The sequence below is a fragment of the Paenibacillus sp. FSL R7-0048 genome, from assembly GCF_038004505.1.
GTDB lineage: Bacteria > Bacillota > Bacilli > Paenibacillales > Paenibacillaceae > Paenibacillus_AQ > Paenibacillus_AQ odorifer.
On sequence record NZ_JBBORF010000001.1, the window covers coordinates 6,971,091 to 7,086,433 of the forward strand.

The 115,343-nt window shown below is 43.4% G+C and carries 105 protein-coding genes, 2 pseudogenes and 2 riboswitches (1 of these 109 only partly in view); of the genes and pseudogenes, 27 read left to right on the forward strand and 80 right to left on the reverse strand.

The window, feature by feature from the left end; genetic code table 11:
* Nucleotides 1-21: 21 nt before the first annotated feature.
* From NSQ91_RS30840 to NSQ91_RS30910, 15 genes are all read right to left on the reverse strand, one after another.
* Nucleotides 22-1,176, reverse strand: a complete 1,155-nt coding sequence (locus tag NSQ91_RS30840) for a glycosyl hydrolase family 8 (RefSeq protein WP_256716464.1) — start codon at nucleotides 1,174-1,176, stop codon at nucleotides 22-24.
* A gap of 170 nt (nucleotides 1,177-1,346) precedes the next feature.
* The gene (locus NSQ91_RS30845) at nucleotides 1,347-3,392 is read right to left on the reverse strand and encodes a catalase (protein WP_076218254.1); all 2,046 of its coding nucleotides are present in this window, start codon (nucleotides 3,390-3,392) and stop codon (nucleotides 1,347-1,349) included.
* A 134-nt stretch (nucleotides 3,393-3,526) separates the two neighbouring features.
* Entirely contained in the window at nucleotides 3,527-4,540 is a 1,014-nt protein-coding gene (locus NSQ91_RS30850; RefSeq protein WP_076191641.1) for a potassium channel protein, read from the reverse strand.
* Nucleotides 4,541-4,627: 87 nt separating this feature from the next.
* Entirely contained in the window at nucleotides 4,628-5,020 is a 393-nt protein-coding gene (locus NSQ91_RS30855; RefSeq protein WP_038573772.1) for a DUF350 domain-containing protein, read from the reverse strand.
* Complete coding sequence (locus NSQ91_RS30860) at nucleotides 5,017-5,610, reverse strand: hypothetical protein (RefSeq protein ID WP_232061559.1); 594 nt, start codon at nucleotides 5,608-5,610, stop codon at nucleotides 5,017-5,019. Before NSQ91_RS30860 ends, NSQ91_RS30855 begins: the two co-directional genes overlap by 4 nt.
* Nucleotides 5,611-5,679: 69 nt before the next feature.
* Complete coding sequence (locus NSQ91_RS30865; RefSeq protein WP_076278261.1) at nucleotides 5,680-6,882, reverse strand: glutathionylspermidine synthase family protein; 1,203 nt, start codon at nucleotides 6,880-6,882, stop codon at nucleotides 5,680-5,682.
* Nucleotides 6,879-7,568 carry a hypothetical protein gene (locus NSQ91_RS30870; RefSeq protein ID WP_076303548.1) on the reverse strand — a complete coding sequence of 230 codons (690 nt, stop codon included), beginning with the start codon at nucleotides 7,566-7,568 and terminating at the stop codon, nucleotides 6,879-6,881. Before NSQ91_RS30870 ends, NSQ91_RS30865 begins: the two co-directional genes overlap by 4 nt.
* 28 nt (nucleotides 7,569-7,596) lie before the next feature.
* Nucleotides 7,597-7,815: a hypothetical protein gene (locus NSQ91_RS30875; protein ID WP_036682196.1), complete on the reverse strand. Its 219-nt coding sequence runs from the start codon at nucleotides 7,813-7,815 to the stop codon at nucleotides 7,597-7,599.
* A 67-nt stretch (nucleotides 7,816-7,882) separates the two neighbouring features.
* Nucleotides 7,883-9,238 carry an MFS transporter gene (locus tag NSQ91_RS30880; RefSeq protein ID WP_256716463.1) on the reverse strand — a complete coding sequence of 452 codons (1,356 nt, stop codon included), beginning with the start codon at nucleotides 9,236-9,238 and terminating at the stop codon, nucleotides 7,883-7,885.
* A 92-nt stretch (nucleotides 9,239-9,330) separates the two neighbouring features.
* A complete protein-coding gene (locus NSQ91_RS30885; RefSeq protein WP_076181893.1) occupies nucleotides 9,331-10,365 on the reverse strand; it encodes a CdaR family transcriptional regulator in 1,035 nt (344 codons plus the stop codon).
* A 109-nt stretch (nucleotides 10,366-10,474) separates the two neighbouring features.
* On the reverse strand, nucleotides 10,475-11,626 hold the full coding sequence (locus NSQ91_RS30890) for a glycerate kinase family protein (protein ID WP_076124101.1): 1,152 nt from the start codon (nucleotides 11,624-11,626) through the stop codon (nucleotides 10,475-10,477).
* 33 nt (nucleotides 11,627-11,659) lie between these two features.
* Nucleotides 11,660-12,958 (reverse strand): GntP family permease, encoded by a 1,299-nt coding sequence (locus tag NSQ91_RS30895; protein ID WP_076303547.1) that lies wholly within the window; start codon nucleotides 12,956-12,958, stop codon nucleotides 11,660-11,662.
* Between the two features lie 211 nt (nucleotides 12,959-13,169).
* A complete protein-coding gene (locus NSQ91_RS30900) occupies nucleotides 13,170-14,489 on the reverse strand; it encodes a nucleobase:cation symporter-2 family protein (protein ID WP_036682206.1) in 1,320 nt (439 codons plus the stop codon).
* A complete protein-coding gene (locus NSQ91_RS30905) occupies nucleotides 14,483-15,097 on the reverse strand; it encodes a xanthine phosphoribosyltransferase (protein WP_076181891.1) in 615 nt (204 codons plus the stop codon). The genes NSQ91_RS30900 and NSQ91_RS30905 overlap by 7 nt, the downstream gene beginning before the upstream one ends.
* Nucleotides 15,098-15,265: 168 nt before the next feature.
* A riboswitch (purine riboswitch) is annotated at nucleotides 15,266-15,369 on the reverse strand.
* 160 nt (nucleotides 15,370-15,529) lie between these two features.
* Nucleotides 15,530-16,477, reverse strand: coding sequence for a sugar-binding transcriptional regulator (locus NSQ91_RS30910; RefSeq protein ID WP_076218261.1), 948 nt, complete (start codon nucleotides 16,475-16,477; stop codon nucleotides 15,530-15,532).
* A 198-nt stretch (nucleotides 16,478-16,675) separates the two neighbouring features.
* On the opposite strand from NSQ91_RS30910, the gene NSQ91_RS30915 reads away from it, so the two are divergent.
* The 3 genes from NSQ91_RS30915 (at nucleotide 16,676) to NSQ91_RS30925 (ending at nucleotide 20,296) form a co-directional block, all read left to right on the forward strand.
* A complete protein-coding gene (locus NSQ91_RS30915; protein WP_076278259.1) occupies nucleotides 16,676-17,644 on the forward strand; it encodes a Gfo/Idh/MocA family protein in 969 nt (322 codons plus the stop codon).
* Nucleotides 17,645-18,186: 542 nt separating this feature from the next.
* Nucleotides 18,187-19,395 (forward strand): MFS transporter, encoded by a 1,209-nt coding sequence (locus NSQ91_RS30920; protein WP_076124110.1) that lies wholly within the window; start codon nucleotides 18,187-18,189, stop codon nucleotides 19,393-19,395.
* A gap of 58 nt (nucleotides 19,396-19,453) precedes the next feature.
* Nucleotides 19,454-20,296, forward strand: a complete 843-nt coding sequence (locus NSQ91_RS30925) for an aldo/keto reductase (RefSeq protein WP_076303546.1) — start codon at nucleotides 19,454-19,456, stop codon at nucleotides 20,294-20,296.
* A 4-nt stretch (nucleotides 20,297-20,300) separates the two neighbouring features.
* On the opposite strand, the gene NSQ91_RS30930 is transcribed toward NSQ91_RS30925, so the two are convergent.
* The 4 genes from NSQ91_RS30930 to rlmN all read right to left on the reverse strand — a co-directional run bounded on the left by NSQ91_RS30930 (nucleotide 20,301) and on the right by rlmN (nucleotide 23,526).
* Nucleotides 20,301-21,230, reverse strand: coding sequence for an AEC family transporter (locus NSQ91_RS30930; protein WP_076181882.1), 930 nt, complete (start codon nucleotides 21,228-21,230; stop codon nucleotides 20,301-20,303).
* Between the two features lie 156 nt (nucleotides 21,231-21,386).
* A complete protein-coding gene (greA, locus tag NSQ91_RS30935; protein ID WP_036682220.1) occupies nucleotides 21,387-21,866 on the reverse strand; it encodes a transcription elongation factor GreA in 480 nt (159 codons plus the stop codon).
* A 222-nt stretch (nucleotides 21,867-22,088) separates the two neighbouring features.
* A complete protein-coding gene (locus NSQ91_RS30940) occupies nucleotides 22,089-22,376 on the reverse strand; it encodes a DUF6509 family protein (RefSeq protein WP_036682221.1) in 288 nt (95 codons plus the stop codon).
* Nucleotides 22,377-22,455: 79 nt separating this feature from the next.
* Complete coding sequence (rlmN, locus tag NSQ91_RS30945; RefSeq protein ID WP_036682223.1) at nucleotides 22,456-23,526, reverse strand: 23S rRNA (adenine(2503)-C(2))-methyltransferase RlmN; 1,071 nt, start codon at nucleotides 23,524-23,526, stop codon at nucleotides 22,456-22,458.
* A gap of 155 nt (nucleotides 23,527-23,681) precedes the next feature.
* Between rlmN and NSQ91_RS30950 the strand changes: the two genes are divergently transcribed.
* Nucleotides 23,682-24,740 (forward strand): endonuclease/exonuclease/phosphatase family protein, encoded by a 1,059-nt coding sequence (locus NSQ91_RS30950; RefSeq protein WP_076191625.1) that lies wholly within the window; start codon nucleotides 23,682-23,684, stop codon nucleotides 24,738-24,740.
* A 16-nt stretch (nucleotides 24,741-24,756) separates the two neighbouring features.
* On the opposite strand, the gene NSQ91_RS30955 is transcribed toward NSQ91_RS30950, so the two are convergent.
* The 4 genes from NSQ91_RS30955 to NSQ91_RS30970 form a co-directional block, all read right to left on the reverse strand.
* Nucleotides 24,757-26,010 carry a polysaccharide deacetylase family protein gene (locus NSQ91_RS30955; RefSeq protein WP_076124117.1) on the reverse strand — a complete coding sequence of 418 codons (1,254 nt, stop codon included), beginning with the start codon at nucleotides 26,008-26,010 and terminating at the stop codon, nucleotides 24,757-24,759.
* Nucleotides 26,011-26,015: 5 nt separating this feature from the next.
* Entirely contained in the window at nucleotides 26,016-26,738 is a 723-nt protein-coding gene (locus NSQ91_RS30960; RefSeq protein WP_076124118.1) for a hypothetical protein, read from the reverse strand.
* 175 nt (nucleotides 26,739-26,913) lie between these two features.
* Complete coding sequence (locus NSQ91_RS30965; RefSeq protein ID WP_175617270.1) at nucleotides 26,914-27,579, reverse strand: glycosyltransferase; 666 nt, start codon at nucleotides 27,577-27,579, stop codon at nucleotides 26,914-26,916.
* Between the two features lie 134 nt (nucleotides 27,580-27,713).
* Complete coding sequence (locus NSQ91_RS30970; protein ID WP_036682230.1) at nucleotides 27,714-28,070, reverse strand: nucleotide excision repair endonuclease; 357 nt, start codon at nucleotides 28,068-28,070, stop codon at nucleotides 27,714-27,716.
* Between the two features lie 255 nt (nucleotides 28,071-28,325).
* Between NSQ91_RS30970 and NSQ91_RS30975 the strand changes: the two genes are divergently transcribed.
* Entirely contained in the window at nucleotides 28,326-29,816 is a 1,491-nt protein-coding gene (locus tag NSQ91_RS30975) for a peptide MFS transporter (protein ID WP_076124120.1), read from the forward strand.
* 66 nt (nucleotides 29,817-29,882) lie between these two features.
* On the opposite strand, the gene NSQ91_RS30980 is transcribed toward NSQ91_RS30975, so the two are convergent.
* Nucleotides 29,883-31,298: a hypothetical protein gene (locus tag NSQ91_RS30980; RefSeq protein ID WP_076124122.1), complete on the reverse strand. Its 1,416-nt coding sequence runs from the start codon at nucleotides 31,296-31,298 to the stop codon at nucleotides 29,883-29,885.
* A 162-nt stretch (nucleotides 31,299-31,460) separates the two neighbouring features.
* Nucleotides 31,461-32,213 carry an SDR family NAD(P)-dependent oxidoreductase gene (locus tag NSQ91_RS30985; RefSeq protein WP_038573803.1) on the reverse strand — a complete coding sequence of 251 codons (753 nt, stop codon included), beginning with the start codon at nucleotides 32,211-32,213 and terminating at the stop codon, nucleotides 31,461-31,463.
* Between the two features lie 187 nt (nucleotides 32,214-32,400).
* Between NSQ91_RS30985 and NSQ91_RS30990 the strand changes: the two genes are divergently transcribed.
* Entirely contained in the window at nucleotides 32,401-33,042 is a 642-nt protein-coding gene (locus NSQ91_RS30990) for a TetR/AcrR family transcriptional regulator (protein WP_076105092.1), read from the forward strand.
* A gap of 124 nt (nucleotides 33,043-33,166) precedes the next feature.
* On the opposite strand, the gene NSQ91_RS30995 is transcribed toward NSQ91_RS30990, so the two are convergent.
* The 3 genes from NSQ91_RS30995 to NSQ91_RS31005 form a co-directional block, all read right to left on the reverse strand.
* A complete protein-coding gene (locus NSQ91_RS30995) occupies nucleotides 33,167-34,288 on the reverse strand; it encodes a nitric oxide synthase oxygenase (RefSeq protein WP_076301502.1) in 1,122 nt (373 codons plus the stop codon).
* A gap of 138 nt (nucleotides 34,289-34,426) precedes the next feature.
* On the reverse strand, nucleotides 34,427-34,705 hold the full coding sequence (locus NSQ91_RS31000) for a hypothetical protein (RefSeq protein ID WP_038573810.1): 279 nt from the start codon (nucleotides 34,703-34,705) through the stop codon (nucleotides 34,427-34,429).
* A gap of 80 nt (nucleotides 34,706-34,785) precedes the next feature.
* On the reverse strand, nucleotides 34,786-35,607 hold the full coding sequence (locus tag NSQ91_RS31005; RefSeq protein ID WP_036682244.1) for a methyl-accepting chemotaxis protein: 822 nt from the start codon (nucleotides 35,605-35,607) through the stop codon (nucleotides 34,786-34,788).
* Nucleotides 35,608-35,715: 108 nt separating this feature from the next.
* Here NSQ91_RS31005 and NSQ91_RS31010 point away from each other — a divergent pair, with 108 nt between their 5' ends.
* Nucleotides 35,716-36,564, forward strand: coding sequence for a metallophosphoesterase (locus NSQ91_RS31010; RefSeq protein WP_076124127.1), 849 nt, complete (start codon nucleotides 35,716-35,718; stop codon nucleotides 36,562-36,564).
* 185 nt (nucleotides 36,565-36,749) lie between these two features.
* Nucleotides 36,750-37,856 carry a PdaC/SigV domain-containing protein gene (locus tag NSQ91_RS31015; RefSeq protein ID WP_076124129.1) on the forward strand — a complete coding sequence of 369 codons (1,107 nt, stop codon included), beginning with the start codon at nucleotides 36,750-36,752 and terminating at the stop codon, nucleotides 37,854-37,856.
* Between the two features lie 63 nt (nucleotides 37,857-37,919).
* Here the strand turns inward: NSQ91_RS31015 and hmpA are convergent, their stop codons facing one another.
* The 9 genes and pseudogenes from hmpA to NSQ91_RS31060 all read right to left on the reverse strand — a co-directional run bounded on the left by hmpA (nucleotide 37,920) and on the right by NSQ91_RS31060 (nucleotide 46,247).
* The gene (gene hmpA / locus NSQ91_RS31020) at nucleotides 37,920-39,125 is read right to left on the reverse strand and encodes an NO-inducible flavohemoprotein (RefSeq protein WP_076303544.1); all 1,206 of its coding nucleotides are present in this window, start codon (nucleotides 39,123-39,125) and stop codon (nucleotides 37,920-37,922) included.
* Nucleotides 39,126-39,333: 208 nt separating this feature from the next.
* Entirely contained in the window at nucleotides 39,334-40,170 is an 837-nt protein-coding gene (locus tag NSQ91_RS31025) for a YitT family protein (protein WP_036682251.1), read from the reverse strand.
* 38 nt (nucleotides 40,171-40,208) lie between these two features.
* Complete coding sequence (locus tag NSQ91_RS31030) at nucleotides 40,209-40,664, reverse strand: VanZ family protein (RefSeq protein WP_076303636.1); 456 nt, start codon at nucleotides 40,662-40,664, stop codon at nucleotides 40,209-40,211.
* Between the two features lie 64 nt (nucleotides 40,665-40,728).
* Nucleotides 40,729-41,580: a M15 family metallopeptidase gene (locus NSQ91_RS31035; RefSeq protein WP_076124134.1), complete on the reverse strand. Its 852-nt coding sequence runs from the start codon at nucleotides 41,578-41,580 to the stop codon at nucleotides 40,729-40,731.
* Between the two features lie 108 nt (nucleotides 41,581-41,688).
* Complete coding sequence (locus NSQ91_RS31040) at nucleotides 41,689-42,384, reverse strand: response regulator transcription factor (RefSeq protein WP_076124136.1); 696 nt, start codon at nucleotides 42,382-42,384, stop codon at nucleotides 41,689-41,691.
* A 112-nt stretch (nucleotides 42,385-42,496) separates the two neighbouring features.
* Nucleotides 42,497-43,504 carry a sigma-70 family RNA polymerase sigma factor gene (locus NSQ91_RS31045; protein WP_076303543.1) on the reverse strand — a complete coding sequence of 336 codons (1,008 nt, stop codon included), beginning with the start codon at nucleotides 43,502-43,504 and terminating at the stop codon, nucleotides 42,497-42,499.
* Nucleotides 43,505-43,645: 141 nt separating this feature from the next.
* The gene (locus tag NSQ91_RS31050) at nucleotides 43,646-44,680 is read right to left on the reverse strand and encodes a C40 family peptidase (RefSeq protein WP_076124139.1); all 1,035 of its coding nucleotides are present in this window, start codon (nucleotides 44,678-44,680) and stop codon (nucleotides 43,646-43,648) included.
* A gap of 177 nt (nucleotides 44,681-44,857) precedes the next feature.
* A pseudogene (locus NSQ91_RS31055) lies at nucleotides 44,858-45,148 on the reverse strand (RidA family protein); the annotation flags it as partial.
* A 40-nt stretch (nucleotides 45,149-45,188) separates the two neighbouring features.
* On the reverse strand, nucleotides 45,189-46,247 hold the full coding sequence (locus tag NSQ91_RS31060) for an LLM class flavin-dependent oxidoreductase (RefSeq protein WP_076278251.1): 1,059 nt from the start codon (nucleotides 46,245-46,247) through the stop codon (nucleotides 45,189-45,191).
* A 283-nt stretch (nucleotides 46,248-46,530) separates the two neighbouring features.
* Here NSQ91_RS31060 and NSQ91_RS31065 point away from each other — a divergent pair, with 283 nt between their 5' ends.
* Nucleotides 46,531-48,195: a histidine kinase N-terminal 7TM domain-containing diguanylate cyclase gene (locus tag NSQ91_RS31065; protein ID WP_076303542.1), complete on the forward strand. Its 1,665-nt coding sequence runs from the start codon at nucleotides 46,531-46,533 to the stop codon at nucleotides 48,193-48,195.
* A gap of 55 nt (nucleotides 48,196-48,250) precedes the next feature.
* Here NSQ91_RS31065 and NSQ91_RS31070 read toward each other — a convergent pair whose 3' ends face one another.
* Entirely contained in the window at nucleotides 48,251-48,592 is a 342-nt protein-coding gene (locus NSQ91_RS31070; protein WP_076303541.1) for a zinc ribbon domain-containing protein YjdM, read from the reverse strand.
* A 221-nt stretch (nucleotides 48,593-48,813) separates the two neighbouring features.
* On the opposite strand from NSQ91_RS31070, the gene NSQ91_RS31075 reads away from it, so the two are divergent.
* Complete coding sequence (locus NSQ91_RS31075; RefSeq protein WP_051491231.1) at nucleotides 48,814-49,152, forward strand: DUF4234 domain-containing protein; 339 nt, start codon at nucleotides 48,814-48,816, stop codon at nucleotides 49,150-49,152.
* Complete coding sequence (locus NSQ91_RS31080; RefSeq protein ID WP_076124149.1) at nucleotides 49,133-49,543, forward strand: DUF2752 domain-containing protein; 411 nt, start codon at nucleotides 49,133-49,135, stop codon at nucleotides 49,541-49,543. The genes NSQ91_RS31075 and NSQ91_RS31080 overlap by 20 nt, the downstream gene beginning before the upstream one ends.
* Nucleotides 49,544-49,555: 12 nt before the next feature.
* Here the strand turns inward: NSQ91_RS31080 and NSQ91_RS31085 are convergent, their stop codons facing one another.
* The 10 genes from NSQ91_RS31085 to NSQ91_RS31130 form a co-directional block, all read right to left on the reverse strand.
* On the reverse strand, nucleotides 49,556-50,209 hold the full coding sequence (locus NSQ91_RS31085) for a response regulator transcription factor (RefSeq protein WP_036682266.1): 654 nt from the start codon (nucleotides 50,207-50,209) through the stop codon (nucleotides 49,556-49,558).
* A complete protein-coding gene (locus NSQ91_RS31090) occupies nucleotides 50,206-55,287 on the reverse strand; it encodes an AAA family ATPase (protein ID WP_076303540.1) in 5,082 nt (1,693 codons plus the stop codon). Before NSQ91_RS31090 ends, NSQ91_RS31085 begins: the two co-directional genes overlap by 4 nt.
* Nucleotides 55,288-55,371: 84 nt before the next feature.
* Entirely contained in the window at nucleotides 55,372-56,007 is a 636-nt protein-coding gene (locus tag NSQ91_RS31095) for a response regulator (RefSeq protein ID WP_076124152.1), read from the reverse strand.
* A 244-nt stretch (nucleotides 56,008-56,251) separates the two neighbouring features.
* Nucleotides 56,252-62,065 carry an NPCBM/NEW2 domain-containing protein gene (locus NSQ91_RS31100; RefSeq protein WP_340921252.1) on the reverse strand — a complete coding sequence of 1,938 codons (5,814 nt, stop codon included), beginning with the start codon at nucleotides 62,063-62,065 and terminating at the stop codon, nucleotides 56,252-56,254.
* A 258-nt stretch (nucleotides 62,066-62,323) separates the two neighbouring features.
* A riboswitch (cyclic di-GMP riboswitch) is annotated at nucleotides 62,324-62,410 on the reverse strand.
* A gap of 157 nt (nucleotides 62,411-62,567) precedes the next feature.
* Complete coding sequence (locus tag NSQ91_RS31105) at nucleotides 62,568-63,140, reverse strand: hypothetical protein (RefSeq protein WP_254847724.1); 573 nt, start codon at nucleotides 63,138-63,140, stop codon at nucleotides 62,568-62,570.
* 110 nt (nucleotides 63,141-63,250) lie between these two features.
* Nucleotides 63,251-64,099 carry an EAL domain-containing protein gene (locus NSQ91_RS31110; RefSeq protein ID WP_305953673.1) on the reverse strand — a complete coding sequence of 283 codons (849 nt, stop codon included), beginning with the start codon at nucleotides 64,097-64,099 and terminating at the stop codon, nucleotides 63,251-63,253.
* Between the two features lie 190 nt (nucleotides 64,100-64,289).
* Nucleotides 64,290-64,586 (reverse strand): helix-turn-helix domain-containing protein, encoded by a 297-nt coding sequence (locus NSQ91_RS31115; RefSeq protein ID WP_076303537.1) that lies wholly within the window; start codon nucleotides 64,584-64,586, stop codon nucleotides 64,290-64,292.
* 351 nt (nucleotides 64,587-64,937) lie between these two features.
* Nucleotides 64,938-65,927, reverse strand: a complete 990-nt coding sequence (locus NSQ91_RS31120) for a sensor domain-containing diguanylate cyclase (protein ID WP_076303536.1) — start codon at nucleotides 65,925-65,927, stop codon at nucleotides 64,938-64,940.
* A 38-nt stretch (nucleotides 65,928-65,965) separates the two neighbouring features.
* The gene (locus NSQ91_RS31125; protein ID WP_076181841.1) at nucleotides 65,966-66,760 is read right to left on the reverse strand and encodes an alpha/beta fold hydrolase; all 795 of its coding nucleotides are present in this window, start codon (nucleotides 66,758-66,760) and stop codon (nucleotides 65,966-65,968) included.
* Between the two features lie 427 nt (nucleotides 66,761-67,187).
* Nucleotides 67,188-67,949, reverse strand: coding sequence for an SDR family oxidoreductase (locus NSQ91_RS31130; RefSeq protein ID WP_076278246.1), 762 nt, complete (start codon nucleotides 67,947-67,949; stop codon nucleotides 67,188-67,190).
* A 203-nt stretch (nucleotides 67,950-68,152) separates the two neighbouring features.
* Between NSQ91_RS31130 and NSQ91_RS31135 the strand changes: the two genes are divergently transcribed.
* Entirely contained in the window at nucleotides 68,153-68,785 is a 633-nt protein-coding gene (locus NSQ91_RS31135) for a TetR/AcrR family transcriptional regulator (protein ID WP_254847725.1), read from the forward strand.
* Nucleotides 68,786-68,849: 64 nt separating this feature from the next.
* Here the strand turns inward: NSQ91_RS31135 and NSQ91_RS31140 are convergent, their stop codons facing one another.
* From NSQ91_RS31140 to NSQ91_RS31150, 3 genes are read right to left on the reverse strand one after another with little or no spacing between them, the layout of a single operon-like run.
* Complete coding sequence (locus NSQ91_RS31140) at nucleotides 68,850-70,925, reverse strand: carbohydrate-binding domain-containing protein (RefSeq protein ID WP_076303535.1); 2,076 nt, start codon at nucleotides 70,923-70,925, stop codon at nucleotides 68,850-68,852.
* A gap of 23 nt (nucleotides 70,926-70,948) precedes the next feature.
* On the reverse strand, nucleotides 70,949-71,629 hold the full coding sequence (locus NSQ91_RS31145; RefSeq protein ID WP_076132792.1) for a DUF4956 domain-containing protein: 681 nt from the start codon (nucleotides 71,627-71,629) through the stop codon (nucleotides 70,949-70,951).
* Entirely contained in the window at nucleotides 71,622-72,365 is a 744-nt protein-coding gene (locus tag NSQ91_RS31150; protein ID WP_076105108.1) for a polyphosphate polymerase domain-containing protein, read from the reverse strand. Before NSQ91_RS31150 ends, NSQ91_RS31145 begins: the two co-directional genes overlap by 8 nt.
* A gap of 307 nt (nucleotides 72,366-72,672) precedes the next feature.
* Here NSQ91_RS31150 and NSQ91_RS31155 point away from each other — a divergent pair, with 307 nt between their 5' ends.
* Nucleotides 72,673-73,350 (forward strand): response regulator transcription factor, encoded by a 678-nt coding sequence (locus NSQ91_RS31155; protein WP_076099753.1) that lies wholly within the window; start codon nucleotides 72,673-72,675, stop codon nucleotides 73,348-73,350.
* Nucleotides 73,350-74,624: a sensor histidine kinase gene (locus NSQ91_RS31160; RefSeq protein ID WP_076181836.1), complete on the forward strand. Its 1,275-nt coding sequence runs from the start codon at nucleotides 73,350-73,352 to the stop codon at nucleotides 74,622-74,624. The genes NSQ91_RS31155 and NSQ91_RS31160 overlap by 1 nt, the downstream gene beginning before the upstream one ends.
* Before the next feature lie 59 nt (nucleotides 74,625-74,683).
* Here NSQ91_RS31160 and NSQ91_RS31165 read toward each other — a convergent pair whose 3' ends face one another.
* Together NSQ91_RS31165 and NSQ91_RS31170 are read right to left on the reverse strand one after the other, a co-directional pair.
* Nucleotides 74,684-75,439 (reverse strand): class I SAM-dependent methyltransferase, encoded by a 756-nt coding sequence (locus tag NSQ91_RS31165; protein ID WP_340921274.1) that lies wholly within the window; start codon nucleotides 75,437-75,439, stop codon nucleotides 74,684-74,686.
* Entirely contained in the window at nucleotides 75,436-75,996 is a 561-nt protein-coding gene (locus tag NSQ91_RS31170; protein WP_076124175.1) for a hypothetical protein, read from the reverse strand. Before NSQ91_RS31170 ends, NSQ91_RS31165 begins: the two co-directional genes overlap by 4 nt.
* A 95-nt stretch (nucleotides 75,997-76,091) precedes the next feature.
* Between NSQ91_RS31170 and NSQ91_RS31175 the strand changes: the two genes are divergently transcribed.
* Nucleotides 76,092-77,006, forward strand: coding sequence for a phosphatidate cytidylyltransferase (locus NSQ91_RS31175; protein WP_076132799.1), 915 nt, complete (start codon nucleotides 76,092-76,094; stop codon nucleotides 77,004-77,006).
* A gap of 22 nt (nucleotides 77,007-77,028) precedes the next feature.
* Here the strand turns inward: NSQ91_RS31175 and NSQ91_RS31180 are convergent, their stop codons facing one another.
* The 7 genes from NSQ91_RS31180 to NSQ91_RS31210 form a co-directional block, all read right to left on the reverse strand.
* Nucleotides 77,029-77,685: a uracil-DNA glycosylase family protein gene (locus tag NSQ91_RS31180; RefSeq protein WP_256716461.1), complete on the reverse strand. Its 657-nt coding sequence runs from the start codon at nucleotides 77,683-77,685 to the stop codon at nucleotides 77,029-77,031.
* A 97-nt stretch (nucleotides 77,686-77,782) separates the two neighbouring features.
* Nucleotides 77,783-79,021, reverse strand: coding sequence for an amidohydrolase (locus NSQ91_RS31185; RefSeq protein ID WP_076303532.1), 1,239 nt, complete (start codon nucleotides 79,019-79,021; stop codon nucleotides 77,783-77,785).
* A 104-nt stretch (nucleotides 79,022-79,125) separates the two neighbouring features.
* Complete coding sequence (locus NSQ91_RS31190; RefSeq protein WP_076124183.1) at nucleotides 79,126-79,890, reverse strand: polysaccharide deacetylase family protein; 765 nt, start codon at nucleotides 79,888-79,890, stop codon at nucleotides 79,126-79,128.
* The gene (locus NSQ91_RS31195) at nucleotides 79,890-80,495 is read right to left on the reverse strand and encodes a YkoP family protein (RefSeq protein WP_256716460.1); all 606 of its coding nucleotides are present in this window, start codon (nucleotides 80,493-80,495) and stop codon (nucleotides 79,890-79,892) included. The genes NSQ91_RS31190 and NSQ91_RS31195 overlap by 1 nt, the downstream gene beginning before the upstream one ends.
* Nucleotides 80,496-80,517: 22 nt before the next feature.
* On the reverse strand, nucleotides 80,518-81,114 hold the full coding sequence (locus NSQ91_RS31200; protein ID WP_076124185.1) for a sensor domain-containing protein: 597 nt from the start codon (nucleotides 81,112-81,114) through the stop codon (nucleotides 80,518-80,520).
* Between the two features lie 182 nt (nucleotides 81,115-81,296).
* On the reverse strand, nucleotides 81,297-83,087 hold the full coding sequence (locus NSQ91_RS31205; RefSeq protein ID WP_076303531.1) for a helix-turn-helix transcriptional regulator: 1,791 nt from the start codon (nucleotides 83,085-83,087) through the stop codon (nucleotides 81,297-81,299).
* A 215-nt stretch (nucleotides 83,088-83,302) separates the two neighbouring features.
* A complete protein-coding gene (locus tag NSQ91_RS31210; RefSeq protein WP_143763831.1) occupies nucleotides 83,303-84,475 on the reverse strand; it encodes a hypothetical protein in 1,173 nt (390 codons plus the stop codon).
* A 213-nt stretch (nucleotides 84,476-84,688) separates the two neighbouring features.
* Here NSQ91_RS31210 and NSQ91_RS31215 point away from each other — a divergent pair, with 213 nt between their 5' ends.
* The 3 genes from NSQ91_RS31215 (at nucleotide 84,689) to NSQ91_RS31225 (ending at nucleotide 87,473) form a co-directional block, all read left to right on the forward strand.
* Nucleotides 84,689-85,297, forward strand: coding sequence for a LysE/ArgO family amino acid transporter (locus NSQ91_RS31215; RefSeq protein ID WP_076303529.1), 609 nt, complete (start codon nucleotides 84,689-84,691; stop codon nucleotides 85,295-85,297).
* A gap of 166 nt (nucleotides 85,298-85,463) precedes the next feature.
* Nucleotides 85,464-86,447 (forward strand): GMP reductase, encoded by a 984-nt coding sequence (gene guaC / locus NSQ91_RS31220; RefSeq protein ID WP_036682307.1) that lies wholly within the window; start codon nucleotides 85,464-85,466, stop codon nucleotides 86,445-86,447.
* 135 nt (nucleotides 86,448-86,582) lie between these two features.
* Nucleotides 86,583-87,473 (forward strand): diacylglycerol/lipid kinase family protein, encoded by an 891-nt coding sequence (locus NSQ91_RS31225; RefSeq protein WP_340921288.1) that lies wholly within the window; start codon nucleotides 86,583-86,585, stop codon nucleotides 87,471-87,473.
* A 100-nt stretch (nucleotides 87,474-87,573) separates the two neighbouring features.
* On the opposite strand, the gene NSQ91_RS31230 is transcribed toward NSQ91_RS31225, so the two are convergent.
* The 3 genes from NSQ91_RS31230 to NSQ91_RS31240 all read right to left on the reverse strand — a co-directional run bounded on the left by NSQ91_RS31230 (nucleotide 87,574) and on the right by NSQ91_RS31240 (nucleotide 90,127).
* Complete coding sequence (locus NSQ91_RS31230) at nucleotides 87,574-88,755, reverse strand: multidrug effflux MFS transporter (protein ID WP_076124195.1); 1,182 nt, start codon at nucleotides 88,753-88,755, stop codon at nucleotides 87,574-87,576.
* 272 nt (nucleotides 88,756-89,027) lie between these two features.
* Nucleotides 89,028-89,564 (reverse strand): DUF2798 domain-containing protein, encoded by a 537-nt coding sequence (locus NSQ91_RS31235; protein ID WP_076124197.1) that lies wholly within the window; start codon nucleotides 89,562-89,564, stop codon nucleotides 89,028-89,030.
* Entirely contained in the window at nucleotides 89,561-90,127 is a 567-nt protein-coding gene (locus NSQ91_RS31240; RefSeq protein ID WP_076278238.1) for a TetR/AcrR family transcriptional regulator, read from the reverse strand. The genes NSQ91_RS31235 and NSQ91_RS31240 overlap by 4 nt, the downstream gene beginning before the upstream one ends.
* 212 nt (nucleotides 90,128-90,339) lie before the next feature.
* Here NSQ91_RS31240 and NSQ91_RS31245 point away from each other — a divergent pair, with 212 nt between their 5' ends.
* A complete protein-coding gene (locus NSQ91_RS31245; protein WP_076303527.1) occupies nucleotides 90,340-90,738 on the forward strand; it encodes a hypothetical protein in 399 nt (132 codons plus the stop codon).
* A gap of 67 nt (nucleotides 90,739-90,805) precedes the next feature.
* Here the strand turns inward: NSQ91_RS31245 and NSQ91_RS31250 are convergent, their stop codons facing one another.
* Nucleotides 90,806-92,218: an alanine/glycine:cation symporter family protein gene (locus NSQ91_RS31250; protein WP_340921294.1), complete on the reverse strand. Its 1,413-nt coding sequence runs from the start codon at nucleotides 92,216-92,218 to the stop codon at nucleotides 90,806-90,808.
* A gap of 230 nt (nucleotides 92,219-92,448) precedes the next feature.
* Here NSQ91_RS31250 and NSQ91_RS31255 point away from each other — a divergent pair, with 230 nt between their 5' ends.
* The gene (locus tag NSQ91_RS31255; protein WP_076301521.1) at nucleotides 92,449-92,790 is read left to right on the forward strand and encodes a hypothetical protein; all 342 of its coding nucleotides are present in this window, start codon (nucleotides 92,449-92,451) and stop codon (nucleotides 92,788-92,790) included.
* Here the strand turns inward: NSQ91_RS31255 and NSQ91_RS31260 are convergent.
* Nucleotides 92,749-93,336 carry an NAD(P)H-dependent oxidoreductase gene (locus tag NSQ91_RS31260; RefSeq protein WP_036682318.1) on the reverse strand — a complete coding sequence of 196 codons (588 nt, stop codon included), beginning with the start codon at nucleotides 93,334-93,336 and terminating at the stop codon, nucleotides 92,749-92,751. The two genes, NSQ91_RS31255 and NSQ91_RS31260, sit on opposite strands and share 42 nt — an antisense overlap.
* A gap of 121 nt (nucleotides 93,337-93,457) precedes the next feature.
* Here NSQ91_RS31260 and NSQ91_RS31265 point away from each other — a divergent pair, with 121 nt between their 5' ends.
* Nucleotides 93,458-93,895, forward strand: a complete 438-nt coding sequence (locus tag NSQ91_RS31265) for a MarR family winged helix-turn-helix transcriptional regulator (RefSeq protein ID WP_076124207.1) — start codon at nucleotides 93,458-93,460, stop codon at nucleotides 93,893-93,895.
* A 447-nt stretch (nucleotides 93,896-94,342) separates the two neighbouring features.
* Here NSQ91_RS31265 and NSQ91_RS31270 read toward each other — a convergent pair whose 3' ends face one another.
* The 7 genes and pseudogenes from NSQ91_RS31270 to NSQ91_RS31300 form a co-directional block, all read right to left on the reverse strand.
* Nucleotides 94,343-95,224, reverse strand: coding sequence for an SMI1/KNR4 family protein (locus tag NSQ91_RS31270; RefSeq protein WP_076301522.1), 882 nt, complete (start codon nucleotides 95,222-95,224; stop codon nucleotides 94,343-94,345).
* A gap of 222 nt (nucleotides 95,225-95,446) precedes the next feature.
* Nucleotides 95,447-96,364, reverse strand: a complete 918-nt coding sequence (gene hprK / locus NSQ91_RS31275) for an HPr(Ser) kinase/phosphatase (RefSeq protein ID WP_076124211.1) — start codon at nucleotides 96,362-96,364, stop codon at nucleotides 95,447-95,449.
* Between the two features lie 118 nt (nucleotides 96,365-96,482).
* Entirely contained in the window at nucleotides 96,483-97,559 is a 1,077-nt protein-coding gene (locus NSQ91_RS31280) for an ankyrin repeat domain-containing protein (protein ID WP_076303525.1), read from the reverse strand.
* 249 nt (nucleotides 97,560-97,808) lie between these two features.
* Nucleotides 97,809-98,045 (reverse strand): YiaA/YiaB family inner membrane protein, encoded by a 237-nt coding sequence (locus tag NSQ91_RS31285; RefSeq protein WP_305953524.1) that lies wholly within the window; start codon nucleotides 98,043-98,045, stop codon nucleotides 97,809-97,811.
* Nucleotides 98,046-98,102: 57 nt separating this feature from the next.
* Nucleotides 98,103-98,285, reverse strand: a pseudogene (locus tag NSQ91_RS31290) (YiaA/YiaB family inner membrane protein); the annotation flags it as partial.
* A gap of 229 nt (nucleotides 98,286-98,514) precedes the next feature.
* Nucleotides 98,515-98,799: an alpha/beta-type small acid-soluble spore protein gene (locus NSQ91_RS31295; RefSeq protein WP_076179251.1), complete on the reverse strand. Its 285-nt coding sequence runs from the start codon at nucleotides 98,797-98,799 to the stop codon at nucleotides 98,515-98,517.
* Nucleotides 98,800-98,874: 75 nt separating this feature from the next.
* A complete protein-coding gene (locus NSQ91_RS31300; RefSeq protein ID WP_076124378.1) occupies nucleotides 98,875-100,062 on the reverse strand; it encodes an MFS transporter in 1,188 nt (395 codons plus the stop codon).
* A 294-nt stretch (nucleotides 100,063-100,356) separates the two neighbouring features.
* On the opposite strand from NSQ91_RS31300, the gene NSQ91_RS31305 reads away from it, so the two are divergent.
* Both NSQ91_RS31305 and NSQ91_RS31310 read left to right on the forward strand, forming a co-directional pair.
* The gene (locus tag NSQ91_RS31305; protein WP_076124215.1) at nucleotides 100,357-100,938 is read left to right on the forward strand and encodes a TetR/AcrR family transcriptional regulator; all 582 of its coding nucleotides are present in this window, start codon (nucleotides 100,357-100,359) and stop codon (nucleotides 100,936-100,938) included.
* Between the two features lie 81 nt (nucleotides 100,939-101,019).
* Nucleotides 101,020-101,739 carry a DUF4386 domain-containing protein gene (locus tag NSQ91_RS31310; RefSeq protein WP_076301524.1) on the forward strand — a complete coding sequence of 240 codons (720 nt, stop codon included), beginning with the start codon at nucleotides 101,020-101,022 and terminating at the stop codon, nucleotides 101,737-101,739.
* Nucleotides 101,740-101,747: 8 nt separating this feature from the next.
* On the opposite strand, the gene NSQ91_RS31315 is transcribed toward NSQ91_RS31310, so the two are convergent.
* The 8 genes from NSQ91_RS31315 to NSQ91_RS31350 all read right to left on the reverse strand — a co-directional run bounded on the left by NSQ91_RS31315 (nucleotide 101,748) and on the right by NSQ91_RS31350 (nucleotide 112,882).
* Complete coding sequence (locus NSQ91_RS31315; protein WP_076179254.1) at nucleotides 101,748-102,332, reverse strand: Crp/Fnr family transcriptional regulator; 585 nt, start codon at nucleotides 102,330-102,332, stop codon at nucleotides 101,748-101,750.
* A 14-nt stretch (nucleotides 102,333-102,346) separates the two neighbouring features.
* Nucleotides 102,347-104,773, reverse strand: a complete 2,427-nt coding sequence (helD, locus tag NSQ91_RS31320; RefSeq protein ID WP_076303524.1) for an RNA polymerase recycling motor HelD — start codon at nucleotides 104,771-104,773, stop codon at nucleotides 102,347-102,349.
* 571 nt (nucleotides 104,774-105,344) lie between these two features.
* Nucleotides 105,345-106,931 (reverse strand): ABC transporter substrate-binding protein, encoded by a 1,587-nt coding sequence (locus NSQ91_RS31325; protein WP_076276301.1) that lies wholly within the window; start codon nucleotides 106,929-106,931, stop codon nucleotides 105,345-105,347.
* Nucleotides 106,932-106,985: 54 nt separating this feature from the next.
* Nucleotides 106,986-107,867, reverse strand: coding sequence for a carbohydrate ABC transporter permease (locus NSQ91_RS31330; RefSeq protein WP_076124225.1), 882 nt, complete (start codon nucleotides 107,865-107,867; stop codon nucleotides 106,986-106,988).
* A 40-nt stretch (nucleotides 107,868-107,907) separates the two neighbouring features.
* On the reverse strand, nucleotides 107,908-108,828 hold the full coding sequence (locus tag NSQ91_RS31335) for an ABC transporter permease (protein WP_036682339.1): 921 nt from the start codon (nucleotides 108,826-108,828) through the stop codon (nucleotides 107,908-107,910).
* Nucleotides 108,829-109,024: 196 nt separating this feature from the next.
* Nucleotides 109,025-110,605 carry a response regulator gene (locus tag NSQ91_RS31340; protein WP_305953672.1) on the reverse strand — a complete coding sequence of 527 codons (1,581 nt, stop codon included), beginning with the start codon at nucleotides 110,603-110,605 and terminating at the stop codon, nucleotides 109,025-109,027.
* Nucleotides 110,606-110,610: 5 nt separating this feature from the next.
* Nucleotides 110,611-112,347 carry a sensor histidine kinase gene (locus tag NSQ91_RS31345; RefSeq protein ID WP_076191558.1) on the reverse strand — a complete coding sequence of 579 codons (1,737 nt, stop codon included), beginning with the start codon at nucleotides 112,345-112,347 and terminating at the stop codon, nucleotides 110,611-110,613.
* A gap of 100 nt (nucleotides 112,348-112,447) precedes the next feature.
* Entirely contained in the window at nucleotides 112,448-112,882 is a 435-nt protein-coding gene (locus tag NSQ91_RS31350) for an Lrp/AsnC family transcriptional regulator (protein WP_076191556.1), read from the reverse strand.
* A gap of 158 nt (nucleotides 112,883-113,040) precedes the next feature.
* Between NSQ91_RS31350 and NSQ91_RS31355 the strand changes: the two genes are divergently transcribed.
* The 4 genes from NSQ91_RS31355 to NSQ91_RS31370 all read left to right on the forward strand — a co-directional run.
* The gene (locus NSQ91_RS31355; RefSeq protein WP_076303523.1) at nucleotides 113,041-113,505 is read left to right on the forward strand and encodes a VOC family protein; all 465 of its coding nucleotides are present in this window, start codon (nucleotides 113,041-113,043) and stop codon (nucleotides 113,503-113,505) included.
* 385 nt (nucleotides 113,506-113,890) lie between these two features.
* The gene (locus tag NSQ91_RS31360; protein WP_076181795.1) at nucleotides 113,891-114,478 is read left to right on the forward strand and encodes a class I SAM-dependent methyltransferase; all 588 of its coding nucleotides are present in this window, start codon (nucleotides 113,891-113,893) and stop codon (nucleotides 114,476-114,478) included.
* 248 nt (nucleotides 114,479-114,726) lie between these two features.
* On the forward strand, nucleotides 114,727-115,269 hold the full coding sequence (locus NSQ91_RS31365) for a sigma-70 family RNA polymerase sigma factor (RefSeq protein WP_232061486.1): 543 nt from the start codon (nucleotides 114,727-114,729) through the stop codon (nucleotides 115,267-115,269).
* Nucleotides 115,262-115,343 carry the beginning of a DUF4179 domain-containing protein gene (locus tag NSQ91_RS31370; protein WP_076303522.1) on the forward strand. It continues 1,079 nt past the right edge of the window, so the window shows 82 of its 1,161 coding nt (coding positions 1-82); its start codon is at nucleotides 115,262-115,264; its stop codon lies beyond the right edge, outside the window. The genes NSQ91_RS31365 and NSQ91_RS31370 overlap by 8 nt, the downstream gene beginning before the upstream one ends.

Genomic DNA, 115,343 nt, shown 5'->3' on the forward strand with positions numbered 1-115,343 from the left:
CTTCGTTACTATAGGTTTAAATTAATAGACATAAGCCAATGCCGCCATCAGATTGTCAAAGGAATAGGCTTGGCCACTAGCTACATCGCCGAAGCCTCCATACAGTGAGCTGCCGGCATCGGTTATTCTGAACTCGTTCATTCTTTCAATGCTTTTGCGATAGAGTGCATCGTCTCCGGTCTCGGCACCAATCATAGCCGTAATGGCGTAAATGGCTGTTGAGCGAATATCGTTAAGCGGCTTTCCCTCACGCGAATATTGTCCATATAATGTGCCAGCCTCGACCTGCTGCTTGATAAAATTAATGCTGGAGGATTTCTGCTGGTCTACCTCTGCCAAAGCCAGAATAGACAGTAGCGATTCTACTGTATTGATATTCTCCGAACTATAGGTTCCACTCTCATAATTAAACCTTGTTTCATAGAAGGGAAACTCATCTGATAAATATCCATCTTTCAGAATAACGCTCATATTATTCAACAAAAAGTCACGAGATTCTCCAGAAACCGACAATTTTTGCATTGTACCTAAATCAATATAACATAAAGTAACGAATGTGTTGGTTTTTTTGTAATTTTCATCATAGAAGTCATACATATATCCATTTTTTACATTATAGTTATAAAACCTCTCACCATACTTAGCCGCTTCTTCTGTATATTGTTTATCTCTAAACGTATCCCCCGCTTCATAAAGCGCACGAATGATACGTAAGTCATCAACTGCAGCATTCACAGGATATAATTTCTGTTGTTTAGGGCTATATCGGTAGCTAAAACCACCCTTCATATCAAAGGTTTGCTTAGCCAGCGCCCATTCTTCTGCAAATCGCTCTTTCTCACCACTCCGTACGGCTGCCAGCATCCTCAGAGAGGCAGACTCACTTAGAATCTCATGGCCGCTTGCTGCTTCCCCGGATTGCTCTGTTTCAATTAAATTCGTATAAACACCGGACGAGCCGGTAAGCTTCGTAACAATAAATTGCTCTAAAGCATCCAATTCCTGTGAAGGGTCCCCCATATCATTATTAGCCGAACCCGTAGGATTCGGTGGCTCTGTTGTATGAACATTCGCGGAGGGCGAGGGTGTTGATGCCGGCATTGCTGTTTGCTCGCATGCTGTTAATGCTGTAAAACCTGTAAGTACCACTATAGCAACAGCTATCTCTTTCCTCAAAAAATCACCTCTCTAAGCATCTGCTTATATTGCCTAGTATTATCTATAACGGTAATATACATCACATCCTTAATCCAAATGTTAAATTTATGAAACCATTAGATGAAAAAAAAGAGGCATCCACACGCCTTCTGACGAGCAGATCCTCCTTTTTCTGTCATCTACTTACTTTATTCCATACGTTCCCAAAAACGATGGGCAGTAATGGCCGCAACGAAGCTAGCCGCAAAAACTTCCCCACCATCGCCTATTATGACTCCCGGACTGCTTCTATGTTCATCTGTTGCAAGCAGCTCAGCAAGTATTGTCGTCATCGCGATAGGTTTAAAATGTGCATAGGCTTGGTTGAGGAATAACGCTGCATCTTTATGGAATTTCTTGCGTTCCGCATTTCCACCCGCCGCATAAATCGCATCGAAGAGCACCGAATCTGTAGTGGACAAGGTATGGATGACTTCAAGCTCTGTGCCGCTTGAGCCTTTAATAAATCCAAGCTTATCACTGATTAGCTCCGGTTGTATCCCAGCTCCCATAAGCGTGTCCAACACAGGCATTACCGCAGCTTCATCAAAACCATCTCCGATAATCACGCCTACTTTCCGCGTGTTGGGATGTTTTTTCGTATTAGCCTGACTTAAGGCAGGGGAAGCTTGAGTAACCTCGGAACCGCCAACTTCTGGAGCCGCTACTCCAATGGCTTCTGCCACAGGTACAGCAAGCTCGGAGGTAATGTTAGCAAGCATATTTACGACCTGCTGTCGGACCGACTTACTCTTAACCTTTCCAAGCTCAAAAGAATAAGCTTCGATAATATGCAATTGTTCCGGAGGGCTCATACTATTCCAGAATAACTTGGCTTGTGAAAAATGATCCTCAAAGCTTTTACTCCGGCTCCGTACCTTACGGCCCTCAACCTTTTCTTGATAATGCACATAACCGCCTTCTGCCTCTGGGACAGGTCTCGGCGTATTTTGGGCCAGAGAATTATTATGATAACTCACAGTGCCCTGATTAATCGTCTGCCGCCCATATCCGTCACGCTGGTTGTTGTGGAAAGGACACACCGGTCTATTAATCGGCAGTTCATGAAAGTTAGGACCCCCAAGCCGAATCAGCTGGGTATCCGTATAAGAGAACAATCTGCCCTGAAGTAGCGGGTCATTGGTGAAATCAATCCCTGGCACTACATGTCCAGGGTGGAAAGCCACCTGCTCCGTTTCGGCAAAAACATTATCCACGTTGCGGTTCAAGGTCATTTTCCCAACGATCTGCACGGGCACGTCTTCCTCTGGCCATAGCTTTGTAGGGTCCAGCACATCGAAATCAAACTTGAATTCGTCTTCTTCACTAAGAAGCTGAATGCCCAGCTCGTATTCCGGAAAGTTGCCGGCTTCAATCGATTCCCATAAATCACGGCGGTGAAAGTCAGGGTCCGCTCCGGATATTTTCTGTGCTTCGTCCCACACCAAAGAGTGTACACCAAGCACTGGTTTCCAATGGAATTTAACAAAATGCGCTTTCCCCTGTTCATTGATCAGACGGAAGGTGTGAACTCCAAACCCTTCCATCATCCGGAAGCTGCGCGGAATGGCGCGGTCGGACATCAGCCACATCGCCATATGGGCCGATTCCTGATTATTGGCGATGAAATCCCAGAAGGTATCATGGGCTGATGCTGCCTGAGGCATTTCATTATGCGGCTCCGGCTTAAGCGCATGCACTAGATCAGGGAATTTAATCGCATCCTGTATAAAAAAGACCGGCATATTATTGCCTACCAAATCATAGTTGCCTTCTTCGGTATAAAATTTGGTCGAGAAGCCCCGGGCATCCCGCACAGTTTCGGCTGAACCCCGTGATCCTGCTACCGTTGAGAACCGGACAAACACCGGGGTCTTCACGGACGGATCTTGAAGGAATTTCGCCTTCGTATATTCTTTCAACGATTTATATACTTCAAACTCCCCGTGGGCGGCAAATCCGCGTGCATGCACGATCCGCTCAGGAATCCGCTCGTGATCAAAATGGGTCATTTTTTCCCGAAAATGAAAATCCTCCAGCAAGGTTGGCCCCCGGTCACCGGCTTTTAGGGAGAACTCATCCTCGGACACTTTCAATCCCTGATTGGTTGTTAAAGCGTGACCTTCGTCCTTACTGCGAAACTGTTCCAGTTGCTCATTTTTGCTATTTCCGTTCACTTTTTGCTGTTCACTCATTAACAATGGCTCCTTCCGAAAGGTAGAGTAACGATAATATTCATCTCTTACCCTTAAGGAAGGAACGGCAAACAAAAAGAAGCGGAATTCCGAGAAGCCATTCTCCCGAAAATCCGCTTTACTCGCTCACTGACCTAACCTTTAATTCTCCGATACGTCTCTTCATCCGAAACAATATATAATCTAGCCTCTTTAGGAATAGGCTGGTCCAGCTTGCGATTGATGCTAAGGTCACTACGATCCGAGAGTAAAGTTGCACCTTGAAGGAGCAATTCCTGAAACGCCTGCCCATAGGTCTTCCATGCACTATTCACTGGAATCTCATAAATATCATCCCCATACTGGCGGCTCAGCAGCTGCGTAATCACCTCTGAATTCCCCTCTTGCAGAGCGGATCGGACTGCCAATCTAGAAATGGCATCATGCGACAGAACGAATTCATTGACCTGAACATGCCTGAAATTCTGTATATTCTTCTCCTGCATAATTTCTACGGTAGTATGTACTTGTGGCGCTATGCGCTCAATGCTGGAGGCGATAAGCAGAGATTTCCCGTCAATTAGCGATGCTTCATCAATCCGTGTGTCTCCGAACACAATGGCTGCCCTGGCTTCGTGTATGTTAGCTTTAAGGAGAATCTCATCGCTGGAAGCATCACCGCTTACAAAGTGGACCTGCTCCATATGCTCCAGCGGATGCCGTCCTATCTCATCAATGATGACGATATGACATTTAGGTGAATAGCATAACACCTCATCTACCGCAGCTTGCGCTTTCTTACTCCAATTGATTAATATCACATGATCCTTTCCCCGGAAGCTCAAAGTTCCTGCTCCTCTCCTTCTCTGCACCTCTGCAATAGAGTCAATGACCTTGCCAATAACCAAGCTGAGAAGACCAATCCCAAAAATATATAGAAACATGGTGAATAGCTTACCCACTACAGTCTCGGCAAAATAATCCCCATACCCAACGGTGGCCATCGTTGTCATAACCCAATAGAAGGCATTAAACCAGTTGTGGAATGTACTCGGTTCAAGCAGGTAAGCTATCGATGCGCTAAGAATTATAAAGATCAAAATAATCAGACCGATCGACCGTTTGCGTAAACGCATCATCCTGTTGGATATTCTCAGAAAAAAATGCATCTGCCATCCCTTCCTCACATTAATAAAGCTGCCTCTCGAGGTTATTACTGAGGGCAGCCTTATCCATGTCCATCTGCGATTTGTGAACTAAACAATCAAACTGCTGACTGCAAATGCTGTGCCGATAAACACCAAGCAGAGCATGGTGCCTACTGCCACATTGCCTTTTTCCAGATGTTCTGAAATTTTAAAGCTTGGGGTCGCCAATTCAAAAATCCAATAAGCAGCGATGAGGCACACATAACCGACAGCAAACCAAATGATCATATGCAGAATAGAGGTATTCGTATACGCCGCTACTCCAATGATAATTGCTGTAGCGAGAAATTTGCCGCCAAGCGCTAGAGCTACAGCCACATTCCCTTTTTTCAGCTCTTCCATATCCTTGAACGGGGTCATCAAGCCAAAGATAACCATACCCAACAATTGCAGAAGAATAATCACAAATATACTGACTATTAAATTAACAACAATCGTCACTTTGCCCACCCCCGAAATTTCGCATATGCCGAGTCATAATCGGCGAAATCATGTACTTCCTCAAGGACTACGGAAGCGGTCTTTTCTTTCTCTAATGCTGCATAACGCTCATCGTCTATCGGCTGCTTGATCCGGTTGCCGGAAGGCAGCTCGAGGACGGCAAAGTTTCTTGTCTTCTCATTATATTTTGTCTTGTATACTCCTACAAGATCAACATCTGTAGTTACCGATACCTTAAGGTTGGTAAGATCCTCGACTGCTGTTTTTTCATCGGGATACGATTTAATGGTCGTCCAGGAAGAGAGGCGGACTTCATTGCGTTGGTCGGCATCTGTGATCAGCTCAGCGTCCATGAACTGCAGTGTCCATATTTTATCGCCAGTAGCATAATTCTCATCATTCGGCAGCAGCTCATTATCCGGCAACACCGTCATATCACTACCAATTAGATCACCTACAGTACTCTCCACAACCCGGTAATCCCAAGGTACCCGTGCAACACTGTCAGAAGTTTCGGCAGTGCCTGAATCAAACACACTCCCCTGATTACTGGAACATGCACTAAGCAGCAATACCGTTAGAAGCATCATACATAAAGCCCCGATCCGGGCCTTTACTAATCTGGTAGACGACTTGTTTATAGCCTTACTTTTATCCAACTATCTCACTCCCAACGCGATAAAATGACTGGCATTGCCCGTAATCAGTCCGCCAGCCCGGCCGAGCAGCCCACACGGCTTCCCATTAATGACGAACATGCCTGTCAGTAGGTGGAATTCACCTTTGGCGGTGTGTATTCGGGCTAGTTCAGCTCTTTTTTGATATACAGAGGGAAAAAGCTGACTGCTATCATAACCCTCTTCGTCCTCAATTTCTAGAGTTCCACTATCGTCAAAGAGACGTACAGAACCGCCTTCGCGGCCAAATACAGATTTGGACACAAAGCTGCCAGAGAACACAGGCTTATTATAAGTCGGCAAAATATAACGTGAGATCGCTTCACGCTCTTCATTGTCAAATAATAAGCCAAGCTCATACATTCCCCACACAGCTGCAATCAATCCCTTAGACTGCAACAGGATACTGTGTGGTCCATTAAAAAGCTGAAGATTTCCCTGTTCAACAGCATAGGCAAGTGCATCTCCACCCTCATCGACGGCCATCCACTCTTTAGGATATAGGGCGAACATCCGCTTTATCACCCGGTCCTCCCCGTCCTTCAAAATGCCCTCATCGACCCACAGATCGAGACAATCCACACACTGAATAGTAAGCCCGCTATGTCTGGCCAAGGCTTCAATCGTACCCGAATCTTCAAGATGAGAGCCATAAGCAACACAAGCTGCGGTATCTGGTCGTTCTATCTGCCAGGCTGCGGCAAGTTGTTCCTTCATCGCATGATTTGGACTAGTCACACCCGCCTGTTCACAGATCCAAGGTGTTGCTATGGAAGCCTCCACATAACCTGTAGGTGTATCGGCATTCAGTTCCAGAAGCTTGATGGTTCCATCATTAGCTATCGCAAAATCGAACCTTGCATACCGACTGATTAGACCTTCTTCCGGAATAGGAAACCCATCAAGCATCTCCCAAAGAACAGGAGGAATGCCCAGCAGCTCATACAAATCGCGTTTTAGATGTATATACCGAACCGCTTTATCGAGGATAGCCCATAGCTTTGCGGAGGCTTCCTCAAGCTCTTTATAAATGTCGCTGCGCATCACAGCTATTGCATCCATCCAGTACTCTTCTTCCTCTAGATCTGCCCAAGTGAACCCAAGCTCATGCAGCGCTTGTACCCGTGGGCCCCGCTCCAGATCAGACAAATCTAGAATCTCAAACACGCTCTGCTGATCACTCATCCGCCGAAACCACTCTTGCTGGAACCAGATCTCGATGAAGATTTCGAGCCTGAGCTTGATTTAGAGTTCTTCGAAGAGTTTAAGCCACTGGAAGTGCCACCGATTCCGTTCTTTGAAGAGGAACCTCTTCTCGTGATGGAACCCGTGGATGAGGTTGAGGTTTTAGGTTTCACTACAGAACCGGGCACCTTTTTATTCTGGAACTTTTCGCTGCTATAAGTAGGTGGTTTATAAGTGGTTCTCGTGCCTCCATAATAGGTAGGACGGTCCTTAGCCCATCCTCTGGAGGAGTAATTGGCACCGCTGTTAAACAACATGTGATACAGAAGCAAATCCGTCCAGCCAAAACCTGAATGATAACCGCCATAGTTATTCACTACCGTTGTTCCGTTTGAAGTTACTACGCCTTGGCCTTGCTCCTCTACCTCTTTCGTACCTTCTTCGGGGTAGGGAATATTCCAATCCACATTTTTATCAAAATAAGCTTTAACCTCTTCATTAGACCAAGAGACTAGCTGTGGTTCGCCCGCAGAAGTATTCGCGCTAGCCCCCGCTCCGCCAGGAATAAACATAGCATTCGCTAATAAGGCTATGCCTAGCGATGTTGATAATACACGGATGGGTTTGCCATCTGCGGTAAATAATTTTGATGCAGGCAATTCCTTATCCCTTTCATCTTTAGCCATCGTAAGGTTCTCCTTCCCTGATGATCTTCTATCCCTCAGTGTGCATCGGAACAAGCAAAAGCTCCAGCTTGCCCTCATCCACATTCAGTCGTCCTTCAACCGCCTCATATTCCTTACTGCCCACCACTATATAATTGACATGTTCAAGTGCAGTTATCATATTCATGCTCCACGTACGCTCTTCAATCACTCGTAGATCACCTTCTGGCATTTTTTCGATTAAAACTACACTCATCCCGTTATCCATTATTACCATTCCTTCCTTATATCTGCTATAGCATCTGATACGTTTTTATCACCTTTTCGTTTCAGTTCTAAGCTTGTATAGATTGCCCAGCATTACTTTTGGAATAAGAACGTCTATATAAAAGGAGAACTCCTAACGAACACAAGCTGACAAGGAGCAACAGTCCGTATACATGCTCATAGGCTTTTGCCGGCGCAAGATCACGCTGAGCATGCAGCAACAGCCCACAGACCGCAACAGATACAGAACCTCCAAAGAACTGAATCAGTTGTAAAAGCCCCATACCTGAACCAATCCAAGTTCGCGGAAGAACCCGAGAAGCTTCATTATTTAAGGATGCCATTGTCGCCGAGAAGGCCGGAGAGAAGCAAAAATAACCAAGCAGAAGAACTACAGGAGATACAGAAAGGTTCAGCGCAAATGCAGCCATAACAGCGGCAAGAATACAATGCCCTATGATTAAGAAGCGCAAGTTGCCATACCGGTCAATAAAACGTCCAACAAAACGGGTAAGAAATGCGGATAATAACGCACCTGGTGCGATAAACAAACCAATCATCAACGCGGATTTACCAAACAGATTAGCGAGCACAAGCGGCATCAGGAACAAATTCCCCAAGTTCAGCACCAGAATACAAAAGCCTATGGTAACTAGCTTCAAGTATCCCGGCATTTTTAGCAGCTGCGGGTTAATAAAGGATTCCTTCGCCTTCTTCAAATACCAAGCGTGCACGATAATAGACACTACGCCCACTGCCAACCATACCAGAGATTGGGTGGTTACGGCTACCAGCAGACTTGCTGCATTTACAACGGTCAGCGCCGCCCCAATAACGTCAAAGCTTGCAGGCTTCGGCTGTTCCTTAGGTAATAACCGCAGCAGTACTGGCAATACAACAAGCACAAGGCAAGTAATTCCGAATAACCCGTTCCAGCCAAAATACTGACTGATGACACCACCAAAAATCGGGCCCAAACCAAAGGCCATTGCACTCCCTGCGGAGATCATGGCGATAGCCGCACCACGTCTTTCAATAGGCACATAACGGCTAGCCAGTACGAGACCCAATCCAGCCATCGCACCCGCGCCAGCAGATTGTACTATTCTCGTTATCAATAATGTATTAAAGTCATGCGCAAATAATCCAAACACTGAGGCCAACCCGAGAGTAATTAAGCCAACGGTCAAAAGTCTCCGAATCGGCACCACGTCTGATAAGCGGCTATAAATAACCGTCGATAAAGCATATCCAATCGAATAGCTCGAAATTACCCATGAACCTAGATCAGCAGAAATTTGGAGATCCTGAATAATGGTTGGAAGTGATACATTAAACATCGTTGTGTTCATCACTACGATAAAAAGGCACATGGTCCATAATGGCATGACTACTTTATCATTCATTACTACTTTCTCATTCATTCCTATCCATCCCTGTCCTAATTTATCTATACAAGCTTATCTAAGTTTATGCCTATAAAATCAGGATGGCAATTGGAATAGGGGGATTTAGACTACTTACGCCACATCAATCCGCACAACAATTCAAACAACTCCATGTAGTTGCGTGGATTTTTGCCCGTTAATGTATGAATGCGATTAAGCCGGTAGTTCAGTGTATTTCGGTGAATATTCAGCTTCTGTACAGTACGATTATGGTCCCCATTCTCAGCAATAAATACTTGCAGTGTTTCAATCAGGCCTGTCTTATCGCCCGACTGATCCAGTAGAGCATAAATCGTCCCGGGCCGTTCTGCCCCGTCATAGGAGAGATGAATTAAGAATCTTAGTTCTTCATAAGTGTACAGTATCTTGAGCGGGTCGACTCTACTACCAACACTAATCGCCGCCTGGGCCTGTTCAAGTGAATAAGCAGCTAACTCCTCTGCTTCGCCAGAACCTATTCGCCCCACATTCGCACATGAATTTAGTTTTCCTATGAGCTCTTTATAAAGAAAAACATCCGTTATAAAAAAAACCGCCTTATCATTCTCCAAATTCCAGTAATGTGGATAGGACCTAAATACATTTTTGAATTCTTTTCCGTTCACATCGCCTTCCACTAGGATCGCCCAGCATTTTTTCTTAAGATCAAGCCCATAGCTGCCCGCCCGTTCCAGAAACTCAAGATCATATGCTTCTTTACGATAAGACAATTCATGATAAAATTTCACACGTTTTACTCGCTCATCCTGTTCCAGCTTGTTCCTTGCTTCCTGCTCAATAAGTAATATAGTAGTGACTCTGACCAGCTTACTAAACGGCCTAACCTCATCTGGATGTCCCGTAATACCTACCACACCCAAAACTTTATGATCTATAATAATGGGTTCATTCACCCCCGGCTTCATGCCGCTGCCATCCTCGTACACTTCAAAGACATGCCCACTTTGAATGGCTATTCTCGCTCCCTCATGTAAGGTTCCGACCCGTTTCAGATCTCCGCTTCCTACAATAAAGCCGCTCTCATCCATAACATTAATGTTATAAGGAACTACGCTCATCATTTCTTGTGCTATTTGTCCTGCGAGTGATTTCGATATCTTCATGTCTGTACCTCCTGTCCCTTTATATTCTACTCAGAAAGCTTCTACCTTAAAAAAGAAAAAAGGGGCTGACTCCGTTCAGTCAGCCCCTCTATCACTTTGTATAATTCAATCAGCTTCCTTGGTTCAGCATGACTAACCTAGCCACATTCTCAGCCGTTCTTTCCAAATTCTCTTGCCCTTTATTCAAAGCATCCTCCAATGAAGATGCACCTGGCATGATCCCAAAAATAGCATCAATCCCTTTATCATACAGCACTTCCGTCTGATCGCCGATCCGTCCCGCAAAGGCCAGCACAGGTTTATTATATTTCTTAGCGACCTCAGCAACGCCAAGCGGGGTCTTGCCATATTGAGTCTGGAAATCGATGCTTCCTTCCCCGGTCCACACCATGTCCGCCTGCTGCACTTTTTCTTCAAGTCCAGTATAGTCGATCACAAGCTCAATGCCCTTTTTTAATATTCCGTTTAAGAACACCACCAGTCCTGCCCCAAGGCCACCCGCTGCACCAGCACCAGGCATATCTATAATATCGAAACCCAATTGCTCTTTGATGACACTCGCATAATGATGCAGATTGCTGTCCAGCTGTTTGATCATATCCGAAGTAGCCCCTTTTTGCGGACCAAATACATTGGAAGCCCCAGTCGGACCACATAATGGATTCGTAACGTCGCAGGCCACTTCAACCTGTACATCCTTAAGGCGAGGGTCAAATCCACTCAGATCAATACGGGCTAATCTGCCGAGCTCACCACCACCAAACAACAGCTCATTGCCTTCGGCATCCAGCAGCCTGCCGCCTAATGCCTGCACCATCCCGGCGCCTCCGTCATTGGTGGCACTGCCACCGATACCGATCAGCAGCTTGCTGACCCCACGATCCAGACATGCTTTGATTAATTGTCCTGTCCCGTAGGTAGTTGTAATCAACGGGTTACGTGTCTCTGGGGATACCAGCTGAATGCCACTCGCACTAGCCATTTCCAGCACCCCTGTCAGCCCGTCTCCTGTGATTCCGTAGGATGCGCTAACTTCATTGCCCAGTGGCCCTTTAACTTTTGTTATATATACTGTACCTTCCGTTGCATCGACCAAGGACTGCATCGTTCCTTCGCCGCCATCTGCCATGGGTACATGAATACAAGTAATATTAGAATTTACTTTATGAATGCCTTTTTCCATGGCTTCACAAGCTTCTTTGGCTGTCATACTTTCCTTGAAAGAATCCGGTGCCAATACGATGACAAAGTCTTTATTCATAGAATATCCGTCCCTTCTAGTTGCAAATATAAATTATAGGATGAAGCCGTATAATATAGTGGCGACGATAGCCATCGTCAGACCCACGAGACTTTCATAAGGAATCAGTGACATCCGGTCCTTAATGTTCATCTTAACGGAATCAGCGGTCACGTGGAAGAAGTTACCGTGTGGCAGATGGTCAATGACTGTAGCCCCGGTGTGCACCATAATTGCTGCATTTAGCGGCGCTGTGCCCATCGAAAGAATAGCGGGACCAAATGATCCGGCAGCCACGATAGAAGCCGTAGAGGTTGATGCTGTAGCAGCCGCCATCAGGATCCCTGCAATTGGCGCAAGGAACGTTCCGGAAATCCCCATAGACGTTATTGCATCTACAACAGTAGCACTCAAATCCGATTTCGAGATAATACCAGCGATAGCACCAGCACCAATCAGGATAATGGCTGTACCTGTCATTTTATTTAACCCTGAGGTTGTAAAAGAAATGATGTTCTTCGTTTGTTTCATAGCAATCAATCCAATAATGCCGGCAAGAGGCAAGATGATCATAGAATCGACTTTAAATGATTTCAGCAATTCAATATTTAGAATATTTCCGATTGGGTTAATGGCTAGAAGTAAAATAGCGACAACTGGAGCGACGATGGCACGGCCAAAGCTAGGTTTAACCTTAGTACTGTCTTCCTCTTTAGTTACAACGTCGCCCTCTGCAATTTTCACACCTTTGTTGACCAGCAGATTAGCAATAATAACAGTGACAATCAGACCCGCAATGGCTGGGATGAATCCATGAATCATGACCTGAGCCAAATCTACATCAAAGCCTTTAGCTACGGCAATGGTGTTCGGGTTCGGTGAAATAATGTTACCGGCTTTACCGCCACCGACCAGTGCGAGCAGCAAAGCGGTTTTGGAAATGCCGATCTTCTTACCTACGGACAAAGCGATTGGAGCGACAATAATGATAGCGACTGTGATGAATACGCCTACCGCTGTAATAATCATAGTTGCCAGCGCTATAGATAATAACGCTTTCTTTTCGCCAAGCTTATCTACTATGGTCTCGGCCATTCGTTCGGCTGCCCCTGATTCAATCAATACCCCGGCCAGCACACCAGCCGCGAGTACACGTACAACTGCCCCCATAACACTATTCGTTCCGTCGATGATATATTGTACTGTCTCTGCAATGGATGCCCCGCCTAATATCCCTCCGGCAATCGCGCCTAAAAAGAGTGCGTAGACCGGGTTAACCTTTTTGAAAATCAATACGACGGCCAGAATCAATCCCGCAATCGCGCCCATCCAGTTAATTACTGTGCCTTCCATCTCTAGTTGCCCCCTAGTATAAGAATTTGACACTATACAGTGTGTAATTTGATAACGCTTTCTAAACTGAGTATACTGCGCTTACAAACCCAATAATATTGACGGGACAACCTATTTTTTTGTGCATATGCACAAGCTCTGAGCATGAGAAAAAGACCAAGCTTAGGTTTCAGCACACCAGAGCTTGGTCTTTTAACATGAATTAGACGTATTAAGAAACTTGAGTTTCTTTCGTTAGAACAGGGGCAGCAGGATCTTCTGCCAGAACATTATCCTTTGTCTTCGAGAGGAAGATATTCAGCACAATCGCTGTAAGGGAACCGGATACGATACCGTTTTGCAGCAGCATCCGAGCGAATTCAGGCAATTGATCGAACATTGCAGGTACAGTTGCCGAACCCAATCCAACAGCGATACTACAAGCGGCAATCAGCAGATTACCATCCTTACGCAGATCTACCTCTGACAGAATCGACATCCCGGAAACAGCAACCGATCCGAACATCACGATCATCGCTCCACCCAGTACGGCATTGGGAATAACTGTTGTCAGAGCCGCCAATTTAGGCAGTAGTCCAAGCACAACCATAATCCCGCCGGCTGCAAAAATAACATTCCGAGTTTTGACCCGAGTCAGCGAGACCAGACCTACATTTTGCGAAAATGCTGTGTACGGAAATGCATTAAAGATCCCGCCCAGCATAATCGCCAAACCTTCTGAACGCAGCCCGTTTACGATCTGCTTTTGTTCCACTTTCTGATCCGTCACTTTACCAATCGCAAAGTAAACACCTGTGGACTCCACCATACTAACAATATTAACAATGATCATAGTGAAAATAGCCGTAAGATTGAACTGAGGCCATCCGAAGTAGAAAGGCTGTGCAACACTTACCCAAGAGGCTTCACCTACTGTAGAGAAACTAACAATGCCCATTCCATAAGCAATAATTGTACCCACTAAAAGACCTATCAAGACAGAGACCGAGCGAAGAAATCCTGTAGTAAAACGGTTAACCGCTAAAATGACCAGCAGCGTGATCAGTGCAAGCAACAAATTGCGGGGATTCCCAAAATCAGCGCTGCCTTCTCCGCCAGCTACGCTATTCATAGCTACAGGAATAAGAGATAACCCAATAATGGTCACGACTGAGCCCGTTACTATCGTTGGGAAAAACCTCAGTAGCTTCCCATAAAGGGGGGCCGCCAGTACCACGAATAAACCAGATAAAATAATTGCTCCGTACACCGTCGCCAAATTGTTGGCACTGCCGATAGCGATAATCGGCCCTACTGCCGTAAAGGTACATCCAAGAATAACCGGCAGCCTGCTGCCAAAATACTTAGTGCCCATAATCTGCAGCAAAGTAGCTAACCCGCAAGTAAACAAATCAGCTGCGATAAGATAGGCCATTTGGGTGGCATTCAGGTTCAACGCGTTCCCTACGATCAGCGGAACAACAACTGCTCCGGCATACATCGCCAGTACATGCTGAAATCCTAACGCAAATACTTTTTTCTTGCTTAACATCTCGCACTCTCCTTGATTGGCTCTTTTGAACTTTCATTATCAATGAAGTGAATTTCACCTGGTGACATAGATGTGATCCGGGCTAAGGCATGGACTTCTATCCCTCTATCCTCGAGTAGACTCCGGCCTTCTTGGAAACATTTTTCAATCACACAACCAACGCCAAGGAGCTCAGCGCCAGCCTCTTTCACGATATCAACCAGTCCAACAAGAGCAGCACCAGTAGCCAAAAAGTCATCTACAATAAGCACCTTATCACTTGGTCCGATATATTTTTGCGAGACACTAACCATATAATCCTCTTTGCGTGTAAAAGAATGTACCGGCGCGGAATAGACCGCTTCAGATAAGGTCACTGCTTTCTTCTTCTTCGCATATACAAACGGTACGCCTAAGGCGATGGCCGTAGCCATGGCAAATTGAATGCCACTCGCTTCAATAGTGATGATTTTAGTGATAGGCAAATGTCCGAACAACCGCTTGAACTCCTGTCCAATTTGTAAGGCAAGCTCCGTATCCACCTGATGATTCAGAAATGAATCTACCTTTAGTACCGTATCTGATAAAATAAGACCCTCTTGTCTGATGCGCTCTTGAAGTACCTTCATAGTAAACTTGATCTCTCCTTCTGAATTAAAAACAAAAAAAGGACAAATCCCTTGAGTCGTTTCTCTCAAGTGAATTTGTCCTTCTGGGTTTTTGTCCCTTAGTGGTGTAACACTGCATAGTGTCCGCATCGCTCGGTCCAGTCCTTCCATAGTCAGGAAGCGGAACCCTAGATGCGCTATTTCACTCATAGTCGGATAATTACATTGGTTATCCGGTAGAAACTTATGGGCCATATTCCCAAGATTATATGAGTTGACAAGCAAATATAAGGATAATGTATAATGTGAAACTTATATTTTTATAAATGTTCAAAATGAATACCTTGTATATCTTACACGCTCTGTCTGGTGCTTACAAGCAAAATTTTAAGCAATTTGCATGCCATTTTCAGGTTATTTTCACGAAATTCAATTGTTTACATTTAGTAGTTACTACTCCAATATCTTCTGCGCTGTTTCTTGGGTCGTTACAAGTACATTCATATAACCCCCATTTAGTGCCCCAAGGATCCCCGTTACCTTCTCAAGTGACTCCGCTACACCAATCGAATACCGTGCTTGCTTAATTTGCTCCAGCTCAATGGTCAGTGTTCGATCCGATATTCCGGTATGCACGGGAATCCCGTTGCCATCATAGAATCGTGAACAGATATCACCAGCGACCTTTCCATTCTCCAGCTCAGCAATCACTGCATCACCATAAAAACCGCGCCACGCCTCTTCCCCTTTCATTTCCGGCGATCCGATGCCGAACACAGCGATATCCAGATGGTCCCACGCCTTGGCAATGGTCTGATAATACTGGGAATTCATCAGTTGATCTCTAGTTTCCTTTTGCTCCGTGATCGCTGGAACATCAATCATTAACGAGCGCGCACCCCATTTTAGAGCAGCTTGATAACAGATGTTATTTACATGGTACCCGCTCTCCATCTTTCCTGATGGGCCGCCGACCGTAGGTACACAGGTTACAAAAGGTCTCTGGGCTTGTGTTAGGCTTTCTACAACGCTAGCTAAGCTGCTTCCCCAAGAAAACCCAATCGTATCTTTCGGGAGAAGCACTTGCTCGAGCCATCTCGCACAGGCTTGTCCTATAGCTTTGCGTTTAATCGTGCTGGACTGTGCAGGATCTACCTCCACAACAATGGCTTCCCGTAGCCCGAACCGCTCCTTCAGCTCCTGCTCCAATGTAAAATGATCGCCAGTATCGTAATTAATAGTTATTGTAACGATCCCTTCTTCACGTACCCTCTTTAGCATCCTGCTGATGGTGGTACGATATATACCAAGTTGGCTGGAGATTTCACTCTGCGTTAAATTCTGTTCATAATACATTTGTGCTATTTTAATAAGCAGCTTCTTATCTTCTTTTCGATCCATGTTACAACGCCCCCGCGTATTCAACAGTTTGACGGATTTAGACCCCCCCCCGCTATACTGTAGACGATTGTTTTGCACATTTATTATTATAATGCACAAATGTGCTTAATATTAAAACTTTTATGAAGATGAATGGTTCAGATGGAATCAAGGTATCTCTAAATAAAAACAAAAAATCAAACAAGTGAGGTGCTGGAAATGAACCCTTTAAAGTGGGCAATTGTCGGTCCAGGAAGTATAGCTGCCGAATTTGCGGCTGCGCTGAATGAAACGGGAGGAACGTTGTATGCGGTTGGGTCGCGAAGCTTGGAGAAAGCACAACAATTCGCTAATCAATATGGAGCCACGAAAGCTTATGGCAGTTACAGTGAAATGCTGCAAGATCCTGCAATTGATGTAGTGTACATCTCTACGCCACATAGCAATCATTATGAATACATCATTGAAAGCTTACAGAATAACAAACATGTTCTCTGCGAAAAAGCAATCACGGTGAACAGCAAACAACTTCAAGAAGTCACCCGACTTGCCGCTGAAAAGGATCTGGTTGTGGCCGAAGCTATGACCATCTACCATATGCCACTGTATAAGAAACTGCGGCAGATCATTGATGACGGCATCATCGGGCGCCTCAAAATGGTGCAGGTCTCCTTTGGCAGCCATAAAGAATATGATGTGAACAACCGTTTCTTCAGCAAAGATCTGGCGGGCGGAGCACTGCTGGATATTGGGACATATGCGCTGTCCTTCACAAGATTCTTCCTGTCCAAACAGCCCCATGAGATTCTTACTACGGTAAAACAATTCGAGACAGGAGTGGACGAGCAATCCGGTATTATTCTTAACAATGCGGCAGATGAAATGGCGGTAATCTCCCTTACAATGCGCTCCAAAATGCCTAAACGGGGGGTGGTTGCAGGAGAACTCGGATTTATTACCGTAGACAATTTCCCGCGGGCCAGCAAAGCCACCATTCAATATTTGGATGGCACAGTAGAGACGATTGAAGCTGGAGATACAGCCAAAGCTTTGCAATACGAGATTGAAGATATGCAGCGGTATATTGCAGATAAAAGCCATAAAGAGACCCTCAACCTCTCCTTGGATGTCATGGACATTATGAGCAATGTCCGGGAGCAATGGGGGATCAAATATAGCTTTGAATAAATAAACCGTCTAGTAGGCAGCTAACTTAGGCAAATGATTGTTTTTCGAGATAGATCACCCGTATTCATCACTTATTCCCCCCATCTGCATTAATGTTAATGAAGTCAAAGTATGGGAGAGTGAATATGGGTGGCCTATAAAAGAGACCGGATCGTTGTCATTTTTCAAAAAGGAAAACGGCGCATAATTACAAGGCCCCCCCTCCACGGAGTGGACAGATTAGTCTTTGTCATCAACAATCAATATACGAACGCCCCCAACACTACACAAATTGCAAGCGGTGCAGGACGCAGCAGCGCAAGCGGCGCCACCTTAAACAACGGTCTCGTTAACCCTAATGGGACTATATAACAAGCATAGCAAAAAAGCATGGACAAACCTGACGAGATCAGGGTGCCCATGCTTTTTGCGGTTTGGCGAGTTGCGCTATAGGTACTTTTTAGTACCTATAGCACTTTAAAGTACGTACTATACTAAATGGACAGATCTCTTCATAATAGCACTTACCGGCCGGTGATTAACACAGCGTAGGAGTGAAAGAAATGTCCTTAGATAAAAAAAGAAGCACCTTGGCGCTCTTAGCTCTAGCCATTAGTGCCTTTGCGATTGGTACCACTGAGTTTATCAGTGTGGGGCTGCTGCCTTTAATCGCCACGGATCTGCATATACCGGTAACCACAGCCGGGTTGACCGTTACTTTATACGCTTTAGGAGTAACTTTTGGCGCACCCATCTTAACGTCGCTAACCACGTCGATATCGCGCAAAACCTTACTGCTAAGCATTATGATCGTCTTTATTATCGGCAATAGTCTTGCGGCGGCTGCGGACGGAATTACATTGCTGTTAATCGCGAGAGTAATTTCCGCTCTGGCCCATGGCTTGTTCATGTCGATTGCTTCGACTATTGCCGCCGACCTCGTGCCTGAGGATCGTAAGGCCAGTGCCATTGCCATCATGTTCACTGGACTTACAGTAGCTACTGTTACTGGCGTTCCGCTAGGTACGTTCCTTGGCCAACAACTCGGCTGGCGTGCTGCATTTGTTGCTATTATTGCTATCGGGCTTATAGCACTCATCGGCAATCTGATCCTTGTTCCTTCATCCGGGCTGCGCAAAGGTACCCATACACCCCTTCGTGAGCAAGTTAAGCTGGTCACCAATGGGCGTTTACTGCTTGCCTTCGCGATTACGGCTTTGGGCTATGGGGGCACATTTGTAGTCTTTACTTATTTATCGCCCCTTCTGCATGAGATCAGCGGCTTCAAAGAGAATACAGTCGCCGTAATCTTGCTTGTATACGGCATTGCGATTGCCATCGGGAACGTGATTGGAGGTAAAGCCGCCAACCGCCAACCGATGAATGCTCTATTCTATATGTTTGCAGTCCAAGCTGTCGTCTTATTTGTCTTAGCTTTTACCGCACCTTACAAGGTTGCCGCACTGATTACGATCTTCTTTATGGGACTGTTAGCTTTCATGAACGTGCCCGGCTTGCAAGTACATGTTGTTACGCTTGCAGATCGATATGCGCCAAGTGCACGAGATGTAGCTTCTGCATTAAATATTGCTGCTTTTAACGCTGGTATTGCCATTGGTGCGTACCTTGGCGGCATCGTCACAGATCATATGGGACTGATTCATACCACTTGGGTAGGTGCCATCATGGTTCTGTCCGCAGTAATACTGACGGCATGGAGCCGTGCTCTGGAGAAGAAAGATGAGGCTCCTCTCCAGACTAAAGCTGCTTAAAGAGCAGTCCATTAACAACCCAAACAAACTTTTAAATATCTTAGGAGGTTACTTTATTATGGCTCAACATCTACAGGATACAACTACATTACACAACGGTGTAAATATGCCTTGGCTAGGGCTTGGCGTATTTAAAGTGGAAGAAGGCGCAGAACTGATACAAGCGATCAAATCGGCTATTAGACACGGTTACCGCAGCATTGACACTGCCGCAATTTATGAGAATGAAACAGGCGTGGGACAAGCCATCCAAGAGGCTCTGCAAGAGAACAGCTTGTCCAGAGAAGAGCTTTTCGTAACCTCAAAGGTCTGGACCGCAGATATGGGCTACGAAGAAACCATTGCCGCCTACGAGGCTAGCTTAGCAAAACTCGGACTTGAATACCTGGATTTGTACCTTATTCACTGGCCTGTAAAAGGAAAATATAAAGAGTCTTGGAGAGCGCTTGAAACGTTGTATAAAGAGGGCCGGGTAAAAGCCATTGGGGTCAGCAACTTCCAGATTCACCATCTTGAAGATGTACTGAAGGATGCTGAGATTAAGCCGATGGTCAATCAAGTTGAATTACATCCCTATTTGAATCAGCAAGAGCTGCTCGACTTCTGCAAAGAGCTAGGAATCCAATTAGAAGCTTGGTCTCCGTTAATGCAAGGTCAATTGTTCGATCAGCCTGTACTGAAACAAATTGCCGTCAAACATGACAAATCCGTCGCTCAGGTTATTGTCCGTTGGGACCTGCAACGGGGGATTATCACCATTCCTAAGTCTACTAAAGAACACCGGATCGTCGAAAATGTAGACGTGTTTGATTTCAAATTATCTGACGAGGATATGACTCTAATTAACTCTCTCAACCAAGATCAGCGGGTAGGTCCAGACCCAGATCATTTTGATTTCTAAGGGATTACGCACCTTGCACTAACACTATAAGCACCGGCAACACGAGAAACGAAGCAAGCGTCGTCCACAAAATACATTTGGATACCAGCTCCGGTGAGGCATTAAAACGCTCGGCTAGCACGACGGCGTTGACGGCAACTGGCATAGAAGCCAAAATCAGCAGCACAGAGAACAAGGTTCCGGTAATTTGCAGGATCGATAATCCGAGGTAAGCCACTAGCGGCGCTAAGATTAATCGAATCGAAAGCCCAGTCCAAAAAGTAGACTGACCCTTGCGTGCGGATGGCATGTTTCTCACTTTAACCATCTGTGCGCCAAGGATCGCCAGTACCACCGGTGAATATCCTCCAGCTACCAAGGCAACCCCTGTAGCCACCTCTGCAGGCAAATGCAGGCCAAAGATACGGAGAAGAAGGGCCAACAGAGCTGCGTAAATGGCAGGAAGTGAAAAGACCGATTTCACTGCATTTTTTACCGAGAACTGAGATCTTGCTGCAAAATAAACGCCTATCGTATTCACGATAATCATCTGTCCGATCACATATACAGAGGCCTTATCGAGACCAAGCTGTCCGAAAGCTAGCAACACCAGCGGAAGTCCATAATTCACGCTATTCGTAAACGTTGAAATCAAGGTCAGACCGGATACTTCGGATGGATCTAGCTTCAATAATTTGCCGACTATATTCGCAATCGCCCATAAGAAGATTAGATTTAGAAGCGAAAAGGCGAGCGTCTTATAAATATCATCCATGGATATCTCTGCAGTAGCCAATGTATTTAAAATAATTGCCGGCGTTAAAAAGTATAGATAAAGTGTCAATAACGGCTTCGTATCCAGATTCTTGAACCTCCCAAGTAGGGCACCCACGATCACAGGAATGGACAAAGGCACGATGACTTGGTATAACGTCGATAACACACTTTGGATCATGAATAGAACTCCTCTGCTGTAGGTTACTTCAAACTATAAGCGTAACAGCGCAGAACGTCTAAGATATGAAATCAATATATCTCATAGCCAAAACCTATCATACCAGCAAAAAAGCTCCCAACCCTTACAAAGGGTTGGGAGCTTTTCGGTATATTGTTACATCATTTTGATCTCAAGCAACTCATATTTAATGATGCCCATCGGTGCATTTACACTAACAATATCGCCGACCTTTTTACCCAGCAATTCCTTGCCTAGCGGGCTTTCATAGGAAATCTTGTTATTAAGAACATCTGCCTCAGCAGCTCCAACAATTCTATATTCGATCTTCTCCGAATATTCGATGTCATTCAGAATAACAATACAACCCATACTAACCTTTGACAGATCCATTTGGCTCTCATCCACGATCTTGGCTTTGGTCAACATTTTCTCCAGAATCATAATACGAGTCTCCATGAACGATTGATCGTCCTTGGCCGAATGGTACTCACTATTTTCCTTCAAGTCTCCATAGCTGATCGCCAATTTAAGCCGTGCGGCCAATTCCTTACGCCCTGCGCCTTTCAATTCCTTCAGCTCTTCCTCTAATTGAGCCAACCCTTCTTTGGTCAAGAACACTTCTTCATTAGACATGTATACAACTCCTATTTTGGATGCTTTATAATATTTTAACCGATATATCCCAAACTTGCGAAAGATCTTACAAGAAGAAACAACATTGTCGTCCTTAAAGGACGACAACCATTTCTCGTAGAAATATAAAGATACTTTAAAGTACAAAACATATAAATGCTTATATTTTAAAAAAATCCCTGCCACAATGGAACATTGGGCAAGGAGGTCAATGCTGCTTAATTATTCTGGCAAATGCTCTTTACAAAAAAGGAGTAACGCTTCTTCCTCGTCCTCTTCCATATCGAAATCGAGCAGTTGACCTGAAGTTGTCTCCTGTAGATCATAACTTACGATGCTGACTTGATCTTCATCCACCTTAATAATCGCTCTAGCGGATACTCCGTTCTCTACATACAGCTCATCATCCTCTGGAACGTCCAGTTGAACGACAAATTCATACCGTTTACCGGTTAGTATACCGAAAGGATCTTTTACATTCTCCACATTGTAGCCCGTAAATGTCAACATAACTCAATCAACCTCTTTTCCTAATACCTGCCACGTCATTGTATCACAAAAAGTAACATATTGTTGTCGAGGTAGTCCGTCAAGCCATGGCTTTGGATTTCTTGATTTGTTTGCTTCGCAGCTGTCCGCAGGCAGCATCAATATCCACACCATGCTCCAGACGAGTGCTTACGCTGACACCCTGCTTCTTCAAGGTATCAAAAAAGGCCCGCACCGTCTCCCGCTCGCTTCTTTGATATTGGCTGTGTTCATCCACCGGGTTATAAGGAATCAAATTCACATTGACGAGTGGGCGTCGATCGCCAATCAGCTCGGCCAGTTCAAGCGCATGCTCTCTGCCGTCGTTTACATCCTTCATCAGAATGTATTCCAGCGTAATTCTCCGCTTGGTTTTCTCCAAATAATAATCTATAGACTCCATTAGCTTCTCTATTGGAATGGCCTTGTTAATCTTCATGATCTGCGTCCGCAGTTCATTATTAGGGGCATGCAAAGAAACCGCCAGGTTCACCTGCGTATTCGCATCCGCAAATTCAACGATTTTGTTAGCCAATCCGCTCGTTGATACGGTAATCCCTCTACCTGCAATTGCTAGTCCCTTGTGATCTTTGACAATCGCCAGGAAATCGAGCAGGTTCTTGAAGTTATCGAATGGCTCGCCAATGCCCATCACTACGACGTGACTGACCTTTTGATCCAGGTTCGCCGCATCCAGATGCTGCTGGACCTTCATAATCTGCTCCACAATCTCTCCGCTGGAGAGATCCCGGCTCTTCGCCAATAGCCCACTTGCACAGAAGCTGCAGCCGATATTGCAGCCCACTTGCGTGGTTACACATACAGACAAGCCGTATTTCTGTCTCATAAGCACGGTCTCGATCAGGTTGCCATCCTTTAGGCGGAACAGGAACTTAATCGTCCCATCCGCAGATTCCTGCTTCACATGTTCTTCCAAGGTATGAATGACAAAATTCTGCTCTAATAATTCTACACAATCTTTATTTACATCGAGCATTTCCGAAAAGTCTGTAATCCGCTTCCGATAAAGCCAATCCCAGACCTGCGTAGCCCGAAACTTTTTATGTCCACGTTCTAACAGCCATGCCGCCAGTTGATCAAAAGTTAATCCATAAATGGATTCTATATTCATTCGTTATCCTCTTTTCAAAACGTTAAAGTTCAGACCATCACTACTCATTGTCTCAAATTTTTTTTATTAAAACAAGGGGAGTTATTGGGTTGTGTCGAAGTTTACACCATTAAAGTCTGTTCTATGAACATGTATCTAAGGAGCGATGGAATCATATGGGTTCAACAAGAATAAAAGCAATCAGCCTCACCCTTCTAGCTGCCGTTCTAATCCTTGGCGGTTTTTTAGTGTATATTACTCTCACTGACTATAAACCACAGGAGATTACTACACTTACTGTAAACAATAATCCGCAGCAAGTAATGAAGCAGGGAGAGTCCTTTTCTGTAACTACCTTTAATATTGGCTACGCCGGGTTGGATAAAGGCCAAGATTTCTTTATGGATGGCGGAACAAAGTCACGCTCAAGCAGTAGGGAACAAACGAAGATAAACCTTGAGGCCGTAGCGTCCCTTATGACAGTTACAGACTCGGACCTGTTCATGCTGCAGGAGGTCGACATCGATTCTTCCCGTAGCAACGGTATAGATGAAGTCTCTTACTTGTCGAATAAATTTGCTGATTACAGCAATGTTTTCGCGACCAACTACAAGGTACCTTGGGTACCGCTTCCTGTTCTTGATCCGATGGGCTCGGTGAACAGCGGTTTATTAACTTTATCCCGTTTTAACAGCACAAGTAATATTAGATATGATCTCCCGGGCAAAGAAACCTGGCCTCGCCAGCAATTTGATCTCGACCGTGCTTTTGTGGAGAGCAGATTCCCCGTTGATAATGGAAAAGAACTGATTCTAGTCAATCTTCATTTATCAGCCTTTGACCAAGGCGGAACGATTCGCAAACAGCAATTGGAGTATTTATCGGCTTATATCAAGAAGGAGAATGACAAAGGGAATTACCTCATCTTAGGGGGAGATTGGAACCATTCCCTTCCGGGTACAGCTCCTGATGCTTTCGAGACAACGCAGGATTGGCCGCAATGGCTGCAGGAATTCCCTGAACATTTTCAACAGGGCTTTCAGTGGGCTGTAGATGCCAAGGTACCCTCCGTCCGGACGCTCGATGTTGCCTATTCAGAAGGTGTGAATTTCCGCGCAGTGATTGATGGCTTCCTAGTCTCACCAAACGTCAGCATAAGCGGCGTACAGGGTCATGAGTTATCCTTCGAACACAGTGATCACAACCCTGTAACAGCCACTTTTATTCTGCAATAACATGGATTCTCTGATTCTATTTAAAAACAACAAATTTTAGGTTTTTCTCTTGGAAATACTTAATGATAGCGGGCAAAGCTTCTACAGTAATCTTCTTTTCGTGAAATAGATAGACTCCGCCGGACGGATCGGCATGATGAACATATTGAAGAATATCCTCTGGGTTCTTGACGTTCCAATCCTCGGGATCACGATTCCACAATAATACCTTCATCTGCTGTTCCGTCACCTTGGCGGTTAACTTGTCATTGATCGCCCCATATGGCGGCCGAAAAATAGTAATCGGTGATTGTGTAATTTCCTCCAGCGCCTGATTAGTCTTCGCCAAGTTATTCCGGTTCTCCTCAACGCCATTAGCAGTCATTTTGCTATGATCCCACGAATGACTCCCAACCGACATCTTATGCTCATTAGCATACCTAACGGCTTCCGCATTATGAGCTACCTTATTCCCAATGAATAAAAAGGTGGCAGCCACCTTATGTTCTACTAGAATATCTACGATCTCTTTCGTATACTTTGACGGTCCATCATCAAATGACAAGGCAACATAACCCTTCGGCAAACTATACAAAAATTCATTCTCGGGTAATTCATACTTTTCGTACGGTAATGTCTGTTCTTGAGGAGGGACTGAAGGTTCTGGTGTAGGCTCAGCTTGCTGGTTATGAACCGATATCGTCTGCGCTAGGGTAACGAACGGTACCGAAAGTAATGGCTCAGAGTCGGCCCCTAATACGGGTTCCTCCAGCGCTTCAGCACTATCTACGAGTTGTCCATCCATTCGCAGAGGTAACACAAATATCAAACAAGCGAACATGAGACACAGCAGTGCAACCAGTCCAATTCGTTTGGTCTTCTTTCTGCTTATCCTATGCCCTGGTTCTGTAGAGGGAAGCATGGTCTGAACTACCCTCTCCTCTTCTACTTGAGGATAGTCCTGCTGCTTTAATTGAAGAAGTTGGGTTACATAATTTTCAGAACAGGCAAAATACAATGTTTCGCTGTAAGCTCTGTTCATTATAATCAGCGTGCTGTAGTAACTATTCCGAAACGGATCCCACTTCGGATACAGCGACAATCTCATTCTCCCTCCGGAAAAGGGACCTAGCGCCTTCAATTGTTCGTATGTAAATTCATCTATGGTGAGCTTGCTTCTTGCGTACCCAACATTACGGGTTAGACCTACCTCAATCTGATAACCGGCCTGTTCATGCTCAAGCGACAGTAACTCAATCATTAGAATGGTGTCCGGTTCCTTAGATGCCATGAATCCTATGTATCTCCGTTTCCATCGTTTCGATCCGTCAGACTACTGCCACTCCCAAAAGGAACCGTCATCCGATTGGTGAAATCGCTGATCATACCCGAGAGATACGCCTTTTCTTGGCGAATCGTATCGTACTTTTGTTTTAGATGTGCATTCTCAATCTCAACCCGTCCGATTTTCTCTTCCAGATCATTCATCTTTTTGAGTTTCTCTGCATGGGCTTCGTTATGTTTTTGAATCAGATTTACATATTTTTGCTGCTCCAGCTCAATGGTACTCTTCAATTCCTCAATCTCAGCTGTGAGCGTAGTTTGAAGCTCCCGGTAATCCTCCAGCACTTGATCGACCTTCAAATTTCTCTCAATCAACTTATGCTCAAGCTCGCGGACATTCTTTTCTCTTTCCTCAATAACCTTATTGAGGTTCTTCATATCCCGGTTTAAGCGCTCCACATGACTGCTGGAATGGGTTAACCGATCCTGAAGCTCATTAATATTGGTCTCCGCATGTTGTCTGGCCTGAATAATCTGCTCCACGGAGAAGATCAAATCGAGTGATTTTTTATCAAGCTGAGCTTTGCCTGTAGTAACCAATCCAGCTAAAGTCTCGTCCGAGGTCTTTTCTTCTATTTCTTCGACCTGTTCATCTAATAATTGTACCTTTTGAACCATATCCGACTTGGATTGCTTATCCACTGAATCTTTCTTTTTAAAAAAGGGGGAAATCATCGATTTTATCACCTCAATTATAAAAAAATGTCAAAAAATGTCGAGTGCCCACGAGTCTATTATAGTTTACTTATCTTGTATGTAAGTGAGCCTTTATATCTAACTTTCTGAAATGCACCTAAAGACCTATTCTCTTCTGCAAAATAAAAAAAGCACCCCTTCGGGTGCTTTGATTTCAATTGAATTTATCGGGAAATTGTTTGATCAATCCCTCGGTTAAGATATCTGCGAACATGATCATATGTTCCAGCCCTTTATCAAATGCGGCAATTTCGGCATCCCAATCCTTTTTAACTCTAGCTGTCACGTCATCAGTAATCAATTCCAGATGTTCATGAAGCATTTCCTTTAATTGTTCATAAGAATATTTGGGGTTCTGGCTACTAAGAAACTTGGCAATGTCATCAGCGTTGGCATACCACTCTTTATTGTATTTTTCCACATCGGCCTGATTTCCAGCCTTTACAGCACCTAGAACTTTTCCGGCAATAAGAATATGCTCCCGCAATAATTGAGCCAGCTTATCTCCAACTGCCTCACCGTAATACGGTTTAAAGACATCCCCTATGTCCTGCTGATTCTGTAACAGCCTTGCCAGTACCTTATCCTTGTCCTCAGAATCTGCAAAGGCGCTAACAATGTAGTTCTTTGTCCATACCACATGATCGATCCATAACTTCCTAAGATTATCCTTAAGCTCAATTACGGAGGGGGTTAAGCATTGCTTGTGGGAGCTCTTTTTCTCTTTAGCTGCTGCAGCATCGGCAATTGTAGGTGTAACACTTACAACCAGAAACATACACAATAAGGTTAGCTTCAACATCAAATACTTATTTTTCAATATGACCTATCTCCTTGTGAACAGTGATGGATTTGAATATCTTGTATATTGTGCACCTTTACTTCCATTTCATTCGCAACTATTCTCAGAACACAAAAAAGCACCATCACGTGGACGGTGCCTGGGTCTTACTTTTATCTAAACATCACTTTATCTACGTTGTATTTAGATTTCAGTTCATTAATGATATAGGTTTCATAGATCTCTCTATGAACTGGACTTTCGATCAAACACACATCAATTCTGGTGACCTCGTCCCGATGTTGCTTGATGTCAGATACGGTGTCTTCAAAATGTTTTTTAATTCTTGGTCTTAGCTTTCTCGCTTTACCTACAAACAACAACTCATCCTGATCATTGTAGAACATAAAGATACCGCCGTAATCTCTCGGAATCAGGTGAAAGTCCGTAAATCCGTAAATATTGCTTAACTGCGGGTTAATTTGTTTAGTAATACTAACATCCGCTTTTGGAATCGTTATGTTGATCATTAGCTCACGTCCTCTTTCTATATAGGAGTAAATAGTATCATAAATCGCTAAGTAAGACCATTCAATCTGGCGCAGTCAAATAAATACAATAAAAGCAAGTTCGATTGATCTAATGGAAATATTACTAAAAAATATAGCATTATTCAAAACCTTCCTGCCCAAGGGTTGCGGTCTTAGACAGGAGAGGATTATAAATAAAATAGAGGCGTTTGCATCATGATATATAGATATTTGTCATCTAGGAGGATTTGATTCATGGCAGTAACAGACCGGCAAAAAATAGTAGATAGCGTCCCGCAAAAGGGTTTCTTCGGACATCCTAAGGGACTTTTCACCCTTTTCTTCACAGAATTTTGGGAGCGTTTCTCTTATTATGGCATGCGAGCTATCCTTGTCTACTACATGTATTATGAAGTGAGCCAAGGCGGTCTCGGATTACCTGAAGATATGGCACTTTCTATTATGTCTATCTATGGATCGCTTGTATATATGTCAGGGATCATCGGAGGCTGGCTTGCGGATCGGCTTCTCGGGACTTCGAGGGCTGTTTTCTACGGCGGCGTTTTAATCATGTTCGGGCATATACTACTGGCTATTCCAGGCAATACCACATTGTTTTTTGCTTCGATGGTTTTAATCGTACTCGGAACGGGTCTACTGAAACCCAATGTTTCAAGTATTGTCGGCGAAATTTATAGCGAGCAGGATAACCGCCGTGACGCTGCCTTCAGCATTTTTTATATGGGTATTAACCTGGGAGGATTTCTCTCCCCACTAATTGTTGGCGCAGTAGGCATGAATAATTTCCATCTAGGTTTCTCGATTGCCGCAGTCGGAATGTTTGTTGGACTAGTCGTTTATATTATGACTCGCACAAAAAATCTGGGTTTGGCGGGTACGATTGTACACAACCCTATTCCTGCAGATCAGAAGAAAAAGATCTTTACTTGGATTGGTGTAGGATTAGTTGTACTTGCGATTTTGATTACGATCGGCATTCTTACCGGAGTGCTTACCTTTGAAACATTAATAAAAATAGTAGGGGTATTAGGCTTACTTATTCCTACGATGTATTTCATTATGATGTACCGCAGTCCCAAAACAACAGCCGTTGAACGGTCAAGAATTCTCGCATACATTCCTTTATTTATCGCATCGATTATGTTCTGGGCGATTCAAGAGCAGACTTCCACAGTTCTAGCTAGTTTTGCTGATAAACGGACCCAATTGGATTTTGCAGGCTTACACATTTCTCCTGCTTGGTTCCAATCGCTTAACCCGCTGTTTATTATCACTCTTGCACCTATATTTGCCTGGTTGTGGTTAAAGCTCGGTAACCGTCAACCCTCGATTCCGCAAAAGTTCTCGCTTGGTTTATTGTTTGCCGGTTTATCCTTCCTGGTGATTCTAGTACCTGCTTATTTCGGTGGAGCTAATTCACTTGTGAATCCATTATGGCTGGTACTCAGCTATTTTATCATCGTAATCGGGGAGTTATGCTTGTCCCCTGTGGGCTTATCAGCAACGACCAAACTGGCACCGGCGGCTTTTACCGCTCAAATGATGAGTATGTGGTTCTTATCGAATGCCGCTGCTCAAGCAATTAATGCTCAAATTGTGAAGTTCTATACCCCGGATACCGAAATGATGTACTTTGGAGTAATTGGTGGAGTGGCCCTTATCCTTGCGCTTATCCTCTTCCTATTCTCTTCCAAAATTCAGAATTTTATGAAAGGGATACATTAAAGACACCCAAAGGCTGCCCGAGATCTTCTCGGCAGCCTTTTTTGGTTTCCTATAGTTATCCAACCTCTACACCAGAAACATGGCGACAATCGTCGTGACTACCAGCCCAATCAATACAGGCTTAACATTCCGTCTTGCCAGCTCAAAGGGGCTTACTCCGCAAATAGCAGCCGCCGGAATCAATGCCCACGGAATCAGCGTGCCTCCACCCACCCAAATGGCAGCTACCTGACCCAGCGCAGTTAAAGTCGCCGCATCGGAATGTGTGGCCACCGCAAACAATTTCCCAATAGACCCGGCAAGTGAAATGCCCGAGAACCCTGAACCATCTAGGCCTGTAATGGCTCCGGTTATAGTTGCGGTCACAGCACCCACTGCACCGTTCAGAGGAACGTTATGAGCTAGAGCGACCCCTAGATCATTTACAATCCCCTGAGATGCGGCGGGCAGCACTTTGCCGAATAATTCAGCAAACGCCGAATCCCCCAGATAGAAAAAAGCGGCAATCGGTATCACAGGACCAAATACTTTGAAGCCAAACGTAAGTCCATCAATCAGATAAGTAGTTACTTGCTCCAATCCTTTATTACGATGTGCCAACAAGGTTACTACAACCAGAATGAACACCGCAGTACCACCAACTAAGGCAGTTGCGTCTCCACCCTGCAAATCGAGCAGAAACATGCCTGCTACATCGGCTAAAAACAGGATGGGAATGGCGATGGCCAGCCATTGTTTCAATGCTGGATGAATCACCGCTGGATCTTCTGCCGTATCATTCTCTGCAGATAACGCACTCACGGCACTTTTCCCGGCAATAAGCCCGTCTCGCCAAGTTCCCTTCTTCTGATCTCTGCGCATCATCCAATACGCCGTTACCGTAGTCACCACGCCCATAACAATTACAAGCGGAACACTCGCCTCCATGACACTGGTCACCGGAAGTCCGGCCGCATCTGCTGTTAGTTTAGGTGCACCTTGAATAATGTAATCACCTGAGAGCGCAATCCCGTGGCCAAATAAATTCATTGCCATCGCCGCTCCAAGAGCCGGCAGTCCCACTCGAATGGCAACCGGCAGCAGCACAACCCCGATCAAGGCCACTGCGGGTGAAGGCCAGAAGAACCATGAGGTGACCATCATAATCAGACCGATCCCCCAAAAGGCTATGAACGGTGTGCGCAAAAAGCGGGTAAGTGGAGCAACCATGATTTCGTTAATCCCCGTGCGTGTTAATACCCGGCTCATGGCTACTATGATCGAAATAATCATGATCGTACCCATTAGCTCCTTGGTTGCATATACAAAAGAGTTGAATACACCTGTGACCGAACCACTGACAGTTTCTGTGGCTAACCACCCAAGTACAAAGATGCCCGCAATACAGATCATCGTTGTGTCCCGTCTCTTGATCAGAAGTGCCATTATAAATACGATAAATGCCAGATATACATAATGGAGCGCTGTTAACTGGATGCCCATCTCTGCACCACACCCTTCTCCTACTATCCGAGTGCTATATGGTATGCAGGGGTGTAGGCTAATGTTCAGTAGAATGGGCCTAAAACAGCAAAAGAAGCCGTCCCGCGCGTAGAGAAAATCTACGTATGGGACGGCTTCTTAATGTTTCTTAATTAGAGATTATTATTTAGCTACAACTCCGCCATCAACCGGCAGCTCAACACCTGTAATGTAAGAAGCTTCATCAGAAGCCAAGAACAATACAGCTTCAGCTACTTCAGAAGCACGTCCAACACGTGGCAGCGCAGTCTGAGACATAAAGAAGCTATGCATTTTTTCGTTATTTACAAATTCAGCACTCATTGGGGTTTCGATAAATCCTGGGTGAACAGAGTTCACACGAATGTTATCTTTACCAAAGTCTACAGCTGCTGCTTTACTTAGCATACGAACTGCACCTTTAGAAGCTGTATAAGCACCAGCACCGCTGCTGCCAGTCAAACCTGCGATGGATGAAATATTAACGATGGAACCACCTTTATTATTCTTCATTTGAGGAACAACATGCTTCATGCCAAGGAATACGCTGCTCACGTTGATGTTCATTACTTTGTTCCATTGATCAACAGTGGATTCGAGCAATTGAACCGGGAATGAGATCCCTGCATTGTTTACCAAAATGTCGATTTTCCCGAACTTGCTAATCACATCTTCTACAACCTTGATCCAGTCTTCTTCGGAAGCCACATTATGTGCATAAGCTGCTGCTTGACCACCATTTGCTTCAATTTCCTTCACAACTGCTTGTACGGCAGCCTCGTTAATATCAGTGGCTACAACTGTAGCACCTTCTTTGGACAATAAAAGGGCTTCTTCACGGCCCATGCCGCTGCCTGCACCTGTAATAATTGCTACTTTATTAGTTAGACGATTCATAATTAGGTCTCCTCTATAATCGTATTGTGATATAATATTTGAGTGATGATAGTCACACTATCACTGTGATATACATCATATCATTTTTACAAAAGAACTACAACCACTCCTTGCTTAATCCAATAAACGGTGGATATAATACTAATAATTGAAAATCCCAATCAAAAAATGGAAGGGTCTAGCCCTCATGAATCCTAAAACACGATACGAAAAAGAAAGATCCGATGGTAAGCAGCAACGATTAATTACGATCCTCGAATCCGCAGAACGAGTATTATCACAAAAAGGAATCGAAAAGTCGACGATGCAAGATGTCGCAAGCGAAGCCAATATCGGGATTGCGACGTTATTTCGCTATTTTCCCAGAAAAGAAAAACTCGTAGTGGCTGTAGCCACCCGAATGCTGGAGCCTATGCTCGATCATTTTAAATACGTAGCTGACTTGCCCCTTACTTGTCTTGAACAAATCGAGAAATTATTTGATTTCTTTATTCAGGATCAAAATCATCTAAGTATTATTTTTATGGTCAATTTCGAAAGCTACGCCTCACACTCAAGTGAACCTGTTGAGGATGTTCTGAGCTTCAATGCACTCAACCGCAAAATTTGGCATGAATACTCCAGGATCATTCAAAATGGGGTAGAAGACGGCTCTATTCGTGCGGGTCTCCCCGTAAAAGAAACCTTAATTACGCTCATGAATAGCTTTGCCCTCTTTTCCAGAAAACTAACGATGAAAAAAAACATTCTCCTGCTGGAATCGGATCTAGACTCCGACGATCAGCTTGAGCTGCTTAAACAAATTTTTCTGGATCATTTAAAAGCCTAAAAAGCGCCAGTTTCCTTAGAAGGGGAACTAGGCGCTTTTTCTATAGTCAAAACAAAAAGAGACATTTCCGAGGAAAATGCCTCTATCCAGATTCAAGTTGCGACCTATATACTGCCTTCGTTAGCTAGTGAAACGGGCAGGTTGCGACGGGTGATTGTTGATAAAGAAAACGAGGGCTGAAATCATATTCTTTTAACGTACGATCATGCCAAATCGGTGTAGACGAAGGTGACATAGGCGGAATCAGCCAGGACCAGCGCCCTGAGACTTGGCGCCCCTGCTCGTTCTCCTGTTGCTGGAATCGAACAAATTGATCTGCTGCTGTATGGTGATCCACGATGCTGACACCTGCTTGCTTGAAGGAATGCAGCACTGCGCGATTCAGCTCAAGAAGCGCCCGATCCTTCCAAAGCGTTGTGTTGCTGGAGCGATCCAGTCCCATCACATCAGCTATAGCCGGCAAAGTGTTGTATCGTCCAGTATCCCCCAAGTTACGCGAGCCGATTTCAGTCTCCATGTACCAACCGTTAAAAGGAGCAGCCGTGTACAGAATACCGCCAATTTCCAACTGCATGTCCGTGATAATGGGTACAGAATACCAACGGAGCTGAAGCTCAGCAAAACGTTCAATTTCAGGATGTGTTAACGGTACCTCCTGAATGAGGTGATCAGGAATAGGGAAAACGTAAGGATGCCCGTTGCCAATACTGATCACTAACGGCAACACATCATAATCGCCACCTGTTCCTTGCCAACCTAGTTGCTGGCACATTTTTGTGAATTCATCCGATGCCGGATCGCCAGCGCGTCCGTGTTCTTCATCGCCAGGATACCCGGCATAACGAATCAATTGGTGGTTCCAGATCCGAATCCGCTGATTCGGATCTTCTCCGCTGCGGAAGACCGTGATGAGTGAACGAATACGTCCTCCGTTGTTCGCCTTTTCCAGATGTCGCAGCAACGCTTCAGCAACTTGTTCCTCAGTCTCTACTTGGCGTTCATCGATTAGCTCAATGGATTGCCAAAAAAGACGCCCAATGCAGCGGCTATTGTGGCGCCAGGCCATTCTTGCACCATGCGCTAATTCTTCCGTTGTATGTGTGTAACTGCCTGATTGGTTAATTTCCTCATGTACGGCTAGGATGCGATGATCCGTCTCGGCTTCAGACTTATCTAGTTCAGCGTAACATTGTCGAATGAAAGCTTCCGCCTGCCGGGTTAATTCTTCGATGTGCTTGCCATTCATATCCCTTATCCCCCATCTAAACCCTTGCTTAAACTCCAATCCAGTATAACATCCCTCTTCCTATGCCACATCTTTCAGGGAAAAGCGCATAAGAACAACCCGTGAAGCTTGGAGCTTCACAGGTTGTGGCAGGAACATTTAGCGCTCTGAACGTTTCCCTTGCTTATTCAATGAGGCAAGTCTGCTCTTATCCTCGGTCAACAGTTCTTCAGCCAACTCCACACCTTGAGGACCTAGCCAGTCCTGAGCTTGCTGAATCGCCTGCTCAGTATGTGCCAGGCGGTTCTCAGCCTGTGCCAAAGTCTGTTCTGTTGGATGACTAAGTGCCTGAGAGACAGAGAAATGAAGCTTGCCCAAAGAATTTTTGGCTTGAGTTACATTGTCATTCGCTTGCAGACTGGAATCGGGTTGTTTCATAAATGAAATACGCTCCCTTCTGAAATGCGCCTGTTCTCTTCTAGCATGGTTTGGGTGAAGTCATCTTATGCATTCACTATCTACTGGATAATGGATTGCATAAAGGACGTCATTTCATTACTCGCTTTATTCAGGCGCTCAATGACACCGCTGAATTCAGTGACCAATTCTGCTTGTGAGTGTGAAGAAGCAGAGATCGCTTCAATTTCTTGCTCCATTTGCTTAATGGACTTTTGAACATCACTCAGTGATTTTTCAATATTATGGGTTGCTTCTTTAGTGTTAACGGACAGTTTGCGTACTTCCGTAGCAACCACCCCAAAACCTGCCCCTTGCTCCCCTACACGCGCGGCTTCGATTGCCGCATTCAGCCCAAGCAGGTTCGTCTGCTCAGAAATCTCACGAATGAAGCCGGCAACCTTATTCACTTCTTGTGATTCTGTTACGGCTCTACGCGTATTATCTAATATTTGCTGCGAGGTTGCTGATAATTCCTGAGATTGGGCAGCTACGCTCTGCACCATCTCCATTAGATGACTGCTTATCTCATTAATCTCATCTGTGAATCCTTCAAGCTTATTCTCGTTCTCTAGTGTATAGGCAATGGCAAAAACCCCGATTACATCATCATCCGTTCCGTAGATAGGTACACATGTTGAGATTACAGGAGCTCCATAAATTTCTGCTGGGATTCGGTTAGAGCTTGCTATACCTTTCAGTCCATTTGAAAGCGACAGATCTTCAGGAGGGATAGGGTTACCCTTAACCAATCCGAGATCAATAACTTTACTTGGTGCGTAATAATGGAAGATCTCCCTGTCCGTGATTCCAATCATAATATCCTGCGAGTGAATCTTTTTGAAATAAGGTGCTGCGAGGACTAAGGCATCGATAATACTCATCTCTTCATCTCCCATATAAAAAAAATGTATATGTAGTTTTATCGTCACAATGGGTTATTAAATGAATATTGTCATAGTAGAGTAACAATCCCCACGTATGATTTGTTTATGAATACTATTAGCAGACGACAATTTCTACAGAAAAGCGCTCAAGTAACTCTAGGCCTTCTTGGAACAGCTGGTGCATCCGGTATCTATTCACATTGGATCGAACCCTACTGGCTGGAAATCAAATACGTAGATATTACACTCCCTAGACTTTCTCCAGCCTTCGATAAATTTCGTATCGTTCATTTTAGCGATTTACATCAGGGGGTATATTCCAAGCCGCAAGCTTTAACGGAGCTAGCGCAGCAAATTCAACAGGTAAAGCCAGATCTGATCTGCTTCACCGGCGATTTATTAGATCATTCAGCCGATTATATTTCAGAAGCCGTAGCCTTGTGCTCTCAGTTGCGGGCTCCTTTTGGACAATTTGCAGTATTAGGCAATCATGATGCTTTTGGGACCAGAAAGGTTGTAACGAAAGGGCTAACACAATCGGGCTTCCACGTGCTCCATAATGAACATATCGTCTTAACCCAAGGTACGGACAAGCTCTATATTGCCGGAATAGATGATCCTTGGGTCGGAAAAGCAGACATCGCCCAAGCGCTGCTTCATATCCCGGAAGAGGCTTGCACAATTCTCCTTGCCCATGAACCTGATTTCGCCGATGACTTTTGCAAGCTGCCTATAGATCTGCAATTGTCTGGTCATAGTCACGGAGGCCAAGTGCGGTTTCCAATTGTCGGAGCTTTATATACCCCGCCTCACGGAAATAAATATTCAAGTGGATTATATCAACTGCCCAACAGCCAACTTCAGGTCTATACCACTCGCGGGATAGGAGTAACTCGTATGCCTGTTCGCTTTAATTGTCGCCCCGAACTCACCGTAATTACTTTACATTCTTAATGCTAGTGTCTTAATCGTACAAAATGGTTAAAAAGTATATACCTTTTGCATATCTATGCAACAACACTGTAACCGCCTTTGTAATCAAATCTATTTGGGACCTAGGTATAATTGTAGGAGTGATAGAGGAAAAAATATCATATTGCAACTACATAAGCCCATCCTTGGGAAGGAGAGATTAAGTTATGAATAAAAGTATGAAATGGACCTCAGCCATCTTGGCTGCTGGAGTATTGCTTGGAGGGTCGGGACTAGTAGGAGGAACCTCAGTTCAAGCCGCAGCTACCGGAGGAAATACGGTAAAACAAGCCGCACAGCAACCCTCTGTAGTGCTTAAATATAAAGGCCAGACCTTATCGCAGCAAGCGAAAATAGTAAACGGTAACACCATGATCCCTTTAACTGTACTACGGGATGCTTTTGGCCTCTCCATTAACTATAATGCAAGCACCAAAACTTATAGTGTAGGCAGCGATTCCATGAAGCTGGACATGGAGGTCTCAGATTACGGTGTTAGTACAACCCTGAATGGCTATTACATTTATAGCATGACCGGCAGTCATGATGTGAAGGTCATCAACGACCGGATTTATGTTCCGTTCAAACTCTTGTCTGACTATTTAGGAGTGCAAGGCGTTTATAATCCTTCATTGAAATCACTTGATCTAAGTAAAAAAGTAATGAATGACATCAAAATCACCTCTGAAACCTTAGATAAGAGCAATAAAAATGCTAGTATCAAAGTGCAATATCCCAAAATCAGTGGCTTAACGGATGAAGTGCAGACTAAGATTAATGCGATCTTCAAAAAGCAAGCTGAACAATTCGTCGCAGAGAGTGAAGAACAGGCTAGCCGTAGAGATGGTACTATAGAGAATAAATATGACTTCTCTCAAACTTTTGTTGTCTCCTTTAACCGTGAAGGGGTTCTGAGCATCGTGACTGATCAATATGGCTATACTGGTGGAGCTCATGGTGGAGCCCTTCGTGAAGGATTTACCTTCTCGCTGAAAGACGGCAAACCAATTGAACTTAAGGACCTGCTGAAAGCAGAGCCAAACTACAAACAAAAATTAGATAAAATGTTGAAGGAAAGCACCAAGGAGCTAGCTTTTCCAGATACACCTGGCGGACTAACAGAAAAACCAAACTTCTACGTTTCCGAGAGTGGCCTTGCAATCTTCTACCAACAGTACGAAATTGCCCCTTATGCGGCTGGAATTCCTACGTACACCTTTAATTTCAGTTCAATATTACCAAAGGGAACTAACCCATTCGCTGCCTTCAAATAAACTTCTATTGTAAAAAAGAGCGTCACAGTCATTAGGACTGGGACGCTCTTTTGGTTTTACAGCTTAGGCTTCCAAACTTCCAGCCGGGCCGAAGAATTCATAATGAATTCTGTCTTCAGCCACCTTCCATTCCTTAAGAGCCTTATATATCGCCTTCATAAAAGGAGTCGGTCCGCAGAAATAGAATTCAGAGTTTACGTCTGTTACTTCTTGCAACCAAGCTAGATCAATATAACCTGTTTTATGGAACGTATCTCCTTTACTTGGAGTTTCATAACATACATAGGATCGTAGGGTAGGATGGGACTGCTCCAAATCCGCCACCATTTCTTTCATAGCATGCAAGCTTCTATTGATGGCTGCATGAATGTACGTTACCTCTCGTTCTGGCTGCGTAGCAATTAATGTCTCCAGCATACTTACCATAGGGGTTAGTCCAACCCCACCACTGATAAGAACCACTGGACGATCACTATCTTTATTTAATACGAAATCACCTGCTGGCGAGCTTACTTCCAATATAGCTCCCACTTGTACGACATCATGAAGGAAAGTAGATACGACTCCAGCCGGTTTATCTGGCCCTTCACCTTCCCGTTTAACTGTGATGCGGTAATACGTCTGTCCCGGCGCACTGGACAAACTATAGTGGCGAACATGGGTGTATTCCTCTCCCTCAGGCTGAACACGAACCGTGATGTATTGACCCGGCAAATAAGAAGCTATAGCCCCTCCATCCTCAGGAGAAAGGTAGAAGGAAGTAATAAGTTCACTTTCTTTAACCTTCTTAGTAACCACAAAGTTTCTAAATCCACTCCAACCCCCGGGAATTTCGGCAGCTTCACGATACTTCTCTGCTTCGACACCAATAAAGGCATCTGCGATCACGCCATACGCCTTTGCCCAAGCATCAATAATTTCCGGCGTCGCCGCATCGCCAAGTACTTGCCCAATAGCAGCTAACAAAGTCTCACCTACGATGGGATAATGTTCAGGTAATACGCCCAATGCCCGATGTTTCTCCGCAATCTGTTTTACCACAGGCAAAATATTTCCCAGCTGATCAATATTCATTGCCGCCGCGAGTACGGCGTTAGCAAGTGCAGTCTGCTGTTTACCTTCCCGTTGGTTGGCATGATTAAATATATTTAGTAACTCCGGATGATTTTCAAATAACATGCCATAGAAAGTAGTTGTGATGGTCTTCCCATGAACCTGCAATACGGGCACCGTTGATTTTATGATTTCAATGGTTTGTTGATCTAACATCTAAATACCCTCTTTCCTGCAATAAATTAATTCCTCTATAAAAAGCATATAGAAGCTGCACATGCCGGAGTGTGCGTTCAATCACACGGGAAATTGAAAAAATGTGAACGATTAAACAATTGCAATGATATTCATCACAATAATGCGCCCGAAATCAAAAAAAACTATCCAAGAGCCATAATAGCTTCCGGGATAGCTTTTTATCTTATTATTTTGACAACTCCACAAAACCTTCTCCGAATACATCTCTTACATCGTGGATGGTAATAAACGCCTCTTTATCAATGGATTTGACGATTTTCTTAAGCATAGTCACTTCCTGCTTGCTAATCACAATATACAGCAGCTCTTTAGGTGTCTTGGTATAGTACCCACGGCCATATATTACTGTGACGCCTCTATCCATAATTCCATTAACCTGTTCAGCAATTTTGTCCTGCTCTTGGGATACAATCGTAACAGCCTTCTTAGGGTTCACTCCCTCAATAATAAAGTCCATTATCTTAGTGGCTACATAGAGCATCACGATCGTAAACATCAGACTTTGTACTCCAATGATGAAATACGAAGCGAACACCACAATTAAATCGACGAGCAGTAGCGCGTAACTAACATTCCAGTCCAAATATTTATGTAGGATTCTGGCGATGATGGTTGACCCTGCAGTCGTTCCACCCACTCGTATAATTAGCCCGATACCCACACCTGAGAAGATACCCCCGAATATTGCATTAATTATCAACTCATCGCTGCCAATATTCCAATTTTTCGTAAGAATCAGGAATAACGAATTGAAAAACACCGCAATAATCGTGTATACCGTCGTAGTTTTGTCTAGAAATTTGTACCCCACAATTAATAATAAAGCGTTAAGAATCAAACTAACAATACCGGGTGACCACTGATACAAATAGTAAGTAATCATAGTCAGTCCCGTGACCCCGCCTTCACCGAACTCGTTCGGAATCACAAACAAATTAACGGCCAAGGAGAATAACAAAGCTCCTACAATGATGGAAACAATATCCGAAATACGCTTTTTCATACCATGCCCCTTCTACCCTAGATCTATATCCACAAATACTAACACCGCTTTGATATAGATGCAATCCATCCGAAAGAAGTCAACAGTCTATAGATACAGTAACCAGCCACCCCGCCGCCAGTGTTCAAAATAAGATCATCCACATCAAAGGTGCCGATATACAATACTAATTGTGTGAATTCAAAACAGAAGCTCAGCGCCAGCGAGAGGAAGAAGACTCTTCGAAACAGCCTTACTTTTTGCGATAACAGCATGGGCACCAAGATCCCAAACGGAATAAAGGCCAACAAATTCCCTACTAAATTAATCGATGAAAAAGGATCTGAAAGCGACAGATCGTCCATCCCCCGGGAGATCTCCTTAAAAGGGATATAGTTGCCTCGCCGATTAAAAATCCGGTCTGGATGTTCAAACATACGTCCCGCTTGCTCCCAAAGCGATAATAAGTTCACCGGTGCACCTTTAAATAAAATAATTCGGATTAAAAAATACATATAGACGATAAATATCGCTGCCAGCAAAAGGTTTATAGCAGACTTTTTTTCGGCTCTTTAGTCATTAATATGTAGTAACAATTATGCCATCCATGTTATCGCCTGACGTCATATATTGCCCTTCCTGTGGAATTTTGATCGTAGTGTATTTGGATACCGGAAAATAACTTACTGTATAAGCTTTGCCGTCTACTGTTGTTGAAATCTCTTTGTTCTCTTTCAAGAAATCCAAATATTGTTCTAGCACAAGCCCCTTCTCATGAATAATGGCGCTGTGCGGCAACCCTACATAACGGAAATGCCAGGGTTCATATTTTATCCCCGTAATCTCGGTTTTGTCTTTCGGATAGCGAAGAATAAAGCCGTATTTCCAGGCATTTTTTTGCAGCCATTTCCCTTCAGGCGCTTTACTCATTTCTGATTGGGACGACCCGATATCCAGAGATAATCCTAAATTATGTTCACTATATTGCGCCGGTAAAGCATAGTCCGAACCTTTTTCCTGATATAATTTCTCTTGCTCTTCAAAGTCCCTGTACCCGCTGCTAATTAAAAAATGATTCACACCCTCTTTTTCGGCAGCTTTGACCATCTTATTGAATTTATGCGCTACACTTTCAGACAAACGAATCGAGGTATCCAGCAGCCCATAACCCTGCACCAGATCCGCCTGCTCATATAAGGTCACGATATCAGATTTCACACTATCCTCATGTACCGGGTATTGTTTGTTCACCAGCAACAAATCCCCTTGATACACTTGATCTTGTGTTACTACCTCTAAACTATTGTTATTTCTAATAGATTCTTTGCGAATCTTATCATCGTATCCTAAATTACCCGTATTCGGTAAATAACGAGCCGCTGCATACCCAAGCAACAACACAACCAACGCCAAAAAGCCCCACTTCTTCATCAGCAATGTCCTCCCATTTCCTTGATAGGAATAGAATAACGAAGACACTTTAAAGAAAAAGCAGGACAAATATAAAGTTTTTCTTAAAATAAATAAATCTCACGGGCTTTACCCATTAAAAGTATATCCAACGCCCCAGATCGTCTTAATGAATTTATTCTTATTGATGTCTTCACCGAGCTTTTTGCGCAAGGTACGGATATGCACCATGACCGTGTTCCCACTCTCATAATAAGCATCGCCCCATACCTGTTGAAAAATGTTTTCCGCACTAAACACCTGCTTAGGATGGCTGACCAATAAGTGCAAAATATCAAACTCTTTTGGAGTTAGCTCAATAACCTCACCATAAAGAGTAACCGTATGCTCATCCGGTGAAATCATCAATCCCCGAACCTCTAGCACCGATTTAGGTATGGCAGCGGGCTGACTGAATTGTATGGAGCGCCGCAACTGGGAATTGACCCGGGCGACCAGCTCCATTGGATTAAATGGTTTGGTCATATAATCATCTGCGCCCATAACCAGTCCGGTGATTTTATCAAGATCGGAAGTTTTAGCACTCAGAAAAATAATCGGCAGATGATGATGCTCCCGAATATGGCGGGTGACCTCGTAACCATCCAGCCCCGGCATCATGATATCCAGAATCGCCAAATCTATCGTTTGCGACTCAATGGCTTGTACCGCTGCCCTTCCATCGGACACTTTGAGGATATGATACCCCTCTTTTTGCAAATGCAAGGCCACCAAGTCGGCAATTTCCGCCTCATCATCCGCAATTAAAATGGTGATGCGCTTCATCTATTTTTCACTCCTATAGGTTGTGCTGTACACTCTTCATCCATTATACCCTAAACTCAAAAACCACTCCTAGAAAGAAGTGGTTTCGGATTAAATCTATGATTTATATAGTCTATTTCCTTTTATTATAGCTGTCTAACAATAGCTCTAATGAAATCCCATTTACTGTGAAGCCTGAAAGATTGCAGTCTCTTATATCCACATTCGAAAGATCACAATCTACAAAGGATGTCCCGTTCAGCTGGCATCGCTCAAACTTATTGCCTTTACCGTACAAATGAATATCGTGGAAATAAGCCTCCCCTAGTTCACTATTACTAACCTCTATTTCCCACAGCCCCACTTCATTAAACTTAACAGAATGCATATTGATGTCATTAAAGGTAGTACTGCTCATATTAATATTATCGAATCCGGTCCCCTCCATATTTACATTGGAGAAGTTTGTTTTATGCATATCAATATCATCAAACTCACTTTGGCCCATAGCCACACGACGAAAATTCGTTTCAGTCATTCTTTCATCCTGAAAGACTCTCTTCTTAAATTCGTCCTGTAATTTGTTTTCACTAAGATTATTATTCACTGTACTCAACATCTCCCTTTTTAAGATCGCTCTTGATCTGCGGAGTCTACTCTCAACAGCTTCGCTGGATAAATCAAGGAAATCGGCGATTTCCCTAACCTTGTAATTGTCGATATAGTAGAGAATTGTGACTATACGGTTAGCTTCTGATAGGGTGTTTAAGGCTTTCCACACATCTTGCTGGAGTTCTTTTCTGAGCAGCTGATCTTCGGTAGATTCTGGCTGCGGAACCTCCATTTTTTGCATGAATTCGTAAGCAGTTTTCTTTTTATTTGACCTAAACCAATCCATGCATTCCCGTGCAGTAACCGCATATAACCAACTGGCGAGTTTCTCAGGCTCCTTTAAGTTAGGTAATTTGCGATAGGTTTTAACAAAAACCTCTTGGGCAATGTCTTGTGCGGTATGAAAATCACCCAATTTACCATAAGCAACCCCGTATACTGCATTGGAATATTTGCCGATAAGTACACTGAATGCATCCATGTCACCTTTACACACCTTATCTACCAGTTCTGCGTCCGTACAAGTCACTATTTTCCTCCTTAACATCAAGCTCATAACATAGACGGAAAAGAGACTCAAAAACCGTCTTTATGCCTGCAAATAATTTTTAATGGAGAGGGGATTTCAACTTTTCTTCACCGTGATAATTATAGCCTAATTATTACCTAGCTAAAACAATCTGCGAGCCGTGACCAAACGTTTCTTCCACTTGTCACTTAAGGCTTCATAATGAACGCCAAGCTCCTTGGAGTACGTATGTAGGATCTGATTATTTCCCGCGTAAATCGCCACATGCCCAATATCGAGTCCTCGTGCACTGAAGAATAACAGGTCCCCTTTGCGCAGCTCGTTAATTCCAACCTCTTTGCCCTCTTTGGCCTGATTGTAAGAGACACGTGGCAGGTCAATTGCCAACACATCCTTAAATACATGTCCTACAAAAGAAGAACAGTCAAAGGTAGATGTCTGGTCAGTAGCAGCACCAAATTCATAAGGTGTTCCCAGATATTTTTCTCCGTAAGCAAGCAGCTCGCTTCCCTGCCGCTCTACAAGAGCCGTACTAGTATAATTGCTATATTTGGGTTTAGCAGATATATAGCCACTCTTGTTATCTTGTGTTCGCACTTCTAACCATAAAGCATCTACTTCTCTAAACACATGTACCTTATCTCCTGCTGACAACATTTGCTGCACTGTTGATTGGGCTGACGAGTCTGGCAAACTTCGCAGGTTAACCCCATATAGAATTGTCGTATCGTAATCCACTGCCGAGTAGATACGAACGGCACGAGTAGTGGTATCCCACTTCACAGTGCTGCCCAAAGCTTCGCTGACAAAACGCAGTGGCATCATCGTATAACCGCCGGCAATCTGGCCGGGAACCGTTACACTTAAGGACTGGCCATTTTTATTCGCTGCCTGATCACCAATACGATAGGTCAGCACCAGGTCTCCCTTGGTTGCCTTAACGGTCTTGGTATCATTATTCCAAGTAATCTTTGCCCCCTGAGCTTCAAATAACTTGCGCATAGGGACTAGTACTGTATCGTTTACTAACAAGGGCTGAGCCCCCAATTGTAGCTGTTGATCATCCAGATAGACGGCTGTAACCGGAGTCTGAGGCGTTGTCGCCGCATAGGCCGGAGCAGTATAGAGCATAGATGTAAGTAGTAAAAGTAACATAGCTTTCTTTTGAAATTTCATGATGTCATCACCTCGTTGATTGATATGTACACCTATTGTTACTAAAAAAAGGGTGATTAGTTTTGTTACAAATTTTGGGGTAAGCATCTACCTACGGCATAAGCACCTAAAAAAAAGAGGACTACGATCACCTTTCGGTATCATAGTCCTCTTTTTAAATATGCCTCATGGAGCCGGCTAGACAGGTTCCTCAACTTCAAAAATGGAATCAATAATGATCGGAAGATTATCCCTTACAGAAACAGCACCCAATACAGAACGAGCATGAACACCCTTGTCTCCGAACACCTCAAGCATTAAATCTGAACAACCATTAAGCACTTTATGATGTTCTTCAAAAAGGGGATCTGCATTAACGAAGCCTTGAATTTTGACTACTCTTTTCACTTTGTCCAAAGAACCTAAAGCTGTCTTCAGGACGGCAAGGATTTCTATACCCGTTAAACGTGCAAAATGGTAGCCTTCCTCCATTATCAACAGCTTCAATAATTAAGTAAGATCATAGTTACTACTTAGCTTCAACCTCTGCTTCCCATCTCGATATCTCAGAGCGAACAATGGGTGCTACTTGGGTACCCAATAGCTCAATGGCTCTCATTACATCCTTATGAGGCATTGTGCCAAGCGGCACATGCAGCATAAATCGTGTGATGCCTACTTGCTTGCGCAGGTGAATGATTTTCTCAGCAACGGTCTCTGGGTCACCTACATACAAGGCACCTTCAAATCTACGCGCCGCATCATAGCTTGCACGGGTGTATTGACCCCATCCGCGTTCCCGGCCAATAACATTCATACTAGCTTGTGTAGAAGGGAAGAACATATCGGCAGCCTGCTGATTGTCCTCTGCAATGAAGCCGTGCGAGTGCGAAGCAACGGGCAGCTTCGATACATCATGTCCCGCTTGCGCTGCAGCCTTCTTATAGAGCTTCACGAGCGGAGCAAACTGTAGCGGACTGCCGCCAATGATAGCCAGCACAAGCGGTAATCCTAGTAGACCTGCACGAATTACGGATTCTGTATTTCCTCCGCTGCCAATCCATACTGGCAATGGATTCTGCACGGGACGCGGATAAATCCCCAGATTATTAATGGCAGGACGGTGCACGCCGCTCCAGGTTATTTTTTCGGATTCCCGTATTTTGAGCAGCAAGTCCAGCTTCTCATCGAACAGCTCATCATAATGATTCAAATCATACCCAAACAGCGGGAACGATTCAATAAAAGAACCCCGGCCTGCCATGATCTCTGCGCGTCCATTCGAGATTCCATCCAGGGTAGCGAAATCCTGAAACACACGTACGGGGTCATCAGAGGAAAGTACTGTAACCGCACTGGTTAGCCGAATCCGTGTCGTCTGTGAGGCCGCCGCAGCCAGTAAAACTGCTGGAGAAGACGCCGCATAATCTTTGCGATGATGTTCGCCCACGCCAAATATATCTAAACCCACCTGATCTGCAAGCACAATCTCCTCTACAACCTCGCGCAATCGCTGCGCATGACTTATCACTTCACCCGTCTGAACATCCGGTGTTGTTTCTACGAACGTGCTTATTCCTATTTCCACTTACAAATCCCCCTTAACTATAATTTCCTCTTTAAATTGTTTGTTTGATTATAACACAAGTTAAGGTTAAAAAAGCTAGTCATTCTGTCCAACCCTAGTTTCCCGGGAAACTCATCCTTAAAATTTGCAAAACCACGCTTACAAATAGAGGATTTTGAAGGAATATGTTGAAAGACTCTTAAACAAATAGCGGTTGTCGTAGAACAAATAATCATATGGCAACGAATAAAATTCAAGGTAACATGAAAGAACTGTTAACCGGGTGGGAGAAGGTGTCACTGAAATGAATATCATGACATGGATTGATTTGTTATTATTTTTTGTTTTGTTCGCTTTGTTCATCTACATATTTGCGTCTGTAACTATCACTAACCTACATAAAGCATACTTAGTTTTTCATTTTACTATGATGTTATGGCCCTTCTGCCAATTCGCTATCAAAACGACCGACGATCCCAAGTTTCAATTGTTTTATGTAAAGATCGCTTTTATCGACTCGGTTCTGTTAACGATTGGCTGGCTTCTGTTCACGGTACTACTCACCGGGAATTCACATCTTCTTCGAAAAAAGAACACATTGATCCTATACATTCTCGCAGCTTTGATCTTAGTAGGGGTGATCGCCAATCCAAACGGAAGTTTTGTTCTCCCTATGAACGGCGGATATATCGAAAGATATTATGGTCCGATTTTTTGGCTGCTTATTATCTTCTTAACCACCAGCGTAATGATTTCTCTGTATATCATCTATTCAGCGCTAGTCTCAAACACTACACAGCGGATCAAAAAACAAGTTGCTCATGTGCTCAAAGGGGTGCTGGTGCTAACGGTATTTATTTTATTGGATGTTTTTCTTAATGTGGTATTGCTTAAATCTGATCCAGTTATTCCAGGGCTGACCTCTCTGGGGATCTTAATCTCGGCAATCTTTTTCGTAATTGCTATCCATCGGGATAAAATATTTGATCTCGTAACCATCGCCCATCAGGATATCATTGACACCATTACAGAAGGAATTCTTGTACTGGATGATAGTGAGACTGTAGTAGAAATCAATCGCTCGCTTTTTCCAAAAATCCATCTGCAAATCGGTGCTCACTTTGACGTGTCGACCATCGCACCCATAGAGCAAACTTCCGGAGCTTTCGATTTATTCCTTCATACATACTTGAACCAGCCCATGGAGAGGACTGAGGTTGAACTATTCTACACCTCACTCGATGCATACATTAACATTACTGCGGCGCCGATTGTGGTAGGTGGAATCAGGGTTGGACGCATTCTCACTTTTCAGGACAGAAGCGAGCTGCATCGCCTCATAGCCGAGACCAATCACCAGAACGAGACCCTGCAAGAGCGTAATGCTGCATTAACTGAAATCCAGGATGAATTATCGCAGACTAACCAAAAACTTAAGCAGATGGCCATAACGGACAGCCTAACCGGTTGTTATAATCGTCATTACTTAACGTTGCACTTAGAGCATGAGATCATAGAAAATATGAAACTCAAGCAGCCTTTTGCTATCATCCTTCTGGATATCGACTTTTTCAAAATAGTGAATGATAATTACGGCCATTTAATCGGTGATGTCGTCATTTGCAGCACGGTAGAGGTAATTAAGAAAACGTTGAGGGAGACGGATGTTCTGGCGCGTTATGGCGGAGAAGAATTTATCATTTACTTACCAAATACAGATCAAACACAAGCAAATCACTTAGCAAAGCATATCAAATCTATAATAGAAGCTAATAAAGTACATGTAGAGGATGTTGCTCATTCCCTCTCGATTACTGTTAGTATGGGACTGCTGTCCATTAGTAATTTTGCAGCACAATATACAGAAAGCCTGACCAATCAACTAAATGATTTATTCGAATCAGTGGACAAAGCCTTATATCAAGCAAAAAATGCCGGACGAAATCAGATTGTTGAGATTAATAGATAACGTTTAAAATAAAGAATCAGCCTACTTCAGTTGAAGTTAAGCTGATTTTTATTTTTTAGATCTTTTTAACAAACTCGGACTTTAATTTCATAGCTCCAAAACCATCGATTTTGCAATCAATATCATGATCTCCGTCCACTAAACGGATGTTTTTCACCTTTGTTCCTATCTTCAGAACGGATGAGCTTCCTTTTACTTTAAGGTCTTTAATAATAGCTATAGCATCTCCATCATTTAAAATATTTCCGTTGGCATCTCTGACAACCTTGTTCTCTTCACTGCTTTCAGCCTCTGTGTCGAGGCTCCACTCATGCGCACATTCCGGGCAGACGAGCAAACTACCATCTTCATAAGTGTATTCTGAATTACATTTCGGGCAATTTGGCAAAGTTGACATCAAAGTGTCCTCCATTCGTTAATGTAAATCTAGTTGTGGTTCCAGTGCATAGCCTCAAAAGTATATTTCATATTTGGTAAGGTTTCCACTAGATATCAGCAGTAAGTTTGTCTAGATTTCGACAGCGGACAGTAATTCTCAAATATTGTCTTGTATATTTTTTCCTAATTCAATAAGATGGAAATGTCGAATTTTTATGTAAATACATAGGAGAGTGAGTAATGATAAGTCGCAGAAGTGTTGCATTCGCCATTATTTTGTCATTAATTACATGTGGGCTCTATACAATCTATTGGTTTATTGTTCTAACCAATGAGGTAGGCGAACTGAGTGGAGACTATACATTTACAGGAGGAAAACATTTCCTTCTAACGTTGGTTACGTGCGGGATCTGGAGCTTCATTTGGGCCTATCAGGTAGGTAAACATATTGCTGAAGCTCAAAGACAGCGCGGCCAATACCCGTCAGATAATTCAGTGCTTTATGTGATCCTGACACTCTTTGGCCTGGGTATTGTCACGTATGCCTTGGTACAATCCGATGTTAATAAACTGGTATAAGTTTACGATTTATAAAAGGACACACCCTAAACTATTTTGGGGTGTGTCCTTAAGTCTCGTCGGCGTAGTATATCTCAAAGCATGGATACCCTTAACCAATATTAGTATCCCTTGTCCATTTCATGAATGGACTGGATTGTATTGCCCCGGATGTGGAGTCACAAGAGTTATTCTTTCCTTGCTGAAGTTCGACGTTATTCAAGCGTTTAGATTTAACCCGTTGCTGTTTATTTTAGCACCTCTGTATATGTTGTATTGGATTACTAATAAGAAGCAAATCCGGCCTCTTAGCCAGGCAATTATGGCTATAATGTTGATTCTGACCGTTACATTTGGAATACTGAGGAATCTCCCGCTGTTTGAATATTTGGCCCCGACAGTAATTCGTTAACAGCAACAATTATTACAAAATAGCCTGCAGTCGCACAATTGCTTGGGCCCGATCAACCACTTCTAATTTGCTGTAAAGATTGCTAATATAATTGCGCGCCGTACCTTCCGCAATATGTAATGTATCGGCGATTTCACGGTTGTTCAGTCCCCGGATAATGAGCTGTGCCAGCTCCTCTTCCCGTTCTGTCAGACTGATACGATCCAGACCCGATCTTTGCCAGTGTTCATAGTCCTCTGTTAACCTGTTCATCCTCGATGCCAGTTTGGCTGCTACCGGAGCTGGCAGAATAAATTGCCCGGATAACGTATCATGAATCGAAGCGATCATTTTATCTGCATCCATGTCCTTCAGCATATAACCGCTTGCTCCGTAGGCCATTCCCTCTACAATATAATCAGTCTCTATAAAAGTAGTCAGAATCAGAATGAAGATGTTCGGCCGAATCTGCTTTATTCGTTTCAAGGCGCTAAGGCCATCCATAACTGGCATTTGAATATCGAGCAGCACCAGATCAGGCTGGAGTGCCTCAACCATCTCGCAAGCTTCTTCTCCATTCTTGGCAGCACCAACCACTTCCATATCATCTTCCAGATCCAAAATGGTGCGAAGTCCTTCCCGCGTCAACAATTGATCATCGGCAATTACAATTTTTATTTTACTCATGTTCTATCCACAACCCTTCGCATGGGCAGATCAATCTCCAGTAAACAGCCTTCATCCATTTCTGAATCGATGGATAAGCTGCCTCCCAGCTGCTCAACCCGTTCCTTCATCGTCCTAAGTCCAAATCCCATCACGATTGGACTCATCCCTAGCCCACAATCCTTGAGTCTAAACTGCAAGTTCGCTCCAACAGACTCCAGACTAAAATGGAACTCCACACTCTTCCCATGTCTGATCCCATTAGTTAAGCCCTCCTGCAAAGCATGATAGATTGCCTTTTTATAGGCTGTTGACATGGCTTCCGGCAGATCATAAATAACTGCATGAACAACAACGCCTGCATTGCGTTCTGTATCTCGAATCAACTGCTTCAGCATCACGGTTAGATCAGAATACCTGTCCTCTTTCAGCATATGGACAGAGCCGCGGATTTCATTCAAGCTATGCCGCACAAGATCCTGGGCCTCAGCCAGACGCTGAAAGCCGCTGTCTATCTCCTTCTTCTGAAGCAGCCGCTTGCCAGCTTCAATCTGCAGAATCGTCGATGTCAGGGTATGCCCGACAATATCATGAATCTCTTGGGCAATACGATTGCGTTCCTCAAAAACAGTAGCTTCGGCCAAAGCCGCAGATGTTTCACGCATCGAACGCTCCAGGCTACGAGTTCTTTCTACCACCTGATCCTCCAGATTTTTTTTGAGATATTGGATTCCCGAATACAGCTTGGCATTAGCGATTGAGATTGCGCATTGTGAACCAAGCAGCTTGAGCACATCGAGTCTGCTTGGAGTAAATACACCCGGCGATAGATTATTCTCCAAATAGAGCAGGCAAACCAATTTATTCTGATTCATGATGGGGAGACATAAAACCGATTTCAGTCTATTATTCCTAACGTAAGTATTACGTGTAAATATTCCTTCACTGAGTGCATCATGTAATACAACCTGTTCTTGTGTTCTTGCCGCGTAAGCTATAATCGCTGCCGGGACCAACCCCGATTCTTCCCCAAGTGGAACAGATTCGATATGCTGGGCTTCTGAGGTCCCATAAGCTTCCACCATCCATTTGCCGTCATGATCAAAAATAACAGCCCCATATTCTGCCCCAGCATTGTGGAGCATAATTCGCATCAGCGTGGCCAATAATCGGCTCATCTCCATTTCGCCGGATAATGCTTGGGCAGACATTACCACAGAAAGGGAATCCACACGATCGAGCCCGGGCTCTCGTTTAATATGCAGCAAATGGCGATGCTGCTGCTCCAGGTCAGCCGCTTTAGCCTTTGCGCCCCATTGCAGATAAGCCTCATAGGCCTCAGTCATATAGATTCTTGCCAGATGCATTTTGCCATGACGAAGCCCGTATTTACCATAACATTCCGCTGCCATCGCTAAATCGTGAATATGACCGTGGATCCGAGCGTTCTCAATGGATTGCTCATACAATGCTTCAGCTTGGCGGGGATCTCGCGATAGACGAGTTAACTCAGCCTTCATTAAGAGATATTTATGCTGATAATTCCCCGGACAACGCCTGGCAAGCTTTTTCATTTTCTTCAAGCATTTACGCATTTTTGCCCGATATGTACGTTGCTCTTCAGCGTTATATTCCTCATACAACTGAGCCCAGACTAAACATTCATACATGATCTGCATGGGACTGTCTAGGCCATCTTCGCGTGATTTTATAATGGCCGCTGATTTGGCTAATGCCTCACTGGCTTCTCGGTATTCCCCAAATACATAGCCCGTCAAATATTGATAGATCCAGACCATTTCTTGTATAAAATCAAAGGTGTCCCCATGAACCGACTGTGCAAAAGCAGGCTCGCTAATCTCCGCGATGGGAAAGGGATCATCTATAGAGCGATAACCTGTCAAGCGAACAAGAATGGCCGCTGCTACAATAGCCTGCTTACAATGAAGACTGTTGTTATGGCGCAGCAAATCACCGGAATGAGTAATTAATCGCTCATAGATATCGCCGAGAGGATGACCAAATTGCAAAAGGGAGGCACAGTTGATCAGCACATTCTGGTTGCCCTTCCATAAGTCACCTGATTCCAGTCCCACTTTACCAGCCTTCTCGGTAAATGTATGGAGCATAGCAGGATCATAATGCCGCCAGCTATCGTAGCACATGGCGAACGCGGCTAAGGTTGTCATGTGCTGTTTCGGATAGGGTTCGGATAAGCTGAACGCCAGCATGGCCCATTTGAATGTCTCTTCATCATTACGGAAGTAATAATATTGAAACATTGCATAACCTATGAATCCAATGGAAGCCTCCGGAGTCATCCCATAATCAAGCGTTAATTCAATCATGGTGAAGGAAGAAGCAAGCCACCCTTCTCGATTGACGTAGAAGCAAGCATTGCTTGAATGATCTAAAGTAGACATTGCGATTCTACGTGCTTCATCAGTCATTGGAGGTAAAAGAGTAAGCGATTCGAGTGAGACCTTCTTGAGTCTATGCCGCAATCGTAACCATTGAAGCGTCAATTGAGCATAACCAGGATCAAATTGATGCTTCACTTTCAGTAACGATAAGGTATGCTGGCCTAAGGAGATCACCTCTTCATGGTTATCATTACTTGCTTCCAACTGCACCTTCATTACGTAGACGTAAGCCTTATCCATATTTGTCGTAGCTTTATCAATCAACAGATGGAATAATTCATTAGCCGTATCAAAATGGGAACATAAATATTCGAGCTCCGCCCTCTCACGGAATACCCGGAAGGTCAGCCCATAATGCGCCTCCCAGCTCTGCTCCTCTAATAATGACGTTGCCTGAAGCATATATTGCAAGGCTGTCTCATGTGCGGTTGTTTGCTTCGCTTTTATCCCTGCCTGTAAGTTCAGCTCTACTAGTTGAAGCCTCTCTTCAGGGCGGTCTAACCATGTAAGTGCCTGATTCAAATGATGGACAGCTTCAAATAGTGTCGTTCCTTCACTTAGCGGGCTGCGGCCTAGCAATAAAAGACCAATCCTCCAATGCAGCTCGGAACGCTCCTCTTCGGAAATAAAAGTATATGCTGCCTGATGAATGCGGTTGTGCTGGAACTTATAATGCGGATATTCCTCCCCGTTAACGGGCTGCAACAAGCGCCCATGTACAGCAACCGCCAACGCATCGTTCAATGTCTCTATCGGTGTCTCCGTAATATCAGCAAGTGTACGTAAATCAAATAGGCTGCCTATAAATGCGGCTCTGCTAAGTGCATATACCGTCTGTTCAGGAAATTGCTGCAATTTACTTGAAAGGTATGAAGCTACGTTATCGGGTACATTCAATTCAGTAATACGCTGGAGATCCCATTTCCAGCTTCGAATATTCTCATCAAATTCCACTCGCTGATCATCTATCAAATCTTGAAGGAATTGCTTAATAAATAACGGGTTTCCATCTGTCTTATGAAGCAGCACGCGCGCCAGCTCGTCCAAGTCAGCTGCCTCGTAACGCATAACATCAAGTAGCAGTTGTTTTAAATCGGTGAGTTCAAGCGCTTGTAAAGAAATTCTGCTCATCGCTACGTTGCGGTCAATCAGATGTTTTTCCAGCCTACTGAGCGGGTGCAGCCTTGTAATCTCCCGATTGCGATAGGAAAGCACGATTAGCAGATGAGTCGTTGCTGTATCCTCTATAAGCGAAGTGAGATATTGCAGCGACGTATCATCAGCCCATTGCAAATTATCCAATACCAAGATCAAAGGATGATCCTCATGAGGAAAGAGTTGAATAAATCGGCTCATGATTAATTGAAAGCGATGCTGAGCTTCCAGCGGTGGCAGTGGAGGCACGGAGGGTTGAGGGCCAATCAAGAGTTCAAGCTTAGGAACAAAATCGATCAGCAACTGACCGTAATTGTCCACTGCTTGTAGAATACGCAGCCTCCAAACCTCCACCTGCAACTTTGTTTCCATCAGCAGCTGACTAACCAACTCTTCTATGACTTGATGCCAGATGCCATAAGGGAGTGAGGTATGTCGGGATTCGAATTTGCCTCTGGCGAAGAAACCATCCAAAGAGACTGTATTTGTAAGGGTCTCCTTCAGAAAGGTTGTTTTGCCGATACCACTCTCCCCGCTAATCCAAAACGTCTCTACGGCACCTTGTGATGCTCGTTGCAGTGCTTCTCTTAAGCTTTGTTGCTCAAGATGTCTTCCATAGAAGCGTCCTGATACCATCCAGCGCTCTGGGATATCCCAGCTTCCTAGTGGAAAAGGCTCAATATGTCCGGATTCTTCTAGACGGGATAGACATTCCTCAAGATCCGATTTAATACCAAACGCGCTGGCATACCTCGCTTCAGGCATTTTCTCCATGCATTTACCAACAATATCAGAGACCGATAGAGGGATAGTGGGGAACCTGCGGTGCAGAGGCTCAGGTGTATCTGCAAGATGACGATATACAATATCAACAACATCATGCAGCTCAAAGGGGCGGCTGCCCGAGAGACATTCATACAGGATGATCCCCAGCGAATAAAAGTCAGAACGGTAATCCGGTTTGACTCCGGTTCGTCCCGTTTGTTCTGGAGCTATATAAGGAAGCAGAACATCGGGCCGGCCGCCTAACGGTGACAAAGGACTCGTGGTGTTTTCGGTAGAACACATTCTTATATCAATAAATTTCACTTCAAAAGTAATGGGATTGACGATTAGATGAGCGGGGGTTAGTTCATTTAGTGTTATTTTTTCACGATGAATTTGCATAAGACAATCAGCAATAGCTGTAGCGATTCGAATTAGCGCTGGAAGACCCAGTGAATTAACAGGCATACGCAGGATCTGCCCAAGGGTACTCCCCTCTATATCTTTTAAGAGAAGGACTGGTCGGTCCGCCATAATTTCCAAACTGTACGGCTCTATTGCACCACGACCGCAAAGTCGCTTAAGCATGTCATACTCATGACGAAAAGCATCGACCATGGCAGCTCCCGGATATTCTCCTATTGTTGTCTTAGCGATAACTCTTAGGCCGTCCCCTTGACGTAGGAGTCTGTATAACCTGATATCTGCGGTATTATCTATCAGATCTAAGGTTTGGTATCCTGGCAATTCAAACATCAACAGCACTCCCTAATTACAATTAGACAGAATACTCAATCTCACAAAGTAGTTAAAGCCATTATAACATCTGATCTTGCCGTTCTACTCATAAGACATTTCATATTTCGTTAATCCTATCGCGTTCGCGCACAATGCCGCCTGTGTCCGGTCAGTAACCTGCAGCTTCGCTAAAATCTGACTGACATGCTTCTTCACCGTAAATTCACTGATAAAAAGACGTGTGGCAATCACTCTATTGCAAGCACCTTGTCCAAGCTGAATCAGGACTTCCTTCTCTTTTGGTGTCAATTCATCTGTTGGACTGCTGGCGCTCATTCGCATCTTTTCTTCCATTAGACCAGGATCATAGTATTTTCTCCCTTTGTACACCAACTGGATAGCAAACAGTAATTCCTCCGGCAGTGCCTCTTTCAGAACATATCCGTCTACCAGTACTTCTTCAGCCCTCAAAAAATCCTCTCTGCTCGCAGAGGAAGTCAACAGTATGAATTTACTAACAATGCCGCGGGTACGTGCTATCTTAATGACATCCAGTCCTGATTCATCAGCAAGTTTAAGATCAATGAGGACAATGTCTGGCTTTGTCTCTTCAATCACATCAAGTGCTTCCGGACCATTCGTAGCTTCACCGGCAAATTGCATATCCGATTGCATTGCAATGACAGATGCCAGCCCTCTTCTAACTAAAGGATGATCATCTACAATGATGATTTTCACAGAAACAGCTCCCTCTAAACCGCATACATTATTTACTTCTTTGTATAAAAAGCTTCAATTGGAGTATTCATTTAAATTTGGCGCATTTCTGATTAAGTATAGTTAAAAGACTACACCGCTTATAGTGAGCGTTGTCATTTCTTTTGTCATATGACAAAATGGATATTTTTACATAAAACGCCTTCATTTAAAAACTGGCGAACCATGGTTATAGAGACCACAATCCGCCTGCTTTCTTGGGAATTTAATTATTATCAATAAAAGAAATGATTTGCACGAGATTACCTGCGACTTGGTAAGTTAACCCCAGCATGTAAGTTCCTTTCTCCTCGTTCGATAGGTCAATAGTGAACGCATCCGGATTAGCAGCCCATTCCTTCATATCAAACACAATTTCTTTAGATGTTCTAGTGTTTCTTACCCCAGCCGAATTAGGGATCACTTTGCTGCCATCGAGCCCTTTCACCAGATTGGCCACTTCAACCACAGGTCCCTTAAATTCTCCTACCTCTACCATTTGTGGGTCGGCCAATAAGCTCGTTAGTTTAGTTAATCCTTGTAATGGGGAGAAATCTGTAATTTCATTTCCAGTAATATCAAGTGTCTCTAGGTTCTTCGCGTACTGCAAACCTTCCAAGGATCTGGCTCTTCTGGTTTCGCTAGTTAACGTTGTAAGGTTATACATATCACCTAATGTTAATTCTCCAGTTACGCCCAATGTAGTCTTGATCGAAGCACTTAAATACGGATCCGCCACAGTAATCACTTGCGTAAGATCTATTTGGACCAAACCTTCGGTTGCTTGTTGCAACGCTGCTACAGCTTCGTCTACTTCACTTTGCGTAACAGAAGAGTTAGCCAACACTGTCTCTGCTATCGAGAGGCTGGACATAAATGCCGCGATGCTCTCAGGTGTGAAGCCTTCTAGAGAAATTGCTTTAGCCGCTGCAATCGCCTGTGCGAGATCTCTAGTGAATAAGTGATCTCCATTCGCAAAATGTAGTTTGGCTCCACCCCATGTAGCATGGTCAGATCCGTTGCCATTTCCCCCGTCTGTGACGACTAATTTCAGTTCTTTTGCTTCATTAATATCCAATTCGATGAATTTCTGCGGATCTCTCGAACCCATGACCCCACTATCAAATTTCTTCTCTCCATCGACAAACACCTCAAAGCTCACCGAACCAACAGAACCGTACATTTGTCTATCTACACCTACATAGGAAGTGAAATAGTCCGCGTTTTTGTCGCTTAGATTGTATACAATCGTCGAGTTAGAGTGCGCTCCAATTCCTCTTTCATAGGACACTACCTGATTGTTCTCATCTGTTAATCTCAGCGTATTTGCACTAATAGATTTATCCTTCAAAGGTGCAGTATAGCTGTTCTGAGTAGAATTCCAGTCGTAATCCGTCAGGTACGTAAAGTCCGTCATGTCTACTACGGCTATAGTTCTAATCTTCGTGGTCTTATTTCCATCACTATCTGTTACTGTGTAAGTGATTGGATACTTTCCGGCCCGGTTGAATTTAACTTGCTCTTGGCCTGTGACCTTCACTTGAGCCGTCAAGTCACCGTCTTCCGAATCCATTGCCGAATAGCTTTCACTGATATCAATCGCTTGGCCCACTTTGGTTGAGACAGATTTAGGTATGGTAAGCTCTGGTGTATTGTTCAAGATCATAAACTTCGCATCAGCAAAATCACCGTGATCTGAAGCATTTCCGTTACCTGCATTATCTAACACCAGCTTCAATTCACTTACATCCTTAACAGGTATCCGCGCAAGCTTGGCTTCTGTACCAAATTTCATCAGTCCGCTGTTATAAACCTCTGCCCCATCGGCAAAGATTTTGAAAATTACACTGGAGTTGCTTTGCTCAGGGATATTTCTATCAACCCCTACATACGTTTCAAAATATTCATAGTTTGCACCTGCCAGATTATACACGATTTCAGAGCTGGCATGGGTTCCTAAGCCCTTAGCGAACTCTTTGACCTCGCCATTTACCAGCAGCTTAATCGGATTGTTAGAGCTAGCCTTATCTTTTCGAACCACATTATAATCCGTTTTTGCCGATTGCCAATCTATATCACTCAGGTCTTTACTAGCGCTGTATACAACAATCTTTCTGGCCTGCACAGCGGAGTTCCCATCTGAGTCTGTAACTGAAAACTCGACGTTGTAAGTCCCTGTTTTGCTTGATGTGAATCCATTTGAATGCACTTCAACGGCTCCAATTAAGTTACCATCTTCCGTATCAAAAGCTGTTACATCGCTCAACACATCAAATTCGCTGTTCAGCTTAACGAAGGTTGTCTCTTCCGGTACTGTAATGGTAGGTTTGCTTGAATTATTCGAGAACTTCGCATCCGCCCATACCGTATGGTCTGAAGCATTGCCATCCTTAGCATCTGTTGTAACCAGCTTCACCTCTCTTGCGCCAGTCACAGGGATTTTCACAAATTGATGTTCTGTTCCTGCCCGGAAAACATCACTCTCAAATTTCTGTTCTCCATCCACATACACTGCAAAAGTAGCCGAGGAAGGTTTCCCTTTCATGGCTTGATCAATCCCAATGTAGCTTTCAAAGAAGTCGTAACCCTTACCTTCAATATCGTAAACTACCTCAGAGTTGGCATGAACACCAATCCCTTTCGCGTACGTCGCAGCCAACCCTTGGCGAACAAGGGTTATGATTCCTCCGGAAACGGCTTTATCTTTCTTTAATTCACCCCAGCCTACAACGACTGACTTGGCATTGAGATCGGAAATATAGGCGTAGTCGCTCGTTACCGTAACCTGTGTGGTTTTCGTTTCCGTAACCCCTTCGCTTTTCACTTCATATACAATTTCGTAGTTGCCTTTTTGCGTTACATCAACGTTATTGGCTTTCAGAGAGACATCTGCAGTAATATCGTTTCCTAGATAGTTAGCCGCTTTTACATAGCTCATCGGATCAAAGGTTTGATTAAGCTTTAAAGTGAGCTGATCTTCAACAGACAAGGCTGGCTTAAAGGCTTTAACCTGTACGGGCTTCAGTGGGTTTAGCTTTTTATCATAACCGACGATCTTGTACGTATAGTTGATACTCGCATCTACATTCTGATCCACAAATTGGTCAGTTCCTGTAAAACCAACTAACACATCATTTCTATACACTTCATATCCTAAAAAGTCTTGCTTAAGCTCTTTATCTATACTGAAACTTAACGTGTTCGTTCTAGCCGTGGTGTTAGGTGTGATATTAACCTTAATGGCCAGATTTTTATCCGCTATTCCAGTTCCCTCATAATTAATCACCGAGTTATTTAAATACCATAACTTTTGCGGTACCGGATACTTGGCTACTTTCGCTTTTGTCTCAGGATTCACAGTGAAGCCATGTCTGGCAAAATAGCTGCTTAAGTCTAATCCCTGTACTTCGGAGGAGAACTCCACCAAATACTGCTGCTTGGAATTGTCACCGTTGGTAAGGGTGACCTTCCGCTCCCGATATAGCTTGGTTAGCTCTGTCCAGTATCCCGGATGTGCCAGCTCCAGCTGCCAATAGGCTCCGAGTTGTGCAAATAAGCCCTGCTGATTCATAACCACTTTATTTTCTTCGAGGACATATTTATAGATATCTGATTCATACGGTATACGATTATCTATCGAATTCGCTGCGACAGACATAAACATAGACACCATATTATTAGTTACTTCGCCATATTCCCGTTCACCCATAGCCAAGCGATGCCCAATTTCGTGATTCAGTCCCCAGCCCGGATAGGCTTTATTAAAATCACCTAACATGGTTCCTACTGTTCCAAGTTGGATCCCTGTATGATCTCCCGCTGCATACATCGCACCATAAGGCTGCATCAAGCGAATATTCTCACGAATTAGCTTGGCATCATGAATCTCACTACTGCCATCCAAGCCATAGAAGGCAAAAATACTCTTCATCCAGGTGTCATACCCAGTTACGGTGTCCAGCGGGTTATTTCCTTGCGTAATATATTTGTTGTACGCCTCCGTCGCCGTTCCTGTGAAAATAACATGATCGCTAGACATTTCTACCACATCTATGAGTTTACGATCTTGAACATTTGGATGAGCCGCTTTATCTTCGTCCAGTCTTTGTTTGTATGTGATTAAGAAGGTTTTGAATTGTTCTGGATCCGTGGTCTTGGTCATAAAAGGAATCTTTTCTAAACCTTCGAAGCGGATCAATGGCGCTTTCCCTTGTTCCTCTGCTGTATAGGGATTTACGATATAAACGGTGCCGCCCTTAGTCACTTCATGTGCATAATAACTATTCATAGCAAATTCAGGAACGGTTATAATGTTCTTACCTGGACGCAATTGCACACCTCTAGCCCAAACATTCCAAGCGGCCTCTTGTTGAGAAAAGACTAAAGAAGGTAGCTTATCGTTAGAAGCTGCATCCACATAAACGTTGATCGTATCTCCAGGCATTGCAACGAGACCTGTAGGCTGGTTGTTCGTACCAAAACCAATTCTCAGGTTTTCCTGCGCATGCTTTTTCATATCTCCACGTTGTTCCGCCTCAATGATGGTGCCTTCGGTTTGAACTTCACCATTCACTAGCTTCTTAGCTAAATCCAAAGAATCTTTCAGGATTGGATAGAGCGGATGTACTTTTGCCGCTTCCTCTAGTGCATTGATTTTTGCAACGTTATTATAAGCAGGCACAACCGCACTCATCGTTCCATCTGTGAAAATACCATTTACAGCTTCGCTTACTTTATCTTCTGTATAAAATCTAAATTCAGCCGCAAAAGGTCTGTTGATATTAGCTTTTGTGAACTTAAATTTTAATCTTTTAAACTTCGTCGGTTCGAATTTAAATTCCAGAAAGTCATTGGTACTAATCGCGGTTCCGCTAGATACAAGTTGGAAGGTCTCTCCTTTACTCGTCTCTGATGCATAGATTTCAAAAGCCTCTGGGAATCCTTTGCGGTTATCTCTAGCCAAAAAAGCTACTCTGTCCAGCACTTCCGCTTGCGCTAGTTCAAACACAACTTCATTCGTGAAGCTTGCATCATTGTTTTTGTTCGTTTCCCAATGCGTAGTGGGCTGGTCATCCAGCATATATTCAGGCTTCGTACCTGAGTAGCTTCCACCGTTCACCGTTACTTTTGATACGTTTGCATTCGGCATTCTATAAGCTTGGCTATAGGCATTTTCATAGGCTGTTCCATACCCTTTTAGCTTCGAAACCTTGGCTGCCGTTGCCTCTACCTGATGGTTCTCCAAAAGGATCTTTGCATTCTCTATCTCTTCTTTAAACTGCGCATACAGTGGATGTGCCTGCACTTCATTCTCTAAAGCTGTTAATTTCTCTGTCGTATTAAAGGCAGCACTAACTTGGCTCAAGGTATCATCTGTAAATAAATTTTTCATTTTAGCAGAGACACTATCCTCTTTATAAAAAGAAAACTCAGCCGCACTCGCCCAATCTTGGTTCGCTTTTTTGAAGACAAATTTAAGTCTCTTAAAAGCCGTAGGTGCGAACTGAATCTCCACTACATCACCGGTTGAGCCTGTATACTCTCCAGAAGACACGAGCGTAAAATCACCCCCATCGGTAGTGGAACCATAGATCTCAAATTCTTGAGCAAAACCTTTACCTTTCGCACCGGATTGCCTAGCCGCGTATACCATTCTATTTAATTCAGTGGACTCATTGAAAACAAACACAACCTCATTCGTAAACGTTGAACTATTCGGTTTGCCAGTCTCCCAATGCGTGCTCATATCCCCATCCATAGCCTTAGCTATAGGCGAGCCTGAGTAGTTGCCACCGTTATTTGTGATGGATTTAATATTTGCTGGATTCATTCTAAAAACCTCATTATAGGCATTTAGAGCATCCTTGCCGTACAGCTCAAACGGAATAACCGAAGCGTTGCTTAATAAGTTAACCTTACTTTGCGCCACTGTTTTTGTTACATTTACCTTGCTTGCCTCACTTGCTAAAGCATAACCTGCCTCACACGAAAAACTGGCCAACATGGCCGCCGATGTAGCGATCGCAATCATTTTCTTCATCTCTTCTTACCCCCAGATGTCATATGAATCTCTCCAGTGCCCAAAAATGGGCACAAAAAAAACTACCCCAAAAGAGTAGCTTGATTGCGTATAAAGTCGCCTAAAAATTAAGACTTAATTTTTATTAAACCTTAACAAGCATAAACGCCTTCGGCGTCCTTATAAGGACGGTAAGCGTTTAAGCGAGAAATATAAGATATTAAGTATAGTTTTATAACTTATACTTTCTTATATTTTAACAAAAAGCGTTACACACTCTTTGGCAGCTGGCTGACAATAGTTATGATAACCTTAGTCCCTATAGCTTTGCGTCCCTACATTTCCATAGGTTTGCCTATGAAGTTTCGAATACATTCAAAGAGTAACATAAGCCTAGATCGGATCGCATGATTAATTGGTATGAAATGAGTATAGGTAATTGCAATTAGTTTTTCTTATGTGATAGATATTATTTATCGACTATCCCGGAAGAGAAGGGCATCCTTTAGGACTGTAGGTCTACTTAACTCTCCGATCCAAACAAACCCCGGAACCAATTCCACACATCGCCCGTGACGGGAATTAATCCGAAACCATGTTCGCCAACTGCGATTACACCATATGCCCATTGTCCGATAGCTATGGCACCCCCAGCGATCCTGCCTATCGCTATCGCACCAAACGCCGTATCCCCTATGGCGATGGCCCCCAACGCTTTTTCCGCGATTGCGATCGCTCCTACAGCCACGCCTGCAATCGCAATCGCTCCCACTGCGAAGCCAAGCCAGCTAAGTGCTATTGCTCCGATCGCTAACCACATTCCCAGTGATATTGCTCCTAAGGATAATACGCCCACGCTTATCGCACCTATGGAAATCAATCCGACAGCTACATCTCCAATAGCGATTAATCCAACGGCTGTCTTCACACGGGGTTTACCTCCACGACCATACGCTTGACCTGAGTATCGCCCTAGATTACTGCGAATACTGATGACCGGAAATGAGGGAGAAGGCCATTGATAATCAATCTCTCGTCCATCAAAGCCCCTAGAATCTGCCCAGCGCGTTACAAATTGATGCCATTTCATATCCATCCCGTCCCCCTTTTCAAATTACCTAAATTATACAACCCCGGGGGTTGGCTGTACTCAGACTCTGACCTGAAATTCATCTCATCCTCTGGACGGATATATACTCATTAGGATTACTGTTTGGGAATAGGATCAGGCTTTCCAAATAAATAACCCTGAAACAACTGATAACCACTCTGCTTAAGCCATTCAAAGTCCTCTCTAAACTCCACACCTTCTGCTAAAGGAACGGATTGGATTTCTAAAGCTTTTTCTAAAAATTGCTTTGCTATTTTCTGTTTGTTCAGATCGCTGGACACACCCTGAACATATTTCATATCCAGCTTCATGTAATGGGGTTTAAGCTCCAATAACATCTCGATCGTGCTGAAGCCCTCACCAACATCATCTAAAGCGTATTCAAATCCCCGATCCTTGTAATATGTCAAAATAGCTTTCAAATGAGCGAGATCATCCACTTTCTCCGTCTCAACAACTTCAAAGACAAAAAGAGAAGGATCGACGCCTAATTGATTGGCCAGTTCAACGGTTGATCTTAAGCAGAACTCTGGAGCGTAGATCGACGTTGGGATAAAATTAATAAACGTTTTTTTATTTAAGGGTGCAGCATATTTTACAGCCGTCATTCTACATAACCGGTCTAAAGCATATACACGCCCACGATTCCGTGCCGCCGCAAAAATCTCATTAGGATAGATAAGAGATCCGTCTTCTTTTTTAAATCTGGATAGGAGCTCGTATGCAAAAATCTCTTCCCTTACGTTCACAATCGGTTGGAAGTAGCAAGTAACAAGACCCTTAGTGATAACCTCATCAATCCACTCCATATCAAGTACAGTGGGTAATTCGGATAGAGGTCTCCATGTTTGGTCATCTATACGGAATTCAACCTGCTCCGACTCCATATGGTCATTACAGAAATCTAGAAAATCCCGCACCCCAGCCTCCTTAATTGTAATCACATTTTCTTCCACCTTATGTATCGTATTACTTCTACTCAAGTGATGAATAACCTCAGGTAAAACCCTAAGATTAAGCTCACCATGAGCCTTGATTTCAAAATTCAGCTCTCTTACTACACAATGATTACAAGCCACATTCATAACCCCTTTAATAATCGATTCTCTGAAATAGATCCCGGAACGGCTCTTCTCAATCGAAATCCGTATACTCCAGTAAATACGCCGGGTCTAACACGGTGATCTGCTGATGTTGAATCTCAATAATCTTTTGCTCTTGCAGATCTTTAAGCACAAGGGTAGCCGTCTCCCTTAACGTTCCGATCATATCACGCGCTCTCGCATCATGAAATTTCATTTCATATAATAACCGATTCGATAAAAATAAACGCTCCATTTGCAGCAGCATCAATTGATCCTTAATCAACGGGTAATCGGCAAGCATCTGCTTAAAAGGCTCATGTTTAATCTCAAATAATACAAGTATCATTCATAGCCACCGCAGACAGCACTCTTATATTGGAGGGATGGATCACTTCCATATCGCCATAATCCCCGAATAGATAATGTAGGCATGATCCACATTCCATAGTTTTGTACGCCAACATACTGATAATAAATCATCATCCTGTTATATTCTATCGTAACGTTGTCACATAGGCTTGATGCCAATACGATTTACAAAAGAGATCCATTCATGAAATTCCGAATTCCCTTTTACAGCTTGAACGATTAGAGAAACTGGATCTCAGATGGAATCACAGCTTGAAGGGAACAGACATTTTAGAGCAATTAGAGCAAAGAGGATGTATCGTTTATAAATAACAAAAAAAGCCTCCAATTAAAGAAGCTTTTCACTCAAATCCATAATATGCGTAACGCGATTTCTCCCCTGTTCTTTAGAAACGTAAAGCGCTTGATCAGCTTTTTCCAGAAGACTGATGTCTGTATCGGTTGCTTCAAAGGTAGCTATGCCAATGCTTACCGTAATGCTGCCAATCTCCCAAGTGGAGCTGGCTATGAATTGTCGTAAACTCTCAGCTATAGCCGTGGCATCCGATGAATCTGTATTAGGCAGCAGAAGGATAAACTCCTCACCACCATACCTAGCTACGATATCTTCTTTACGAGATTGGGACTTCAGGATACTCGCCAATTTCTCCAGGACATAATCACCCATCTGATGACCGTAGGTGTCATTCACATTTTTAAAGTGATCAATATCTAGAATACATAATGAAAAAGGCGCCTGATCACGTTGATACGCTGCAATCTGCTCTTCCAGCTTTTCTTGCAGGAACCTTCTATTCTTTAATCCAGTGAGTTTGTCTGTAGTAGATAGCTCTACTAAAACGGCATTCATCTCCAGTAATTCAGCTTGCTTTTGCTCGATTTCCAGGTGGATTTGTTTGAGCTTTGCCAGCGCCTGATCTTTTTCCCAATACGCCTCTTCTATTTGCTTCTTCGCAGATCGTAACTCTAGCTCATAATCAATACGTTTGCCCATCTGTACGAGAATACAATCAATGACCTCTACACCTTCACACTCAAGGCGTCTGCCATTTAACAAGTAAGGCACGGCTTGCCCCTTGCTGTCCTTCAAATTGATAAATAGCTCTTCTACATGTCCATTCAGATTGATAAAAGGATAGAAGTATGAATGAAAAATAAGCTTGTTGGCCGTAGACATGATAGATTCAAAATGTTTATTCACCAAATCAACCTGTTGATATCCCATCCCATCCAAAAAGGTTTGATTCACATCGAGGATCATTCCTTCATGGGTAATGGAAACATATCCGCATGGCGCATATTTTAACCGGTCATCCATTGTCTAAATATCCTTTCAACACCATAATCTTCTCCATCTCACCCAAGATACTCATTAATCAAAGTAATGGTCTCCTGCGGATGGCTAATATGTGGATAATGGCCCTTGGCCTCCATTAACCGGAACGTACTATTATTCATGTGTCTATGTAAATATTCTCCTACTTCTATAGGAACGATACTATCATCCGAGCATTGCAATATGAGTGTAGGCACTGTCGCTTTAGGCAGATCTTCTCGATGATCCGAAAAAAATGTAACTTCCGCAAATTCTCTAGCGATAATAGGGTCGGCCGAAATAAAGCTTCGTTCCAGCTGTTTAGTCAACATTGGGTCAGGATTATTCATCGCAAGTGGAGCCATAAAGCTAGCCCAGCCCGCGAAATTCATCTCCATCATATCCAGAAGCTCAGTAATATCACTTTTTTCGAAGCCCCCGAAATAAGCATCTCCCTCATTTAAATAACGTGGGGAAGGTCCGATCATAATCATTTTATTAAAATAATCCGGCCGCTCGATTGAAGCAAGCAAACCGATCATAGAGCTAATAGAATGGCCTATAAAAATAAGATCCTTGAGTTCAAATGTTTCGATAACATCTAGTACATCCTGTACATAACCATGGAGAGTATGATATTTATCCGATGTATATGCGCTTAAATCTGAATGGCCTGAGCCTACATAATCAAATAGAACGATTCGATACTTTTTCTCAAATGACGGCGTGATAAACTGCCACATGCTTTGATCACACCCAAATCCATGCGCAAAAAGGATAGTTTTTTCTCCTGCTCCAATGACTTTTACATGATTCCGCACCATAACATCGTTCATTTCATATAACTCCTCTATAGTTAGCATTCTCTCTATTTTGCAGGGTTCCCCTGGAAATATCAAGCGTAGAAAAAACTCCGCTAGATTAATCTCTAGCGGAGTTTTATGTAGCCTCCCGTTTGGGTCATCATTTGGCAAAATGGTAGCGTGCTGGGGCACCCCTGCGTTCAATCCGATAACATTTTGCCCCAAAAGATTGGTTAGCGGACCCAGAAGACCTTAAATGCGCCATTATTCCACATTTGAATTGCTATCGGACTCCACTGCAGCTATTGGCGCGAAAACACAAAATATGGGCCGATTTATATGAAATAGCGTCTCTGGAGTCCGAATCCCTTCTCAAAAGGCTGAAAATTTGCGAATAACGTCATCTGGGTCCGTAAGACTCCTTGGATAAACTGTTGAGGCAGAGGTAGACAACCAACATTTAGAATGCAGAAGTCCAACCCGCATCAGCAGCGATGATAGCTCCGTTTACAAAACTGGAATCATCCGAAGCCAGGAATAACGCAACTTGTGCGATTTCTTCAGGTGTACCTACACGAGGGATCACAGCCTGTGTTAATTGCGTACGGCTCACGCCGAATTCATTTATATTTTTCATTGAAGCACTGATGTTTGTGGCAGTAGCTCCTGGTGCGATAGCATTACAACGAATCCCTTTGTTGGCATACATAAAAGCTGTGTTTTTCGTCAAGCCTACTACAGCATGTTTAGAGGCAGTATAAGTTGCTCCCGCATGGGCACCACTTACCCCACCTGTAGAAGCGGTATTAACGATAACCCCTTTTCCTTTTTCCAGAAAAATAGGCAGTGCTTTACGAGTGGACCGCATTACACTTTTGGTATTGATATCAAAGATAAGATCCCATCGTTCATCTGTAATATCACCAACTGGCTCAAAGCCATCCATAATCCCTGCGTTATTCACTAAAATATCTAGCGTGCCATATTCTTTTACAGCGGTATCAATCATGCTATCAATATCTCCAACCAGGGCAACATTTACTTTCAGTGCCTTAGCTACTCCACCGTTACTATTGATGCCTGCGGCTACTTGTTCAGCACCTTCTAGGTTCAGATCGGCTACAATCACTTTTGCCCCTTCTTTAGCGTACAACTCTGCGATAGATTTCCCCATACCCGATGCCGCCCCAGTAACCACTGCAACTCTGTCTCGAAGTTTCATGTTGGAAGTCTCCTTTACGTTTATCTATAATGTAAATATCAATATATAAAATCTCTTTAACGCTTAAAATTTATACTACTCAAGTTTAATCCTCTAAAATTTAACTATCAATATACAAATGAGACACCAAATGTTCATAAATATATATAACGTGGGATTCTGTTCAAATAGGATTAGAAAATAGACAGTTAGGTGGTCTTCTGTTGCTTAAAAATAATCGGAGAACTAGCAAATCGCGTAAAGAGCTTAAAAACGCATTGATATTACTCATGGAAAAAAAGAATTTCCGCACCATTACGATAACCGATATCGTTACCCTTGCCGATTTAAACCGCGGAACCTTCTATAAACATTATCAAACCAAAGAAGAACTTCTAAATGAGCTAATTGATGATGTGTTGGAGGATTTAATTAAGGCTTATAAAGAACCCTATCTTCATACCGATAAATTTATAGTTAGTGAGCTGACCACCTCGAGCATCAAGATTTTTGAACATGTGGTCTCTTACTCTAATTTTTATACCATCATTATAAATTCCAATGTTCTGCCAGGGTTCCAAAATAGGATTTGCGACCTCTTAAAGGAGCTCACCAAGCGGGACTTAGTCGCAGTTAATAACACTAATACCAATGTAAATATAGAATTGTTTTCCAGTTATACCGCCTATGCTCTATTTGGATTAATCATAGAGTGGGTAAAAGGCGGATTTAAATATACAGCTAACCATATGGCAGAGCAGCTGATTGAAATTCTGTCTTTTAATTCACATAATGTGATCATCAACACTTCAAATCAACCGATTAAACAGAATTCCATCCCTGTTAACGGCGACTAATTTATCTCAAACTAAAAAAAGCCACTCCAAAATGCTGGAGTGGCTTTTGAATGCAATTTATAACCTAAGGTCTTCTGTTTCCACCACCACCGCCACCTGGACCTTGATTAGTGTTTGCGGTTGTTACTCCGGATTCATTTAGCCAAGTTACGCTGCTTGTAATTTCGAACGCTACTACTTTTGTTCCTCCTGTATATTCACCATCCGTATACAGTCCGTTCGCTTCACTACCAGTCGAGGTACCTCCCGAGTAGAGGGTGTAAGAACCGCCGTCCTTCAGATCCGGTGAACTAATCACCACCGTTTGATAGCTCTTCGAAGGAGCAAAGGTCAGGATCGAGTTACCTTCGCTGTCCTCTAGATGAACCAATGTTCCAGCCTCCTGGGTCTGAGGGAAAGTCATGCTGACTGCATGTTGGCTAGAGGTGTCAGACGGTGCTTGTGCCATGCCCGAACTTCCCGCAGCCACCAAAGTTCCTCCACTCTGTTCAAAGCTACCGTCGAAATCAAGTGCACCGTTACCGCTATTGGTAGGTCCATTAACAATAACCGTGCCACCCGACATTGTGATGGAGCCGTTCGAATCCAGCCCGTCACCTGAAGCATCGACCGTTAGTGTTCCTCCACTAATCGTTAGCATATTGCTAGCAGAATCGCTGAATTGATCCTGCTCCTGAGGGCCGCCGCCTACAGTCGCCTCATCGTTACCTCCTGCTACATTCACTCCATCATCAGAAGCAACCACATGAGCTTCGCCACCGGAAATCTCGATGTTTGCTCCTTCAATCCCTTCGTAGCTCTTCGTAATATCAATTTTACCACCAGATATCGCCACCAAAGCATCCGCATGGATTCCATCGTCGCCAGTTTTGATGTTGAATTCTCCATCAGCTATAGCAATGTTACTGTTGCTGTGCACTGCATCATCAGCAGAATCGATGGTAAAGGTTCCGTTGTTTACGCTAATATCTCCTCCAGCCTTCAAACCTTTAGTACTTGGTATTTCCGATTCTGTAGTTGTTGCCGTTGTTGTCGTTGTTGATGCTTCCGTTGTTGGTATCTTCGGTTTTGTTTCTGGCATCGTCTCTGGTTTGGTTTCAGATGTTGAGGTTCCTGTTGTTCCTGGTGCTTGATCCCCTGTTCCCTGACCTCGGCCACCTCTCATGCCCATACCTTGCCCTTGATCACCTGTTTTCACTTCACCCTTCTCGTTGCCCCCACCCGTAACTAAGGTGTATGTTCCGCCATCTATTACAAGTGAAGTCTCAGCTTGAATTCCATCATTACCAGCCGTAATATCAAATGTTCCTGCTGCTATTGCTATGAAGCCTTTGTCCGTCTCAGTATCGTTGGTTGATTTCATTCCATCGCCTTCTGCCGTTATGCTGATATTTCCGTCTTTTACAGCGACAAGATCTTTACCTACAATCCCGTCATCGGCAGCCTTAATTTCAATAGTGCCACCCATAATTTTCAGATCGTCCTTGCTCGTAATTCCGTCATTATAGTTAGCGGAAACAGACAGCTTCCCGGTCCCATTAATCGTTAAATCCGCTTTACTGAAGATAGCCGCACTCGGTTCATCTGTAGTTTCATCGGCATACACGTAAGTTGCTCCATCAGATACGGAGTTCTCCGTCCCGTCTTCCAAGGTAATGATCACTTTCCCCGCTTCTTTAATATCAATTGCTGCACTATCGCTGTTCGTGATGTTCACACCGTTCAGTACCAAGTGCACAGTACCTTCATCCTGATTATTAACTACAATCTGTCCATCACTCAACTTACCAGACAGCACATAAGTTCCTGCTGCAGTAATTGTCACTGAGCCATCCTTGGACTCAGCCCCGGTGCCGTCAACAAGCGCACTTGTTCCAGCCAAAGCAATTTCCGTCGATTGGTCAGCCGTCCAAGTTGTATTAGAATCCTCTTCATCGAACGTCACCAGATCGGACAATTTGGCGCTTGCCAGTTGTACTCCCGTGGCAGCCCCGTTCTGAGTTATCGTTGTTCCCGAGGCTGCTACTGTACCCGCCGCCGCTTCAGACTGTGTTGTTGTGGCATTGGTACTGCAAGCCGACATAAGTAATGCACACAATAGCAAGATTCCTACTTTACTTCCGGTTATATATTTATCCATTTTTCATCCATCCTTTCGTTATCTTAATAGTCATTAGCAGTTGGAGTCATGGTCAGAGACAGGTCTAAATTACCGTTCCGGGTACGAATCGCATCCAAAAATTCCTTCTGGTTCACAGCCTCACCCAGCGTTACAGCGTAGACCAGTTCATATAAACTGCCAAGCTCAGTCGTTCTAATCTTTTTAAGCTCATACCCAACGTTATATTTATTGAATACTTCAGCGAAGGCTTCCTCATATCCCAGACTCTCCGGGATGGTTACCTTTAATGTTTTTTGCGACGTTGTTCTTACACCAAAGTTAGTCCGGTTAAGGATAAACATAAGGGCGCATAGGATAAGGGTGAACAAGACTGCATATCCAAAGGAACCCACTCCACAGGCAAGTCCAGAAGCCATGGTGAACAGAACAAATGTGATATCCTTCGGATCGCCCGGCGCACTTCTAAACCGAATGATGGAGAACGCCCCGGCAAGACTGAAAGCTCTGGCAACATTACTTCCGATAAGCAAAATGATGATGGCCACAATTACGGGCAGCAGTACCATTGTTAGTGTGAAGCTTTGCGAATAGCCGCTTGCATTGGTCTTCATATAGGTGTAGCTAATGATCCCGCCAAGAGCAATAGCTATAAAAATAGTTAGTAGTGCGTTGGTAAACGTTAACTCTGTACTAGTTGCTACGGTAAATAATGAATCAAGCATAGAGGGCACTCTCCCGTTCTGTTTTACTGTTCTTCAGCATTTTTTTATATTCGTTGCCGTACTTGGAGAAGCTTGTACGGTACATTTGATGCTCTGAGAGCATTTTGGCCAGCCAGACCGGAATCGTGTTCTCAGCTTTTACTTCCATGAGCCACTGCCCCGGCTCCAGCAAGGGTTCGCCATGAACACCGTGCTCCATCTTCAGATCGTACCGGCGGCTGCGAATATTTGTATCGAATGTAATTCTTAGATCGCGATTGTTTTTACAGAACAACGCTTTTCGGTCATAAGACAGATACACCTTGGGCTGCAAATCATAGCGTGTCAGAAAATATTTGATCTCTTCAATCACCTGTTTATTCATGTAATCCTTGAATTCCGGTTCCATGCCGGTGGCGACAAAATCATAAGCCTCGTTTAATTTGAGCGACGTTCTTCTTTTATTAACAAGACCAAATACCTTCTTCTTGATTTCCAGATACACCTTCGTATCTTGATTTGGAACACCGTAAGCTCTTAAACGAAGCTTCTCTTTGTACTTGGGCTTCGCAAGACTGTTACGAATCAGGGTGTTGTGCTCCGTGTCATAATATAAGTTGGTTATGGAGTAAAACTCATGTTGCTTGTTGAAATCGTCTAGTTCCATGTATTCAAGCAATTGGTTATAAAATTTATAGTAGGCTTCGTTGTCCAACAAATATTTGTTCTCATAACGGTTGAATACCTCAATCGCCATATGTGATCAATCCTTTCTGTTTATCGTTGTCTCGTGTGCTTATGAATGTATCTTAGATCCCAAACCTTTAATGAATCTTAAATGGTTTTACAAATTATTGATTATCTTTTACATTCCCTTAACACAGGTGTAAGTCGTAACTGCGGTGAATGTTGTTCTTCCGGCCGCTGTTGTCTGCAGATTTCTTGATTTCAAACTGCTGTTCGCAGTCACTTCTATCTCAACCTTCATTAAGGTTCAATAAAGGTAATCCTGATATAATGACCTCAATAACAAATACTGGTTCTATGTAGGGGATGGCAAAACCATGAGAATATTAATAGTAGAAGACGAGCTTCATCTCGCTGAAGCCTTAACTCAAATATTAAAAAAACATAATTATTCGGTGGATGCAGTCCATGACGGCAGGTCGGGTCTGGATTACGCACTGAGTGGAATCTATGATTTGCTGCTGCTCGACATCATGCTGCCTGAGATGGATGGGGTCAGCGTCCTCAAGACGCTGCGGAAAAAGGGGATACCCACTCCCGTTATCCTGCTTACCGCAAAGGGTGAAATTACAGATATGGTCACTGGGCTGGACTATGGAGCTGACGATTATATCGCCAAACCTTTTTCCTCGGAGATCTTATTGGCAAGAATAAGGGCTGTACTAAGACGTAAAGGCGAGGTGATACCAGATGATGCTTTAAAGTTCGGGGATATTGAACTGAATACATCCAATCTGAAACTTACCGTGGGTGGCAAAGAGATCAAGCTCAATCTAAAGGAATGTGAGCTATTGGAGCTTCTGATCTTGAGGAAACAAGCTGTAACCTCCAAAGAACAAATTATTGAGAAGCTGTGGGGCTTTGATTCAGATGCTGAGCACAATAATGTAGAGGTGTATATTTCTTTTTTAAGAAAAAAACTGACCTTCTTAAATTCGACCGTACGCATTAGTACGATCAGAAACGTAGGGTATGTATTAGAGGTGACGACCTGATGTTCACGAAGCTCAGAAATCGGTTTCTTATTGTTAACTTAGTCACCATCTCGGTGATCATGCTTGTGGCCTTCATCTCCATATATGTAATTACGTACCGAGATGTCCAAAACGATATTCAGATGGATCTTCACAGAATCATGGAAAACTACAAGTCTCCCGCTGGTGACACGGGACGATTAGGCAATACCAAAGGGGGAGCCACGTTACCACGTGTGGATAATAAACGTACGGATAACGGAACACCTCCTCCAGAACGCTCAATCTCATTTATGCTAAAAATAGATACAGCGTCGAACCTTACGGGGAAAGATTCTAAATTTACTATGGACGATGAATTTTATAATACGGCTCTGCAAGAAGCACTAAGCGCCGGTAAAGATACCGGAAGGTTCACCTTGGATAGCAGCAAATGGATCTTCAACATCCAGCATACGAATGATGGGGCGATGCTTGTATTTCTGGACATCACTGCAGAGCAAAAAATCCTCACCAATCTAATCTATACCTTCTCTGTAGTTGGCTCAGTGATGCTGATTATCTTGTACTTCGCTAGCCGCTTTTTTGCTAATCGTTCAATTGCGCCGGTAAAGGAGGCTTTTGAGAAACAGAAACAATTTATTGCGGATGCTTCCCATGAGTTAAAGACGCCGTTGACTATTATTAACACCAATGCGGATGTTCTCCTGTCCAACAGTGATGACACCATTCACAATCAGTCCAAGTGGCTGCACTATATCAAGTCGGAAACAGAAAGAATGACCAGCCTGACCAATGATCTGCTGTACCTGACCGAGATGGACGATTCCAGATCAAGAATGATTTATTCGAAATTCAATCTGAGCGACGTGGTTGAAAATATCATTTTAACGATGGAAGCTGTAATCTTTGAGAAGCATATCTCCCTTAAATATGACATCGAGCCTGATCTGACAGTGCTAGGCAATAGTGAACAGATCAAACAAGTGATTATGATCCTCTTGGACAATGCTGTAAAATATTCGAACCCTAAAGGTTCAGTCACCTTATCCCTTAAAAAACAACATAATGACATGGTGTTAGCGGTCACCAATACGGGGGAGGGCATTGCGCCGGAGCACTTAGCGAGCATCTTTGACCGATTCTACCGTACAAATGCTTCCCGGGCGCGTAAACAAGGGGGATATGGCCTAGGGCTGGCGATTGCCAAATCCATTATCGAGCAACATAAAGGAAAAATTTATGCCAAAAGTTTCGTCGGCGAGTCCACCACGTTTTACGTACATCTTTCATAACTACAAGTAAAAAAGACTCAAACCCTGTTATCTCTAAGGTTTGAGTCTTTTTATTTACTTTACACTTCGCCCCAATAAATTTCGGTCTCATAATCAAAAAACACTTGCCCACCCTGGTTATTTCGTTCAAAAATATTCCGCAGCTCAGCCATCATATTCTCATAGCTTGGATCTCCGGCGACCGGAGTGTAGGAAGACGATCGAAGACGACCGCTTAAGCCCTCCAAATCAAATACCTGCTGATTGCTAAAATGCGCTACTTGCATCTGTCCTTTCTTGAAAAAGGAACTAAGAATCTCAGGGGTAATGTTCTTATGATTAACTTGAGTGTAGTTCGTCCCGAAGGTCTGCAGCAGCTGCTCATATTCCTCCAGAAATGGGGTACCGTAAGTAAGCCGGGAATTCCATATCAGAATAACTTTTCCACCCGGTTTTAGAATCCGCTTGAATTCCAATTGCGTTGCGTCCCTATCAAACCAGTGAAACGCTTGGGCGCATACGATAAAGTCCATGGACTGGTCGGATAATTCTGTATGTTCAGCAGACCCCGGCGATACAGAGAAATGGTTATCCTTTGCGAAATTCTCTTCCGCAGCTCTACGCATTTCCGGATTGGGTTCAACGGCAGTCACACGACTCCCGCGCTCCAGAAGTAATGCTGAGAAGATTCCTGTTCCTGCACCAATATCAGCAATATCACAATTTGGTTGGAGCCCAATAGTATTGTACAAATAATCAATGGCTTCTCCAGGATAGCTCGGCCGATATTTTACATACGAATCCACCCGATTAGAAAATATTTCTTTGCTATTCATCCTTCGTCTCCTCCTAGGCGCTCAGGTTCATAATCACTTAATTTACCTTGGTAAACCAAACGCAGCCGATCACTTTGGCGAAAATCATCCGGAGTAACGAGTGCGGGCAGCTTATCCCATAACTTAATGCCCGACCGCTCTAGAATTTCCGCTACAAATTGCGAACAAAAATAAGAGTTGCTGAATTCGACAGGCTCCTTCAGGGCAATGCCAATTACGCCGAGAATATTATAGAGATACTTTTGACGGCTTCGGATAAAGACTTGCAAGACCCGCTCCATTTTCTCCACTTCGCGGGCTGTAACTTGAAGTTCATATAGGACACATGTTGTATTAGGGTATTTGCTGAACGTACCTGTCTTAATATCCTCCTTCACAAACCCTCCATTCAGGGGGTTGCTCGGATGCTTTCTGCCAAAGCTATACAGCTCGGAAAGCTCCCGATTAAAGGAGATCGAGGCATGATTATAGGGTGCTTTTGTATAGCCTTGAATGAGCTTCGTAAAAAGCGTCCCGGTATTCGTCAGTAATATAAAGACCGATGGATCTGCTGCCATTTACAATTTTCCCCTTATCAAGTTTGAGCGTTTCCTTCATAATAACATATGAACCCATTAATGGAATCTACTCTAGGACAAGTTGGTGATCAGTTATCGACCGCTCTTTATTAACTATAATTCTTATCTTTGCGGCCTTATCGGCCATTCACTTGATGTATGTAGTTATAGGGAAGCTACAGCCAAATAAGGATTATACGGGCATTGGCTTTCGTATCAAGACGTGGTGGGGAATGCTTTTTATCTTTTGCCTAGCTACCCTATTTAATCCCGTCGTCTCTCTGCTGTCTCTCATGGTGCTCTGCTTCTTTGCACTGAAGGAGTATTTCTCTATGATGAAATCACGAAAATCCGACCGCAGGCTATTTCTGTGGGCTTACTTATCCATCCCGTTGCAGTTCTACTGGATTTATATCGAGTGGTACGGAATGTTTATTGTCTTCATCCCGGTTTATGTATTCTTGCTCCTACCGCTGCCCAGAATGATTAATAAAGGCACGGTTGGTTTTATGCGTAGTGTCAGCTCCACCCAATGGGGGCTTATGCTGATGGTATTCGGACTTAGCCACTTGGCCTACTTTCAATTTGCTACACCGGAGTATGGAGCGGGGCTTGTACTTTTTCTAGTAGTGCTAACGCAGCTCAATGATGTGGTCCACTATCTCGCATCACTTTATGTAGGGAAGCGGAAAATAGTTCCCACCGCCAATCCGTATTTGACTTGGGAGGGTTTCGCTTTCGCATTTGTCATCACGACAGGAGTTTCCTACCTAATCTATCCCTACCTGACACCGCTCAACCCAATCTTCGGGTTACTGTCAGGCATGTTGATCAGCTTGAGCGGCTTCTTTGGCAGTTTAACGGTTTCCGTGTTAAAGCGGGATCTGCTAATCGGCGATGGCGATAAATTCGTGGCATTGAAGCAAAGCCATTTAAGCCGGATCGATAGCTTGACCTACACTTCACCGGTCTTTTTTCATGTCATTCGTTATTTTTTCGACTTCATGTAGATCATCTGATGGGGAGCATGAATCAGCCCTTCCATGAATGATTATGCAGTATCTTCACCATTTGTTCTTGCTGGCTGGCGAACTGCTTATATCGATGTCCGTTGGCGCCCGAGGGGTGGGGAAATCCCCATAAGCAGCGTTGTTTATCAAGGTCACCTGCGGACACAAGGAGTTGAAGTATACTTTCCACTGTTTTTCCTAAGGGAATAATTAAGGCCCGGCTCAGTATGTTCAGCTCCTCACGCAAGGAAGATAATGCCTGCGCCCTGAGGAGTGAATTTGAAAGTAGCTTGGGCTGGGCCCCACTATAATTTTTCTTATCCACGAACACGGGAAAACGCAATAAAGAGCTGGTGTGCAGGATCGTCTGCTGCTGAAATAGTTCTTCACAAGAGGTTAGGTTCAAGTGTTGATGCAGTTTAAGTGTATCTAACATATGAATTAACGTGTTCCGCATGGAGCCTGCGAATCTGGCCGCTTCCTTCGCTGTCCTACATACCTCTTCATCTGACAAACCAGCTTCCAGACTTATGATCGCTTCTTGTATCGCTATGCCCATTTGTGTGAACCCGGGCGTTAACCCTATAATGATCACCTTAGCAGAAGGATTAATGTACTCATTATGGGGGGCATAATACATTTCCACCTTGCCATTACGCTCCATTAGAAGCTTATCCACCTGCAGATCCTCTTTAGTTAGCACTGTACCCTTCGGGAGTGAGAGGATCGCCGATTTATACTGTTGCAGATAGGTAGAGAGGAGCATATCATCTGCCTCACAGGTCTCTATTTGTTATCGAACCACTCACCAGTCGGCCTTCGTACCAGACGGCTTTGCGCTGCGCTCTTCGGGCTACTGCTTCAGCTGAACAGCTGGCATGCAGCAGCACAAAGCTAGCAGTGTCGCCAACCTTTGGCCATACCTGCTCGCCTTTTGGATCAAGGGGTGTTAATCCTCCTGTTATAAATCTGAGAGATTGAGATAATGCCAATTCATCATTGCAGCCGTACAACTCCGCGTAACGCCCTGCCTTCTCCAGTTGATCTCCATTTCCAAAAGGGGACCAGTGATCGGTAAGGCTATCTGTTGCCAGCTTCACTTTTACCCCTTGGCTGTGCAGCATCGGAAGTGGCATCATCATTCTTCCAATAGGCACTGTGGATGCAATAGTCATACCCAGTGATGCCATCCGTTTAGCTACCTCTTCTGCCTCTTGCTGCTGAGCTCCTGCGAACCAGAACGCATGACTGACCGTGACCTTTCCTTGCAAGCCAGCTTCTTCCGTCAGATCAGCTAACCGCGTCAGTGTTTTCTTTCCCGCTTCTTTTCCATCATGTAAATGAATATCAATGCCGGCATTACTCATCACTGCTAATTCCACCATCGTCTGAAGTGACTTCTCGATATCTCCATCCACCGTATAAGGATCTACTCCGCCTACAAAGGTTGCTCCCTCTACCAGAGATTGTTTTACCAGTTGCACAGAATCCGAGCGCAGCAGGCCATGTTGCGGAAACGCCACAATTTCAGATGAAATTTTGCCCGCGAATGCATTTAATGCTTGTACAGTCGCTTCTAATCGTTGCAAGCCGCTGACAGGCTCAATATTGCAATGGCTGCGCACATGTGTGGCACCAAACCCCTGAATAAGCGTCAGGATGCTCTCTGCTTGTTGTCTCGCCATGGGCAGCAGCTTAGGCAATAATACCTTTTCTTCCTCAATCCGTTCGAAAACACTGGACGCAGGCTTTACCGCTCTCCAAGGTCCATCGAAATACGTTTTATCTAAATGGATATGTGCTTCTTCGAAAGAAGGCAGCATCAACAACTCTTTACAGTCATATTTCGGGAGCTGGCTCTGAAGCTCGATGTCTGCTCCAACAACTTCTGAAATCTTATCCCCGTCAATGCGGAGATGACAAACCTTCGTATTCGTACCCGCTACTTGCCCATCCTCGATAACATAACCTTGTTCTAATCTTATATTGGTTAACCAGTAAGAAGCATTCAACATGCTACCCCATCCTTTTCTCAACAATTTATATAGGTACGGACCGCTTTACTCTAAATGTTACCATAGCCCTTGCCATATAAAAAATGATTGAGAAATTTCAATAGCTACAGATCAATCTGACCCCGATGTTTGACTCTGGATCTAGCTTCTCTACTATAACTAACTTCCTTGTTCAGCAGTTCATCTATCCGCAGACACTTCAGACCCTTTTTATCCATTTCTTTTAAGACTTCTTCTAATCCAGTGATCATATTCAAGGGCGCTTCTTCATCTGCCCACGGTGTATCTCCGCTGTCGTGTAGAACAATGATTGAGCCTGGTTTTATTTTTTTTATTAAGGCATCCTTTAATTGCTCTGCACTCAGTGACGCTTTCCAATCTCCGACCATAACAGACCACAATACGATTCGATAAGATTCTCTCAGCAAAAAGAAATCCCCTAGATTGAGAAGCCCCCAAGGTGGGCGGTAAAAGATAGGCCGCTCTCCTGTAATTCGCTCAACAATGTCTGCTGTGCGATCTACTTGCTTCCGTCTATTGGTCCAGGGGAACTGGATCCAGTTGGGTGTATGAGTATAATTATGAATGCCGATTTGGTGCCCTTCTCTGTGCATACGCTCGATCAGTTCCGGATATTGCTGCGCTTTTTTGCCCAATACGAAGAAGGTCGCTTTTATGCCATGCTCTTTTAATAGATCTAGAAGTTCAGGTGTATAACAAGGATCCGGACCGTCATCGAACGTAAACGCAATTTCTTTCTCTGCACCTACCTCCGAGTGAACCCCCCATCCCAATATTCGGGTAAGCGCAAAAGGAACGATCATATAAAGAACAATCACATCCACTGCTAAAATTATGAAGGCCCACATTAGGAAGCCGCCTCTGTCTTACGCGGGGCAAACCGCGCTTTCAAGGACTGCTTGCTAAGCACAAGCATCATGGGAGATAACTTCTCTGTGCTGTCCTCTACACGATGTTTCCCTTCCGGATGTAGCATGCGAAGTAAAAAACGAAGGTATATCCCGAACCAGTGCCGCTTCCATTTGGACTTGATAGGACGCTGCTCAAACCCTATTCCATGAATAATCCCCCGGTGAAGCAGTGTAATCCCGGTTAGCGCGTTTACTTTGCTTAGTTCCGGATTGCTGTCTAGATCACGACTGATCTCCTTCATAGCCTCGCGAAGCATGCGTGCCGTACGAATTCCGGCCCGATCTGCGCCAAGCGTACGTGTCAGCTGCACAATCTGGCGATTGTCCAAATGAAGCTCACCCACCCAATCTCCCGGAAGTATCCGTTGCCCATCTTGGCAGACCAAACTTTCTCCGTGATATTTCAACACTACCAACTTACATATCCCATATCTACGCACGGACTGACTACGAAATTTGGTGATGACAGCAAATATGTTCTCCCACATCATCCAAAGGGATTGTGAGAATAATTTTATAAATGGAACTGAGGTTACCATCATTTTTCCTTCTTCCTGTTTAAGTTTATCTTCTAGCAAAATCCTTCACTAAACGCCGCGTATACCTGCCGATCATCTTTACCAGACTGTTTCCGAGATAAGCACCTATCCATAGAGACACTGCACCTAACAACATGAAGAAAAGTGAGATGTTGAATGTTTTATTTTCAATCCCAAATAGCGATATAGAGGACACATCTAATAAATACAGGACAGGTGACAACAAGAGAATAATAGGAGTCAAGTAAAAAAGAGTGGCACAAATGAGACTGACCATGCCGATTCCAAACTGCAACATCAACCCTAAAATCGCTCTCCAGTTATGTTCATCCAGAAACTCTGCCTTAACCCTTTCCCACAAGCTGCCTTCTTCTTGAGATCGGGTTGGGAGCGTGCGAACCGAGATATCCGTATAGACTTTAGTTCGAATTCGCTCATGCTGTAAAAAAGTCTCGGTAGAACGCAAAACATAATAAAGGATCGGGATCCCCACTAAGGTGAAGGACATCGAAACTCCAAAGGTAATGCCCACCAGATAAAAACAAAAGTAAAATAGCCCTGTGGCAAAAGTAATTAATAAGAAACAAAAATTTCTCACATGTTTCCGGATTATTTGATTCATGCTTTTCTCTCCCTCTCTGCAATAAAAATTGTTCATTTCTAAGTAACTCCTATGCTAGTGCTTTTGGTGTAAAATCGACCAGTGCCATAATGTCATATGACAAAAAAAACACCCTACTGCCCACTCCCACAAGGGAAAGCAAACAATAAGGTGCTCATCAACTTCAAATACTTCGGTCAGGATTAATCCGAAATGCCAAAAGCCTTCTCGACTGCCTCCTCACGGTTTCGTACCCCGAGCTTGGCATAGATGGTGGACGCGTAATTCCTCACCGTTCCATCGGACAGATATAGTTTAGCGGCAATAGATTTATAACGCATTCCCTTCGAGAGGCATTCTAGAATCTCCAGCTCACGCGGAGTCAGTCCATATTCATTACTCTTCTCTGTCGGTGGCGCCTCTGAAGCTGGATGCATCTCATAGTGATCAATTAATACATTCGTAATATCGGGTGTAATCACCTTTACGCCCCGATGTACGAGACGTATTCCTTCGAACAGCTCCTGCGGCTCGGTAGACTTTAACAAGTAGCCATCTGCCCCGTTTTGCAGTGCTTCGACTGCCATATCTGCTTCTTGAAAAGTAGTCAGGATCAACACTCGTACCCCTGGCCACTTTTGCTTAATAAGCTTGGTCGCTTCCGCACCGTCCATGCCCGGCATATTTAAGTCCATCAGCACCACGTGAGGTTGTTCCTGCTCGCAGAAGCTTATCGCTTGTTCACCATTCTCAGCTAACCCATTGATCACAAAATCCGGCTCCTGCTCTAGAATAATTCGCAGACTATCCCGGATATAGGGTTGGTCATCTACCAGCAATAAACGAATCGTTTCCTCCTGTATCTCTTCAAGCCTTGGTAAACTGCAGGTCACTAAGGTCCCTTCCCCTGGCTTAGAGTAGAAATACACTTGTCCTTGCAAGTTGGAGGCACGCTCCTTCATCGCATTCACACCAAATCCTGCTTTTAAATCTTCAGTGCCTAATCCATTATCCTGCACATCCAGCCGAATCAGCTTCTCTTCATAATGTAAGCTGATGACAATTTCACTGGCCTGACCATGACGTACAGCGTTGGTTATCGACTCCTGCAAACATCTGTATAATGTCATTTGGGCCTGCTTAGATACTGTATACGGTTCTCCGAATGTTCTTAAGCGAATCTTAACCTTGGAGAAGGTCTGGAAATCATCCACTAATTTCTGCAGGGACTGCATTAGCGTCAATGAATCCTCCGAAGCGCCCACATGGTGCAAATATCGCCGAACATCATCCAAGCCATTGCGGGTTAACTTTAACAAGGCATCTATTTTGTGCTCCCCTTCAGAAGTATTCACCTCCGAACGTAAAGTCTCTAGCCCCATAATAATTGAAGTATAAGAATGCCCCACCGTATCATGCAGATCTTTGGATAAACGATCTCGTTCTTCCAGAAGTGTCATACGTTCAACTTGCGAGATGTACTGCTCTAAAACAGCATTTTGCTCCTTAATAATTCTGCCCTGCTTGTGATTCACCACCAGTAAATGAAAAGCGAACCCAAGCGTATACACCAAACCCATGTTAACAATCATCGATACAGCATCCATTTGTTGTGACAATCTAGATAACATAATTGGAATCAAAATGACCGTGATCGGAGCTGTCCAACGATAGGACTTCTGTGCACTATTGCTGGCGATCATAAAAGCGATAGGCAGAAAAGTTACGTACGATTCAGGAAACAAAGCAGCCAAATATAAACAAAGCCCACCCGAAAAAAGGATCTCCGCTATCAGATAATACTTGTAATGCAGCTGCAAACAAAACCAAGGCACAGAAAAAGAGACCACGCCCCAAACAAACGCGATCCAGAAAGGAATCGTAAAATCCTCCGAAAGATAACACATGGTGACCAAAAAGGAAGTAGAAAAACAAATCCGAAACAGGAGGACGAGCCAATCGTACCAGAACCACTGTTTGACCAGATTAAACAAGGCATTTCCCCCTATATACTCTGCTGACTTAATCTTTATTATAGTGTAACCCCTTAAGGGCTCACTAGTTACAAAAAGTCATGAGTTGAGATGACATTTTTACTAATGGTGTAATTAGTGAATAGGTAGCCTTGTATACTTAGCATTAACGTAAAAAGGATGCCAACCCATTTAGGGAGGCATCCTTGATCAATCATATTCTTTAATACCAAGACTTAAAACTTAATTCTTGAAAATCCTTTGTCTGTCTTTACATATCCCACGCTATTCCCCACATAATTGAAATTATCCTTCAGCCTGAAAGTATAATCTACTGCGAGCGTTTTAGGATTTAAAATATATGTTGCAGAACCAGGAAAGCTAAGCTCAATATTACCATCCTGTAATTGATATAACGAAACAAAAAATTCCGTCTCATCTTGTAGGGCTACTGTCTTAACCAATCCTTTTACATTATATAAGGACAGCTTACCATTGGCATAAATCCCATATACCTCTCCCAGGGATGATATGACAGCATTACCTGCGACATCTCTACCCCACAGCAATTTACCTTTAGAGTCAAAACCAAATAGTCGGTTCCCTGTTTTGGGAAGATTAGCCCGAATTAGTACGGTCCCATCGGTGAGCACCTCGTTGTAATCGACTTCTGTATACGAATCCGCAGGCAACTGGTATGTAAATACTGAATTTAGCGAAGAATCAAGAGCCTGGATTCGCGAGCCTTTCCCACTTCCGTAATTTGTTTGAATGAGGATACGATTCCCTTTCCCTGCTACCGTCCCTTTGTAAGTTACGTTTTTTATTTTAGTTCCATTTTTATTAATTAAGGTTAGGGACCCAGAATAATTACCGGAACCATCAAACTCTCCTCGAGATGCAAAGACTAAATTGCCGTTATCAAGTCTATACAAGTATCCCTCTGCTTGAGATAAATTCACCTTCCATTTCCGTTTCCCGTCAGCTCCCACCGCGTAGATTTGAGTTGCGTCAGGAGAAAGATTATCTGTAAAAGTTATGTATACCGTTCCATCTGGTGACACTAAATATTCTTTGGATTCACGAAACATCGATGTACCAGGGTCTGCAAAATTAACCGACCACTTCAGCTTTCCAGTCTGTGTGTCATATGATTTCAGCGTATCCACTAACCATATCTTAGTTTGAGTAGCATGCTCTTCTTTGGTGTGTAGATACACTGTGTTTAATTTAGTAACCTCCATAGGATTGCCTTCCACACTCTCCAGCTCTCCCACAACATTCAGCTGACTCCATTGGGCATTCGGTAATTTGGTTACTGCTGCTGCAGCTTCTACAGTGCCAGAGGTCACCGTACTTGTAGTCATCAACAAGAGAGCAACCAACCCTGTAAATATTCCTTTTTTCAAAAATATCAACCTTTCTTTCCATATATAGTATGCATTCTGTTACTTTACTACCTTTTCTAAGGGACAACAAGATTATATTAAGCAGCTTTTTAAATCAAAACACAGACTGTATGATAGTACATATTATTTGTCCATAAAATTGTAGTAAACCAATTGAACCAATAGGACAGCCAATTCTATAAAGTATGAACACTATCGGAGGAATAATAAACTATGTTAGCCGCACTACTTCATGGCATTGCACTGGCCTTTGGATTAATTCTTCCACTTGGTGCACAAAATGTCTTTGTATTTAACCAAGGGGCCTCGCAGCCACATTTTAAAAAAGCCATTCCCGTTATTGTTACAGCCGCTTTATGCGATACCCTGCTTATTTTATTAGCCGTATTAGGTGTTTCAGTCCTTGTGTTTGCCATTCCCGTTCTGCAGACCGCTTTATTTGCTGTAGGACTTTTATTTCTTTTGTATATGGGCTGGTCTATCTGGAAAAGTACACCTACATCGTCAGCGCAAGACGCAACGCCTCTATCCGCCAAAAAACAAATCCTGTTCGCGCTGTCCGTTTCTTTATTAAATCCACATGCGATTTTGGATACTATTGGCGTCATCGGCACTAGCTCACTTAGTTACACAGGCGTAGACAAAGTTGTATTTGCTGGCGCGACTATCCTAGTGTCATGGATTTGGTTCTTTGGGCTGGCTGTAGCCGGAAAAACCGTAGGACAAATCGACTCCAGCGGCAAAATCATGCGGATTATTAATAAGATCTCCGCGATCATTATTTGGATTGTTGCTGCTTATATTGCCTTCAAGCTTTTTTAAGTGGAGGAAAAAGAATGCTGTACACCAATTTGCCGTATAATTATGTCCAATTCACACCATAATGTACTAGAATTTTGACTTACGGCGCAGAATGAGGTACATTACAATTTGGACGAACAATTAACAAACCAAAATACTATAATGTTCGCATTTAGAGGTGTAAATTATGAAAGAAGTATTCGATTATGAAGATATTCAATTAATTCCTGCAAAATGTATCGTAAACAGCCGTTCGGAGTGTGATACATCAGTCACCCTCGGTGGGCATAAATTTAGATTGCCGGTGGTACCTGCCAACATGCAAACCATCATTGATGAGAAGATCGCTATCTCCTTGGCGCAAAATGGCTATTTCTACATTATGCATCGTTTTGAACCGGAGAAACGTACGTCTTTCATCAAAGACATGCACTCCCGTGAATTAATCGCATCCATCAGCGTCGGAGTTAAAGAAGAAGAGTATGATTTCGTCGAACAATTATCCAAAGAACAGCTGGTTCCGGAATTCATTACAATTGATATTGCACACGGCCATTCCGAAGCAGTTATTCGGATGATCAAACATATTAAACAATACCTGCCTGCCAGTTTTGTTATTGCAGGAAATGTAGGAACACCTGAAGGCGTTAGAGAATTAGAAAACGCTGGAGCTGATGCTACTAAAGTTGGGATTGGACCAGGGAAAGTATGTATCACTAAGATCAAAACTGGATTCGGTACAGGCGGCTGGCAGTTAGCTGCACTACGCTTGTGTGCCAAGGCTGCAAGCAAGCCAATTATTGCCGATGGAGGCATTCGCACACACGGTGATATTGCTAAATCCGTACGATTCGGCGCTTCTATGGTCATGATTGGTTCACTATTTGCCGGTCATGAAGAATCTCCGGGTGAAACCATTGAAATCGCTGGGAAGCTCTATAAAGAATACTTTGGCTCCGCTTCAGAATACCAAAAAGGTGAAAAGAAGAACGTCGAAGGTAAAAAAATTGCGGTTGAGCATAAAGGGGCTTTAGCAGAAACCCTAAGAGAAATGGAGCAGGATCTTCAATCCTCCATCTCTTATGCAGGTGGCAATAAATTAGAGGCTATCCGTAATGTGGATTACGTTATCGTTAAGAACTCCATTTTTAATGGAGATAAAGTCTATTAATTGAACAAACAGGTGAGCAGGATGACTTAGGTCAATCTTGCTCATCTTTTTTTATGAGAACGAGTTCTGCCGGTCTACTTTGGGGTAATGGTAAGAATAAACTCCTACTAGATCACAATAGAGAGGATTATCCTTATGCGGCAAGCTATGATTATTATTAACCCCTCCTCCGGCAAAGAAGAAGCCAGCCAATATGTCAGATATGCAACAAGAGTTCTAAGTGATAAAGACTACTCCGTTACGATCAAGGAGACGGCAAAAGAACTAGACGCCACTCGTTATTCCATCGCTGCTTGTGAGGAAGGTTATGATCTGGTGGTCTCCATCGGCGGGGATGGCACGCTTCACGAGACCATTAATGGTCTTATCGATCAGGAACACCACCCAAAGTTAGGTGTGGTTCCTTTAGGAACGGCTAATGATTTCGCCCGTGCATTACAAATTCCACTGAATCCCGAAATAGCCATTCAAACCCTTGCCTCCTCAAATTTAAAAACAGTAGATATCGGTCGCTTAAATGACCGCCTATTCGGCAACGTGGTTGCTGTAGGTTCAATTGCCGGAGCATTATCCTCTGTATCCTCCGAAGATAAAACCAAACTCGGCTCATTGGCATACTTAAAAGAAGGTCTTAAACAACTTACAAGCCCTACAGCCCACCCCCTTGTCATTCACCATGATGGACATATGTGGCAAGGAGACTCCTTACTCTTTCTCGCCGTATTAACCAACTCAGTCGGCGGGTTCGAGAATCTAATACCGGATGCTGCGGTTGACGACGGTCTGCTTCATTGTTTTATTATTTTGGACCTCAGTATATTCAATACCATTACAGCCAGTATATCTTTACTGCTGGGTACCCTTAAGGATCATAAAGACGTTGTCTATTTCACAGCCCACAATGTAACTGTAAGCTCTCCAGAAACCGTAAGAACCAATGTAGATGGCGAAGAAGGTCCAACTTTGCCTATTACGCTAAGTGTTCTCCCTCGTCATATCCAAGTCATTGTGCCAGAAGTGGACTAACAAACAAAAAGCAGTCCGGAACTCAAAAAGTTCCAGACTGCCCTTAATTTATGGACGCCCCGATCCATATCTTACTAATCAAATGACTAAGAAGTTATTTCTATTCCACTACAATAAATTTTTTGCCTAATAACCACATTCCGCCGCTAATCCCTAAGAAATAAATAGGCATCGTCAGTAATGAACCATTATGAAGAGCGCTCATTCCCCACGTCGCCAAGCTAACAAGCAAATAATAGCCCAAGCTGAATATCGCACCTGCTGTTCCTACAACATCCTGAAATTGAACAAGAGCAAGACTTAGACAATTAGGTAAAGCAATCCCTGCACCCATTAATAGGACAAACAGCGTTATTAGAATACATACGATCACTATCATATCCGGCAGCGAGTCAAGACTGCTTGCGATTGTTAATAGCAAGGCTCCGCTCGCCATTACTAGACAGCCGATATGGATTATTTTTTCTGGGGCATAGAGGGTTAATAATCTTTTGGAGATCATTGCGCCTACAATCGACGCCAAAGCCACAATAATGCCGAGAAAACCATAGACTCCTGGTGAAATCTGAAAGTGTTCAATAAATATAAAAGGAGCTTCAGCATAATAGCTGAACAAGATTCCGTTAATGCCTCCAATTAGTAATCCAAACACCAATACACGTGGCAATGCGAGCATTTTTTTGACTATAGGCAGAATAGCCACCTTTTTTCTCATGGAAACATCAGTGGTTTCTGGCAGCTTCCAAAAAGCATACATAAATAACAACACACTCATCATTACTAATGTAAAGAAAACCGCTCGAAAACCAAAAGCTTGATCCACCCATCCGCCAATTAACGGACCTACTGCGGGAGTAAAAGCAATGACCGCCGAGATTTGGGCAAACATAACATGCCGTTTATTCCCGGAGACACTCTCACGAAGAATGGTTTGGGTAATAATCGAACCTGTTGCTGCTCCAAACGCTTGTATAAACCGGCTGACTAACAGCAAATGAATGGATTCTGAGTAAAAACACATCAAGCTTCCCATACCGTATACAAGAAGTCCAGCCAGCATGGAAGATCTCCGCCCGATGAAGTCAGACAACCAACCCCAGCTAAAAACTCCTAAAGCAAATCCAATAAAATATATACTTAACGTTAACTGTACAGAACTATTGGTGGCCCCAAGTGCTACTGCGATATCTGGTAACGATGGGGTGTAAATCGTCTCACTAATTTGCGGAAAAGCCACAAGAACAATCATTAAAAGTAACGATGGTGCTGCATATTTTTTCATCTTATTTTCGCCCTCCTACAAGCTTATATCCTCGAACAACTACAAGAATATGAGCCTAGCTAGGGAAATGGGGGCATCATTATAGCAAGACGACTATAGATCATCATGTTAGAAAATCACCTTTCATTGTTATGCTTTCATTGTTATATAGGAGGGCTTACCCGAAAGATATCGGGCAAAGATTTGAGTTTCAATTATTCAACCAAAACATCATTATACACGGTAATAGAAAAGCTCTCAAACGAATCACTTCGCCTGAGAGCTTATTTAGGTTAGGAATTTTGTTCTGATAATCCATGTATAGTTACGCCAACAGCGCTGGATTTCTTTTTGTCCTGAGAAGCATGTAGCTTTACCATCACAAATCTTGCAAACGGCTGTATCAATATACTTTCAGCGAACAGTGCAATTAGGAAATTTCTTGGCCAATTGGCTAAGAAGTGATTAAACGTTTGAGAACTCAACCCGTTTCCGATAATGTCTCCAATAAACGTCATACAAAATGACATTCCTAGTACGGTGAATAAGATACGGAATAGGATTTTGGCGTTGAAGCTATCTGTAGGTTGTGTGAATATAGCTGTCAGCTTTTCGGCAATACGGCCAATAACAACAGGCTCAATAATCATGACAATTACCCAAATGATCGGAAACACCTTAAGAATCGTTAAGGCAACCTCACCATTAAATTCTCCAACCCCTAAAATGATATTTATTGAGGACATAAACAGTACCGTCAGTGTAGAAATGATTGCACCATATAATGCCCCCTCCTTAGCGTTTCTTGGTAATCTTGCTTCTTGATTCATGATGTTCTTCCTTTCAATATTGTCGGTAATAGTTTGGCGATAGTTTTTAAGGGAGTTGTAGATTTTTGCGTTAGGCACAACATCATCGCGCCTTCGATCGAAGCCGTCATCCACAATGCCATCTCGGAGGCTGATTCCTGCGAATAACCTTCAGTTACAAGCTTATCGCAGTAAATTCGTTCCATGTTCTCATAGAGCAAGCTACATGCCTGGCGAACAGGTTCACTCACCGTAGCCATTTCACTGACAATACTGCTAAAGGTATATCCGGTAATCGTGCCCTCGGTTTCTAAGTTGTGAATCAACTTGTCGATCATGGATTGTATAGCTTCTAACGTCGATGGATGCTTTTTAAAAATATCCTCAATATCTATCGTAATTGCTTCATTTAAGCCCTTTAAACAAGCAATTAATAGTTCTTCTTTTCCATTTGGAAAATGATGATAAAGCGCTCCTTTGGTCACATTACAGGCTTTTAAAATTTCATTCACGCCTACATTTTTATATCCTTTTTGCTGAAAAAGATGTGTCGCCGTCTCAATCATTAGCGATTTTGTATCCACAATAACGTACTCCCCCTAACATACCAACCGGTCTGTTTGTTATTATAACAATATAAAAATGAATAATGTAAGTCTTTTTTTGCTTTTTTTCAAAAAATATTTCATTATTTTCATTTATAACTGAAAACAGGATATGATCTAGTAAGTCTAGAAGTTAATGTGGAGTTCAAAACATAATTGTCGTTATGAATACAAAAGAATAGGGTGTATACATGAAAAAAAAAGCCTTAGTAATTATGCTGATAAGCTTGATTACTTTAATCTTTATCGCAGCTTGTAATGGTAATCAGAAAAAAGATGACTTTTTGACGCCATACCTTACTCAAGAAAATAAATCTTTTTCAATCCTAATTTTATCGGAGAACGATCGTTTTTTTGAGCAAACTAAAGAGCTTGAGGATATTTACAAGGAAAATATGACTTGTATCAGCAAAGCAGGTGTTATCAAAAAAGATTCGAAAGAGGGCGACCGCTTAAAAGAGGATTTGAAGATCAACACTTACCCTTCATATATCCTATTGGACAATAAAAAAGTGCTGCTTATAAGCGAAAATATTGAGCAGTTTAAAACAGAGTCAAAACAAATCATAGAAGAAATTCTCAACAAATAATGCATAGATATTTAAGTGCCTACAGCAAAAAGGGCTCAGTTTCCTGAGCCCGCATATACTTACCCTACTATGTTTTTATGTCTGAAGAATTGTCCCAACACTCCACGTTTTCCAGACCTTCTATGCTATCTTTATAAAAGACAGGGTCCTTCCCTGCCCGCTTCTGGCGCTTATAATCCTGCAAGGCGGCAAAGGCCACTTTAGATAACAAAAGGATAGCGATCAAATTCACGATGACCATGAAGCCCATAAATAAATCAGCCAAATCCCATACCAATTGAACTTTAGCTACGGAGCCAAAAATAATCATCGCCAAGACGCTGTATCTATAGAATAGTAATACTTTTTTATTGGAGTTCAAGAATTCTATATTGGTCTCACCATAATAATAATTTCCGATTAACGTACTGAAAGCAAACAATAAAATCATGATCGCTAGGGATCCCGAGGCCCACGAACCAATATGTTCGCTTAATGCCGCTTGTGTCAGCTTAATTCCATCCAGCCCTGGCTGTTTATACGCATCGGATAACAAGATAATAAAAGCAGTACTCGAACAAATAAGTAACGTGTCTGTAAGTACACCCAGCGCTTGCATCAGCCCTTGTTTCACCGGATGACTAGTTGTTGCAGTTGCCGCAGCATTCGGAGCACTACCCATTCCCGCTTCATTGGAGAATAGTCCCCGTTTCACCCCTTGCAGAATGACTGCCCCAAAAGATCCCCCTGCGATTTGTTCAAATCCAAAAGCACTTTTCACAATAAGCGCCAGAATCGCCGGTATTTCCGTAATATTAATTAACATAATAATAACAGCAGCCCCAATATAGACCCCTGCCATTACCACTACAATATATTCGGACATTCTAGCAATACGTTTAACCCCACCAAAGATAACAGCCGCAAAAGCAGCAGCAACTACAAGCCCAAGAATCACCCGATTAGTGCCAAATGAATTCTCAAAGGCCACTGTAATCGTATTGGATTGAACTGCATTAAATACAAGACCAAAGGATAACGTGATCAAAACCGCAAATACCGCGCCCATCCAACGTTTTTTCAGGCCTTGCTCCATATAATAGGCGGGACCCCCACGAAATCCAGTCTTGTCCTTCACTTTATACACCTGTGCCAGAGTACTTTCAATAAATCCAGACGCTGATCCAATAATAGCTATGACCCACATCCAAAAAACAGCCCCTGGTCCACCTATTGCGATAGCAATTGCGATCCCTGTAATATTCCCTGTCCCAACCCTTGCTGCCATACTGATACAGAAAGCCTGAAACGACGAAATGGAATCTTTTGACCTTTCATTGGACTCTTTAAGGACCCTAAACATTTCTTTAAACATGCCAAACTGAACAAACTTCGATCGAATGGTGAAATAAATTCCACAAACAATAAGCAGAACCACCAAAATTTTCGACCAAAGAAAGTCATTTGTTGTACTAATCATACTGTCTAACATTTGTTGCATGTAAATCCGCCTCTCCATTGTGTCGATACCCAGTTGCTGAACCTTAAGTTACATAGTATTTTCAAATATAACAGCCCTTATTTCAAAAGCCAACAAAAAAAATTAGCCAGCAACACCATACCTTACACCGGTGTGAGAGCTATTTCCCCATCTTCATCTGAGCTCACAAGCTCCTTTAGATTAATCTAGGTATTATAAAAAAATGAAAAAGCATCTTGTGGAAGAAATGTATGACAACAATGTATGCGCGTATTTATATCGTGGAGAACATTTGGTTTGATTTGATTTCAGGACGAACGAGGAACGAAGCTATAACATCAGCAGCACAACTAGTGCCCTTATTAGCCGCAAAAGATATTGAAGAAATGGCTGTCCTCTATCATGAGCTAGCCAGCAAAAATAAAATCGTTCTGGCTAGTCAAAAAGATAAGGATCCCACCGTTGTTTTGGACCATCCAACTATGGAATCGCTTGAGACATCCATTTCCGGGGTTATCTCGAATAATCATAGAGCAGATATTTTCGAGGTATTAATTAGCCACAGCTTTAAAATATTGGTACACCTGATTTAACTTCTTATCATGTTTCCCTTTTGGACTCTCCATATTCCCAAATTCGAAAAACTTCACTTTCTTGATGCCACAATATTGAAATAGTGCTTTTCTCATCAGCACTTTATGGGAATTATTCAGCCAATATAAAGGATAAAGGGTCGGCCCCTTCATGCTGGAAATGCAAACCACAGACTTTCCTTTCAGCAGCCCTTCGGGGATGAGACCACCCTTTTCTCTGTAAGCGAAATTAGAAGCAAACATTTGGTCAATATAACCGAGCAACATCGCGGGAGGACGTCCCCACCAGATTGGATACACAAACACAATTTTATCGGCCTGACGAATCTGCTCCCGATACTTCTCTAGCTTGGGATCGATATGCATGTCTCTTCTACGTTTATTTTCATTAAATACCAGCACAGGATCAAATTGCTCTTCGTAAAGATCAAGGACCTCTATCTTCGTGATCTTTTGATTCTCATTACTTCCCTGAATGACTTTATTGAAAAAAGCATAACTTAAACTTTTATGATTCGGATGTGTATAGATGACTAAAACGTTCATTGCTCCACCTCTTTAATTATCATTTGATAACAAAATGGTATCACAACCGTTATTTAGTTGTCAAATGATAATTGTATTATGATAATTATTTTGTTAAGGTTTACAATAAGAGGTGATCCTTATGGACAAACAAGCGTTTTTTCAGAAAATTGTTACCTTTACGACAGCAGTCCATGAAGTAACATTTGACTTTACCAAAGATGTTAGACCGGAAGGCATTACGCCCGTTCAATATAGTATTCTGGAATATATTGCGGTTAGCCAGCCTGTTACCCTCAGCCAAATCAGCGATTGTAAGAATATCTCTATGCCGAATACCAGCCGTGAGCTGAAGAAATTAACAGAAAAAAACCTGTGTGAGAAGCTTGATGTCGCCGAGGACCGGCGTAAGCAAATGATTCGGCTGTCTGATGCTGGACAAGCGATGATGAACGAAGCTTTTGAACGGATCGGTGAACGTTTTCTGAACCGGATTAAAGAGGTTCCCCCAGAGGAATTAGCCGAGATTAACCATGCCCTCGATATCCTGCAATCTAAGGTGTTTAACACCCAGCAATGATCCGAGAAAAAGACAGCAGAGCAGCGGTTCCCCATTAATGGGAGCACCGCTGCTCTGTGTTTTGGGTCGATGATTAGCTGACTCAAGACCGATTATCGGCTAGTTAAAGCCTAACGAAATCGAATCAGCCTCACTTCAGCTAAATCGCCAAATCGCACTCGTCCACTGAGGCTTTCGGACCCAGATGACGTTATTGGCATGTTTTTAGCCTTTTGTGCGTAGTTTCGGACTCCAGCGACGCTATTCCTATGAATCGAGTTCATATTGGGTGTTTTTTATGCCAATAGCTGCTATGCGGTCCGTTGGCATTCCAAATATGCGAAAAAGCTACATTTAAGGTCAGCTGAGTCCGAAAGACGCTTCCCTAATAATCCCCTAATAGAAATAGGCACTCCTCTTAAGGAATGCCTTGATTGGATTATAAGTATTCTTAGCCAGCGAAATAGACTATTTCACCAGTCCGCTGATAAAGGTCTCAAAATTGTCAGCCAAACGTGTGATTTTGTATTTGTTATCCCGATCTACATGAATAACCTCAGGTTCGCCATCATTCCCGAATTCACGGTAATCCAGCATCACCACTTCATTCTCAGAAGGACAATCACAAATCACCACACCAACTTCAGGATAACGTCCATTTTCAATCACAGTCCGGCTGCCTGAAGCCCCACACAGCGACTTATTCTTATCTCGTCCAATTCCGAGGATACCAGAAATCGTAATAAATTCTCCTGTTCCCGGAATCGGATAACGATTGTTATGAGGAATTCCCCCATTATGTAACTTCATCATATCCACATAGGAAGCAGGCAGCTTGAAGACCAGCTCTTCTTGTACAGAAGTAATCAATGCATCTGAAGGCGGGTCAGAAATATATTCTGAGAACGCATACTCGCTGTCATCCCAGAAATTAGTGGTATCCAACGCTATTACAGGCTTCTTAGCAGGTTTGTTTACAGGCTTTTTCGCAGCTTTTTTAGCCAATTTACGTTTGATCCAGCCCAGAAACTCCAATGTGTCTTCATCATCAGGTTCCAGCTGATCGGCAATCGTAAACGCTTTTAAAGCTTCGTCATATCTTTTCAGATAATAATAAGAAACCCCGATACGGTAATGCCAGAGCGGGTCACCTTCACCCTCTTCTTCAATGCTCAAATACTGCTCTAAAGCCTCTTCATATTGCCCGAGATTATTAAGCGCCCTGCCCAAATGACTAGTTAGAACATAATCTCTTTCCTCTTCAGGAATTTCCGTGATTGCATCCACGATTTCTTGAAATTCATCTTCCTCATGCCATTCATCCAATTTTGCCAATAACTCATCACTCATCATTAATACCTCCTATTAACGATCACTCAAAATACCTATTAGAAATTATACCATTTCTAACCTATGCCCAGCCAATAACGCATGTCCTAGCCCTATCAATCAAAAAGCAACTTCCCTTTTTGCTGTGAAAAACAGACCGCAGCGTTTATCTGCGGTCTGTTTTTCGTATACAGAAAACCATTTTAATTATGGTAACTATAATTGCTGCTTTCTATCCTGCCTTTACGACTGCATCCCGTTTTCGATCCTCTGCAGGAACTCTTCAACGGCACTATAGCCAAGCTGTTTAAGGTACCAATTGTTCGCAGCCGCCTCGATCAGGCCAGCCACGTCGCGGCCAGGCTGAAGCTGAATTTCAATATGCGGAATTTGCACGCCAAGATATTCTGTGAACTGGGGTTCGATTTCGAGCTCATTATTCAAGGAATTCTCCCGCCATGGTGACAACTCGATGTCGAGTACAATTCGTGTCTCTTCCTGAAAAGCTCTACGCCCGTACTGCCGTACAACATTGATCAGACCAATACTACGCAGCGCTAGGAATTCACGGGTCGTTTCATTATGCGTGCCGAGAAGCGTCGCCGGTCCCAGCTTCTTAAGCACAACTACATCATCGGCCACAAACCGATGGCCTCTTCTAATGAGCGTGTGAGCGGTTTCGCTTTTTCCGATCCCGGACTTGCCTCTCAATAGGACACCTATGCCAGACACGTTCACACACACTCCATGAATTGAAAGTTCTGGCGCCAGCGCCTTCACCAGATAAGTATCAATCTTTGCGATGAACTCTGACGTCGTCTCTTCCGTCCGAAGTAGTGGTATACCTTCTTGGTCGCAGAATAAAGTCAAATAGGGAATCTCCTGCTGACCCGTCGTCACAATAAAGCATGGGGGATGGTACTTAACGATATTGCCAATATGTAACTTGCGTTGCTCAACGCTTAGCTTTAGCAGATAATTGATTTCTTTACGACCCAACACTTGTACTCGCTTCATGGGGAAAAAGTCGAAGTAACCCACGAACTCCAGGCCAGGTCTATGTGTCTTAGAGCGAGTGATCTCGCGGTCCATGCAGCTAGCACCCGCAAGCACTTCCAGCTTAAACGTTTCCGTAAGGCTTTGAACGGTAATCGATTTCAATGTTGTTCTCCTCCTGTGGCTACGTATTTTGAATACGTAATACGGTTACCGGGATATATTCAACGACGAATAGAATGATTCCTGCAAAAGAAATAGACAGATCATGAGATATTAACAACTATGTTCCTTCAAGAAAATTAATGAGGTATATCTCCGGTTGCGTGAGAAAATCTGCAAAACTACATAAATCCGCGTACGTCTGATGTTCCACGTCGTAACAGCCTATCAGGCCTTTTTTCTTCGGATTCCACATAAGCAGCAGATCAGAGTAATTATCTATATCGGCTGACAGACGGAGCAGCTTTTGTCGGCCGATTTTTATTTCAATGGTATCAGTTAATGTGAAAAAGTCGATATATCTAATTTCATATTCATTTTGTGTTAGCTCAAGACGCAGATTTTTTCCAGTAAGAAAGCTAACCAATTCATCAGACAATTTATATTTTCTCAGCTCAAACTTCTTATTCTCGATATCATGAAATTCAGCCGGCTCTAACGATTTCAAAAAGTCAGCCAAAGCTGTATTCTTATTGCTCACAGCAATGGTGTAAGGGCGATCGCCATCTTTTTCCGCCAAGGTAACGTCTGCGCCACGTTCAATCAAATATTGTACCATCGCTTGATTACCCATTCTTGTGGCAACTGTTAACGGAGTGGCTTGATAAGGATAGACCATATCGGAATTGTTGTAATTAATGTCCACCCCATGATCCAGTAAATAAGCAACGGTCTTAAGGTCGTGATCTGACACCGCTTTGCGTAATACAGCCCCACCATGCTGCTTAATATCTAATCCTAGCTCATGTATGAGCGGGATATTGTTTTTGTTGCCATAGTAGGCCTGCGAATATGCACCTGACTTGACCTGATTAAGCTTGTCCAGTTTGGCCCCTTGTGCTGCAATATAGCGGACGATATCTTCTTTGCAATAGCGGACCGCGAGCAAAAAAGCCGGATTATTCTTCACATTCAGATTTACACCGTGCTGTACCAGCAGCTTTATGACATCCATTCTCTCTGATATAAGCGCCAAAGCTAACGGGGTTAACGTAGTATATTGGCTAAGGACGATTCCCTCTTCAATATCCCAGCCTGCTCTAATGGCAGCCTCTAATTCCGGAATATTTCCATTGTAAATATGCATGGCCATTTGCGGCAGTTCCTCGAACTTCCCTATATCCTTCAGACGGATCATCCATTATCCACTCCTACTTCAAGTATTATGAAGAGTATAGAGAACCGTATAGTAAAAAACAATCCAAACTAAGGATGTTGTTCTAACAAATAGTCCTCATAATGTTCAGATCCGCAAGATTATTGCTGCTATTTCAAAAAAATAAAAAGAAGCTCCGTAAATTCACGAAGCTCCTGTTTACAATTTATGATGGTAAGTAAAGTTGAAGCAGCCTGCTGTTCTCAGCGAGAACGCTGGCTATATTCCTCTTTACCCTTGGATGTCCCGTCTCGCCTCTTGCTCGGCAAGAATCTCGTTATCTTCCGCGTTATCCCGTGTCACTTTCTGAACGCCAATAGCGCTATAAGAAATCAAGAGAATAACAGCTATGTAATACCCCTTTACATTTAATTCAAATGGAGCATTGTAAAGGCCAATAAAAAACATCGCATACCCGATAATCAAACCCACAAAAGCCATAATTGTGAAGGCCCCTGTGTTTCTCATCCTGTGTTTAGGGTTATCCAAACGAAATTCTTTATCCTCTGTATTGTCCCTGACCACCTTTTGCACAACGATACAGGAAATCGTAATTAACACCATACAGAGCAAATAATACCCTTTTACGTTTAGCTCCCAAGTGTCGTTGTACACTCCCAAACAGAATAGAAAAAGTCCTGCCCCCAATGCAAAATACGATGCCCCCGTAAAAGCAGCCGTGTTGCGTTTGCGATATCTCTGATTCATCTGATAATTCCTCTCCCACTACAGACTTGAATGATGATATATCCTTCTCCACTATACCGTGGAACATCGGTAAAATTCTACCATGAATCAGGTTGTTTTAGGGAATTCCAGGAATTTTTTTACTATACAAATATAAAATAACGCAAACACCGAAAGGACGGTCTCAGTCCCATACAATATAGGACGAAAACCGCCTCCCGCGATCTCTGCAACATAAATTAGAAAAATGCTACTGCCTTTCCTGATCCACCAATTGCTGCTGTGCGAGACGAATCATTTCGCGGACCATCGATCCACCAATTTTACCGCCGATCTGGCCCACCGATTCTGTGCTCAAATGACCATTTTGACCGCGCTCCAAAGGGACACCCAGTTCTTTTGCAACTTCGTATTTCACATCATCAGGCCGCTCTGGATCTACATCATACCCCTCGCGCCGCATCACTTCCGCTTTAAAAATTTGCATTCCGCGGCTGGCTCCCGGCACTGCATATTTCCTGTTCCTTCTAGACATCCTTATCCCCTCCCAAACCTGTTTTAAATAACATGCCCGGAAAACGGAACCTCCACCCTTATGGACTTGCCCCGATTATTTCCAAGCAGGGCGCCGTTGCAACGCGGCATTCGTAGCACGCAAGGTTAAAGCCCAAAATAAAAAAGCCACAGCACTAACAGAAGCTCCAAGCCAACATACCCCGTTCCAGCCATAGTGAGAATAGATTTGAGTGGAAGCAATCGATCCGGTAGCACTTCCAATGGAGTAAAAAACCATATACCCTGCGGTGAGCCTACTACGTGCCTCCATGCGCAAGGTAAGTATTATACTTTGATTGGTGACATGCACCGCCTGCACTGCCAAATCAAGCAGAACAATACCAATGACCAATGCCAACAGCGACTGCTCCGTAAAACTGATAAACCACCATGAAATCAACAATAGAAGTAAAGCTATGCCTGTCGTTCTCTGTCCATGACCCTGATCCGCTAGCTTTCCCGCCCGTGCAGCAGCTAATGCTCCCACAATTCCCGCCAGACCAAATGCCCCAATTGCAGTATGTGAAAGTGATAACGGCGGAGCACTAAGAGGCAAGACCACAGAAGTCCACAGAATACTGAAAGCAGTAAAAATCAACAAAGCCAGAATAGCGCGGATACGCAATACTCTCTCTTGTACAAACAACATAAACACTGAGCTAAGCAGCTGAGCGTATGACAGTGTTTTTACCTCACGTTTCACATTTGGCAACACCCTAAATAATGTACACACCATACAAAGCATTAAAGCAGCAGAAAAAAGGTATACGGAACGCCAACCTGCAAGATCTGTAAGTATTCCTGAAATGGATCGCGCAAGAAGTATTCCAATCACAATTCCACTTGTGACCATGCCTACGACTCGCCCGCGTTCGGCAGGGGCAGCCATTGTCGCCGCGAACGCAACAAGCGTCTGCGTTACAACAGCGAGTAGTCCCACTGAGGCCATACCTACGAATAGTACCGTGCTGGAAGAGGCAGTACCCACGATAATCAAAGCCACCACAGATAATAACATCTGGCCGATAATCAGGCGGCGCTGATTCAGTAAATCTCCTAGTGGCACGAGCAGTAACAGCCCCACTGCATAAAAAATCTGCGTGATAGTAATAAGAATACCAATGGTTGAATAATCAATACCAAATTCTTTCGACAAATGATCAAGCAACGGTTGAGCAAAGTAGATGTTTGCAACCGACATCCCGCAGACAACGGCAAACAAAAGTGTCATATACCGAGGCATCGAGGAAGCATGAATAGAATCAGATGGCGTATGCGTCTCTTGTGACGAAAGCTTCTCTTTAGTCCCCTGCATTTTGGACACACCCTTTCTCTGTTAAATTTAAATCGCAAACATATTTCATACTGATCAGTATGTTATTATGCTCAGTAAATTTATCTTACAAAATGGTGTGTGTCAACATAAATATTTGATGCTACCGACTTTGATTTGACAATATAGACGACTAGTTCTAGTATTATAAAATACTGTTCGGTAATAAATTATTGAAATCAAATATAACGAGGGGTGTTAAAAATGGCTCGGACCCGCGAATTTGACGAGGAAAAAGCATTAGAATCAGCTATGGAGCTATTTTGGGAGAAGGGATATGAGGCTACTTCATTAAGCGATTTAACTTCCAGAATGGGCATTCAACGCCCCAGTATATACTCAGCTTTTGGAGACAAAAAAGAATTATTCGAAGCTGCGCTACGTAAATACACGATGTCCCATGCTTCCCGTGTCCGAGCCCAACTTCAAAGCAATCCATCCGCAAAAAAAGCCTTTCGTAGTTTTTTTGAAGATGTGGTGGCGGAGGAGTATGCAGGCAGTGTGAACCGAGGATGTTTTTGCATCAATACAATGGTCGAGCTGGCACCTCATGATGAGAAGTTCGAGATTCTTACAAGAGAACACCAAATGTATCTATCGGTCATATTTCAAGAAACTATTGAACGCGGTATACAATCAGGTGAGCTTAAGGGTGGTGTAAATGCGAAGGCCTTGGCACAGGCACTAATCGTATCGCTAATAGGGCTTACTGTACTCTTGAAATCCCGCCCGGAGCGATCCTTTGTTGATAACGCAATAACAGTGATACTTACTTCGCTTGATTAAATTCAGAGTCTTGATTTAAGTCAATGCCCGCCATAGTACTCCTAATTACAATGAAATAAAAGTCCTTTAGGAGGCTATCTTATGGCTATCTCAGAAAAAGACCTATCGAACCAGCGTAAGTCCGCTTTAACAGCTGGAATATCACTGATCATCATGACCCTCGCCTCATTTTTTTCATATGGCTTTGTCCATGGGACTCTTGTTGTGCAAGGCGATGCCAGTGCCACATTTATTAACATTGTATCTTCCAACAACCTTTTCAAAGGGGAAATCTTGGGCTGGATCATCATTATGATTACTGACATTCTGGTCGCCTGGGCGTTTTATGTGTTTCTAGAACCCGTCAACCAAAATCTTTCATTACTCGGCGCATGGCTCCGTCTAACCTATTCCGCTATATTGGCAATCTCTATATTAACCTTGATATTTGTGCTGCTGCTCACGGGAAACACAAATGGCTTTTCCTCATTAACAATCGAACAAACTCAAGCATTTATGATGTTATTTCTGGATGCATTTCAATTCATTTGGTCTATGGGGCTGGTCGTTTTTGGCGGGCATTTGTTAATAGTGGGCTATGTGGCTTTAAAATCCGATGTCATTCCTAAAGTAATCAGCATCTTGCTGCTGCTTGCTTCAATAGGCTATATTATCATTCATCTAAGCAAAATGTTTCTCCCACAATATGAGGCAGTCATTACAACACTTAATTTTATTTTTACTATTCCTATGATTGTAGGAGAACTAGGCTTTGGGATATGGCTACTGCTTAGAGGTGGGAAAATCCCCAAAAGTGTATAACGATTTTGTTATTCATCCCCGGAATGAACCCGCTTCTTAATTCTACTTAATGACTCTGGCGTAATCCCCAAATAACTGGCTAATTGATGTTGGGGGACACGGGTAAGTAAATGAGGTCTTTTTTGTAACAAGGCTTTGTAACGTTCTTCAGGATTGGAAGCAATAAAGGAAGTCAACTCATCCTGAACCTCACCCAAGTTCTCCTCTACCATTTTGCGTATCATGGTTTCCAGCTGAGCGTGTTTATGGAGCATATCCTGTTCCGCAATAAGATCACCAACCACCAATATGCTGTCTTCTAGGCAGGTTAAGGTGTACGCTGAGGGTCTACTCTCCTGATGCCGATTAAAAATCGAAACCGCTTGCTCTTCCGTATAAAAATTAGATGTGACTTCTTTGCCCGATTCATCTATCGAGGACTGCCTCACACATCCCTTTAACACAAAAAAACATTTTGAGGGAACGTCTCCTTGTCTAAGGAGTACCGTTCCCTTCTTGTATTCCTCAATAGGAATACCTTCAACAATATCCTGCTGTTCCACTTCGTTAAGAGATGTAAATTTACTCATAAACTTATACAATATGCTTTTCATTTATCTCTCCAATCTCATTGCACGACCTCATATAAAAATCCCTCTAACGGCTGAATAAAGTGTGACCAATCACCTGTTGTGTACAGCAGAAGCCGATGCATCGCACGCGTACAGGCTGTATAAAAAAGCTTGCGTTCGCTTTCCCGATCATACGTCTGAGTGGAAGCATCATAAATCAGTACGGCGTCGAATTCAACCCCTTTTGCGAGATAAGCGGGAATTACTAAAATGCCCTTCTCAAAAGTGAGCGTCTCCTTCGTAATAAGCCGCAGAGCTTCGCATCCTTGTGACTTTAATTCTTCATAGGCCGCACGGCTTTCAGCTGCAGTCTTGGTAATCACGGCAATAGAGTCAAGCCCTTCAGCCATCAACGCCGCGAGATCTTCTTTAATTCTTATTGCCCGCTCTACGTCGCTACTTGCCTTCACTAGGAACGGCTTCTTACCCTCTCTTTCAAAAGGTACGATCTCCTCATTAGGCAGCAACGCCTTCGTAAACTCCACAATCTGACGAGTTGAACGATAACTTCGAATTAGACGGATCAGGCTCGTTTCATCTTCACCATAAAGCCGGATCAAAGGTGAATCCACCTCGTGCAAATTCGTTGCTTGAGGGAAAATTGCTTGGCCGAAATCGCCGAGCACAGTCATGCGCGCGCGGGGAAACAGCTGTTTGAGAAACGCGTATTGGAACGGCGAATAATCCTGGCCTTCATCGATAAACAGATGCCGAACTTCTGTGTTCATACGAGTACCCTCGACAAGTTCTTTTAAATACAGGAATGGAGTGGCATCCTCGCAAAAGAGTTCATCGCGGCTCAGTTTTTCCTTTGTTTGCTTACAAATTTCCTGCCACTGAGCAGGTACCTCAGTCTCGTTCGTCATATGCCGATAACTGGCGTCGGCACTAAACAACTGATCGTATAACCCAATCGTATCTATGAACTTGAACCGTTTGACATCGCGTCTCAGCGGTGTAAAGTGCTCCTTCACAATCATGCGGCGCAGCAGTTCTTCTTCCTGCAGACCAAAGTCAAAAACATTCTCTTCCCCTTGGTCCTGATTAGGAAAATCCCCATAGTTCTCAAGATACTGAGTCGTAAAATCAAAGACGGCTTCCTCCCGCCGATACTTCTTAAGTATCTCACTGTAGGCTTCGGCATACTGATCGGTATCGAGGTAATCGAGTTCATCTTGAACCCAGAATGCCTCCTGTTCCTGACGCTCCAGCGAAGCCAACTGACGCAGTAGCCATTCACGCAATAAAACGATGCGGTTAGCCAAACGGATGGAGCTATCATAGCTGTAAAATTGCGATTTCATCTGCTCCGCAGTAATCAACTCGCGGTCCCGAAAACGGATACTATGAAACAACATCCCTTCCTGCCCTAACCACAACGCATAGTTTTGCAAAGCATGCAGAAAAGCTTCTGAAGCTTTATACTGCATTCCAGTTAGCCGTGCTTCATACTCTGGAGAAGCTTTGGACGTCAGTACATATTCAATCTGCTCGAACGGGTCCTCTAGACGAAGCGTAGATCCAAGCCAATAATCAATATACTCCTGAAAGGTTGTTTGCTGCATATTCTCCTCGCCAAGCTCGGGAAGCACCGTAGATACATAACTGTTAAACATCGGATTAGGCGAAAAAAGAACAATCTGATCCGCTTTGAGCCTATCGCGGTGTTTATATAGCAAATAGGCTACCCGTTGCAGCGCTGCGGATGTTTTTCCGCTGCCCGCCGCTCCCTGCACAATGAGCATACGGCTACTATCGTTGCGGATAATAGCGTTCTGTTCCTTCTGAATAGTCGCCACGATGCTCTTCATTTGTGAATCCGCACCCTTACCAAGCACCTGCTGAAGTAATTCATCACCGATCGTTAAGCTCGTATCGAACACGTTCTGAAGCTGACCCTGACGGATCTGGTATTGCCGCTTCAGCATCATCGTTCCTGAGATTTGTCCTCCCGGTGTATCGTAAGTGGCGGGGCCTGGCGAATGGTCATAATACATACTTGCAATAGGTGTCCGCCAGTCATATACCAGAAAGTTTACACCTTCTGCATCGATGAAAGACGCCACCCCGATATAGATTTGCTCACTGGAGTTCAACCCATCTTCTTGAAAGTCCATTCGTCCAAAATAGGGTGACGGCAGCAGCCGTTTCATGTTTTTATAACGCAGCAGCCGTTGGCGGTGGCTACGTTCCCGTTCAGACAACAACGCTTCTTGCTGTTTTATACTGTAAAAGGTCTCCTCGAAATCCTCATGTGTGCTCGTATTGACCGTAACTTCCTCCCAAAACCGCTTGCGGATGTCCGTCACCTGTTCACGTAATCCTGTCACTTCCGGTTCCAGCTCGCCAATCTTTGATTGCAATTCTTCCGTGACCGAATCTAGCCGTTTCTGTTCTCCCTGCCAATCTTTTTCGTTTAACATTTTTACTAACACGCTCCTTTTCAAGGTTGTTATCAAGAAGCAAAAATACAAATTTGACAAACTGCCAATCCGCGTGGTATTATTAATGTATAAATAAGATGTAATAAATCTGTCTGAAATACGCAGATTAACAGTGGTCTTCTCATAATATCACGTTATTTCATTGCGCGCAAATTATATATTAAGAAGAACCGGCAGCTCATGCCGGTTCTTCTTTTTTATTCCTTTCTGCAAAGAGTAGCCGTTCTCCCTAAGTATCCATTTCCCTAGCAAAAGGGTTGCTGCCTTTTGTTTCTGGTCTGCCTAACGGACCGAGGTGACTTTATTTACTGATTTTCAGCCTTTAAAGCAGACTTTCGGACTCCAGTGCAGCTATTCTTTATCCTGAACTTCATTCTAGGCGTGTTTTAGGCTAATAGCGACTATGAGGTCCGTTAGTATTCCAAAAGTGCGATAATGCTGCTATTAGGGTCAACTTTGTCCGATATCGGCTTCACCCGCGGATGAGCCCAATTAAACAGGGAGACCTAACAGCCATTTGATGACTGTTAGGTCTCCCTTATTCTGTAGCTTATTTGTTTGCCAAGAAAGCATCGATTTGAGTTTGCAGTTCGGTTTGGATTTTATCAATGCCCGCGGATTTCAGTTGCTTGTTCAGATCTTCAAGACCTTTGTCGATATCTTTGATTACGCCGTATTCGAGCGGAATCGCATAACGGAGCATTACGTTACCAACATTGGCAATTTCCGTTTTCACTTTGCTGTTATCAAATACAAAGGTTTCCAGCGCGTAGTGATAGACATTTGCTTCCCAGCCTTTAGCCAGATCGTTTGCTTCTTGCGGGAATGCTTCATTGTCACGGTTAAGTGGCGAGTTGAAGTTCCAGTTAGAGAAGCCAGTATAGTTCGGATTCTTTTCAAGGGCTTTATATTTGTCATCGCCAACCGCTTCGTAATGTACACCGCTAAGGCCGTACATCATCAGGTCGTGCAGTTCTTTATCATTTTGCATCAGATCGAGGAACATCAAGGAACGTTCCACATTTCTGGAAGTAGCGTGGATCGAAGTACCGTTTTGGGTGGAAATCGCCACTGATTTCTTCTTGCCTTGGTTGATGTCAGCCAATGCTACTTCATAAGGGGAATTCTCTTGGCGCATCAAAGCCATAAGTGCTCCAAGTGTTCCGTTGTTGTGCGTAATTGATGCTGTTTTGCCTGCTTTAAAATCGGCCTGATGATCATTTTTACTGTTTAGAACGTTTTTCGACCATGCATTGTTATCAGCGAGATCTTTGTAATATACGAGTAGATCTTTAAACTCTTGCGTTTCATATACGTTAAATACTTGCCCTTTTTCATCCGTCAATTTGAAAGCAAACGGAAGGTCGAGATCAAACATATTCCATTCGTTTTGTTGCTTCAGCAATACACGGTCCAAATTATGATATTTCCAGTCTCCTGTTTCCGGGGTGAACGGTGTAATTCCTTTTTCGTTTTGTGCTATGGTTTTCAAGTAAGTGGCATACGCTTCTGGGCTGTTGATCTCCGGAAGATTGTATTTCTTACGCAAATCCTCGCGGTACAAAATCAGTTTTTCAACGGATTCCCCTCTGTTTTGCGGAACCATATACAGTTTGCCGTTTACCTTAGCTTGATCCCAGCTCACATCAGACATAGCTGCTAAAGTCTGCGGCATATATTGGGTAAGCAGCTCATCGGTCAATTCCAGGAATCCGCCTTTCAGCGCCTGGTCATTGTAACCAGCCCAGTTTGCCGAATAGATGAGGTCAAAATCCTCATTTGCTGCCAGCTTCAGCGGATATTTTTGCGCCCAGTCCGACCAATCCAGGAACTCGCCCTCTACAGTAGCATTGATTTTTTCTTTCAGCTTTTTATTAATCTCAGCAAAAACGCTATCATAGTCTATCGGTTTAGGGCCAACAAAAATCATTTTCAGCTTCACTTCTTTAGAGGTATCAAGGGTGTCTGAGGTAGTTGCAGGTTCTGAGGTGTTCGTAGTGTCGCTTCCTCCCTCTGACGCATTATTTGTAGCCTGTGCAGACGTATTAGCATTGTTATTGCCACCACCACATGCACTTAGAATCATTACGAAGGTTAAAACGAGCGCTAGCATCATCAATCTATTTCTCTTCAGCATCTCAAGCCTTCCCCCTTGTGTTTAATTATATTGATAAACCGAGTTTCCCCGGGTTCATCCTTTCACAGCACCAATCGTCAAACCTTGTACAAAATACCTCTGCACGAATGGATAAGCCAGCAAAATCGGGCCAGTGGCCACAACTGTCATCGCCATTTTCAAGCTCTCGGTTGGGATCGATGTCGTTACGACTGCCCCTGCACCCATCATCGCTTTGCGCATGCCATCCATATTGCCTAGCATTTTATACAAATAATATTGGAGCGGCATCAAGTTTTCATTCGATACAAACAGCAATGCATTGTACCAGTCATTCCAGTAGGCCAGCGCTAGAAACAAGCCAATGGTAGCTAACGCCGGCTTGGACAGCGGCAGGATTAGACGAGCATAGATCTTAAAGTCGCCTGCGCCGTCAATTTTTGCTGATTCTACAATCGCTTCCGGAATGCTGCCCATAAAAGACTTCATAACAATGATATAAAAGACATTGAGCATCATCGGAACCACTAAGGCCATCAGCGTATCCTTCATATGCAGGTAGTTGACCATAAGCAGATACCACGGAACCAAACCGCCGCTGAACAAAGTCGTAAAGAAAAAGAAGAATGAAAATTTATTGCGCCACTTAAAATCTTTTCGGGATAGCGCATAAGCAGTCATCGAAGTCAGAAACAAGCCAAGCACCGTGCCGAGTATAGTAACTCCTATTGTCACTATATAGGCTTGAATCATCTGTTCGGGATACTTAAACAAAATGCTGTAGGCCTCAGTTGAGAAAGCAGTCGGTATAAATTGATAACCATCCGTTAGGATTTTGGATTCTTCCGTAAAGGATGAAGATACGACAAGTATAAAAGGAAAAATACATAAAACTGAGAGAAAAATCAGGGATACATAACCAATACCTGAAAATATTTTACGATCAAGCTGCTTCATATCGTTACCTCCATTATGAAAGACTTAACTCCTGATACGATTAGAACAGAGCGCGGTCTTTGTCGTATTTACGGACAGCATAGTTCACTGACATGATCGTCGCGAAGCCAAGAACGGACTGGAAAACACCAGCTGCAGCTGACATGCCGATATCATTCGAAGTAATCAGTGACCTAAATACGAAAGTGTCGATAACGTCTGTCGAGGAGAACAACAAGCCGTTGTTGCCGATCATGTTATAGAACATCCCGAAATCACCACGGAAAATGTTCCCGACTGCCAGCAGCACCAGAATAATAATCGTTGGATACAAATTCGGAATGGTTACTTTCATAATTCGCTGAAAAATATTAGCCCCATCGATTTCGGCTGCTTCATACATTTCTGTATCTATCCCCGTAATCGCGGCCAAGTACATCACCGTTCCGTATCCGAGACTTTTCCAGGCAGAAACTATAACCAGAATATACGGCCAATAGGAAGGTGTATTATAAATATCGACAGGCTGGAGTCCGATACCTCTGAGCAAAGCATTCACGGTGCCAATATCATAATTGAGCAGGTTATAAGCAATCGCTCCGACAACGACCCATGAGATAAAGTAAGGCAGGAACAACGCCGATTGTGTGATTTTGCGGAACCATTTACCACCGACCTCAAACAACATAATCGCTGCAAAAATTTGCAAACTGTTATTGACGACGATAAACGCAATGTTATATAGTGCTGTATTTCGTGTTACCCGCCAAGCATCGCCTGATTCAAAGAAAAAGCGGAAGTTGTCGAGCCCGTTCCAGGCACTTCCAAAAATACCGCCCGCATAATCATAATGCTTGAAGGCAATAATAATCCCCGCCATCGGGACATAGGCAAACAGAAGGAAAAAAGCAACCGCCGGAGCCAGCATCAGCAAGAGAACCCTATAATTCTTTAAATCGCTCCAAAATGTATGCCCTTTCATCTTTGCACCCCTCTCTTCTCTATATCTCTTATTATAAAAGGGCGAAGGCGCTTAGATAATTCAGCGAAACAACTAAACATAATACTAATTCAACGATTCGACAAAAAAAGGTTAGCCGGCAGACCAAAAACACCCGGCAGCGATTCTCCAATAACCGAAAAATCATCGCCGGGTTTTCATTTTCACCGCTTTTTTGTTAGATTTTATTTTTCTTCCGGTACTCTCCGGGCGACATGCCCATGCATTGCTTGAACTGTCTGTTGAAATAAATAATATTTTTATATCCGGCTTGTTCCGCAATCTCATACACTTTCTTAGTCGGATCTTCGAGCAGCTCGCATACCCGTTTCATCCGTAATTCACTTAAAAAATCGCTGAATAAACTGTTGGTTTCAACCTTGAATAAATGACCGAGATAGTTAGGCGTAAAATCGAAATGAGCGGCCACTTCGTTCAGCGTTATTTTTTGATCTAATCTTTCTTTCACATATTCCGTGATTTCATCAATTAACTTCCGCTTTTGTCTTTGCCGTTTCAAATAAAGCAGCTCCGACAACTCAAAAAATCTTCTTCTCAGCCAAGAGAGAATATCATGCACCGTTTCAAACTGAAACAGCACAAAGGGATGATGTGAATCCCAATTCAAAATCTCGTATAGATGCTCGTTCATTTGCTGCAGATCGGCATGAAGCTTGGAGGTAATTCGAATAATGATATCGTAGATGTCGTTTTTCTGGGAGAGCGGACTGTCCCCGGCAAACAGCTGCAGCAAACAATCATCAATGGTGGTAAGGTCGTAATCGAGCATCGCTTTAAGCATCCGGTCCACAATAACCTCTAAATCTGAGGCGATTTTTTCCTTCGGGCTCCATTCCGAGGCATCTTGGATGATTCTATTTTTCCCAACAATCCATTTAATACTTAAAGCAGCCTGAGCCTGCCGATAGGAATCATGCAGCTTACCCAGTTCTGTTGTGTACATCCCTCTTCCAATCGTAATTGAACAGGAAAATTCCTGATAGAATGACCGAATGAGCTCTTCCATCAAAGTGGTAAAATATTGTTCCTGAACCGCAGCAAGGATCACAAAATGATAGTCATAGGTTGTGATGACCATGCCTAAATTTTGATCTTGCGCGAACTTCCGGATAAACTGATTAGCTGTGCTGCTCCATAAACTCCGCTCTTCTTCCGTCCAAGTTTGGATTTTCCGTGCCATATCGTCGATCACGACGATGGCAACCGCCGACGCGCCTTGTAAGTAAGACGTAAGAACGTTGTGAATATGCGTCTCTACCTGCCCCGGGGCAGTCTCATTAAACCAGCGCAGCAGCAGCTCCTGATTCACAAGCGTCAGTGTTTCCGATAAGGAAATATGCTGCTTCCTCTCCTTCTCAATCTTGGCGCAGAGTTCAGTCAGCGTCTTATTTAACTCGTCATCATCGACGGGTTTAAGCAAATAACCGGAGGCATTTAATTGAATGGCCTCTTTGGCATAGTTGAAATCCTGATGTCCGCTAATAAAAAGCAGATGGACCTCAGGGTTAATCTCCTTCGCTTTCCGGGCAAATTCCACGCCCGACATAATCGGCATGCGGATATCGGAGAGAATGATGTCAATGCGGTGCTGCTCCATCATTTTTAAAGCGGAAAAACCGCTAGTTGCCGTTCTCACGCTATGCAAAGGCAAATGATCACTGCCCGCCACCCGCCGTCTAAGCCATTCCAAATCGATCACTTCATCATCCACCAGCAGAACGTTGATCTCCATCGCCATACTATTTACTCCCCCATAACTTCCCGGATTTCCGCATTATCCACCGGTAAGATAATTTGAACGGTCGTTCCTGCCCCAAAGTAACTGCCGATATGAATGCCGAAATCATGGCCGTATCTCAGCTTGATTCGTTCCTCCACGTTTCTCAGTCCATAGCTGCTCGAATGGAATGAGCTTGAACGCATATTTCGCAGTGTCTCCGCCCGCATACCAATTCCGTTATCGATGACCTTGAGCTCGATGCGTTCACCCAGCCGTTTTCCGGTAATCCGGATCGCAATCGTCTCCCCAAACCAAGCATGCTTGAATATATTTTCTACAAATGGCTGCAAAATCAGCTTGATGATGGGAACCTGTAAAATATCAGGATCAATATCATAATAAACCTCAAACGCATCGGCATACTTTACCCTCTGAATTTCAAGGTACATCCTTACCTGCTCCAGCTCTTTTTCAAGAGAGATATAGACATGTCCTTCATTCAAGGTGAGGCGATAGAATTTAGAAAGACCTTGTACCATCTGTGTAACCTTCTCAACTTCGCCCAAATTGGCTAAGCTGCCAATGGTCGACAACGTATTGTATAAAAAATGCGGACTGATCTGAGCTTGAAGCACATCCAGTTCTGCTTGCTTTTTCTGAATCCCTTGCTCATAGACGTTCTGGATCAGGTCCTGGATACTAGTCGCCATCTGATTAAAACTATTAGCAATATAGACAAATTCATCATTCCCAGCAAACCCAATTCTTTTATAAAAATTCCCTTCCTGAAACGACCGGACCAAATATACGATCCGTTTAATTTTTTTGCCTGATATGCGGGCAACGAGGAAGCCGATCACCGCCATGACTAAAAAGCTGATCAAACAAACCGTGGTGATCACCTTCTGCATTCGGCTAGCATCTTTATTCAAGTATGCATGCGGCACCCGTACCTCGATAGCATAGTCAGACAACGGAATATCTTCACTAATGATCAGATAAGCATCTTGCTTCGCATGTTCATCGACAATACCTTGTTCATAAAGCGTTAATCCACTAACCCGATCCACTAGACGAAGGTCTATACCCTGTTCAATCGGAAAGGTATCGAAATTGCCAAAAAGCTCGTCAATTCTCGCCGTGACGCGAATATAACCAATAATCGATGGGCCTCCCTTAGAAGAAACCAGCTTGCGGAAATACGAAATATTGCTTAGTTCACTGTCGCTGTCCGCCTGAAGCCACAAGCTGTCTTTGTTATTGGCAACAATCGACTTGAACCATTCCTTATCTTCAATAACCTGATCAGAAAGAATATAATAATCGCTTCTACCGATAGGTACAGACATATCATCACCGGGGATTTCAAGCATCGTCTCATTCGCGGTATAGAGCACAAGTCTCAGATTGTTCCCATACAATTGCAGAGGGGCTTTCATATAAGGAACGATATCATCCCTCATTTTGAGCATGTTTTCCAATGCATCTCCCCTAAACTGCAGAGCATTCTGAAAATTCGTATTGAGAAACAGCGAGTTAGTCATTCGTTTGATTTCATCTGTCTGATATTCGATATTGTTCCTCGTCTGCTTCAAAGCTGTCCGGACATTCGTTTCTGCCATTTCCGTTCTGGACTCTACGAGCATCGTATAAGCTATATAACCCACCAATACATCTGTCAGCAATACTAGAATGAGGTACGGTATCATCATCTTATAGGTGAACGGAATATACTTTTTACTGAATAAAAACCTCTCCATACCCATGCTCCCTTGTATCCGAGTTAATGCTAACGTTGTTTTCATCCATTCTACAATGGAATGAAAGCGGTTACTAGATATTGTGTTTGGAAAATGGGCTTTAGAGCAACACCCTGTTTTCCAATATATTTTTCAGACTGATATGAGATTTTGAAGGTCCAAACTTTATAAGGTTGTCTTGGAATTCAGCTAACTCCTCAATCGACGCGGTTTGCACCTTTATGAGGTAATTATATTCTCCGCTAATCCGATATAAATCGGTAACTTCCATAGCATATTTGCAAAAATCCGTAATCTCTTGGCAATGTTCTGTTTTTAATAGAATAAACGTAGTTGTGCCCCGATCCAGATCTCGTAGATTAAAAGCTGTATGATACCCAGAAATGATATTCCTTTCCTCCAGCTTGATCATTCGTTCTTTAACAGAGGGTTGTGACATCGAAACCTCTTTACTGATTTGTGAAATGGACATTCGGGCATTGTACTGAAGTAATTGCATAATCTTTTTATCAATGTCATCCACAAGTTGTTCCATAGCAAGCGCCTCCTAAACTCATTTTATAAAATAAACTTATTCCACTAAAATACCTTAAATTTAATAACCATATTACTACAAAACACTTATCTTATATATATATCTCATATTTTAATACAACTATAATAAGTATATATTAAAGTTGGGAGCGATTATAAATGAGTGTAAAAGGCCTTGCACATGTAGCGATTCAAGCTAAAGACTATAAAGCAACTATTTCTTTCTATATTGACGTTTTAGGATTCAAGCTAGGTCATCATTGGAGTCTGCCATCCTTTCAGATCAAAGAAGCCTCCATGCTGATTTCGCCTGACCGCAGAACCTGTATTGAGATTTTCGATAATGATGCAGTCATCGCCGCTCAAGGAAAAAAAGCCTTGTCTGATGAAGATATAGCACACGGAGCGTTATTACACCTTGCCTTCTATGTAGATAATGTAGAGGAGATGTATCAAAAAGCCCTTGCACATAGGGCAAAGGCTTTTATAGCACCGGACTCTCTGTCTCTGGGCGAACCGCCTCTTCTAATAAAAAACGCGATCATTCATAGTCCCAATGGAGAAGTTATCGAATTTCTTGAAGAGGTTGATTTTGATATGTCCAGCAAAGTTCATGTAGAATAAACGCTAGGGAGGGTTATGAATTATAAAACATACCATTCTCAGTAAAAAGTCGCTTTTCCTCTTAATTTTTTTGATATTTCTTATAGGAACCTACTTTTTATTCTTTGGACTTCCGTGGAAGTCTCTGGCTTTAAAAAAGCAATTTGAAGTCTATTTAGAAGATAAATATCAAATCGATTTCCAGCTGGGTAAGATGGACTTTGATTTTATACATCGCACTTATCTTTCTTATGCCCATCCAGCAAATGATCCCACTCTGATTTTTTATGTAGGTCAAGATATTGAAAGCAAGGAAATTCAGGATCTTTATCCATATGAAGTTAATAAACGAAATGCTGGGAGAAAGTAAGAGAATTGAATCCTGCTTCTAGCAGATGAAGAAGGAATGATAGTATTGATCGTGATTCAAGTCATCGCTTGGTTCATCGCCTTCGCAGCCTTGTTATCCATGGTGTCGATTGTGCTGGTGAGCTGGAGGAACGGGATATCGCCGATGCCTACGTCAAAATCTGTACGCTCGGCTGTTGCCGTTGAGGTGAATCGGATTCCGGGATATAGCAGCATTGTGGAGGCGGGATCGGGTTGGGGAACACTTGGCATGGATGTTATTCGCCAATGTCCAGGCAAAAGGCTGACAGGCATTGAAAATTCCATTATTCCCTTGTGGACATCCCAGCTGCTTGCTAGGTTCGGCACACGTATGCTGCGAGCAGACGAAGGCCAGAATCTGCTCCACGGAAGGCTTCGTTATGTACGTGGGGATATCTATAGCAGCTCTTACGAGCATGCGGATATAGTTCTTTGTTACTTATTTCCCGGAGCGATGAAACGGCTGGGGGACAAGTTCAAGCGTGAGCTACTGCCGGGCGCAGTGGTTATTAGCATTTGTTTTGCCCTTCCAGGCATGCAGCCTGTCCGTACCATAACATGCACGGACACACTGCGTACCAAGGTATATGTATACACTTTTTAATTCAGGATTACCCCACTACTTCTCTTCTGATAAGGTGGTAATTCCTGAATTTATTTCAGTTTATCCACTTGAAGTCCCCCCCTTTCTATTAACCTCTCCATCTTTGCCAAAAACAATGAATTGCATGGATTTTATACTACTACCGAGGTAAGTGATTTGTGTAGGAGAATGAATTTTATCCTAAATATAACTTTTTGGATGTCTTCTCCATCTAATTATACAGAGGGCCCTCAAGGAGGAAAAATCATTTGCTGGAAAACGAACTGGATATCAAAAAAGCGCAGAAAGGCGACCACGAGGCGTTTACCCGTCTTTTCAGGCAACTGGAATCCCAGTTGTACAGATTAGCCAAAACCATTCTGCTAAAAGATGAAGATTGCGCGGATGCTCTTCAGGAAACAACACTGAAGGTGTATAAAGGGTTGGCCAACCTTAAACAGCCTAAGTTTTTTAAAACCTGGGTTATACGCATCCTGATTAATGAATGCAATCAGTTACTTCGTATGCGAGAACGAACTATAGCTGTGGCGGAAATTCCCGAGGAACCGGTCGTTTCCTATGTGCATTTTGAAGATTCAGGCAACGTAGACCTGCAAAGCTTCATTAATCAGTTGGACGAATCCCTGCGGCTTGCTATCGTGCTTTTTTATTATGACGATTTATCCATTAAGCAGATTGCAGATGTGCTCGACATCTCCGAGGGAGCGGTCAGGGCACGACTTCATCGCGCACGGAGATTGTTGTCCAAACAGATACATCCTGTGCGGGAGGAGGGTCTTGCTAATGAATAATAACAATTTAGAAAAGCAGATCAGGGAGCTAGGGAAAGCTAATATACAGGAGCTTCCTCCTTTACTACGATCAC

What these genes read in the sequence shown, in the direction of transcription:
- NSQ91_RS30930 (WP_076181882.1), bottom strand. Translation starts at nt 21,230, where the DNA reads ATGATCCAAAGTGTGTTATCGACGTTATACCAAGTCATCGTGCCTTTG.
- NSQ91_RS31075 (WP_051491231.1), top strand. Translation starts at nt 48,814, where the DNA reads ATGATAAGTCGCAGAAGTGTTGCATTCGCCATTATTTTGTCATTAATT.
- NSQ91_RS31295 (WP_076179251.1), bottom strand. Translation starts at nt 98,799, where the DNA reads ATGTCTAGAAGGAACAGGAAATATGCAGTGCCGGGAGCCAGCCGCGGA.
- NSQ91_RS31155 (WP_076099753.1), top strand. Translation starts at nt 72,673, where the DNA reads ATGAGAATATTAATAGTAGAAGACGAGCTTCATCTCGCTGAAGCCTTA.
- NSQ91_RS31040 (WP_076124136.1), bottom strand. Translation starts at nt 42,384, where the DNA reads ATGAAGCGCATCACCATTTTAATTGCGGATGATGAGGCGGAAATTGCC.
- NSQ91_RS31140 (WP_076303535.1), bottom strand. Translation starts at nt 70,925, where the DNA reads ATGGATAAATATATAACCGGAAGTAAAGTAGGAATCTTGCTATTGTGT.
- NSQ91_RS31245 (WP_076303527.1), top strand. Translation starts at nt 90,340, where the DNA reads ATGAAAAAAAAAGCCTTAGTAATTATGCTGATAAGCTTGATTACTTTA.
- hmpA (WP_076303544.1), bottom strand. Translation starts at nt 39,125, where the DNA reads ATGTTAGATCAACAAACCATTGAAATCATAAAATCAACGGTGCCCGTA.
- NSQ91_RS30875 (WP_036682196.1), bottom strand. Translation starts at nt 7,815, where the DNA reads ATGGATAACGGGATGAGTGTAGTTTTAATCGAAAAAATGCCAGAAGGT.
- NSQ91_RS31000 (WP_038573810.1), bottom strand. Translation starts at nt 34,705, where the DNA reads ATGAAACAACCCGATTCCAGTCTGCAAGCGAATGACAATGTAACTCAA.
- NSQ91_RS31305 (WP_076124215.1), top strand. Translation starts at nt 100,357, where the DNA reads ATGGCTCGGACCCGCGAATTTGACGAGGAAAAAGCATTAGAATCAGCT.
- NSQ91_RS31145 (WP_076132792.1), bottom strand. Translation starts at nt 71,629, where the DNA reads ATGCTTGATTCATTATTTACCGTAGCAACTAGTACAGAGTTAACGTTT.
- NSQ91_RS31360 (WP_076181795.1), top strand. Translation starts at nt 113,891, where the DNA reads ATGATAGTATTGATCGTGATTCAAGTCATCGCTTGGTTCATCGCCTTC.
- NSQ91_RS31300 (WP_076124378.1), bottom strand. Translation starts at nt 100,062, where the DNA reads ATGCCTCGGTATATGACACTTTTGTTTGCCGTTGTCTGCGGGATGTCG.
- NSQ91_RS30990 (WP_076105092.1), top strand. Translation starts at nt 32,401, where the DNA reads ATGAATCCTAAAACACGATACGAAAAAGAAAGATCCGATGGTAAGCAG.
- NSQ91_RS30925 (WP_076303546.1), top strand. Translation starts at nt 19,454, where the DNA reads ATGGCTCAACATCTACAGGATACAACTACATTACACAACGGTGTAAAT.
- NSQ91_RS31280 (WP_076303525.1), bottom strand. Translation starts at nt 97,559, where the DNA reads ATGATCCGTCTGAAGGATATAGGGAAGTTCGAGGAACTGCCGCAAATG.
- NSQ91_RS31130 (WP_076278246.1), bottom strand. Translation starts at nt 67,949, where the DNA reads ATGAAACTTCGAGACAGAGTTGCAGTGGTTACTGGGGCGGCATCGGGT.
- NSQ91_RS31350 (WP_076191556.1), bottom strand. Translation starts at nt 112,882, where the DNA reads ATGGAACAACTTGTGGATGACATTGATAAAAAGATTATGCAATTACTT.
- NSQ91_RS31190 (WP_076124183.1), bottom strand. Translation starts at nt 79,890, where the DNA reads ATGTGGGCCTTCATAATTTTAGCAGTGGATGTGATTGTTCTTTATATG.
- NSQ91_RS31225 (WP_340921288.1), top strand. Translation starts at nt 86,583, where the DNA reads ATGCGGCAAGCTATGATTATTATTAACCCCTCCTCCGGCAAAGAAGAA.
- NSQ91_RS30955 (WP_076124117.1), bottom strand. Translation starts at nt 26,010, where the DNA reads ATGGCATCTAAGGAACCGGACACCATTCTAATGATTGAGTTACTGTCG.
- NSQ91_RS31150 (WP_076105108.1), bottom strand. Translation starts at nt 72,365, where the DNA reads ATGGCGATTGAGGTATTCAACCGTTATGAGAACAAATATTTGTTGGAC.
- NSQ91_RS30845 (WP_076218254.1), bottom strand. Translation starts at nt 3,392, where the DNA reads ATGAGTGAACAGCAAAAAGTGAACGGAAATAGCAAAAATGAGCAACTG.
- NSQ91_RS31260 (WP_036682318.1), bottom strand. Translation starts at nt 93,336, where the DNA reads ATGAACGTTTTAGTCATCTATACACATCCGAATCATAAAAGTTTAAGT.
- NSQ91_RS31050 (WP_076124139.1), bottom strand. Translation starts at nt 44,680, where the DNA reads ATGAAATTTCAAAAGAAAGCTATGTTACTTTTACTACTTACATCTATG.
- NSQ91_RS31355 (WP_076303523.1), top strand. Translation starts at nt 113,041, where the DNA reads ATGAGTGTAAAAGGCCTTGCACATGTAGCGATTCAAGCTAAAGACTAT.
- NSQ91_RS30895 (WP_076303547.1), bottom strand. Translation starts at nt 12,958, where the DNA reads ATGGAAGGCACAGTAATTAACTGGATGGGCGCGATTGCGGGATTGATT.
- rlmN (WP_036682223.1), bottom strand. Translation starts at nt 23,526, where the DNA reads ATGAATATAGAATCCATTTATGGATTAACTTTTGATCAACTGGCGGCA.
- NSQ91_RS31185 (WP_076303532.1), bottom strand. Translation starts at nt 79,021, where the DNA reads ATGTTGAATGCTTCTTACTGGTTAACCAATATAAGATTAGAACAAGGT.
- greA (WP_036682220.1), bottom strand. Translation starts at nt 21,866, where the DNA reads ATGTCTAATGAAGAAGTGTTCTTGACCAAAGAAGGGTTGGCTCAATTA.
- NSQ91_RS31270 (WP_076301522.1), bottom strand. Translation starts at nt 95,224, where the DNA reads ATGAGTGATGAGTTATTGGCAAAATTGGATGAATGGCATGAGGAAGAT.
- NSQ91_RS30860 (WP_232061559.1), bottom strand. Translation starts at nt 5,610, where the DNA reads ATGATGCTTCTAACGGTATTGCTGCTTAGTGCATGTTCCAGTAATCAG.
- NSQ91_RS31035 (WP_076124134.1), bottom strand. Translation starts at nt 41,580, where the DNA reads ATGAAGAAGTGGGGCTTTTTGGCGTTGGTTGTGTTGTTGCTTGGGTAT.
- guaC (WP_036682307.1), top strand. Translation starts at nt 85,464, where the DNA reads ATGAAAGAAGTATTCGATTATGAAGATATTCAATTAATTCCTGCAAAA.
- NSQ91_RS31165 (WP_340921274.1), bottom strand. Translation starts at nt 75,439, where the DNA reads ATGAATAGCAAAGAAATATTTTCTAATCGGGTGGATTCGTATGTAAAA.
- NSQ91_RS31065 (WP_076303542.1), top strand. Translation starts at nt 46,531, where the DNA reads ATGAATATCATGACATGGATTGATTTGTTATTATTTTTTGTTTTGTTC.
- NSQ91_RS30920 (WP_076124110.1), top strand. Translation starts at nt 18,187, where the DNA reads ATGTCCTTAGATAAAAAAAGAAGCACCTTGGCGCTCTTAGCTCTAGCC.
- NSQ91_RS31195 (WP_256716460.1), bottom strand. Translation starts at nt 80,495, where the DNA reads ATGATGGTAACCTCAGTTCCATTTATAAAATTATTCTCACAATCCCTT.
- NSQ91_RS31250 (WP_340921294.1), bottom strand. Translation starts at nt 92,218, where the DNA reads ATGCAACAAATGTTAGACAGTATGATTAGTACAACAAATGACTTTCTT.
- NSQ91_RS31015 (WP_076124129.1), top strand. Translation starts at nt 36,750, where the DNA reads ATGAATAAAAGTATGAAATGGACCTCAGCCATCTTGGCTGCTGGAGTA.
- NSQ91_RS30950 (WP_076191625.1), top strand. Translation starts at nt 23,682, where the DNA reads ATGGGTTCAACAAGAATAAAAGCAATCAGCCTCACCCTTCTAGCTGCC.
- NSQ91_RS31310 (WP_076301524.1), top strand. Translation starts at nt 101,020, where the DNA reads ATGGCTATCTCAGAAAAAGACCTATCGAACCAGCGTAAGTCCGCTTTA.
- NSQ91_RS31325 (WP_076276301.1), bottom strand. Translation starts at nt 106,931, where the DNA reads ATGCTGAAGAGAAATAGATTGATGATGCTAGCGCTCGTTTTAACCTTC.
- NSQ91_RS31085 (WP_036682266.1), bottom strand. Translation starts at nt 50,209, where the DNA reads ATGAGTAAAATAAAAATTGTAATTGCCGATGATCAATTGTTGACGCGG.
- NSQ91_RS30980 (WP_076124122.1), bottom strand. Translation starts at nt 31,298, where the DNA reads ATGGGCATCCAGTTAACAGCGCTCCATTATGTATATCTGGCATTTATC.
- NSQ91_RS30995 (WP_076301502.1), bottom strand. Translation starts at nt 34,288, where the DNA reads ATGAATGGCAAGCACATCGAAGAATTAACCCGGCAGGCGGAAGCTTTC.
- NSQ91_RS30915 (WP_076278259.1), top strand. Translation starts at nt 16,676, where the DNA reads ATGAACCCTTTAAAGTGGGCAATTGTCGGTCCAGGAAGTATAGCTGCC.
- NSQ91_RS31125 (WP_076181841.1), bottom strand. Translation starts at nt 66,760, where the DNA reads ATGAACGATGTTATGGTGCGGAATCATGTAAAAGTCATTGGAGCAGGA.
- NSQ91_RS30940 (WP_036682221.1), bottom strand. Translation starts at nt 22,376, where the DNA reads ATGTTGACATTTACGGGCTACAATGTGGAGAATGTAAAAGATCCTTTC.
- NSQ91_RS31215 (WP_076303529.1), top strand. Translation starts at nt 84,689, where the DNA reads ATGTTAGCCGCACTACTTCATGGCATTGCACTGGCCTTTGGATTAATT.
- NSQ91_RS31315 (WP_076179254.1), bottom strand. Translation starts at nt 102,332, where the DNA reads ATGAAAAGCATATTGTATAAGTTTATGAGTAAATTTACATCTCTTAAC.
- NSQ91_RS30870 (WP_076303548.1), bottom strand. Translation starts at nt 7,568, where the DNA reads ATGGCTAAAGATGAAAGGGATAAGGAATTGCCTGCATCAAAATTATTT.
- NSQ91_RS31080 (WP_076124149.1), top strand. Translation starts at nt 49,133, where the DNA reads ATGTTAATAAACTGGTATAAGTTTACGATTTATAAAAGGACACACCCT.
- NSQ91_RS30850 (WP_076191641.1), bottom strand. Translation starts at nt 4,540, where the DNA reads ATGCATTTTTTTCTGAGAATATCCAACAGGATGATGCGTTTACGCAAA.
- NSQ91_RS31265 (WP_076124207.1), top strand. Translation starts at nt 93,458, where the DNA reads ATGGACAAACAAGCGTTTTTTCAGAAAATTGTTACCTTTACGACAGCA.
- NSQ91_RS30910 (WP_076218261.1), bottom strand. Translation starts at nt 16,477, where the DNA reads ATGGATCGAAAAGAAGATAAGAAGCTGCTTATTAAAATAGCACAAATG.
- NSQ91_RS31025 (WP_036682251.1), bottom strand. Translation starts at nt 40,170, where the DNA reads ATGAAAAAGCGTATTTCGGATATTGTTTCCATCATTGTAGGAGCTTTG.
- NSQ91_RS31030 (WP_076303636.1), bottom strand. Translation starts at nt 40,664, where the DNA reads ATGTATTTTTTAATCCGAATTATTTTATTTAAAGGTGCACCGGTGAAC.
- NSQ91_RS31090 (WP_076303540.1), bottom strand. Translation starts at nt 55,287, where the DNA reads ATGTTTGAATTGCCAGGATACCAAACCTTAGATCTGATAGATAATACC.
- NSQ91_RS30970 (WP_036682230.1), bottom strand. Translation starts at nt 28,070, where the DNA reads ATGATCAACATAACGATTCCAAAAGCGGATGTTAGTATTACTAAACAA.
- NSQ91_RS31105 (WP_254847724.1), bottom strand. Translation starts at nt 63,140, where the DNA reads ATGGATATGAAATGGCATCAATTTGTAACGCGCTGGGCAGATTCTAGG.
- NSQ91_RS30975 (WP_076124120.1), top strand. Translation starts at nt 28,326, where the DNA reads ATGGCAGTAACAGACCGGCAAAAAATAGTAGATAGCGTCCCGCAAAAG.
- NSQ91_RS31230 (WP_076124195.1), bottom strand. Translation starts at nt 88,755, where the DNA reads ATGAAAAAATATGCAGCACCATCGTTACTTTTAATGATTGTTCTTGTG.
- NSQ91_RS31235 (WP_076124197.1), bottom strand. Translation starts at nt 89,564, where the DNA reads ATGAATCAAGAAGCAAGATTACCAAGAAACGCTAAGGAGGGGGCATTA.
- NSQ91_RS30905 (WP_076181891.1), bottom strand. Translation starts at nt 15,097, where the DNA reads ATGAAGGTACTTCAAGAGCGCATCAGACAAGAGGGTCTTATTTTATCA.
- NSQ91_RS30865 (WP_076278261.1), bottom strand. Translation starts at nt 6,882, where the DNA reads ATGAGTGATCAGCAGAGCGTGTTTGAGATTCTAGATTTGTCTGATCTG.
- NSQ91_RS31170 (WP_076124175.1), bottom strand. Translation starts at nt 75,996, where the DNA reads ATGGCAGCAGATCCATCGGTCTTTATATTACTGACGAATACCGGGACG.
- NSQ91_RS31070 (WP_076303541.1), bottom strand. Translation starts at nt 48,592, where the DNA reads ATGTCAACTTTGCCAAATTGCCCGAAATGTAATTCAGAATACACTTAT.
- helD (WP_076303524.1), bottom strand. Translation starts at nt 104,773, where the DNA reads ATGTTAAACGAAAAAGATTGGCAGGGAGAACAGAAACGGCTAGATTCG.
- NSQ91_RS31330 (WP_076124225.1), bottom strand. Translation starts at nt 107,867, where the DNA reads ATGAAGCAGCTTGATCGTAAAATATTTTCAGGTATTGGTTATGTATCC.
- NSQ91_RS31100 (WP_340921252.1), bottom strand. Translation starts at nt 62,065, where the DNA reads ATGAAGAAAATGATTGCGATCGCTACATCGGCGGCCATGTTGGCCAGT.
- NSQ91_RS31285 (WP_305953524.1), bottom strand. Translation starts at nt 98,045, where the DNA reads ATGAGAAACACAGGGGCCTTCACAATTATGGCTTTTGTGGGTTTGATT.
- NSQ91_RS30985 (WP_038573803.1), bottom strand. Translation starts at nt 32,213, where the DNA reads ATGAATCGTCTAACTAATAAAGTAGCAATTATTACAGGTGCAGGCAGC.
- NSQ91_RS31335 (WP_036682339.1), bottom strand. Translation starts at nt 108,828, where the DNA reads ATGAAAGGGCATACATTTTGGAGCGATTTAAAGAATTATAGGGTTCTC.
- NSQ91_RS31255 (WP_076301521.1), top strand. Translation starts at nt 92,449, where the DNA reads ATGACAACAATGTATGCGCGTATTTATATCGTGGAGAACATTTGGTTT.
- NSQ91_RS31005 (WP_036682244.1), bottom strand. Translation starts at nt 35,607, where the DNA reads ATGAGTATTATCGATGCCTTAGTCCTCGCAGCACCTTATTTCAAAAAG.
- NSQ91_RS30960 (WP_076124118.1), bottom strand. Translation starts at nt 26,738, where the DNA reads ATGATTTCCCCCTTTTTTAAAAAGAAAGATTCAGTGGATAAGCAATCC.
- NSQ91_RS31160 (WP_076181836.1), top strand. Translation starts at nt 73,350, where the DNA reads ATGTTCACGAAGCTCAGAAATCGGTTTCTTATTGTTAACTTAGTCACC.
- NSQ91_RS31345 (WP_076191558.1), bottom strand. Translation starts at nt 112,347, where the DNA reads ATGGAGAGGTTTTTATTCAGTAAAAAGTATATTCCGTTCACCTATAAG.
- NSQ91_RS30885 (WP_076181893.1), bottom strand. Translation starts at nt 10,365, where the DNA reads ATGAAGATATCGAAATCACTCGCAGGACAAATAGCACAAGAAATGATG.
- NSQ91_RS30890 (WP_076124101.1), bottom strand. Translation starts at nt 11,626, where the DNA reads ATGAATAAAGACTTTGTCATCGTATTGGCACCGGATTCTTTCAAGGAA.
- NSQ91_RS31120 (WP_076303536.1), bottom strand. Translation starts at nt 65,927, where the DNA reads ATGGATGACCGGTTAAAATATGCGCCATGCGGATATGTTTCCATTACC.
- NSQ91_RS30900 (WP_036682206.1), bottom strand. Translation starts at nt 14,489, where the DNA reads ATGTTAAGCAAGAAAAAAGTATTTGCGTTAGGATTTCAGCATGTACTG.
- NSQ91_RS31010 (WP_076124127.1), top strand. Translation starts at nt 35,716, where the DNA reads ATGAATACTATTAGCAGACGACAATTTCTACAGAAAAGCGCTCAAGTA.
- NSQ91_RS30880 (WP_256716463.1), bottom strand. Translation starts at nt 9,238, where the DNA reads ATGAATGAGAAAGTAGTAATGAATGATAAAGTAGTCATGCCATTATGG.
- NSQ91_RS31115 (WP_076303537.1), bottom strand. Translation starts at nt 64,586, where the DNA reads ATGATACTTGTATTATTTGAGATTAAACATGAGCCTTTTAAGCAGATG.
- NSQ91_RS31200 (WP_076124185.1), bottom strand. Translation starts at nt 81,114, where the DNA reads ATGAATCAAATAATCCGGAAACATGTGAGAAATTTTTGTTTCTTATTA.
- NSQ91_RS31340 (WP_305953672.1), bottom strand. Translation starts at nt 110,605, where the DNA reads ATGGCGATGGAGATCAACGTTCTGCTGGTGGATGATGAAGTGATCGAT.